Raw genomic sequence first — 114835 nt, 5'->3', positions numbered from 1 at the left:
GCGGTCGAACTCACCCGTCGCAGGCTGACTCACCTCGGCGGTGGCATAACGATGCGACGAACCGCAGGCGAGTTGAAGGACGAAACCGCGCCACACCGAACCTATGCGCTCGTCAGTCGGGCGCTACGCTGAAATCGGAGGAAGAAATGCTTGCAAACTCCCTGATCGAACTCGATCGCGCACATCTGGTTCACCCGTTTTCATGTTATCGGAGCCACGAAGAGACGGGCGTGCGGGTGCTCAAATCCGCCAAGGGCGCGACGGTGACCGAGGCAAGTGGGAAAACATTGCTGGACGGGTTCGCGGGTCTCTGGTGTGTCAACATCGGATACGGGCAAGAAAGCGTCGTCGAAGCAGCGGCCAAGCAGCTAAGAGAGCTTCCTTACGCGACGGGATATTTCGGGCTGGGGTCGGAGCCGGCCATTCGTCTCGCAGCGCGGCTTGCCGAACTGGCGCCTGGCGATCTGAACCATGTCTATTTCACACTGGGCGGTTCCGACGCGATAGACAGCACCATCCGTTTCATTCGCTATTACCACCATGCCAAGGGGGCGCCGCAAAAGGACCAGTTCATCTCGGTCGAGTATGGCTACCATGGATCCTCGACGGCAGGATCAGGTCTGACCGCGATCCCGGCTTTCCATGCGGGTTTCGGCGTACCATACGACTGGCAGCACAAAATTCCTTCGCACTACGCCTATCGCAATCCGGTCGGTTCCAACCCGCAGGCGATTGTCGATGCATCGGTCGCGGCGCTGCGGGCCAAAATCGCTGAACTCGGCGCCGATCGCGTCGCGGCCTTCTACGCTGAACCTATCCAGGGTTCGGGCGGTGTCCTGGTTCCGCCGGCAGGCTGGCTAAAGGCTTTGCACGCCGTGTGCAAGGAACACGACATTCTGTTCGTTGCCGACGAAGTCATCACTGCCTTTGGCCGCACTGGCCCCCTTTTCGCGTGTGAGGAAGACGAGGTCGTGCCGGATTTGATGACCACGGCGAAGGGACTGACGTCAGGCTATGTGCCGATGGGCGCCGTCTTCATGGCCGACCATGTCTACAATACGATCGCGGACGGAGCCGGCAAAGCGGCTGTCGGCCACGGTTATACCTACTCAGCCCATCCGGTGAGCGCCGCTGTCGGGCTCGAGTGCCTGCGTCTCTATGAAGATGGCTTGCTCGAGAATGGCCGGAAGGCCGGGAAGCGCCTGATGGAAGGCCTCCGCTCGCTTGCCGATCACCCGCTGGTTGGAGATGTTCGCGGTCGCGGCATGCTGGCTGCGATCGAGCTGGTCACGGACAAGGCGCGCAAAACGCCGCTGCCGGCGGCGGCCGATCCGGGGCGCCGCATCTTCGAGCGCGCCTGGGAGAACGGCCTTGTCATCCGCGCCTTCAACAGCGGCATCCTTGGCTTTGCGCCGCCGCTCTGCTGCACAGACGACGACATCGATGGTATCCTCGAACGTAAGCGCTGTTCCGGCGGCACCTTTCGCGCGTGGATGTAAGGGACGATGTTCGAGGCCTTTGAGGGCTTCGACATATGACGGTTTCAGAGTTTACGCTTAAGTCCAGGGACGGTGAGCCGGTCCGTCGGCTGGAGATCTTCACTGGTTCGGGTCGGCGGCGTGAGTGGCCGCCGGAGGAGAAGGCCCGGATAGTGGCGGAGAGCTACGAGGCGGGCGAGACGGTTTGTGCTGTGGCACGCCGGTATGGACTTTCCCCGCAGCAATTGTTCACCTGGCGTCGGGCTGCTCGCCGGCCGATGGGGGAGGAAGCGATATCGGAATCCATGTTCGTGCCGGCGGTGGTGACGGCAGCGCCTCCGACGCCTGCGGCGAAGCATCGGCCACAGCCAAAGAAGCGGGAGCCGGCTCGAGACGCTGGTGAGATCGAGCTCGAGATCGACGGCATCGCAATGCGGGTGGGTCGTGGGGCGGATTCGAAGACGGTTGCAGCGGTGATCCGTGCGCTGAGGGCAACGTCGTGATCGGGCCAACGGGAGCGGTCAAGGTCATGGTGGCGACGAAGCCGGTCGACTTCCGCAAGGGAGCGGAAGGTCTGGCAGCGCTCGTGCGCGAGGCTATGGGCGCGGATCCGTTCTCGGGCGCGGTCTACGTGTTCCGGGCCAAGCGGGCCGACCGCATCAAGCTCGTCTACTTCGACGGCACGGGCGTATGCTTGTTCGCCAAGCGGCTGGAGGATGGCAAGTTCTGCTGGCCGGGCATTACCGATGGTGTCGTGCGACTGACGGCGGCACAGTTGCAGGCACTCCTGGAAGGCCTCGACTGGCGGCGGGTGCACGAGACGCGCCAGATGCGTGTTCCAACGACGGCGAGCTAACCATCGCATTATTGCCAAATCACTGGAATCCATGCTTGAATCCGCTTCGTGACTGACGCGGCCGCTGCCCTACCCGACGATCCTCAAGCGCTTCAGGCGATGCTTCTGGCCGCGCGCGCGGAGAATGAGAGGCTCCGCCAAATCATCAAGGAGTTGCAGCGCTATCGCTTCGGCCGAAGGGCGGAGAGCCTGCCTGAGGACCAGCTGCTTTTGGGGCTGGAGGAAGCCGAGCAGGTAGAGGCGGAGGGCTTCGCCAGCGCGGAAGCCGCGGACCCCTCAAAGCGTGATGCCAGGGCTCGTAAGCGTCGCGCCAACCGCGGCTCGTTGCCCACCCATCTGTCGCGCGTCGAGCAGGTAATCGACATTGCCGACAAGATCTGCCCGTGCTGCCAAGGTCAGCTGCATGTTATGGGCGAGGACGTCTCCGAGCGTCTCGACATCGTGCCCGCCCAGTTCCGTGTGATTGTCACCCGTCGACCGAAGTATGCCTGTCGGGCCTGCGAAGAGGTGGTCGTGCAGGCGCCAGCGCCGGCACGTCTCGTCGAAGGCGGCATTCCTACAGAGGCCACGGTGGCTCATGTTCTGGTGTCGAAGTATGCCGACCACCTTCCCCTATATCGTCAGGCCCAGATCTACGCCCGCCAGGGCGTCAATCTCGACCGTTCGACACTCGCCGACTGGGTGGGCAAGGCAGCTTTCCTGCTTCGCCCTGTGCATGAGCGGCTGTTCGAGCGGCTGAAGGCTTCAGACAAGCTCTTCGCGGACGAGACCACTGCGCCTGTGCTTGATCCGGGCCGGGGGCGGACCAAAACGGGGCAGTTGTTCGCCTATGCCCGAGACGACCGACCTTGGGGCGGAATGGACCTACCCGGCGTCGCCTATCTCTACGCTCCGGACCGCAAGGCCGAACAGCCGATCCGGCATCTTCAGGGCTTTGTCGGAACCCTGCAGGTCGACGGATACGCGGGTTACAAGGCGCTGGCCGAACGCAACGCCGTGAGCTTGGCCTTTTGCTGGTCGCACGTGCGTCGCCGCTTCTATGAGCTCGCGCAGTCCGGCCCCGCGCCGATCGCGACGGAGGCGCTCGCCCGCATCGCCCAACTCTACCACGTTGAGAGCGATATCCGCGGTCGTTCCGCCGACGAACGCCGCGCCGTCCGGCAGGAGAAAAGCCGTCCCGTCATCAATGCCCTTGAGCCGTGGCTTGGACAGCAACTCACCCTTATCAGCCAGAAGACCAAGCTGGCGGAAGCCATCCGCTACGCGCTCTCGCGCTGGCAAGGTCTGACACGATTCCTCGACAACGGTACGATCGAGATCGACTCCAACGTCGTCGAGCGCGCCATCCGTCCCATTGCGCTGAACCGCAAGAATGCGCTCTTCGCCGGCTCCGACGGCGGCGCCGAGCATTGGGCAACGATCGCTTCGCTGATCGAGACATGCAAGCTCAACGGCGTCGAGCCTCACACCTACCTCGCTGACGTGATCGCCCGGATCGTCGCCGGCCATCCACAAAGCCAGATCGACGATCTGCTGCCTTGGGCCTACAGACCTATGCCGCTCAAGGCAGTGGCCTGAGAACAGCGGTTACCCTCGAACGCACCCGGATGACGCTGGATCAAACCCTCGAAGACAAGGATGTGCGGGAAGCGATGAAGGGGTGATCGTCGCCATCGCCGAAGCGAACTTGGCAATTGTCAGGTATGTGGAACGTCCTGCCGTTGCACAAGCGTGGCGAAAACTGCAAGTGGGCGCAGTTGTGTGCGGGCTCTCAGCTCCAGGACCGCGCCGCGCGCCTTTTCATCTGTCGAAAATGATGTCGAGAGGCAAATGGGATTTCACGATCGGTGACTTCAGCACGACGAAACTGAAATATTTGTCGATCCCGATATCCAATTCGAGCATGCGCTCCATGATCGTCTGATACTCGCTGATGCCCGCTGTCACGAACTTCACAAGGTAATCGTACCCGCCCGAAATCAGATGGCATTCGATGACGGAATCGACTTTCTGAATGGCGGTGAGAAATCTCGCGAAGTCGTTTTGTTGATGGTGCTTGAGCGTAACCTCGGTGAAGATCGTTAGAGTCTGTCCGAGCTTGGACACATCGATCTGGGCGGAATAGCCGGTAATGAAGCCTTCCGCCTGAAGCTTCTTCACCCGCATCAGGCAAGGGCTCGGCGAAAGGTTGACCAGGTCGGCAAGCTCGACGTTGGTAACCCGCCCGTTCTTTTGCAGTTGGGATAAGATCTTGATGTCGATCTTGTCGAGCTTCATTGGAAACCTGTCACACGTTCGAACCGCGGATCGTCCGGCAGACGGCGTCCGTCACGTCCTGCGTGGTCGCTCTGCCACCCACGTCCGGCATCAGCACGCCTTCACTCGTAACCGCTTCCACAGCGCTCATCAACCGGAGGGCGGCTGCGCTTTCGCCCAGATGTTCGAGCATCTGGGCCGCGGTCCAGAAGGTCGCGACAGGGTTGGCGATACCCTTGCCGGCAATGTCGAAAGCCGATCCGTGAATTGGCTCGAACATCGAGGGATAGCGCCGCTCGGGATCAATGTTGGCGGTCGGTGCAACGCCGAGACTGCCCGCCAGCGCGCCTGCAAGGTCCGACAAAATATCGGCGTGAAGATTGGTGGCTACGATCGTATCGAGGCTGCGAGGTTTCAGTGTCATGCGCACCGTCATAGCATCAACCAGCATCTTGTCCCACGCGACGTCAGGGAACTCTTGCGCCACCTCGGCTGCGATTTCATCCCACATTACCATGCCGTGACGCTGCGCGTTGGATTTCGTAACGACAGTCAGGAGCTTTCGCGGCCGTGACCGCGCCAGCCGGAATGCATAGCGCATGATGCGGGTGACACCGACGCGCGTGAAGATCGCGACTTCGGTTCCGACCTCCTCGGGGAGACCGCGGTGGGCGCGGCCGCCATGGCCGGAATACTCACCCTCTGAATTCTCCCTCACGATCACCCAATCCAGATCGCCGGGCCCAACGCCCGCCAGCGGCGAAACGATGCCGGGCAAAATCCTGGTCGGCCGCACGTTCGCGTATTGATCAAAGCCTTGGCAGATCGGCAGCCGGAGACCCCAGAGCGTGATGTCGTCGGGCACATCGGGAGCGCCGACCGCACCGAAGAAGATGGCATCGAAGCGCTTCAGTTGCGCTACTCCATCTTCGGGCATCATCCGACCATTGGCCTTGTAGTAGTCCGAGCCCCAGTCGAAGTGCTGGACGCGCAGCTTGAAGTCGCCGCAGCGCTGCTGCAGCGCCTCAAGCGCCTGGAGACCGGCGGCGATCACCTCTGGGCCGATCCCGTCGGCAGGAATGGCGGCAATCTCGTATTCGCGCATCGTCACTTCTCTGTTTTCAGCACTGGCTGCTCGAGCCTCAATCTCGTGTGCGACCGATTGTGCGTTGGCAAGCCGATTTTCTCAGAATTCAGCGACCTTGCCCCACGCAGCGGTCTTCAGGCGTTCGGGCCTATAAGGACGCGGATCGACAATAGGCTCGCTGCCTGTGATGATGTCGGCGATCATATGCCCCGCGCCGGGGCCAATCCCGAAGCCATGACCACTGAATCCCGCCGCCAGGATGAAGCCCGGAATCCCCTCCACTTCGCCGATCGCGGGAATGCCGTCGGGCGTGCTGTCGATATAACCCGCCCAGGCATCGGAGATCGCGACGCGCTGGAGTTCGGGGATCAATTCGCAGGCTCTTCGATATGTCAGCCGAATCTGTCCATGTCGGGCTTCGGGTCGAGAATCCGGTTCCGTTCCATTGGCGTAATATCGTCAAGGCCCCATTTGCGCAGGCTTTTATGGCCCTGACGCCAGCCCTCGAAGGCGCCCGGGGCGAGATTGCGCCAGCGGCGGGCGAACATCGGTATAAACTCGCGGCTGAACCTGAACTGCTGCGGCGTCAGGTCAACGCGAGCCCGCCCGCTGATCGCCAGCGTGTATCCACCGTTGCTGCGCCGCGTCAGCGAGACGTTCGCGGTATGCAGGGCATCGGGCAGGCCGCTTGCGCCTGGCGCCACGGCTAGAATGGACTGACGCACGGCAGCTTGCGGGAAGCGCATACCAAGCTGGTTGCAGAAGGAGGAAGCCCACGCGCCTCCGGCCATGACCACGGTCTTCGTACGGATGGTTCCCGCTTCCGTCACGACGCCGCTGACCCTGCCGGCGCTCAACTCCAGTCCACGCGCCGCGCAATGCTGATGCACGGTACCGCCCGCCGCCATGATACCGCGCGCGGCAACCGGCACTGCCTTGGAGGGATCCGCCGTTCCGTCAGTCGGTGAGAAAACGCCGCCCTTCCATTTGCGCCCGGTCGCCTTGCCCTTCTCGGTGGCTTCCTCTGCGCTCAGAACATGCGTCGTAACGCCCACCGTCGTGGCGAAGTCACGCCATTTCGCCCAGCCCGCCAGCTCATTTTCGTCCTGTGAGAGATAGAGGAGCCCGCAACGGCGAAATCCAGTATCCCCGCCAGTCTCCTGCGCCACCTTCTCCCAGAGATCGAGGCTCTTGGTTGCCATAGGCAACTCGCGCGCATCGCGATTCTGCTGGCGGCACCAGCCCCAGTTTCGACTGGACTGCTCGGCGGCCACCCGCCCTTTCTCGACCAGGGCGACGCTGACGCCGCGGCGCGCGAGATAATACGCCGTGAACACTCCCACGACGCCGCCGCCGATGACGACGACCTCCGCCTCGCGGGGCAGGGAAGGGCTGCACTCGATGTGCATTAGCGGCGCGCGCATCTGCGGAACTCCGGTAACTTTGAAGCATTCTAACCCGCGCCGAGAATAGACAGGCTGCGGAGTTGCGTGCCTGGACGGAATATCCTGCGGTTAGCGGCCCTTAGGATATGCAATTGTTGCGTGAAAAGTTCGCTGGCATCCTACCCACAGAGGGGAGGTAGGCTGAAGCTTCAAAGCCATCTCATGTGAAGGGGCGTTGCGTTGCGTGTGCGGCCTAAAACTCAGCGACCTTGCTCCATGCCGAGTTGTTGAAGCGTTCCGGTCTATACGGAACGGGGTCGACGATCGGTTCGGCTCCGGTGGCAAGATCCGCGATCAGGTGGCCGACGCCGGGCCAATCCCGAAGCCGTGCCCGGAAAAGAAGACGTTGTCGCTGCGGCATTGCGGGGCCGGGCCAAGCAAGGCTTCGGCCGGCAGCGAAGCAGACGGCCTGAAGTCGGCGTCGAGCGCGGTCATGATTGCTCCTGCGCGTTGCGCCATGATTTTACTGAAAAACCTAGCGGACGGCACCGTCGCTCCAGGCAGTCAACCGGGATCGCTCAGAGTGAGCGAGATCAGTTCCCGCGGGTGGGTAGGAGGGTAGAGCGGTTGACGTCGCCAGCAACACTTCACATCCTTCCTCGCCCAAGGCCACCGCACTGTGCTCAACGCCATATGGCACGACGATGAACTCTCCGGGTTCGATGATCTCTTCACGGTCACGAAATTTCATGAGCAGGCGTCCGCGGTGAACAAAGAACAGTTGATCGTCGTGCTGCCGAAATGACCAGTTAGAGGCTCCCTTGAACAGGGCGACCTGGATTTGCATGTTGTTGACATGCACCTCGACTTTAGGCTCCCAAGGCGCGTGCAGCCCGGCAAACTCAATTGACAAATTCTTCTTGTGAACTGGGGAAAGGTGCTTGTTCAGCGCAGCGACGTCGCGAATGATTGCATTGAGTTGGCTTGGTAGGTCATTCCCATTGGCCGGGTACTTGCCATCCAAAGCCGCAGTCCCAATCGTAAAACCAGCTGCGCCGGCGCTTTGGACGACTGCAATTCGTTCTGGGGTGTCGATCGAACCTGCAATGTAGACAGGCTTGTTGACTGCAGCGCAGACGGCCTTCATCGACTCGGGCACGTTCTCCGCCGAACGGTATGCCAACAGGTCCAGGCCATGGACCCCATCTCGCTCTGCAATCGTCTTGGCACTTTCGACAATTTCGTCGATGGCGCCTTCAAGCACGCTCGGATGACCGGCAATCCGACCCGGGAACGGGAAGTACTGGATGCCGGTGTCCCTGAGGATAGGCAGCACATCGTCGACCCGCGTGCCACCAAGAAGAACGTCAACGCCGATTGCGGCAGCTGCCTTTGCCGAAGCAATTTCGCTTTCGCGGTCCAATGACACGACTTCCAGATAGGAAGTTGCACCGCCCGTCCTGATAGCTGCATTGAGGCCTTTCAGCTGTTCCAGCGGCAAGCCGATGTCCTTGAACCCGATGTGCCGCACGCCGAGGCCGAGCGCGGTTTGAAGTTGCTGCGAGGCGTCCGAAACCGTTCGGTCGTTGCGCGTGAGGCATGAAGATGAAGCGTAGCCCCATTGGTGTGGTACCTTTCGTATCTAGTTCGTCTTGGTTTGTGCCGCCACAAGGCGCTTGGCGTAGGCAAGTGCTGTTTCCAAGCTGGCCTGGTCTGCAATCCCCCGGCCCGCGATGTCGAACGCCGTGCCGTGATCTGGGCTGGTACGGACGAACGGCAGGCCAAGCGTGATGTTCACGCCCTTTTCCAGCCCGAGATACTTCACAGGGATCAGCCCCTGGTCGTGGTATTGAGCTACCACAACATCGAATCGGCCTTGACGTGCTTGCATGAAAACGGTGTCGCCCGGATAGGGACCAGTGGCATCGATCCCCTCAGCACGGCATGCGTCGATTGCAGGTCGTATGATCCGGATCTCCTCGTCGCCGAAGATGCCACCTTCACCTGCATGCGGGTTGAGACCCGCTACGGCGATACGCAGGGTCGCGAAGCCGAGAGCCTTTCCACCCTCATGGGCAAGCCGGATGGCGGATAGCTGAGCGTCGAAATCACCTTGTTCGATCGCCTTGCTCAGCGACGTGTGGATCGTGACGAGCACCGTGCGGATGTCATCGTTCGCAAGCATCATCGCCACGCGCTTGGCGCCGCCGTAGTCGGCCAGAATTTCGGTATGGCCGGGGTAGCCGATTCCCGCGCTGGCCATCGCCTCTTTATTGATCGGCGCCGTGACGATGCCGCTCACTTCTCCGGACTTCGCAGCTGCGATCGCCGCAACGATGGCGTCGAAGGCCGCCTGTCCAGAGATCGCGCTGATACGCCCGATTGGAGGAGGCTCAGTAATCCGGGCGGTGTCGATGACTTCAATTGCCTGCGGCTGAAACTGAGCTGCATGGGCCGCATTGATGCGTCGCACCTCGACGTTCAACCCGAGCCGCCGCACGATGTCCTGCATGACAACATAGCTGCCGAACACGACGATGCGTTCGCCGCCCTTCGCAAGCAGCTTCGCCACGATCTCCGGCCCAATGCCGGAGGCGTCGCCCATTGTGAGAGCAAGCGGGGGAATGTTCTTCATTGGGTTGCTCCACGTATCCGCGCGACGGCGCGCTCCAGGGCGTCGTCACTGCCAAAGCCACCCGCCTTCATAGCGAGCAAGAGCGAGCGCCCATCGCCAAGCCTGGCGAGACCAAGCGGGAATCCGGGATCGAGTTCTTGCAGGATCTCGAACTCACGGACGTTGAGAAGGTCCAGGATCGCTTCCATCGTGTCGCCGCCGGTAGCGATCAAAGCGCCGAAGCGTGGGCTTTGAAGCTCTCGCGCTGCGTCTTGTGCGATGCGGCGCAGCACTGCTGCCGAGTCCCGCTCGCGCGCCCTTGGTCCGCGCAGCAGCATGCGCTCACGCACGGCGCCGTCAGTCGCCGTATCACCAAGCTCGCCAACGACATCGGGGTCAGGTTGTTTGAAAAGAATGGGCGAGGCCTGCGGCTCACCCCGGCCGGCGAGACACTCAACCTCACCCTCAGCAGGTTCTTCGGTGAGTTGGCCGCCACGGTACAAAGCCTGCGTGCTGCCAATGCCGGGAGGACTGCCCTGGTGCTCTCCTGCGAGCCTTCCGTTGCCATGCGTTGGCTCATTCCGCGGCTGGGGGCGCTTCAAGTGGCGCATCCGAACATGGCCCTCCACCTTTCCGTAGGTGGAGGGCTTGTGGACTTTCGTAAGAAAGAGGTCGATCTCGCTATTCGACGGCTGGACTTCGCTGTGCCTGAGACGTGGAACGTCCGGCCCCTTTTTCCCGAAAAGGTTGGGCCTGTCATGAGGCCGGAACTAGTGCCAGCTTTCGGGCGTGGCGACTATCTCGCTCTCGGGTCGAAGACCCGACCTGACGCGTGGGCGCAATGGCTGAAGACCCATCCGTCGGCGCGTCGACCCACAGAAATCCGGTACTTCGACAATCACGCCCTGATTGTCGAAGCTGCATCTGCAGGCCTGGGTGTAGCCCTCAGTCCGCTCGTCCTCGCGATTGACGATGTGGAACGAGGAAGCCTGGAGGCACCTGCTGGCTTTGACCCTGACGGTAGTCAATATGGGTTGATATGGTTGGGGTCGAGTGAACTCCAAGGTGTGGAGTTTGAACTCGCAGAGTGGCTCCAAGCGCAGTTCAGCCGCTTGGGCCCAAATCACCTTTGAAAGAGCGCCCTGCGAGCTTCGCCTAGCTGAATGTGGCCGACCCGGCGTCGAAAAGCAGCAACTGGGCATTGATGGGCAGGGTAGAGTTCCTCGATAAGCGGCACAGTTTGCCGTGCTTGGTTCCGCACTAGCTTTTATAGGCATCCAGATGAGGCATCGCATGGGCGCATCACGGGCTTCGTGCAGGTGACGCCGGTTGTTACCTGCCTTCAACACCTGGATGGGCGCGATCCATTTCAAATGCGGAAAATTCCGGCGCGGCGGATCGTGCAAATTTCCTGTGGCAAGGAATGCCGTGCCCGCCTTGGACAGGTCGGCACGGCCGCTGGCGTCATCGCTCATTCATTTTCGGGCAATCACTCTCAGACTCTCACCTATCCCACGCTATCATCAGCAGGCCAAACAGAGTGAAATGCCAATTGAGCCGTTCTTTTCAGAAGTTCCTGCCGCCCGAGGCTCAACTTTCGAAGACTCTGCGGAAACAGAACAGTCAAACTGGCTGGAAGAACGGGGCACCCTTCCTTACGGCAGGCAAGCTCCAGAGGACCTCCGATAGGCAGAGCTTGCCCGTTTGGAGGGTTCTCCAAGAAAAGGGAACAATGTCCGGTACGGGGACCGGACTTCAAAAGGGAGCCGCCAGGATGAGTAGTATCCGTCTCTTGCAGCCTCAGGGCGCGAAGCGCCGAAATGGCCAGGCTACGGAAGCTAGGGTCACGCGTTGCTGCTCAAGGAGCGATGATGGGATCCGCAACAGGGTGGATCCGCTTCGATGGAATGGGAGGTGATCCAGATGGTCGCAAGCATCCAGGCTGTAGCCTCTCACGATGTGGCGCTTTCGGTGCGCGACCTCACGGTGAATTTGCCGAAAGGCATGGAGCGAACCTATGCGGTCGAGAACATTTCCTTCCATCTGAAACGCGGCCAGATCCTGTGCATCATTGGCGAGTCCGGATCGGGTAAGTCGGTGACGGCAAACGCGATCATGGGCCTTCTGCCAAAGGTGATCCGCGTCTCCTCGGGTGTGATCCAGCTGGAGGGAATGAACATCGTCGGGATGTCGCCCGACAAGCTGCGCAACCTGCGTGGTCGGGTCGTGTCGATGATCTTTCAGGACCCACTCTCGGCGCTCAACCCCCTGATGACGGTGGGCGCGCAGATCGACGAGGTCATGGCCGCGCATGGCTTCGGCACGTCACAAGCCTGTCGAAACCGCGCCATCGAGTTGCTCACCGAAGTGGGGTTGCCAGATCCCGAACTCATGTATCACCAATATCCTTTCCGGCTTTCGGGCGGGCAGCGGCAGCGCGTAATGATCGCCATGGCCTTGGCGCTTGAGCCAACGGTGCTGATCGCCGATGAGCCGACCACCGCCCTCGACGTCACCACCCAGGCACAGATCCTGGAACTGATCAGAGACATTCAGCGCCGCAAGGGGATGAGCGTGATGTTCATCACCCACGATTTTGGCGTGGTGGCCGAGATCGCCGACAGTGTCGTGGTGATGGAAAAGGGTCACATCGTCGAGCAGGGCAGCGCCGAACAGGTGTTGAAGGCGCCCAAGCATCCTTACACCCAGCGCCTGATCGCGGCCGTACCACATCTGATCGGCGAGGATCGCCCTCGTGCGGAGCCTGCCAGCAAGGAGCCAATCCTGAAGGTCGAGGGTCTAGTGAAGACCTATCATGGCGGCGGCGCGCTGTTCGGCGCGCAGCGAATTGTGAAAGCTGTGAACGAGGTTTCGTTCGAACTGGCGCCTGGCCGAACGCTGGGGGTCGTAGGCGAGAGCGGTTCGGGAAAATCCTCGCTGGGCCGGCTTCTGATCAAATTGCTAGACAGCGACGGCGGCGAGATTTTGTTCGAGGGATCTGACATCGCCAAGCTTTCCGAAGCGAAGTTCCGCCCGCTAAGACCACGGATCCAGATGATCTTCCAGGATCCCTTCGCGTCCCTGAACCCACGCTCAACGGTCGGCCACATCATCACGGTAGGCCCGGTGGCACACGGGATGCCTTATGCCCAGGCGCGCGAAGAAGCGCGGACGCTTCTGGCCCATGTCGGTCTCGATGCCGGCGCCTTCGACCGCTATCCGCACGAGTTTTCTGGTGGGCAACGCCAGCGAATCGGTATCGCTCGGGCTTTGATGTTCAAGCCGAAGCTTTTGATTGCCGACGAGGCGGTCTCCGCGCTCGACGTGTCGATCCAGGCGCAGATCCTGCAGCTCCTGGATCAGATCCAGCGAGAGACCGGCGTGTCGATGGTCTTCATCACGCACGATTTGCGTGTCGCCAGCCAGATCTGCGACGAAATCGCTGTGATGCAGAAAGGCCGGATCGTCGAGCGCGGACCGCCCTCGCAGATATTCCTGAACCCGCAAGCGGCCTACACGCGCCAACTCGTGGCGGCAATTCCAGGAGAGAGGCCGGGCAATGCCCGTCCAATTGCAGCAAACGCATGAAAAATAACAAGAGAGGAACTACCATGACCAAAGATTCAACGACTACATCCAACTACTCGAGACGCCAGGCGCTGCGGCTGATGGCGCTAGGTGGAGCTGCAGGCTTGATCGCGCCCAATCTGCTGGGCAAGCCCGCTTTTGCCAAGATCCCTGCCGGAGGTCCGGCCGGTCGCGTCGTCGTCGGTCTTTCACAAGAGCCGACCGTGTTCAATCCGTTGATGGCGCACATCGAAGTCGATGACGCGGTCCATTTCTCGGTTTTCGATGCGCTGGTCCGGATGGACGCCAAGGGAGTCTTTCAGCCGAATCTAGCGGCCGAGGTGCCAAGCCAGAAGAACGGCGGCATTTCGCCGGACGGTCTCAACTGGCGCATCCGGTTGCGTGACGATGTACGCTGGCACGACGGCGAGCCCTTCACGGCCGAGGACGTGAAGTACACCCTGGAACTCATCACGAACCCGAAGTTTCGCGCTTGGCGCACGAGCGGTCACACGCTCGTCCAGGACATCACAGTGGTTTCACCCACCGAGATCACATGGCGGATGAAGGAGGCTTTTGCGCCCTATCTTTCGTTCCTGGCCGAGACCTTCATGGTGCCCAAGCACATTCTGGGGAAAGAGGCCGATCCGAATGCAGCCGGGTTCAACCAGGCGCCGGTCGGCACCGGCGCATTCAAATGGAGCCAGCGCGTCGCGGGCGATCATATCGAACTAGTCGCCAATCCTGAGTATGCCGGCGAAGGTCCGTATATCGAACAGCTCATCTTCAAATACATTCCCGATATGACGGTGCTCTACACTCAGTTCAAGAGCGGCGACGTTGACCTGGTCGATCAGTCGTACATCACTCCCGACCACTACACTGAAGCCCACGAACTGCCCGACCGTTTGGTGACACTCGAGACCGGGTCGTCCCTGGAGTCGTTCTTCCTGAATTTGGGCCGCCCGCAGTTCAAGGACGTGGCCGTGCGCCAGGCGCTCTACGCGGCCCTGGACAGGAAAGCGATTGTCGACACGATCTACTACGGCGTGGGCACTCTCACCGAGAGTTTCATGCCGAAGGAGTCCTTCTATTACGACCCGAACCTGCCGGCTCAGGAGTTCAATCTGGACCGGGCGCGCCAAATCCTCGATGAGGCCGGCTGGAAGCCGGGGCCGGATGGAATCCGCGCCAAGGATGGAGTGCGGCTGGCCTTCTCCAACTCGACAACTTCTGGCAACAACCTGCGCGAGCAGACTCAGCAGTTCATGCAGCAGACGTTTGCCGAGATCGGCGTCGAGATGACGATCTCAAACTTGCCGGCTGCCGTCATGTGGGGGGATTTCTGGCTGAAGTCGCAATTCGACACCGCCATGTCGGGCGTCACCTATCTGATTGCCGCGGACCCCGACGCCACAAACCGGCTGCATACGAAGGCAATCGCGGCTCAAGGCGGACACGGTTCGAACACGGCGCAATATTCCAATCCTGAGGTCGATGCCCTGCTCGACAAGGGTGCTCGCAGCTTCGATCCGGAAGAGCGGCGTGGGATCTACAATCGCGTGCAGGAGATGGTGCGCCATGATCTGCCCTTCCTGCCGCTGTTCGCCTACACAAACGTCCTCGGGCGCAAGAAGGGGCTGGGCGGCTTCGAGCCCAATCCCAACACGCGCACCGCGTCGTGGCATGCTGCAGTCTGGCAGTGGAAGGCCTAAATCCACGCCGTTGCCGCCGCCCAGTTTCACCACGGCGGCGGCAACAAACTGAAATCGTCAACCTACAACGGAGGACTCAGAATGCGCGGCTTCCTGCTCAATCGCCTCTCGCAGAGCCTGGTGCTGCTTGTGATCGTTTCGATCATCGGCTTCGGCATTCTGAATCTTCTGCCCGGTGGCCCGATGGCACAATTCGGGCTCGATCCCGGCATGACCCAGCAGGATATCGAGCGTCTCAAGGGGCTGCTGGGCCTGGATCGCCCTATATGGGTCCAATATCTGGACTGGGCATGGCGGCTGCTGCGGGGCGACTGGGGTCACTCCTTCCGCGACGGAGCGCCGGTATTGCAGATCATTGGCAGCCATGTGTTCGCCACGCTGCTGCTGATGGGATCCTCAACCGTGATTGCGATCTCCATCGGCGCCTGGATTGGAATCCGCGGCGCCACACGCCGCTACTCGCTGTTCGACTATCTCGCAACCGTTGGCGCCATGGTCGCGTTGTCGGTTCCTACCTTCTGGTTCGGACTCGTCGGCATCTACATCTTTTCCCTGAAGTTGGGCTGGCTGCCGGCTGGCAATATGTCCGAGATCGGCGATAGCTCGATCCTGGGCTATCTCCATCATCTGATCCTGCCAAGCATCGTGCTGTCGCTGGTCCATGTCGCGATCTGGAGCCGCTACATGCGAACGGCGACCCTCGACGCCATCAGCCAGGACTTCGTCAAGACGGCTCGGGCCAAGGGCTTGAGTGAACGCCGGATTTTGATGAAGCATGTCGTGGGCAACGCTCTTTTTGCCGATGATTACCTTGGCCGGGATGCAGCTTCCTAGCGTCCTGACCGGCGCGCTGGTGACCGAAACTGTCTTTACCTGGCCAGGAATGGGACGTTTGTTTCTCGATAGCCTTGGTTACAGCGACTATCCGGTTGTGATGGGGTTGCTGATGTTCTCGGCCATCCTCGTTCTGCTTGGAAACCTGATCGCCGACATTGTCGTCGCTATCGTCGATCCGCGTATTCGTCTGGCTTGAGCGCGCAACTTCCCCGACAGGAGACAGCCGATATGACCGCTCTCACCGCAAATGCAGCTCCAAGCCGATGGATAAACAACCGCGCGGCGCTTCGTTTCATGCGGCATCGCCTGGCGCTGCTCGGCTTGGCGATGATCATTTTCCTCTGCCTCGCTTGCGTCGTCGGCCCGCATCTCCTGCCTTATGACTCACTGTATATCGATCTGCGGGCCCGCTTTGCCCCCCGCTTACGGGGCACCACTTTCTGGGCACAGATCCGCTGGGTCGGGATCTTGCGGCAAGGCTCTTGATGGCGGGACGAATCTCGTTGCTGGTAGGCTTTTTCGCAATGGTGTTGTCGACGCTGATCGGCACGCTCGTCGGGGTAATTGCTGGATACCGCGGCGGCTGGATAGGAGCGTCGCTGATGCGCATGGTAGACGGCTTTCTGGCCTTCCCGTCTATCTTCCTTGTGCTGGCCCTTGCCGCAGCGCTGAAACCCAGCCCGATAATGATTACCGTCGTCATCGCTGCGACCAGCTGGATGGAAGTAGCCCGAATTGTAGAGGCCGAGGTCCGCTCGCTCCGCGAGCGCGAATTCGTCCAGGCCGGGCGAATGCTGGGGCTGAGCGGCACACATATCATGTTTCGGGAGATCCTTCCCAACGCCATCGGTCCAATCATCGTTGCTTCGACCTTGACCGTCGCGCGTGCCATTCTCATGGAAGCCTATATCAGCTTCCTCGGCTACGGGATCCAGCCGCCACTGCCCAGCTGGGGGAACATGCTCAATGGCGCCCAGCAATATCTGGGCACCGCACCATGGCTGGCAATCATTCCCGGAGCGGCAATCACCATCGCGGTGACCAGTTTCAATTTCATCGGCGACGGACTGCGTGACGCTCTGGATGTGCGAGATGACCATATTTGAATACCGCGACCCGTCACATTCCTAAACCCTGGAACATCAAGAGAAGTCAGTCACGTGCAAGAGCCCGAAGTCGCCGAAAAGAACACGCCCTACTGGTGGGAAGCGGCGCCCGTCATGCCGCTGTCGCGGCAGCCGCTGGCAAAGAAGCTCGACGTGGTGATTGTCGGCGCCGGCTATGCCGGGCTTTCGGCCGGGCTTGTGCTGGCGCGCGAGGGGCGCTCGGTTGCCGCTTTTGATGCGATGCATCCGGGCGAGGGTGCTTCAACGCGCAACGGCGGGATTACCAGCGGGAGCATTCGGCCGGATTCTGCCACGATCACCAGGCGCTTCGGTGAAGAGAAGGCCATGGCGATCGAGGCCGAGGGCAAGGTTGCGCGCGAATTCCTCTACGAATTCATCAAGACCGAAGGGCTCGACTGCGACTTCCGCCTGGTCGGCCAGTTCAAAGGCGCTTTCGGATATGAACAGTATGAGAAGATGGCGCGCGGCGCCGAGAGGCTGGCGAAGAAACTGGGGATTGAGTCCTACGCCGTTCCGCATGCCGAGCAGCGGAACTATATCGGCACCGATTTCTACCGCGGCGGAACCGTTCGGACGGACATTGGCGGGCTACACCCGGCAAAGTTCCACGCTGAACTCCTGCGGGTGGCGCTCGCATCCGGATTGACGGTCCATTCGCATACGGCGGTCAAGTCGATCGAGAGGAATGGTTCGGGGTTTCGTGTCGTGACTTCGGCAGGGACGGTGGATGCACGGCAGGTTCTGGTCTGTACCAATGGATATACCGACGGCGCCGCTCCCTTTCTGCGCCGCCGCCTGGTTCCGGTCCGCAGCCGGATCATCGTGACAGAGGAACTCGCGCCCGATGTCATGGCGCGACTGATGCCGAGGCTGATGACGATCACCGAGGGCCGGCAACTCGGTTTCTATTATCGTCCATCGCCCGACGGAAAACGCATTCTGCTGGGAGGGCGCGACAGTTCTCGCGTCGGCGATCCGATTGCCCCGAAACTTCTCCTGCGCAAGGGCCTCGTGAACCTTTTCCCGGAATTGGAAAACGTGCGCCTCTCGCATTGCTGGTTCGGCAATGTCGCGATGAACCGCGACATGCTGCCCCGCATCTTCGAGAAGGGTGGTGTGGTCTATGCCACCGGCTTCTGCGGTTCAGGCGTGGTCTGGGCGCCATGGATCGGAATGCGTGCGGCCCACAAATTGATGGGGCATGGGGAGCAGTCGCGCACGGCGTTCGACTTTCGACCGCCCTCGGCCATCCCGCTCTATCGCGGCAATCCTTGGTTCATGCCGGCGATTATCCAGGGCTATCGGTTGCAGGACCGCATCGCCTTCTGGCGCGCCAGCCGCTGACCGGCAAAGGTGACGGGGCGCACGCCTTCGAATATGCCTGCGCCACGAACGACATCGAGCACCGTACGAGTGGGCCAAGCATCATCGGACCAATGGACAGGTCGAGAGGATGTACCGCACGATCAAGGACGCCTCCGTCAAACGCTTGTCTACGAGAGCCACGATCAGCTCGGGTAACACCTCGTCGACTTCGTTGCCACCTACCACTTCGCACGCAGGCTCAAGACCCTCAAGCGCGATCCAACGGACTCGCGAGCAGGTTACGCCGCTCTGCGCCGAACTGGAACTCGGTCGGGCTTGAGCAGTTCGTATCGATCAAGGGATCAAAAACCCGCACATCTGGCGAAGTCCTAGATGATTTCGGCACATTCTTTCGAGCGCACGATGCGATGAAGGGCTGATCGGAACTTTGCTTCCGCATTCTTGGCAGCCGAGGTTGGTTGGAACATGTCGCCCCGAGTCGAACGTATTCACAGCGATGAGCGTCTCCCGGCCGAAGTCGACGTCGTCATCGTCGGCGGCGGCATCCTCGGCTCTACGGCCGCCTATTTCCTGGCGAAGCGTGGCCTCTCTGTGGCTCTGCTCGAGAAGGGCCACGTCGCCTGTGAACAATCGAGCCGAAACTGGGGTTGGTGCCGCCAGCAGAACCGCGATCGGCGCGAACTGGCGCTCTCGGTGATCTCCATGCGACTGTGGGACGAGCTGACGCGCGATATCAATCGCGACCTTGGATTTCGACGCTGCGGTCTCGTCTCTGCGACTCACGACGAGGCTGTGCTCGCCGGTTGGGAAAGGTGGCGCGAGGTCGCCAGGGAGTACGAGGTCGACACCCGCATGCTGAGCCGGGCGGAGGTGGCCGAGCGCGTCCCCGAAGCGCGCGACAAATGGGTCGGCGGGACCTATTCGGGCCGGGATGGCAAGGCCGAACCTGCGCTCGCCGCGCCGGCTATCGCCGAGGGGGCCAGAGCTCTGGGCGCCACCATCCACCAGGAATGCGCCGCGCGGGCGCTCGACTTGGCCAATGGCAAGATTGCGGGCGTACACACGGAGAAGGGCTACATCAGAACCAGCGCGGTGCTGTGCGCCGCTGGCGCCTGGTCCTCGCGCTTCCTTAGGCCGCTCGGGATCAGTTTCCCCCAAGCGAGCATCCGGCAGACCGCGCTGCGTTCCACCCCCACAATCAACATAGGCGAGGCGATCTCCACACCCTACTGCACGATCACGCGCCGACTGGACGGCAGCTATACGCTTGCGATCAGTGGCAAGGCGAACCTCGAAATCACGCCCCAGGCTATCCGGTATAGCCGCGAATTCATGCCGCAATTCTTGCGTCGCCTAAAGAACGTCAGGCTCGGCATCGGCCAATCGTTCCTTTCGGGGCCGGATTCTATGCCGGCGCTGCTGACCAGCGACGATCGGATCTTCGAACAGAATCGGGTGCTGGATCCTCCACCCTTAAAATGGCTGGTAAGCCAAGTGGTGGAGAGTGTCCGGAAGACCTTCCCCCAACTCGGCGATATAGAGATCGATAGTGCCTGGGGCGGCTTCGTCGATTGCACGCCGGACGCAGTGCCTGTGGTGTCGCAGGTGGACGGGGTAAAAGGCCTCGTCCTCGCGGCGGGCTGCTCGGGCCACGGCTTCGGTTTGGGCCCGGGGCTTGGTTATCTGGCCGCAGAGCTTGTCGTAAACGACACGCCTTGCGTCGATCCTACACCGCTCCGCCTGTCGCGTCTGGTCGACGGCTCGAAGCTGGACATCGCCGCTATCTGAAGATCAGCCGGAAGTCAGGCGTGACGCGCACCAACAATCGCCGCTATGGCCTGCAGGACAAGATCGCCTGGTGGCCGGCCCGACGCTGACGGCTGAGGGTGGCGGCCCATTGACCATGCAGCGCTGCGGCCCCGGCTGAACGAGCGCGCCGATAAGGAGGAGCATCACATGCACTACATCTCGACGCGCGGCCACCCCGAACGCAGGAAGTTTTGCGAGATACTGCTTGAAGGTCTGGCGCCGGATGGCGGGCTCTATGTGCCCGAGACGTACCCGCTCGTGGATGACGCCATGCTGGATCGGTGGCGGAGGCTGTCCTATCCGGACCTCGCCTTCGAGATCCTGTCGCTCTACATCGACGATATTCCGCCCGCCGATCTTAAGACCATCTGCGCGAAGACCTATACGCCCGAGGTTTTCGGGACCGCCAGGATCGCGCCGGTGCGCGCGCTTGAGACTTGTCTCCACGTTGCGGAACTGTCGAACGGCCCCACGCTGGCGTTCAAGGACATGGCGATGCAGTTGCTTGGCAATCTCCTAGAGTATGAACTGGCGCGGCGGGGTGAGGAACTGAACATCCTCGGGGCCACCAGTGGCGACACGGGCAGCGCGGCGGAATATGCCATGCGCGGCAAGAAGGGGGTGCGGGTCTTCATGATGTCGCCGCACGGACGCATGAGCACCTTTCAGCAAGCCCAGATGTTCAGCCTGCAGGACGAAAACATCCATAACATCGCCATCGAAGGGGTCTTTGACGATTGCCAGGACATCGTGAAAGCCGTGTCCAGCGATGGTGATTTCAAGAGGCGCCACCGGATAGGCGCCGTCAATTCGATCAACTGGGCCCGGCTGGTGGCTCAGGTCGTCTACTACTTCTCCGCCTACTTCCAGGTCACCGCGGGGAACACATCAGAGGTCGACTTCACTGTTCCTTCGGGGAACTTCGGAAACATCTGTGCTGGTCACGTTGCGCGCATGATGGGACTTCCCGTATCCCGTCTCGTCATTGCAACCAACGAGAACGACGTGCTCGATGAGTTTTTCCGCACCGGCGTCTATCGCGTGCGGGGCCGAGCGGACACGCATGAAACATCAAGCCCATCGATGGACATTTCCAAGGCCTCCAATCTCGAGCGTTTCGTCTTCGACCTGCTCGGTCGCGATGCGGGCCGGACGAAATCAATGTTCGACGACCAACTCAGGGAACGAGGATCGTTCGATCTCAGCGGCGATTCCGCCTTCGCTCAGGTGGCCGCTCGTTTTGGCTTCTGCAGCGGCAAGAGCACGCACGCCGACCGGTTGGAAACGATCCGTGACACTTGGCGCCGCTTCAACACGCTGGTCGACCCACACACAGCTGACGGCATCACGGTCGCACGCAGGCACTCCGTTCCGGAGATGCCGATGATCGTGCTCGAGACGGCCCTGCCGGTCAAATTTGCTGAGACCATCAGGGAGGCTTTGGGCCGCGAGCCAGATCGCCCAGAACGGTTCGATGGAATAGAAGATTTGCCGAGACGATTTAAAGTCCTTCCCGCCGATGCACAGACCGTAAAGACCCACGTCGCCGAAATCGTGCAGGGTGCGGCCTGCTGAAGAGCTGCTTCAGCAGTCGGAGACCGTTATTTTCGCCATGGCTGTATATACGGAGCTGTCAGTCGACGAAGTCGCAGCGTTCTTTGGAGCGCTGGGTCTAGGCTGGCCGCGTTCTGTTCGCGGCATCACGACCGGAATTGAGAACACGAACTACTTCGTAGATACCGAAACCGGAGAGTATGTGCTCACCTTGTTTGAGCGCCTCACATTCGAACAATTGCCTTTCTACCTCCATTTCATAAAGCACCTTGCGACGCGGCGAATGCCGGTCCCGGATCCGGTTGCCAACGTCAAAGGCGAAATCCTTCATTCGCTGAAAGATCGACCTGCGGTGGTCGTCAACCGGCTCCCGGGCGAGAGCGTGACAGCGCCTTCTGCGGAGCACTGTCGCGCCATTGGGGCGATTTTGGCCCGATTGCACTTGGCCGGAAGTGACTACCCACGGCGACAAGCCAATCCGCGGGGGCTCGAATGGTGGAACGAGGTGGTGCCGGTGGTCGGCCAATACGTATCCGATGGACAACGGTCGCTGCTCACCAGCGAACTGACCTTTCAAAACCAAATTGCTGTGTCTTCCACCTACGAACAACTCCCCAGCGGGCCGGTGCACGCCGATCTCTTTCGTGACAATGTGTTGTTTGCCGGCAGTCATCTGACCGGCGTCTTTGATTTCTACTTCGCCGGATGCGACGCCTTCCTTTTCGATATTGCCGTGTGCCTCAACGACTGGTGTGTCGATGACTGCACCGGCCGCCAAGACAGTGAGCGAGCAGCCGCTTTCTTAGGCGCTTATGAGTCCGTTCGAGTGCTTACTCCAGCCGAACGCATATTGCTTCCCGCGATGCAACGCGCTGGAGCATTTCGCTTTTGGCTATCGCGTCTGTGGGATCTGTACCAGCCTCGGGAGGCTGCAATCCTCAAAGCGCACGATCCAAGCCACTTCGAGCGCATGTTATGCGTGCACAGGGGAGAAATCGTATGAGCAAGGCTGCGAAGATCATCAGTGGAAGCGAAGACAGGATGGCATCGTCTCTCAACAACCACGTTCGCGAGCTGCTTTCGCAGATCGAGACGGAGGGCCTGTACAAACGCGAGCGCGTCATCACCTCGCCCCAGTCGTCCGAGATCGAGGTTGGCGGCCGCAAGCTGCTCAATTTCTGTGCCAACAACTATCTCGGCCTCGCCGACAGCGAAGAGCTGCGTGAGGCGGCGAAGGCGGCGCTCGACCAATACGGCTACGGCATGGCCTCGGCGCGCTTCATCTGCGGTACACAAGAGGAACACAAGCAGCTCGAGGCAAAGATATCGAGCTTCCTGGGCATGGAAGACGCGATCCTCTACGGTTCCTGCTTCGACGCCAATGGCGGCCTGTTCGAGACGCTGCTTTCCGAAGAGGATGCGATCATCTCCGACGCACTCAACCATGCCTCGATCATCGACGGCGTGCGGCTCTCCAAAGCGAAACGCTTCCGCTATGCCAACAACAACATGGAGAGCCTCGAGGAAGAACTGAAAAAGACTGAAGGCAGCCGCTTCAAGCTCATCGCCACCGACGGCGTCTTCTCGATGGACGGCATCATCGCGAATTTGGTGGGCGTCTGCGACCTCGCGGAAAAATATGATGCAATGGTGATGGTGGACGACAGCCACGCTGTCGGCTTCGTCGGTGAGCATGGCCGTGGCACGCCGGAATATTGCGGCGTCGAGGGCAGGGTGGACATCATCACCGGTACGCTGGGCAAGGCGCTGGGGGGTGCCTCGGGTGGCTATACGGCGGCGAGCAGGCCGGTGGTTGACTGGCTGCGCCAGCGATCGCGGCCTTACCTCTTCTCCAACACACTGATGCCAGCGATCGCGGCAGCATCGGTCAAGGTGTTCGACATCATCGAGAGGGGCGACGGGCTGCGTGAAAGTCTCTACGAGAACGCGCAGCGCTTCCGCTCCGGCATGGAAAAGCTCGGCTTCACATTGGCCGGAGCTGACCACCCGATCATTCCGGTGATGATCGGCGATGCCGCGCTGGCTTCGCAGATGGCCGACATGCTGCTTGAGCGCGGCATCTATGTGATCGGCTTTTCCTTCCCGGTGGTGCCGAAAGGCCAAGCGCGGATCAGGACGCAGATGTCGGCCGCCCATTCGACAGCCGATATCGACCGGGCAATTGCAGCGTTCGGTGAGGTCGGCCTCGAACTCGGAGTGATTGGCTGATGTCCAACATGATGCGCGCACTCGTCAAAACTCGCGCCGAACCCGGTATCTGGATGGAAGAGGTGCCGGTGCCGGAGATCGGCCCCAACGACGTGCTGATCAAGGTCAAGAAGACGGCGATCTGCGGCACCGACGTGCACATCTACAATTGGGACCAGTGGGCGCAAAAGACCGTGCCGGTGCCGATGGTGACCGGCCATGAATTCGTCGGCACGGTCGCCGATTTCGGCGCTGCGGTCACCGAATACAAGGTCGGTCAGCGCGTCTCCGGCGAAGGTCACATCGTCTGCGGCCATTGCCGCAATTGCCGCGCCGGGCGAGGGCATCTCTGCCGCAACACGCTCGGCGTCGGTGTCAACCGCCCCGGCGCCTTCGGCGAGTACCTGGCGATCCCACAGCACAATGTCGTGCCGATCCCCGACGATGTGCCCGACGAGATCGCCGCGATCTTCGATCCCCTGGGCAATGCGGTTCACACCGCATTGTCATTCGATCTGGTCGGCGAGGACGTGCTGGTCACCGGCGCCGGACCGATCGGCATCATGGGCGCGCTGGTCGCGCAATGCGTCGGCGCCAGGAAGGTCGTTATCACCGATATCAATCCGGTTCGGCTGGCGCTGGCCAAAAAGCTTGGCGTCCAGCATGTCGTCGATGCCTCGAAGGAAAAGCTGCGCGACGTGATGCCGGCGCTCGGCATGACGGAGGGTTTTGATGTCGGTCTCGAAATGTCAGGCGCAGCCCCCGCCTTCCGCGACATGATCGACACCATGAACAATGGCGGCAAGATCGCCATTTTAGGCATCGCGCCGACCGGGTTCGAGATCGATTGGAACAAGGTCATCTTCAAGATGCTGCATCTCAAGGGCATCTACGGCCGCGAGATGTTCGAGACCTGGTACAAGATGATCGCTCTGGTCCAGGGCCCGCTCGACGTCTCAGGCCTGATCACCCACCGTATCGGCATCGATGATTTCCAGGTTGGATTCGATGCGATGCGCAGCGGTAGTTCGGGTAAGGTGGTGATGGACTGGTAGGCGGCGGTCGGGACTAGCCTCGAGAGGCGCGATCTACGGCATGAACTTCCGGGGCAACGCGTTTTCCGATTCCTGAGGTGGATGATGATGATGTCGCTTTCCCACCCAGGGGCTGCCGTGTGGGTTGGCGGTAGGCTGGCGGACTTGCGCTCATGCGGGGCCGCAGAGCTCCGCCGTTTGTTCCAGTGCAGCCGCACCATCGCGGCGGGGACTTGTCGCTGCGAAACTGATCAGCGGTGGGGCGTCTTGGCGCGGATCAGCGCGTCAGCCATGTAGAGGTCCTGGAGGGAGATACCGGAGCTGTCGAAGACAGTGATTTCGGTGTCGGAGAGGCGTCCGGACACACGCTTGGCAATGACGTCGCCGATTGGTGTTACTGCAAGCACGCCGGCGTCGATCTCGTCGCGCACGTGTTGGAACTCGCCGATCTGAACGGACTGGGAAAGCAGATCACAAAACAGATGTGCGTTGGGAAATAGTGCGCTCGGCAATTCGCGCTTGCCTGGAGCGTCCGACCCCATGCTGACGATATGGGTTCCGGGTCCCACCCAAGCGGCATCGAAAAGCGGTTCGCGTGAGGGTGTCGCCGTGACCACGATGTCGGCCGCACGCACGGCTTCTTCGGGCATGACAGCGCGCGCCTGCAGGCCCAATTCGCCGATCTGATCGACAAAAGCGTCGCGCCGCGGCGAAGGCGGGGCCACCACCAACACGCTTTCGATTGCGCGGATGCGTGCCAGCGCTCTCACTTCGAAGCCCGCCTGGTTGCCCGCGCCGAATATCGCCAGAACCTTGGCCTGCTTGCGCGCAAGAAGATCAGCTGCAACCGCGTCGGCTGCGGCCGTCCTGTAGGCGTTCACCTTTCCGGCCTCGATTACGGCGCGGAGCCGTCCTGTATTCTGATCGAGCAGCACGATGGTGGAGTTGTGGCGGGGAAGGCCACGTGCCGGGTTGCCCGACCAGAAGGAGCCGATTTTCACTCCGGTCAGGTCATCCGACGAGCCGGATTTGATAGAGAAGGTATTGCTCGCCTCCTGCGTGCGCCCGATGACAGCAGGGAAGACCCAGCTCTGCCCCGATGCTGCTGCCACGAGCGCCTCCCGCGCCGCCTCGAAGGCAAGTTCATGCGTGACAAGGGCGGCTGCCTCGTCTTCGCTGATGTAGATCATCCGAAATTCCTTCTGAGCATCAAGTGCTCATCGCTGAGACGTGTCGCGGCTATGCCATCGTGGAGGCTGAGAACGCATCCGTTTGGATGGGTGCGGAGGACACGCCGAGCGAGGGTAATCACAAACGGGGACTCAAGCTGCCCGATATTCTTCGCCCGATTTGTGCAACTTTGCGTGCCGAGGAACTGCCGAAAACGAATGATCTCGCTTATTTGAAAGGGCAAAACAGCAGAGAAATCTGCTGCTGGAGCGCAATTCTAAGGTCCGACTTCAATTCGACAGTGATCAAGAGACGGCACCTCCCATGGCCCCCCAACTCGAGCGAGACATCGTCATCCCTAGCGAACTGATGAAATTGGAAACCCGTCATTTGCCGGGCGCGCTGAAGCTGTCGCAGGAGATGGGCTGGCCCTATCGCCTGGAGGATTGGGAATTCGCCGCCACTGTCGGCAGGGGGCTGGTTCTCGAGCAGGCAGGGCAGGTGATTGGCACCGCCATGTCGTGGATTTACGGCAAGGCTTTTGCCACCGTCGGCATGATCATCGTCACTGGCCCTGCGCAAGGCGGTGGCAACGGTTCGCGGCTGTTTGATGGATTGCTTGAGGCGGCGCAGGGTCGCAACGTGTTGCTCACGTCCACCGAAGAGGGGCTCGCGCTTTACAAGCGCCGCGGCTTCACTGCCTGGGGCACGGTGCTCCAGCACCAAGGCCTGCTGACCACTGCGGTGACGCGGGGGACCGGTGACGGTGTGCGTCAGGCGACGATCTCCGACCTCGCCGCGATCCAGGCGTTCGATGAACGGGCCACGGGCATGCCGCGACCATCGATGGTCGCGGCACTCGCCGATGTGGGCAAGGTCGTCGTAGTCGAACGCGACGGGCGGATTGCCGGCTACGCCATCAGCAGGAGGTTCGGCCGTGGCTATGTCATCGGCCCCTGTGCGGCCGAGAGTGACCAGGATGCGCGGCTTTTGATCTTGGCGCAGCTTTCTAAGCTTCATGATCAATTCGTTCGCATCGATATCTATGCCGAAGATGGATTGGGCGATTGGCTCGAGAGCCTCGGCCTTCAGCAGGTCAGCTCGGCGACCGCCATGGTCAAGGGGCAGCGGCCTGTCTCCGAGGGCTCAGCCCATATGTACGCGCTGGCAAACCAGTCGTTCACCTAGGAAACGAGATGATGAACAAGATGGCGGCAAACCTGGCAGCGAGCGAGACGACTGAGACGATCGACGCCTTGATTACCCCAGCGCTGCTTTTGGATCGCGGACGGCTCGAGCGCAACATTCAACGGCTGGCTGAGCGTGCCAAGAAGCTTGGCGTGGTGCTGCGCCCGCATATGAAGACGGCCAAAAGCATCGACGCCGCCCGATACGCTTTCCCTCGCGAGCCCGGTCCGATCACGGTCTCGACGATCGCCGAGGCGGAATATTTCGCGGACCACGGCTTTCGCGACATCACCTATGCGGTTGGCCTCTCGCCGGCTTCGGCAAGGCGCGCCATGGAGCTCTGTCGCCGTACCGGCGCTGATGTGAAGCTGTTGCTCGATACTGTGGAGCAGGCCGATGTCTTGGCCGACGCGCGCCAAACCACCGGCATGACGCCGTCGGTCTTCATCGAACTGGACTGCGATGACCATCGCGGCGGATTGAAGCCGGACGACCCGGGATTGCCCGACGTGGCCAGCAGGGTCGTCGCTGCCGGTGCCAAGCTCGTCGGGGTTCTCGCTCATGCAGGCGAATCCTATGGCTTGAACACGCCCGATGCGCTGGTCAGGGCAGCGGAGAACGAGCGTTCGGCCACCGTCCGCGCTGCTGAAATCCTGCGCGCCCATGGCCATGCCTGTCCGATCGTCAGCGTCGGCTCGACGCCAACCGCGCATTTCGCCCAGAATCTCGAGGGTGTCACGGAATTGCGCGCCGGGGTCTACATGTTCTTCGATCTCGTTCAGCACGGGGTTGGCGTCTGCAACCGCGACGACATCGCGATTTCCGTATTGGCCACGGTGATCGGCTCGAAGCCGGAAAAGGGATGGGTGCTGGTCGACGCCGGGTGGATGGCGCTTTCGCGCGATCGGGGCACCGCAAACCAGCAGATCGACCAGGGTTACGGCGTGGTCTGCGACGAAAAGGGGCGGGTGCTGGAAGATGTGATCGTGGTCCAGGCCAGTCAGGAACACGGTATCCTCGCCATTCGTGCCGGTTCTGGAAAGTCCATGCCCGACTTGCCGCTCGGCTCTCGGGTGCGGATCTTGCCCAACCACGCATGTGCGATGGCCGCCCAGCATGATTTCTATACCGTCGTTAACGGGGACAGCCCCAGGATTGAAGCGCGTTGGGAGCGGATGCGCGGCTGGTAGGCGCGCAACTATGCCTTGCATGCCGCCCCAGTCAAATCAGCATTGGTGGTCCAGAAAATGAAGTTTACCTCTTACGGGCTGGATATGTCGACGCTGATAGGCCGCACCTTGACTGATGTTATGGATGGGCGCCCCGACTTGAATCCCTGGAAGGATTTCGACTGGCAGGCGATCCCCGGCTATTTCGGGCGCCCCCGGTTCCTGCCGATTCTGGGTGCCCACTACCGCATAAAGGATCTTGTCGCGTGATGACGCCCCTCGAACATCTGTCGCGCAGCGGCCACCTGGACAAGTTCTTCATCGACGGTCAATGGGTCGAGCCGAGCGGCACCGCCAAGGGCGTCGTGGTGAACCCCTCTACCGAAGAAGTTGTCGCTCGGTTTCCGCTCGGAAACAGCCTTGACGTGGATGTGGCCGTTGCTGCGGCCCGCCGTGCATTCGCCGCCTGGAGCCGGACCACGCCGGAATACCGTGCCGGTCTGCTCGATCGCCTCCAGGCGCTGCTCGAGGCGCGCGGTGAACTCCTGGCTCAATGCCTCACCCTCGAAATGGGTGCGGCGATCGGCTATGCACGAAGCGCGCAGGTGCCGCTGGCGATCGCGCATATCAAGGTCGCTCGCGATGTGCTGACAGCCTTTCCGTTCGTCAAGCAGCGGGGGCAAACTGCCGTCACCCACGAACCGATCGGTGTCTGCGCCTTGATCACTCCGTGGAACTGGCCACTTTACCAGATCACCGCCAAGGTTTCGCCGGCGCTCGCGGCAGGCTGCACGGTCGTGTTGAAGCCGAGCGAGCTTTCTCCCCTGGACGCCCTGCTGTTCGCCGAAGCGATCGAGGAAGCCGGCTTTCCTGCCGGGGTGTTCAATCTGATTCAAGGTGATGGTGCATGCGTGGGTGCTGGTCTCGCATCCCATCCGGCTGTCGATATGATCTCGATTATCGGGTCCACCCGGGCGGGCATCGCGGTGGCCCAGGCGGCAGCGCCGACGGTCAAGCGTGTGGCGCAGGAACTCGGCGGCAAGTCCCCGAACGTGATCCTGCCGGACGCCGATCTCGACCGCGCCGTTTCCCTGGGCATAGCCGCCGCCTTCCGCAATCTCGGCCAGTCATGCAGCGCCCCGACGCGCATGATCGTGCCACGCGAGCGGCTGTCCGAGATCGAGGCAATCGCTAAGAGAGTCGCGGCCCAGATCGTCGTCGGCGATCCTCTTTCGGAGGCCACCACTCACGGTGCGATCGCCAATCGTGCCCAATTCGATCGCATTCAAACCATGATCGACGTCGGCATATCGGAAGGCGCCAGGCTCATCATCGGCGGACCGGGTCGTGCACACGATCTGAACGTCGGCCTCTATGTGAAGCCGACGATCTTTTCGGACGTGCGCACCCACATGCGCATTGCCCAGGAAGAAGTTTTTGGGCCAGTCCTCTGCATCATCCCCTATGATACAGTCGAGGAGGCCGTCACCATCGCCAACGACACGGTGTACGGCTTGGGGGCCCATGTGCAGGGGGAGGACTTGGAGGTCGTCAGGGACGTCGGGTCGCGCATTCGTTCCGGTCAGGTTCACCTCAACTACCCGGCCTGGGATCCGCATGCCCCGTTTGGCGGTTTCAAGCAATCTGGAAACGGACGCGAATATGGGATCGAGGGTATGTTGGAGTATCTCGAGATCAAATCCATCCTCGGCTACTTCTAGGTGGCATCCTAGCCGTGGCGCTGAGGCCGCGGCGGCGCCATCTAGAGAAGGTCCACGAGTGTTCCATGTTAACCCAGACGAGATGACTGTTTTGCACCGCAAGTTGGTCATTGAACTTACCATGTCCGCCGTCCAGAAGCGGACATCCGAGCGGCTAGCCGCAATGGCACCTTCCCGCCCAACAGCGGCGACCCACCTCTTGATGGTGCACCCGCTTCTATTGGTTACAAGCATCGGAGCGGGCGGGACAGACTGCTACGCGCGTTAGCCGAGCTGCGAGCCTCGAACTCGATGCGGGCTTATTTGGCGAAACGGCTTCGGAATTCGGTAGTGGTGTTGCTGTGAGGGAAGGTTTCGGCCGGGATCGGCACGCCGAGAAAGGCGCACAGGTTCGGCCAGCCTTCGGCCACCTGATAGACCAGCAGGCGCGACGGCGGGAAAGCCGAGACCACTTCGGCGTTGTGGGCTGCGAGCACTTCGATAGCATGGGTTTCGTCGTCGAGCCGACCGCCGAAAATTTTCGTCTCTATGACGACGCGGCCAAAACTTTGCGGGTCGGAGGTCTCGCCCATGGCGTTGAAGATCGTGGCGCGTGCGCTCCTGTACCAGTCCTCGGGGTTGCGAACGGTAAGGATTAGCTTGGCGTCGGGGAAATACTCGGCGAGTTCGCGCCAGAAATAGGCCGTCGGCCAGTCGACTGCCGACTTGTAACCGAGATAGACGAGGTCCCAATCCACCGGCTCGCCGCGCCCGGCCGCGCGGATCAGGTCGCGGTGCTCGGGGTTAGAGTTGACGTCCTCCATGTGATGGCACGGCCCAAAGGCGCCTTCCAACCGAGCCGCCACATGACGGTCCAGAAGGTCGCCGAAAAGGGGCCCGAGGTCGGCCGAGCTTTACTCCTCTGATCGTTGCCGCCGGAGGCACGGGAGTGCCGCAAAGAGCGGCCCAAACGATGGCGGCGTCCTCGGCCGAACGGGTTAGCGGGCCGATAGTGTCGAGCGTCGCCGAGACCGGGAAGCTGCCATCCGTCGGCCAGATGTTCGCCGTCGGCTTCAGACCGAACACGCCGCAGAACGCAGCCGGGCCGCGGATCGAGCCGCCGGTGTCGGTGCCAATGGCAAAACCGCAAAGGCCCGCAGCCACGGCGGCCGCCGACCCGCTGGAAGAGCCGGCGGTCAGTCGAAATACAGCGGCATCCCATGGATTGCGCGGTGTACCCCGCCGATAATTGGTACCTGTGCCGCTCATCGCGAACTCGACGGCCTTGGTCTTGCCAATAATGACGCAGCCGGCGGCGGCAAGGCTGCGCATGAAACCGCCCGGGCCGCCGATCAGGTCCGAGACATCGACATCCGAGCCGGCCGTTGTCGGCATTCCTTCAACGGCGATGATGTCCTTGATCGCGATGGGAACACCCATCAAGGGGCCGAAATCAACGCCGCCGGCGAGTGCCTCGTCGACGAGTTTGGCGGCTCGCAACGCGGCTGATGCCGCCACGTGTTCATAGGTTTGCAGCTGGCGATCGTAGGCGGCGATCCGCGCCAAGTAGGCCTCAGTCGCGGCAACGGCCGTCGTCTCGCCGGCCCGCAGCCGGCGACCGAAGCCACGGATGCCACCAGGATCGAGCGGGTCGGCCGGAATGGTCATCGGAATTCAACCTCCTGCAACCACACGCCCGTAATCACGTGCAAAACGCCCTCGGGCGATGCGCTAAGTTCACACGCCCGACACCGCGTGCTCGCGGCGTCTAGGAGCGGCTGCTGCTCGTGTAGGGGCGTCTTGGCCGGTCTGCGCCACCGCTATGATGTGCGCCAGTGCTTTTTCGACCATGCCGTTGTGGCTGCGTTCGGCAATCAGCCTCGACAGGGTCGCTACCGGCGGTGGGCCGCCACCGGTCGCATTCTCCAGCCAATTTGCGGCGAAATCGATCTGCAGCCGCTCCGCCGTCAACTCGGCTTTTTTGATCTGGGCGCGCAGCTGTTCTTTCGCATTGTCGGCGATATCCTCGCGTGGCGGCTTCAATGTTCGGCGAAGCGCGCGCAGCGGAAGCACTACGTCTTCACGCCAGCTTGACATTGCGGCCCGCAGCGCTGCGATCTCATCGCTCGAAAGGGACTTGCCCAAAGCTATGTCGGCATAGATGAGCATCAGCATTTCCACCACGTCCAGACCTGCCTCGTCCTGCAGGACGAGGCAGGCTTCGGAAACGCCCTCGCGCCCATAGAAGTCAATCAGGAATGCCCATGCGGCGTCTGCGGGAGAGGACTGTTCGTTCAAGTCAATCCTCCTCGTATTGGGTGGCCAGTTCGCCGATCGAGACTGGTTTCAGGGGGGGCGGATACGGTAATATCCCGTTGCGTCGGGAGTCTGGCCGGTTTCGTGCGCGACGATGGCGCTGACCGTCGGACCACACATACGGCCCTGGCAAGGACCCATGCCGCAACGCAGGAACGCCTTGGCCTGGTTCGGGCCGAGACAGCCCCGCCGGACGATGTCGCGAATGGCTCCGGCACGAATAGCCTCGCAACGACATACGACCACGTCGTCCGCCGGAACGAGCACTTCATTGCGCGGACGATAGAGCCGGTCGAGGAAAGGCCTGATCGTCAGGTGGGCGTCAAGGGCCTGCTGCGCGACGGCCTTTCGGCTTTCCAATTCGGTATCGGAAATCTTATCGAGACCCTTGAGGATCGCAAGCGCGCACAACGCGCCGGTATGGGCGCTTGCCGTCGCGCCCACGATGCCGCCGCCGTCGCCGGCGATGAAGACGCCCGGAATGGAGGTTTCCCGCATCGGGTCGAGGATCGGGAGGAAGCACTGTTGCTCTTCATCCCATCGATGGGCACAGCCGATGGATCGGGCTATCTGCTGGCTCGGTATCACGCCCTCGTGCAGGGCAACCAGATCGAGGTCGATGCGTATGGTGCCCGTTCGGGTCCGGAAGCTGGCGGCGACAGCCCGCTCGGCGCCCTCGATGCGGAGCTTGGAAACGCCGCGATAGATTTTCACGCCGCGTCGGTGCAACGCGGCCATCAATCCCAGGCCTTTCCAAAGGTAACCCAAACCGTGGCCGCAAACGGCTTTCGGCAAATGCCGCAGTGCGGGTATGAGATTGGTCCGCTTGGCGGTGTCGAGAAGCACGAGGTCGGAAACGCCGGCTTCAAGGCACTGGGCCGCGAACAGGTAGACGAGAGGACCGCAGCCGGCCAGCACGAGGCGCCCGGAAGGGCGAAGCCCCGCATCCTTGAGCATGATCTGCAAGGCGCCGACCGTCAGGACGCCGGGCAGCGTCCAGCCAGGCACCGGAACCGGCCGCTCCATCGCGCCCGAGGCAATGACGAGGGCCTTTGCCTGCAACTGCTCGACCTTGCCGTCGGCCTTCGTCCAGACCGTGCCGTCGGCATCGATGCGCCAGGCGCTCGTGTTGAAACGCAACTCCGCGGCGCTGGCGCGCATCCTGGCCGTCAGCGCAGCGCCGTCCGCATAGTCGGAGCCGAGCACTGCGGAAAGTCTCGCACTGTCCGTGTTGCGTTCGACGGCGCGGTAGATCTGTCCGCCGGGCGCGGGTTGTTCGTCGATGACGAGTGTGCGGGCACCGCCTTCGGACAGTGTTGCGGCAGCCGTCATTCCGGCAGGTCCGGCTCCGATCACGATAGCGTCCCAAAGGCCGTTCATCCGAGCGTCCTCGCACCGTGCTGGCGCCTGATGATCATCCCGGGGCGGGCCCTTGTCAGGCAGGATTGCTGATTCTGCTTGCCGTCGATTTCGACCAGGCACTCAAAGCACACGCCCATCATGCAATAGGGTGCGCGCGGGCTTTCGTCGACAGGGCTTCCTCTCAATGGTGAAACTCCGGCCGCCAGCAGCGCCGCAGCGACACTGTCGCCAGACTGGAAGGGAACCTGGGAGCCCTCAAAGTCGAGGACGTTGGCGCCCGGAGGCAGTGCGGAACTACACTCAACTCTGGTGAACATCGAACCTGCCGCCTGTGAAGCTCGAAAGATGTTGCGGTAGCCGGCCTTTCGCCAGCGCCGGACCGATTTCCAGCGCATGCACGCTGGCGAGGGTGACGCCGCTGTGGCAGGTGACCGCAAAGGCGCCCGGAAAACGAGCGGATTCCTCGTAAATGGGGAGGCCGTCAGGCGTCATGACGCGCAACGAACCCCAACTGCGCACCACCGTGGCCTCAGCCAGCGCGGGAAAAACGCGGGCTGCCGTCCTGCAAAGCGCGGCCGCGGTAATCACGTCTGTTCCGTCGTCGAAACCTCGATCTTCATGGCTGCTGCCAAGCAGGACCGTGCCCTCAAGCGATTGCCGGATGCAGTTGGTGGCATAGGGCAGGAATGGCTTAATCCGTTCGGTGACGACAATCTGTCCCCGCTCGGGCTTCACCGGCATTGAAAGCCCCACATGCCCGGCGAGGTTGGCCGCGCCCAGACCAGCGGCCAGGGCGATCCGCCTGCCGGTAACGCAGCCAGTACGGCTGACTGCCTTGAACCCGTCCTTTTCCGTGGCGATGTTCTCGACCCGGAACCCGGGGCGGTAGCTGCCGCCGGCGTCCTGCAGCCCTCCTTGCAGCGCGCGTAGCAGATACAGAGGATTGACGTGGCCATCGAGCGAGGAAAACGAAGCGCCAACCACGTCATCACCGATACCGGGCAGCATAGCCCGCAAGTCGGCGCGGTCGAGGATGGATATGTCGATGTCGCCGCCATCGGCCCGTGTGCGGGCGATGACATCGCGGCGCTTGTCTAGTTCCGCCTCGCTAAAGCAGAATTGCAGCCCTCCAGGTTGCCGCCACCCGATGTCGAAGGAAACGGCGTTGCTCAACTTTGCGGCAAATCCCGGCCACATTCGGCCTGCGTGCAGTGACCATTGCATATAGTGTGGGGTGCCGACGCCCTTTCCCTGGAGCCAGACAAGGCCGAAGTTGCCACGAGCGGCGCGATGGGCCTGGTCGCCTTCGTCGAGCAGGACGACGTTGGCTCCGGCAGTCTGCGCGCCCCATGCAAGGGCCGCCCCGACGAGGCCGCCCCCCACGACGATCAGGTCGAACACCTCCATCGCTACTGCACTTCACGAGGTTTCCGGGTGGAAACCGCGAGGCCTCAAGCCTGCGTGAAGCCACTCGACCAGCGACACGACATCGTAGATAGGTACGCCAAAGGCCTTCTCGATTGCCTGCGAATAGGGAGGAAGATTGGCGCATTCGCTGACCAGGGCGCCTATCGACGGCGTTTCGGCGAGCATGCGCTCCACGGTCTCCAGAGCGTCGCGTTCCTGTGCCGCGTAGGAGACCCGGGAGGCGTTGTTGCGCATATTGGCGCGGATCGGCCCGTCAAAGGCGAGTTCGCCGAGCGGAAGGCCGACAGGAGCCCCGATATTTGTGAAATGCTTGTCTGTAATGGCCTTGCGGTCCGAAACGATGACGCCGACAGTCTTGTCCGCCGGCAACGTCTGCAGCACGAGCGGGATTTGCATCAGACTGGATGAGGCTACCGGCACCCGGCTATAGGCGCGCAATTGCGGATGCACCACTGCCAGGAACCCGCAACTGGTGGCGATGCCGTCCACGCCCAGTTGGGTCAACCGGTCTATCGCATCGTAAAAAGCCGGCAAGACCTTTTCGGGAGCGCCTTCGATCACATCCTGTGGGCGTACTCCGGTGACAACATGATACTGTACCGGAAAACGCCAAGTCAGGGCATTGGCGACATCGCCGGGAAGGCGCTCGAACCCCGTGTCGAGCACGATAATGCCAACATGCGCGCCGTGGACTGGACGGTGGCGGTGCGGGCGATCAGCGGTTTGCAGGACATTAATAACAGGTTGCATTGGTAAGGACTCTGCTGGGTCAGGAGGCGTCGTCGGCGGGCTTCGGACAGGCTTCGCGGTCGACGCTCATTCCCTCCCACCGCGCCACCTTGCCGCTGTCGATGCCGAAGAGGTCGAGCGCGCGGCCGACGCTGTGGTCCACCATCTCTTCGAGCGAGCGCGGCTTGGCGTAGAAAGCAGGCACAGGCGGCATGAGGATCGCCCCTATTTCGGCGAGCGCGGTCATTGTCCGAAGGTGCCCGAGATGCAGCGGAGTCTCGCGAAGCATCAGAACGAGCTTGCGGCGTTCCTTCAACACGACGTCCGCGGCGCGGCTCATGAGGCTAGAGGTGACGCCGGAGGCGATCTCGGACATCGTCCTGACGGAGCAGGGTGCGATCAGCATGCCGAGCGTCCAGAAGGATCCGCTGGAAATCGAGGCGCCGATGTTTTGAACATTGTGGAAGACGCTGGCCCGTTCGGCGATCTCCGCAGGACGCATGCCGAGTTCCTGGGAAAGCGTCAGATGCGCCGACCGCGTCACTATCAGATGGGTCTCGATGCCAGCGGCCCTGAGCTGGTCGAGCGCCCTGACGCCATAGACGGCGCCGGAGGCGCCGCTGATGCCGACGATGATGCGGAGAGGCTGCGGCCCGCCCCCGCCGCCCTGCCAGAGTGAAGCCGATCCGCTCACGCGTTTTCGAACCAGTCCGCAAGGTCGACCTTGTCGGCAAGGCGGATCTTCTTGCGTTCGAATTCGGCCTTGCGGTGGAACGGCTTGGTGGCGTCGACGAGCAGGCGCCCCCAATGATCCTTGGCTTCGTCGCGATAGAAGGAAGGCGTATCGGGAATGATGATCATGTCCTTGTCGGGACGGCAACGGGTCAGGGTCGCCCACATCACGTCGTCCATGCTGTAGATGTCCACATCCTCATCGACGACGGTGACCACCTTGGCCCAGATCGGCTCGGCGCCGATGGTGGCGAGCATCACCTGGCGGGCGTGCCCCTCGAACTGCTGGTCGACCTTGATCACGGCATGATTGACAAAGGGCTGGCAGGTGACGTCGAGAATGCCGGGTAGCGCCGCGCTCAACCGCTGGAAGATGTTGGCGGACACCGACAGTTCCAGCGTCAGCACCTCCTCGGCCGAACCGCACAGTATGCTGTGGAACATGGCGTCGCGCCGCACGGTGACCCCCAAAACCTCGAACACCGCATTTGGGCCTTCAGGGACGTAGTAACCCATGAATTCGCCGAACGGGCCCTCAGGCCGGCGTTCGTTTGGCAGGAAGCGGCCCTCGATGACGATCTCGGTGTCGGCTGGAACCTCGAGGTCGATATACTTGCACTTGCGCATGGCGATGGGGCTGCCCTTCAGCCGCGCCGCGACCTCAAGCTCGTCCACGTCATAGGGCAGCGGAGCCGCGGCGGTGAGGAAGGATGTCGCCGGTGCGCCGATCAGCATCGCCGCCTCCAGCGGCTTGCCCATCTTCTCGGCCTTTTCATGATAGATGGTGAGGTGATGGCGCGGCGCCAGGCGGCAGCGCAACTCGCTGTCGCTCACATACATCGAACGGTGATAGGACAGATTGCCGACCCCCGTTTCGGGATCCTTGGCAATGAACATGGCCGAGGTGAAATAGGGCGCGGCATCGCGATCGGAGTAGGTGATGAGTGGCAGTTCAGACAGCTTGCATTCGGTCAGTTCCGGGTCCTCGACGCTGACGAAGGGTTCGCCAACGCTTGTCGAGCCGAGATTGGCAAGATTGCTCCACTGACGACAGAAATCGGTGGAATCGATGCCGATCACCTCCGCCAGGCGCTCCCGCGAGCCATAGACGTTGGTAACGACCGGAAAGCGTGTGCCCTTGACGTTGTTGAAAAGGATCGGCTTGCCCCAGCGCTTCTGGGCCACATGGGTGACAGCCGCCAGTTCGTGGAACGGATCGATCTCCTTGTCCACAACAAGCAGGTCGCCGCGTTCACGCAAGCGGGCAATGTAGTCTCTCATCGGATTCTCCTGGATGCCGGGGCACTTCGCTGTTGCATAGTGCCGCCGCGGCTCGGTGTGGCTTCATGTGAACTGCGCAACCGGTAACGGTCGCCCGGATAGAGGAAGCGGCTGCGGGTGACGGGCACGCCTTCGCGCCATGTGCGGCGATCGAGCAGAAGGCAAGGCTGGTTGCCGTCGATCTCAAGGGCCCGCCTGCTTTCTTCGTCGGCCCGGATGGCCCGGATCGTATTGTCGACATAGGTGACTTCGGTTTCCCGCAGGAGGTAGGCGTGAGGCGTAATGCGGGTGAAGTCCTGCTTCAGATAGCCGGGGGCCTCCGCCGGGTTGACGAAGCGATCCTCGATCTGGATGGGCGTTCCATCTTCCTTGTGAAGCAGGCGTGAGTGGCAGACCGGCCCTTCATAGGGCAGGGGCAGCATGCCGGCGAACGGACTTTCGGGGGGCACAAAGCCCAGAAAGAGCACTTCGCTGGTATGCACGCCGCCACTGAGGGCGATTTCCTCCGAGACGTCGGGCAGATCGAATATGGCGCACTGCATCCGGGGGCCGACGACGAAAGTGCCGCGACCCTGGATTCGAACCAGCATGCCTTCTGACTGAAGTTCCCGCAGGGCCCGGCGCACTGTCAGGGAAGAGGCGCCGAATTCCTCGGCGAGCAGTTCCTCGGAAGGCACGCGGAAATCGGCAGGCCATTCGTCGCCGCGTATGCGCTTTTCAATGGCCGACTTGATCTGCCCGTAGAGGGGTTGCGAGTTTTGAAGTTCGTTCGCCATTCCAGCCCCATTGTAATATCATATGTTAGGTTAATTGATACGACGAGTTCGGCTGGATTGTCCAGCGCCATTTGGTTCGCTTTGATCATGGCGAGTCTGGAATCGGCGGAAATTCGCGGGAAATTGGTGAAATCTGAGACCAGTTGGGAAACGACGGTCTGTTAAGCCGCGAATCCTAACCGCTTGACAAAGGCTATGCGTCACTTATCCTATCATATAGTTTCCAATGTAATATATAAATCTCTTGGTGCGGGAAGAATTGGAATGAGCAGCGGGATCGTTCGACATAGCGAGAACAATCGCATGAGTCTTGCCGTGGAGGCGGGTGGCTTCGTTTTTCTGGCTGGCCTTACCGCGGTGGAGACGCGCGGCGCTACCGTGGCCGCGCAGACAAAAGAGATCCTCCAGAGGATCGACCATCATCTCGCTGAAGCAGGCAGCAGCAAAGCGAATCTCGTCAGCGCGCAGATTTGGTTGACGGACAGCGCTACGTTCAACGAATTCAATACGGTTTGGGAAGAATGGGTCGCCGATGTCGGCAAGCCCGTTCGCGCCTGCGTGGAGTCGCGGTTGGCTGATCCTGCTCTTAACGTGGAAATCATGGTCACGGCTTGGCGGTGAGCGGCCAGTCATTGTTGATAGACGGGACGTCTTCGCGCGGCAAAGCCTGCCAAGGTTCTCGATGATCCCGCGTGGAGCGATAAGACTTTCTCTGCGGAACACGGCAACGCGGCGGCATGATGGAATCGATATCCAAACGCGACTGGGACGTGATCGTTATCGGCGGGGGCGTTGTCGGATGCTCCGCGGCATATTATGCCGCCAAGAATGGAATGCGTGTCCTGCTAGTGGAGCGAGACGCACCGGGATCAGCGCAATCTGGCCGCAACCTCGGCTTTGTCCGTCAGCAGAATCGCGACTTTCGAGAGCTTCCACTGATGATCGGCGCCCTGTCGATGTGGAAAGAAATCGAAGCGGAACTGGGGCGCCGGGTGGGATGGCAGCAAGGCGGGAACCTGTCTCTGGCGTTCAGCGAGGCTGATCTTGTTTCCCGGCGTGCCTGGCAAAAGCGGGCGGCCGAAGAGTTTGGCCTCGACACGCGGATGCTGTCGGCAACGGAAACCCACGCGCTGGTACCTCAACTGGCAACTGATTGCGGCGTGGTCGGAGCGATGTACACGCCCAGTGACGGGAAGGCCGAGCCTGCCCGAGCGACCCGGGCTTTTTTTGATGCGGCGCTCGGAGCCGGAGCGGCATTCGCTTTCGGTGAGTCGGTCACTCGCATAGAAACCGGCGCCGGGAAAATCTCCGGTGTCCGGATCCGCGGTCGGCTTTACCGCGCGGGCACGGTAATCGTCGCCGCGGGAGCCGGGAGTGCCGCCCTGTTGAGGAAGGCAGGACTGGATCTGCCTCAGGAGTTCGTCCGGGCGACGGTCGCAAGAACGGTGGCGAGGCCCGAATCGCGCATAGCGGCCTGCGTCTCGGGTCAACATACCGGCATCCGGCAGGATCTGAACGGGGCCTATTTGATATCCGTCGCCGGAGGTGAATACGACCTGCGGCTGGATTCCTGGCGGCATATGCGATGGTACGAGGCCACACGAAAGTCCAATCCCGATGCGGCACGCATAGATTATCTTGCGCCGATCAAGCGGTTTTTTCCGTTGCGGACACACTTGCCGGTCGCCGACTTTCCACCCAGCCGCGACAACCCGCGTCCGGAACTCTTTCGCGTGGAGCAGGCGAGTCGTGAGTTTTCTCGGCTCTTGCCGACATTGGCCTCTCTGGAGATCGAGACCTTTTGGGCGGGGATCATCGACACAATGCCGGATGTCATTCCGGTCCTGGGCCCAATTGAAGGCATATCGGGCATGCTTGTCGGAACAGGGTTCAGCGGTCATGGCTTTGGCCCGGGTCCGATGGCCGGAAAGGTTCTCTCGGACCTCGCCGCGGGCCGGCGATCGCCCGTTGACATTTCGGCCTTGTCACCAATGCGCTTCGCAAAAAGTTGGACCTCGCCGAAGGCAGGATGAATACTGCGGAATAGGTTATCTCGCAGTAGGGACCGTCTTGCCGCAACTCGTCGCGGACTCGCGCTTAACCGGATCTTGGTCTCGATCTTGATGGCAGGCGCTTCAGCCGCTTCAAGATGCGCAACTGCCAATCCGCAGGCCGGCCGGGAAAGACTAAAAAGGCGGCCGCGAGGAGGGGGAGCCATACAGCCCGGAAGCAGAGCGGTCCACTCCGGGATTGTCCGTTCACCCCAGGATTACCGAGTCGGATCTGGACGCGGTGATCTCAATCTCGACCCGGGCACCGGAAGCAGGAATCTGGCAGATGAGGAAGGTGCTTGTTGGTCTGATGTCGCCGAAGACCTCACCAAGAACCGGTACGACGGCCGATGCCGCCTCGGCGTCCGTAACGAAGACGCGGCTAACCACAGCATCGGCCAAGCTCGATCCCGCCTGGCGAAGGGTATCGTTGATCGACGACAGGGCATTTCGTGCCTGCTGGGCTGGATCCTCGGGAAACTCGTTTGTGACTGGATCGCGTCCAGTAGTGCCCGAAACGTAGATGATCCTACCATCGATGACGGCTTTGGCGTAACCGGCTATGGCTTCGGACGAGGCCCCGGAAAAGATCTCGATTGCGCATGAAAGTTCCAGCCTCAAGTTAAGTGATGCTGCCGATGGGTAGGGTAGGCCCGGTATTCCTGCGCATCACAGAAAAGGGACATGGCACTTGCGCGGCCCGACAGGGCATCCAAAGTCAGATCGGCCCAGCCGGGTTGCGCATAGTTGCCTTTACTCGATCGGTTCACCAAGCACTGGCATTGGGCATTGAGGCCCAAGGCTCCCCCGGCGGCAACGGTGTACCTCGCTGCATCAGTTCGATTGAAATGAGGTCGGGCGATCGGACAAACGCCATGCGACCATCTCGCGGTGGTCGGCTCAGCGTAACGCCGCCCTTCACCAGCCGCTCGCAGACTGCGTAGATGTCGTCCACTTCGAGGCCCAGGTGCCCGAAATTCCGGGCCGATCCATAGTCCTCGATATCCCAATTGTAGGTGAGCTCGATCTGCGGCGCGCTGCCTCCGAGAATCTCGATATCGTTGGGAGCACAGAGGAAGACCAAGGTGTAGCGGCCTTTTTCATTTTCCGTGCGCTTCACTTCGACAAGCCCGAGCTTGTGCACGTAAAAGTCCAAAGCAGCATCCAGATCGCGCACTCGCACCATGCTGTGGTTGAACTTCATCTCATCCTCCGCAGTTAGTCGAACTGGGACAGTGCTATACGTTTCAGCAGCCAATTTCCATATCAATAAACGTCAATAATGATATTTTTGATCTGCGCTGCCCACTCGGTCCGCTTTACGGCGCGCATATTGCCAATTCTGCTGTTTTTGCCCGTCCTTGCAAGGGCTTGAGCTTCTCGGGTGGCGTCCAGGGAATCGTCTCGGCCTCCGTGCCCATGGGATGGGATACCGGCAAGCGGCGAAGAAGAGGCCGGATCAGGGGATTCAGGCATTTGGCTTGATGAAACTGATATTATAGCATAGAAGAAAAAATATAATATGCACATGGAGCGAGAGAGTGTCGATTCTTGAGGCGATTGGCCGGGTAATCATTGGCGGTTTTTTCCTGATCGCCGGCGCGCGGCACTTTCTGCATTTCAAGCAGCGGGTCACGGTGGTGAAAACCAGCTATGGCTGGCTTTTGCCGGCGCCGATAATGGCTGCCGGGTTTGCGACTCAGGCAGTGGCGGGCCTGGCGCTGATCGCCGGATACTGGGTATTGCCGGCGGTCGTTGTGCTGATCGCCTTCCTTGTGGTGGCGACCCCGCTTTACCACAACATGTTTATGTATAGCGGGCCGGAACGCGACCGACACTTTTACATGATCCTGGTCAATTTCTCGCTTGTGGCGGCGTTGCTGCTCCTAGCGGCAGACGCGGTCTAAGGGTCAGGCCGATGGCAGAGCCTGATGAAACGTGCGACGTATTGGTCGCGGGATCTGGCTCGGCCGGCCTGGCAGCGGCACTTCGCACTTCCGCCGCAGGTCTATCCACCATCATTCTTGAACGGACCGGTCTCGTCGGCGGGACCACGGCGATGTCCGGAGCGGCCGTCTGGATTCCGGCGAACCACCACGCTGCCGCCGCTGGCCTGTCGGACGACCGGGAGCGCGCCCTGACCTATATCCGGGCTGTGGCTCCCGACGGTTGGAGGGAGACCGAAGACGCGCTCTGGCGCAGCTTCGTCGATGAGGCCCCGAACATGCTGGCCTTCCTCGAAAGGGAGACCCCGCTACGCTTCTCGCTGATGACGGAGGGCGATCCTCATCTCGAAAGAGCAGGAGCCGTGAATGTCGGGCGGATGCTGTCGCCCGGGGTGCTAAGACGGAAGCTAGCCGGGCCCTATGCCCGGATTCTGAGGCCCCCAAGTCTCCCGCATGTATTCACTTTCCAGGAGATGCTTGAACTCGACCCATTCCATCATCCGGTCGAAGCCGCCTTCAGAAGGTGGCCGCAATTGTTCTGGCGATTGCTAACCGGCGCCAGAGGGATGGGAACTGCCCTCGTCACGGGGCTGCTCAAAGGTTGCCTGCACCATGGCTGCCGGATAGCGCTCGAAGCCCGCGCGGTCGCCCCGATCGTTGAAAAGGGACGCGTGAAGGGGCTGGTGGTCGAGGCGGCGGGCGCGAAACGGAGCATCCTGGCTCGCAAGGGAGTCGTCCTGGCTACCGGTGGATTTGAATGGAATACCGAATTGCGGGAAAAGCATTTTCCCGGGCACTGCGATTTCATCGCAAGTCCGCCGGGAAATGATGGGGACGCTGTTCGTATCGCGGTTGCGGCCGGTGCAGAACTTGCTCACATGGATCAAGCGAACATCACTGGAGGCTTCCCGCTGAGTGGGTCACGTCGACCCTTTGGCGTCAGCTCTTTTTTTCACCAGGAACCCAACGCGATTGTTGTCAACCGGCATGGCCGACGTTTCGTCAACGAATACCGCTTCAACCTGGGGGAAGTCATAGATGAACGCGATCCTTCCACTGGTCAGCCGGTTCATCTGCCGGCATGGCTTGTCAGCGATCAAGCGTTCCTTGAGAACTCGCCCATCCTGCGGCACTTTGCAGCGCGCAATCCGGGTTGGACCAAGAAGGCGCAAACAATCTCGGCGCTTGCCGAAGCAACCAAACTGCCCTCCGATGAATTCACGCGGACGATCGAGCGTTTCAACGCGTCCTGTGCGTCCGGCGTGGATGGACAATTTCATCGTGAGGGTATGGCATCGGGCCAGGCGAAGAAGGGTCCCGGGAAAAGCCGCCTGTCACCGATCCAAAAGGCTCCCTTCATCGCAATTCCATTCAACCGTACCATCGTCTCAACCAAGGGCGGACCTCGAACCGACGCCGGCGGTCGCGTGCTCAGAGCGGACGGGAGAGTGGTCGAAGGTCTCTATTGCGTGGGCGTGGCGATGGCTAATCCGTTCGGCACGTGGGCGGTGGGAGCCGGCACCACATTGGGGCCCAACCTGACGTGGGGCTACATCTGCGCGAAGTCCATCATCTGCGCAAACGACTGAGCCATTTCGAAGGATGCCTGAAAAACGAGCAGTCAATGACCACGCGATGGCCTTCAAGTGAAAGGACCCGGCGCTACTGGATGCCGAAGGGCACGCCGGCCAGCATGGCCGGCCAAGGCGGCGCTTGCCTTCCATGGCGGCGGCCTAGTCGAAGCGGCGTAGCGTTCCCGAACCTTTGGCATGCGCCCCTTCCAGGTTCGTGCGGCCGTCACCATCGACGGAAGCGGGAAGGCGGCGCCAAAAATCGCCGTCCGCGTCCATGGATTGGCGTATGCCAGGTTCAGATGATGCGCGAAAGAAACGCGCGTGTCCGCTCATGACGGGGGCTGCCGAAAATCAGCTTTGGTGGCCCTTCTTCAATGACCATCCCGCCGTCCATGAATACGACCTTGTCCGCCACATCTTCGGCAAAGCGCATTTCGTGAGTGACAACGATCATCGTCATGCCGTCGGCGGCGAGCGAGCGCATGACGTCGAGCACCTCGCCGACGAGTTCGGGATCCAGTGCACTCGTCGGCTCATCGAAAAGCATGAGCTTGGGCTTCATCGCCAAAGCGCGCGCGATTGCCACCCGCTGCTGCTGGCCGCCGGAAAGCTGATCCGGATAGGCATCGAGCCTGCTGCCCAGCCCGACCCGTTGGAGGAGTGCGATCGCCTCGCCGACAACCTCCTTCCGTGGGCGCTTTTGAACCAGGATGGGGGCCTCGATCACATTCTGCAGCGCAGTCATATGGGCGAACAGATTGAAACGCTGGAAGACCATGCCGATATTGGATCGCCTGACGGAGATTTCCCTTTCCTTAAGTTCATAAAGTCGATCTCCCCTGCGGCAGTATCCCACCAGGTCGCCATCGACATAGAGCGCCCCGGAATCGATCTTCTCCAAATGATTGATACATCTGAGCAAGGTCGACTTGCCTGAACCGGAGGGGCCGATCAGGCATACGACCTCTCCGAGTTCGACATCGAAATCAATTCCCTTGAGGACTGAAAGGGCGCCAAAGCTCTTGCCCACCTGAACGGCGGAAACCATGGGCATTGTCATTTCGAATTCCTTATGCCTGAGCCACCGAACATCCGTCTCGACCATGATACCGTTGCCGTGCGGTCTCCCCGAGCAAATCGTTTCTCTATCCGTCCCTGTATCGCGGTCATCACAGAGGTTATGGCGAGGTACCAAACGCAGGCGACGAGCAGCAGCGGGATGGTCTGGAAGGTGCGCGATGAGATCGTCTGGACCGAATAGAGAAGATCGGATAGCGCAATGACGCTCACCAGCGACGTCATCTTCAGCATCCCGATCGTCTCATTGCCCGTCGGCGGCACGATGACTCGTACTGCCTGCGGGAGAACGATCCGCCTCAGAATCTGTCCTGGCCTCATTCCCAGCGCCCGAGCAGCCTCCTGCTGACCTTGATCTACCGACATGATGCCGGCGCGGACGATCTCCGCCATGTATGCGCCTTCGTTGAGGCCGAGGCCGAGCAGGGCGGCAGAATAGGGTGTGATCAGATCGTTGGCCGAACCTCTGAAGAAGGTCGGGCCGAAGGGAATTCCAATAACGATTTCTGGTATCAGGAAGGCGAGATTGTACCAGAAAATGAGCTGCACAAGGACCGGCGTTCCGCGGAAGAACCAAAGGTAGAGCCCGGCCGGGACATTGAGAAAAGGGTTCTCCGAAATCCGCATGATCGCGAGGATGACGCTCAAAACGGTTCCGATGCACATCGCGGCAACGGTCAGCCATAGTGTCAGTCCAAGCCCTTGCAGGACGATCGGCTCAAACACGTTCGCGAAGACCACGTCCCACCCAAAGTTGGTATTGGTGACGATTCCATCAGCCAGCCATATCGCCGCCGCCGCCATGGCCGCTGCGGCGATCCATCTGCCCGGCTTGCGGACAGGAACAACCATCAGCTTGTGATCAGACGCAAGATTGCGTTGCAGCCGCTTCTGCTCCGTCTGGTCGAGCGGCGTCTCAGGCACGAGCCGGTCGAACTTTCGTGGTTGCATGGCTTCCAACATTTCCTCCCATGCGCCGTAGTCTTGCAAGAAGATTCGGCGCTGTCTTCATCGAAGTCCAGATGGTTGTCCCGGCGGGTTTTTCCGGCTCCGATTCCCGATTGGGCGATCGGAGCCGGAAAGCTGCGGTGCCAAGGCAGCGATGGAAGCTTGTGCCTTGGCCGTTCGGGTCTCAGTTGGCGGTCGCGCCCTTGGAGACCAGATTGATGCCGGGCGTTTTCAGCTTCAGAGCCGCGATATCCCACTTGTCCATGATGCGGTCATAGACGCCTTCATCCATCAGCGCTTTCGTTCCGGCCAATAGCGCATTGGCCAGTTCCGTGTTGTCTTTCTTGACGATGAAGCCGTCGATTTGCTTCGGCAGCACGTCAAGCACAATCAGCTTCACCGGCTGAGACGACTGTTTCTTGATAAACGCGGCGGCGGAAGCATCATTGACCAGGAAGTCGACGCGGCCTGAAAGCAGCGCCAAGATAGTGGCATCCGCCGAAGCGAACTCGTTCGTTGCGATCGGCGCCTTGCCGTTCTTCACGCAGAGAGGCGAAAGCAATTCCTTGATGCTCTGGACAAATGTCGTGCCCTTCTGCGCGCCGCTTTTCAGACCGCACAGGCTCAGCGGATTGTCGGTGATCGCACTGTTCTCAAGCGTGAAGATGCCGTTGATGGAAATCGACAGATCGACGAACGTCACCTGTTTCTCGCGCTCGACCGTGTCGGAGATGCACTCCATCGCGGTGTCGTACCGACCGCTCTGGACGCCGGGAATCAAGCCATCGAAGTTGATTGATTCCGCTTTGACCTTGACCCCGAGCTTCTTCGCCAGGGCATCCCAAAGGTCCGGCTCCCAGCCGATCATCGTGACATTGTCTTCCGCGAAGCTCTCGCACGGAGGATAATGCGCATCGGTCGCCAGCTTGATAATTCCGGAATCCTGGATGCTCTTGGGCAGCATCGCGTGCACGGCCGGATCGGTCTTGACCGAAGCTGTGATTGCGTCATCGGCAAGCGCGACTGTCGGCCTGCCGAGCACGAGAGCGGTCACGGCAAGGAGCCCGACCGAAACTGCAAGTATCACTTTCCTCATTTTACTTCCCCTTCGCTTGTGTGGTTGAGAGGGTTTGACACCCTTTTGTTTGCTCACCCCTTCTGCCGAGGGTGCTTCTGCCGGCCAGCTATCGAACCGGCTAATTTTGTTCGCGTCAGGCAGGATGGCTCACGCCCTTCCCGATCTGCGGTTTCTTAAATCTGTCAGCGAGTAACGCGTATGGATCGCCTCGGGATCGAGGGCGAGTTCGATCAGGGCAGGGGTGCCAGAGCCGATCGCGCGCTCGAACGCCGGAGCGAAATCCTCGGTCTTACGCACACGCTCGGCGTGGGCGCCGTAAGCCTTGGCAAGCATGCAGAAATCGGGATTCGTCAGGTTGGTCCCATTGACGCGGCCTTCGAGCCTGTTTTCCTCATGGATACGGATCGTCCCGTACATGTTGTTGTTGAAAAGCAGGATGATGACGTTGGCGCCGTACTGGACAGCGGTTGCGAGTTCTTCTCCGCACATCTGGTAGCAGCCGTCGCCGACGAAATTGACGACAACCCGCTCCGGGTAAAGCAGTTTCGCCGAGATGGCGGCCGGAAGGCTATAACCCATCGAGCCGCTAATCGGACCAAGTTGCGTATGCAGCTTGTAGTGGGCGAAATATCTCTGACTCCAGGTCGCGTAGGCGCCCACGCCATTCGTCACGATCGCGTCATCGGGCAACCGGTCCCGAAGCCATTTCATCATGTTTGGCAAGTCGATCGGACCTGGGCACGGTCCCGGCGTCGTTTCCATCTCGAAGGTTTTGCGCAGCCGGCGGACCCATTCCGCTCTCGCAGCGCGGTCGACCGGAGGAAACTTGGCTAGCGCGGCGGCGAACGCGTCGTTGCCGGCAAGTATTGCGAGATCGACCTGAAAGACCCGGTTCAATTCTTCCAGGCTGCTCGTCACATGGACGAACTTTTGCTTCGGCACGGGAATATCAAAGAGCGTGAAGCCCTCCATATATCCGGCACCAATCGTGTTCACATCGCTGAGCGCGTCATTGACCATGATCACCAGGTCGGTGTCTCTGATGTGCGAAAGCAGAGCCGGATTGGCGCCAATGCCGATCTCTCCGGCGTAGCATTGCAGTCGATGGTCGATGATGTCCCGACGACGAAACGTGGTGACGACCGGCACGCTGCAATTCTCGGCAAACCGCTGGATGTCGTCGCGCGCCTGCTCGGTCCAGCCCGAGCCGCCGACGATAATTAGCGGCCGCTCCGCATCGCAGAGCATGGCGCGGACCTTCTCCATGTCGGCGAGCGCGGGTGTCCCAACCGAGGCTCGCCTGTAAGGCTTTCCTTCCGCCACGACGCATTCCTCCTCGAGCACGTCCTCCGGCACCACAAGGACGACTGGACCCATCCGGCCGGTCATGGCCGTGTGGTAGGCCCGCTGGATGAATTCCGGGATGCGTCTCGGGTCATCTATCTGCGCTACCCATTTCGTCATGGGCGCGAACATCGTGCGAAAGTCGTAGGACATGAACGCTTCGCGCTCCATCAACCCACGCTTCACCTGGCCCACCATCAGGACCATCGGCGAAGAATCCTGGTAGGCCGTGTGCACGCCGTTCACAGCGTTGGTGGCGCCGGGACTGCGTGTGACAAATGCAATGCCGGGCCGTCCGGTCAGTTTGCCATGGGCCTCAGCCATCTGGGCAGCGCCGTTTTCGTGGCGGCAGGTGACTGTGCGGATTTCCGGATGACGGCACGCCAGAGCGTCCAGAACGGAAAGAAAGCTCTCGCCAGGGACGTGGTAGACAAGTTCGGCTCCGTTGAGCCTAAGTTCGTCAGCGAGGATCTCGCTGCCTTTCCGCTTCATCATCTGCACACCCGCTCCCCGGCCCGACTCCAATCCACCCGCTGACCTTCAACCGATGACAAAGGGGTTCTCGATTTCTTTGGCCATAGATAGCCACACCGCCTTCGTCTGGAGGTATTCGCGAATGCCCTCCACGCCGTTTTCGCGCCCTAAGCCGCTCTTCTTGTAGCCGCCGAACGGAGTCGTGTAGGAGATGTCGCGATAAGTGTTGATCCAGACGCTGCCCGCATCGAGTTGTTCGGACATGCGGAGCGCACGCTTCATGTCTGAAGTCCAGACGCCGGCCGCCAAGCCGAACTCGCTGTCGTTCGCGATCGCTACCGCTTCTTCCTGGTCGTCGAATACGATCGTCGAAAGGACCGGGCCGAATACTTCCTCGCGGGCGATCCGCATATCGTTTTTGACGCCGGTGAATATGGTCGGCTCTATGAAGAAACCATCCTTGCACTCGGCAAGCTGGGGTCGCTTGCCTCCCAAGACGAGGCTTGCGCCCTCCTGCCTTGCAATGTCTATGTAACCCAGCACCCTGTCGTACTGCATGGCGTTGGCAATCGGGCCGATCTGGGTCTCTACCTTGCGCGGATCACCGACGCGTGCCGCGCCGCTAAAGGCCGAAAGCTTCTCGACGAACTGGTCGTGAATGCGTCTTTGCACGAGCAGGCGCGAACCGGCGATGCAGGTCTGTCCTGTCGCTCCAAAAATGCCACCGACCACGCCGCGGACAGCGTTGTCCAGATCAGCATCATCGAAGACGATATTTGGCGATTTGCCGCCCAGCTCGAGACTGACCCGCTTCACGTCGCGAGCCGCAAGCGAATACAGATGCGCTCCAGTTGCCGTCGAGCCCGTGAAGCCCACATGACGCGTCAATGGGTGCGTAACGAGCGGCTCGCCAATTTCCTTGCCAAACCCGGTCACGACGTTGATCACCCCAGGCGGGAAGCCAGCCAGTTCGACCAACTCCATAAGCTTCAGGGCGGTGGCGGACGTATGTTCCGCCGGCTTCATGACGATGGTGTTCCCCGCTGCGAGAGCGGGCGCGGCCTTGAGCGAGAAAAGGAGCAACGGCGCGTTCCATGGAACGATGCCTACGCAAACCCCCAAAGGCTCCGGACGGGAATAGCTCAGCGCCGGCTTGTCGCAGGGATGGACGACGCCTTCGATTTTGTCGGCCAGACCCGCATAGTAGTAGTACCATTTGGGAATGTAGCGGATTTGATGCCGCATTTCCGCGAGCAGGCGGCCATTGTCGCGCACCTCGATTTCCGCGAGCGCGTCGGCATGTTCTTCGATGAGGCTGCCAAGCCGATAAATAAGCCTTCCGCGCTCGGAGGGGTGCATGGATCCCCAGGGACCTTTTCTGAAAGCACGGTCCGCAGCGCGAATGGCGCGGTCAGCGTCCGCGGAATTTCCTCTCGGCACCAGCGCCCATGGCTTGGCCGTGAAGGGATCCACCGTCTCGAAGTAGTCCCCTGATGCCGGCTCGACCCACTCGCCGCCGATATACATCTTCATTTTGCTGAGCTCGCCCGCCATCCGGTTCTCCTGTTTTCCTCACTCAAGGCCCTCGTCCGATGCCCTGATGCGGGACATCTGAGAGGTGAATTAAACATCTTTTCCAGATAATAATAATATCATTTTCATGGAGAAAATACCGATACTTTCCGCTTGTCAAGGGCACCGAACCGGGAAAAGGGGGGCAGCATGCGTGATGGGGAGGCTAAAAATGATATCCATACCGAAGCTCCAGATGAGCCCTCAGGCGCAGCACGTGGGACCAAATCTGTCGTCGAGAAGCGCATGATGTTCGTGGCGGTCGGATTGCGCGAACGGCTCACCCCGCTCAAGGTGCGTCCGCCCGGCACGCCGTCCTTTGAGGCGCGGGCCGGCACGCAAGCGGCGATCGAGCACATCGCGTGGCTCGGCGAGCAATGTGCTGGTGTCGACGCGGCGGCGCCGCTGGACCGGCGCATGGTGACGGGATTGGAGGCGGCGACCGCCTACGACGCTGGGTTGATGGATCGATTCCTCGCCGGTGCGACGGCCATACCCGGCCTGACGCTCTCGGCATCGCCAGCCGCAACCGACTGGACGCGCGCGTGCCGACCTTTAGCTTCCGGCTGGCCAATCGCTCGCCGGTGGAAAACGCGGCCGCGCTGGCTGAGGAAAAACATCTTCGGCTGGGCCGGCGACTCCATGCCATGAAGCCTCCGGCAGGCTTGGACCGCGCGAAAAAAGGCGGCGTCGCCCGGCTGGGTCTGTCACACTACACCACGACGGACGAGGTCGACCAAGCCATAGAGGCCGTCGCCCGGCTCGCGGTCCGACGGGGGGGCATTAAGTAGGCAAAAAGGGGACCAGCTGTGGCTGCTGTGGATAATGGGTCCTGGTGTCTTGCTGATTGGGCCAGCTAGCGCGCACTCTCACAGCTATGGTGGCAGAGCATGTCGAATTGGCCTTGTTTGAGCAGTCACTCGGCAACATCGAAGGCCTCAATCGACCGTTCTGTGATCGTGTGGCGGACGCTGCGGAAAAAACCGAAGGGTCGGTTCTGTTCGATGTCCGCGTTGACGGCGATACCTGGGTTCAGCGGATAGCTGCGATTGGATATGGCGTGATAGGTACAGCCATAATCGTGATGGGGAAGAACGGACAACTTAGATGCGCATCGGTAGACGGGGATATCGCTCTTTTGGTGGCAGAATTGGCTGCCTGGAATGCGTCTCCGCTTGGTGAGCAAGCGAAGATTGATCAACGCGGAGCAGCCAACATCCTGCTGGCGACGCTCCGTAGTTCAGGTCACTTCGGCAGTGGTGGCTGGCGTTCCTGAGCGAGGCTTGTGCAGCCTTCTGGCTAACCACCAGCGGGATAGTCGACTTCCAACGATCCGGATTTCCAGGGGGCAAATTGCTTGCCCTGTGACGTCCCGTGACTGACGGTCAGGTCTCCCTGCCTGGGCGGGTTGGGCTACAATACCGGCTTCGCCAAAGCGGTCGATCTTGCTGGAAGCTTGCTGCCGCGGTCACGGGTTGGGCCATGCCGCATGGCAGCTACGTACAGGCAGCCTTACAGCAGCAGAATGAAAACCGACCACCCTATTCCCGCCTGTACGGCACGCCCAGCATAGCAGGTGCGCTGGTCCGCGAGCGACGGATCATCAACGCAACGATCGCCGCAACATAAGGCATCATCAACATATATTGGTAGGGAATGGCGATACCGACGCCCTGGATTTGCAATTGCAGCGCGTCGAGGAAGGAGAACACCAGAGCCGCCACGAAAACCGGGTAGGGGCGCCATAGGCCGGCGATGACGATGATGATGGCCAGCCAGCCGCGCCCGTTGGTCATGTCCGGCACGAAACGCGCCGCCTGGCCGACGGAGAGAAACGCGCCGGCAACGCCCGCCATCAGGCCGCCGAAGAGCACGGCGGCATATTGCACCGGCGCGACCTTTACCCCCTTAACATCGAGGGCCTTGGGATTGTCGCCGGCGCAGCGCACGATCAGTCCATAACGCGTCCGGAACAGGAAGAGCCATACCGCCGGCACCATCAGAAAGGCTATGTAGGTCAGCACCCGCTGGTCAAACAGGATGGGGCCCAGCACGGGAACATCGCTCAGCCCTGGCACCGGCACATCGGCGAAGAAAGGGATGGTCGGCGTCTTGCCGTCGCCAGCGAAAGCGGAACGCAACCAGTATGTGGAAAGGCCGGCGCCGAGCAGGTTGACGGCAAGACCGGTGACGATCTGCTCTACTTTCAGCGTGATCACCAGCACGGCAAAGACGAGAGCCATCAGCGCGCCGGTAAATCCGGCAGCGAGGACGCCCAGCCATAACGACCCGCTTTCATAGGCGGCGAGATAGCCGGTGAAGGCTCCCATCAGCATCATGCCCTCAAGACCCATATTGTAGACGCCGCTGCGCTCGGCGATGAGTTCTCCAAGTGCGGCGAGCAGGAGCGGGGTGCTGATGCGGATGGTGGCCGCCGCCACACTGACCAGGATTGAGGTTTGAAAGAGTGCGTCAAGCACGGCCGACCCTCCGCAGGCGGAAATTGCACGCTGCCCAGCCAGCTAGGAAGAACAAAAGCAGGATCGCCTGGATGGCGTATATCAGCGCCGAGGGCACGCCAGTCTTGATCTGCATGAGCGTAGCGCCGTTGAGCAACGCTCCGAACAGCACCGAGGCAACGACGACGCCAAGCGGATGCAATTGGCCGAGGATGGCCACGATGATGCCGCTGTAGCCGTAACCTGCTATTACGCCTGCCTTCAGGCGGTAATGGACGCCGTAGACCTCCGTGATCCCCGCGAGCCCCGCAAGCGCGCCGGAAACCAGAAGCACAACTATGACCAGCCTTCGAGTATTGGTGCCCTGTACATCGAGCGCGCGCATGTTGGACCCGGCAGCCTTGATCTCATAGCCCAGCGGTGTGCGCGTCAACAGCATGTGAACCAAGCCAGCCGCCACAATCGCCAGCAGGAAGCCGGAATGCAGGCGTGAACCGGAAAACAGCAACGGAAGCACCGAGCCCGGATCGACCTTCGGCGTCTGTTCGAAGAAGGCGCCCGCCTCGCTCCATGGGCCGCGCAGCAGCAGCAGCGAAAGGACATAGACGATGATGTAGTTGAGCATGACGGTCGAGATCACCTCATCGACCGAGAAGCGGGTCTTCAGCACGCCCGCAAGGCCGGCATAGAGTGCGCCGCCGACAATGCCACCGATTATAACCACAGGAATTTGGATGAAAGGCGAAAATCCGGTGAGATTGTGCTGCGCCCAATAAGCGAACATGGCGCCGGCAAAAACCTGGCCTTCGGCGCCAATGTTCCAGATACGCGCGCGGAAGGCGACACAGGCGGCAAGACCGGTGAAGATCAGGGGCGTTGCCTTGACCAGCGTTTCGCCGGCGGCGCGCAACGAGCCAAAGCTGCCTTTCAGGAGAGCCGTGAAGGCGGCACCCGGGCTGGCGCCCGCGGCGGCGAAAAGCAGACTGCAAACCAAAACCGCCGCGATCGCCGCCAAAGCAAGTGCAACAATGCGCGCGGTCGGCCGCGGTTCCAGCCGGCGCTCGAGGCGCCACTCCACGAGATTGAAATCGGTCACGCCGCAGCCTCGCTCCCATGGCCGGCCATCAGGCTGCCGATTTCGTCATAGGTGGTTTTTTCCGTATCGCGCACCGCAAGGACGCGGCCGCGAAACATCACACATATACGACTGCTGAGAGCGAAAAGATCCTCCAGTTCCTCGCTCGCAAGCAGGATGGCGCAGCCTTCGTCGCGCTTGTGCAGGAGTTGTCGGTAGACGAATTCGATGGCGCCGACATCGAGTCCGCGCGTCGGCTGGTTGCACAGCAGAAGCCGCTTCGCTTTGGCAAACTCGCGGGCGAGGATGACCTTCTGCGCGTTGCCGCCAGACAATTTGCGAGAGGGTGACGACGGCCCGGTTGCGGCAATCGAATAGGCAGCGATGACCATGCGCGCATTTGCGTCGAGCGCCGCGGTGTCGATAAATGGCCCATTGCGCCAGCGCGTTTGCCATTGTTGGCCAAGGACAAGATTCTCGCCGATATCGAGATCGGCAACGAGCCCGTCGCGGAAGCGGTCGCTGGGCACGTAGCCAATGCCTTTCGCAGCAATCGTCGCCGGTGAGTACGCCTGCAGAGTTTCGCCATCGAGCAAGACCGTGCCGCCGTCGGGCGCGGCGAGGCCTGCGAGGCACTCGAACAGCTCATCTTGGCCATTCCCGGAAACGCCGGCGATGCCGACGATCTCGCCGGCTGCGATGTCGAGCGATGCGTTGTCCAGCACGGGCCTTCCATCGCGCAGGTGCGTGAGCCCACGCACCGAAAGCACCGTCTCGCCGGTCGCTTTCGCATCTGCGGCGCGCGCCGGCGCCGCAACGGAGCGGCCGACCATCATGGTGGTGAGTTGGTCGCGGCTGACGTTCGAGGTTACGACCGTTCCGACCAGTCTGCCCTTGCGCAGCACGCTGACCCGGTCGGATTGCATCACTTCCGACATCTTATGGCTGATCAGCACGACCGACAGATCTTCACTGGTGAGCCGCCGCACGATCGCAAACAGGCGGCGCGATTCCTCGGGCGTCAGCACCGCCGTCGGTTCGTCGAGGATAAGCAGTCTGGCGCCAGTGTAGAGCGCCTTGACAATCTCGACCCATTGCTGTTCGCCGACGGAAAGGTCGCCGACGTGCCGGTGTGGGTTGAGCGAGATGCCGTAGGTGGAGCAGATCGTCTCGATCCTGGAGAGAGCCTCAGCCCGGCCCAGCCGCCAGCCGGAGCCCGTTCCTACCGCCACATTCTCCAGCACAGTGAAGTTGGGCACCAAGACGAAATGCTGGTGCACCATACCGATGCCGGCGCGGATGGCTTCGCCCGGCGAGCCTAGCTGGACGGTCTTGCCGTCCACCCGAATTTCGCCGGCGTCTGGCTGGTAGAGCCCGTAGAGGCAGGACGACAGTGTCGACTTGCCTGCGCCATTCTCCCCCAACAAGCAATGCAATTCTCCGGGCATGACGTCGAGCGAGACGTCGTCATTGGCAGCAAGCGCAGCGAAACGCTTCGTCAGGTGCCGAACCGACAGGCGCGGTATCTTGCTCATCTCGGATCGGCCCGGCACCACCTCCGGCGTCAGTCCGATTTCGGCTCGTTCAGATTGAGCTCGATTTTCTTCTTGCCGCCTTGGATGGCCTTGGCCGTTTCAGCCGCAAGCGCCTTTACGTCATCGGGCATTTTGGCTTCCCAGGCAGGATTGAGGATGAGGTCGCCCGAACCCTGCTGCCAGCTGAACCACCTTGGTTCCTTCGGCGCGTCGAATTTGGCGTTCATGGTCTTTGCCTTCCACCATTCATCGATGATCCAGTTAATGTGCGGATCCCATTTGACGATGGTGGAGGCGACGATCGACTTCGGCGCCACTTTCGACATGTCCACATAATTGCCGAAGCAGCCTATGTCGCGCTCCTCGCAAACCTCGAAGGCGCCCGACATCTGGTAGATCATGTCCGCGCCGGCGGCGATCTGCGCCGAGGTCGCCTCGTTCGATTTAGCCGGATCGAACCAGGACTGGATGAAGGTGATCTTCTGTTTCACCTTTGGGTTCGCTTCCTTGGCGCCGGTGAAGAAAGCATTGATCTGATCGTTGGTATCTTCGGCCGGGAAGGTGGAGATGGCGCCGATGACATTCGACTTCGTGAGTTTGCCGGCCAGTTGCCCCATCACGTAGGCAGGCTCGTGTGCGTGGACGAATATCCAATAGGCATTGCCGCCGAGTCCGCGATTGCCCGAACCGCTCATGACGAACATCGTATCGGGGAATTCGTCCTTCAGCTTCTCGATCGCATCTGCATAGGCGGTGTCGCCGAACAAGATGTCGTAGTCACCGGTCTCAGCATAGGTGCGGAACACCTGCTCGGCATTGTCGTAAACGTTCTCGGTATAGTTGACCTCGATCTCGAGGCCGTGGGGTTTGGCGGCGATGATCCGGTCCATGGAACTCACGAAGGATGATTCCCACGGTGCTTCCTTGCCCGCCGAAAGAATGCCGGCGATCCTGAGCTTGGTCGGCTCTTCGGCTTGTACGCGGCCGCCCCACAGCCACGTCGCGGCCACGAGCGAAACAGCGACAACAAGGTTTTTCAGCATGGTTCCCTCCCTTTTCTAGCGTTCCCAGTCATGAAGCCGGCTTAACGGATCGACCACCGTCAGGTTTATGCAATCGATCAGGCCGAGATTGGTTATCGCGAAATCGGGTATCGCGGTGATCTGCAGCACGAACATGTACATGAAAGGCCATGGCAGCCTACAGCCGAGCGCGCGCGCGGCCGCGTCGAGCCCCTGCTCTTTCTTCGCCATCTCTGGAGGATCAATGTCCGATACAATTCCGCCGATCGGCAGCGGCAGGAATGACACGATCCGACCGCGGTCCGCCACCGCCTGGCCGCCATTGTTCTCGATAATGTGGTTGATTGCCAACGACATGTCGTGGGGATTGGTGCCCACACAAACGATGTTATTATCATCAGGCGCCGTCGAAGTGGCGAGTGCGCCGGAGCGCAGTCCGAAGCCTGAAGCGAACGCGACCGGCCGATGGGAAGTGCGGCCGTAGCGTTCGACGACGGTGAGATACTGCACGTCCTGTGATGGATCCGCGTCTATATAGCCGTCGCGGACCGGGAGCACGACATCACGTCGCGTGCGTACGAATATTCTCTCGGGCGTAACGGCGATCGCCAGCACGGCCGCCTTGTCGCCCGCTCCGGGCGCGCGCACCAATAGGTCTTTCTGTGACACCGGCGCTACCTTGAATGTGTTGGTGACAACGGCGCTGCGGGCAGGCGGCGCAAGATCGTCCACGAGCTTGCCGTCGCGAGCGGCCAGCTTGCCTTTCGCGATGACACCTGAGACATGGAAGTCCGCGATATCCTTGACCAGCAGGATATCGGCGGCGAGCCCGGGCGAGATCGAGCCGACCTTCTGGCCGATGCGCAGCGCCTCGGCGCCGTTGATGGTCGCCATCTGGATGGCGGTGAGCGGCGGAACTCCCATCGCGACCGCCATGCGGATCATGTTGTCGAGGTGGCCGCGGGCCAGGATATCCGAGGCGACCACGTCATCGGTGCAGAAGCTGACCCGGCTCGTCGCGGCTATTCCCATCTCGGTGACCATCCGCAGGTTCTCTTCGAGAAAATGGGAGATCGAAGATTCGCGAATGACGACATGCATGCCTTTGCGCAGCTTCTCCAGCATCTCGTCCGCAGTGTAGCTCTCGTGGTCGGAGCGCACTCCGGCCTGCAGGTAGCTGTTCAATCGATTGCCGCGACACATCGGCGAGCAGCCGAGGATCGGCAGACGGCTCTTTTCGGCGATCTCGACCGCCTGCAGAACGTGTTCATCCATCGTGTCGACGAACTCGCGCACCGTCTCCCATATGCCGACGCATTCCGGCCAGGAATGGGTGGCGCGGTGATCGTCCGGTCCGAAATAATAGCCGACGTTGGAGCGAGGCAGTGTGTAGGGCGTCTTGCATGGTGCGCCCCAGAAGATCTTGAGAGGGGTTGCCTTGGCCTCGTCGAGGAATTCGCGGGCGCCTTCCAGGCCGGACACCACGAGGATCTGGTCCAGGCCCGACACAATCGAAGTGGTGCCGAGCGGCACCACCGCCTTGGCGAAGCTAGTTACCGACATCTTGGAACATTCAACGTGGAGGTGGCCGTCTATCAGGCCAGGGCAGAGGAAATAACCAGTAGCATCGATCATCTCGGTCTCGGGGCCGCGGTACTCCGAGACGTCTCCGACAGCGACGATGCGATCCTTGTAGACGGCGACGTCGGCCGGATAGATCTCACCCGAAGCGACGTTGACTAGTGTGCCGCCGGTGACGATGAGAGTCGATTTATGCTCGGCGCGACCAGCACGGATGAATTCGCGTATGTCGGACAAATTCATCTCCGCTCGTGTGGCCTCGCTCGGGCTTGGGACCAAGCTTGTCTGCGCCAAAAATCCCACCTTGCGCGCTCTGATCCTGTCGTATTAGGGTCGTCCATGCAAATGGCAGTTTCTGGCTAGTTCTGGACGCACCGTTCAAATTCTTGGACGATCGATGGATTTTGAAGCGATCGATTATTTTATCAAAGTGGCGGAGGCGCAGTCGCTCTCGCACGCCGCGAAACTGTATGGACTGCCCAAGTCCAGCCTCAGTCACAAAGTGCGCGCGTTGGAGGATTCGCTCGGTGTCGCACTGTTTGTGCGCGACGGTCGGGAACTGCATTTGAGCGATGCCGGGGCCGAGTTCCTCGACCATGCGCAACGCATCAAGGAAAGTTGCGAAGGAGCCAAGGCGGCGATCGCCGAGGCGGGCCACGATATCGCCGGCACGCTGACGATCGGCTCGACCGGCGAGTTCGGCACTTCCTTCACCTCGGAACTGCTGTTCGCCTTCCGTCAACAGTATCCGCAGGTGAATGTCGACGTGATCTTCCTTTCGCTCGGCTATTTCCTGGCGCCCGAAAAGCACCAGCCTTTCGACGGCATATTCCATTGGGGCGAGCCGGCGAACTCAGACTACATCGCTCGCAAGCTCGGGGAGGCTTCCTTCTGTCTCTACGCCAGCCCGCGCTACATTGAGCAATTCGGGGAACCGTCGACGCCCGCAGACTTGGCGGGCCATGGGGCCGTCGCCTTCCGCCGCCCGAGCGGCGTGCAAACCTGGCATCTCGAGCGCGGCGCGGAAACGGTCGACTTCATGCCGACCGCGCAGTGCATGGCGAACGACTACTGGATGCTGAAATACTTCGCCGTAGCCGGCGAGGGTATCGTCTATCTGCCAGCCTTCTTCACCGAGATCGAGTGCAAGAACGGCGATCTGGTGCCGGTGCTCCCGCAATGGCGCTCGCCACTGGTTCCAATCAATCTGCTCTACATGCGACGCCGGTATGTGTCGCGTAAGTTCGCCGCTTTCCTTGATTTCTGCCTGGACTATTACCGCCAGCGCGCCGCTTACAGTTCGCCAAGATATTGCGTCGAGGTCGTGCGGCCCTTTGCGGGCGCGCGCGCCGGGGAGAAAACAACAGATGATCCAGAGCTGGTTCGAATGCGCGCCGCAGTTGGTTGATGTCGCCATGGGACGCACGCCGGCCGACATGGTGGTCCGGAACGTGCGCTGGGTGAATGTCCATTCGGGCGAGATCATCCCCGCGACGGACATTGCCATCGCGGTCGGCCGCTTCGCCTTCGTCGGCCCGAATGCCGACCATGCCGTGGGCCCCGAGACGCAGATTATCGACGGAGAGGGCCGCTACGCGCTGCCGGGGCTGTGCGATGCGCATATGCATGTCGAGAGCGGCATGGTTACCGTTACCGAGTTCGCGCGTGCGGTCATCCCGCATGGCACCACCTCGATGTTCATCGACCCGCACGAGATCGCCAACGTCCTAGGCATGCCGGGCGTCAAGCTGATGCACGACGAGGCTGCCGGACTGCCGATCAATGTGTTCGTGCAAATGCCGAGCTGCGTGCCGAGCGCTCCGGGCCTCGAGAACGCGGGTGCCAGCCTCGGTCCCGCCGACGTGCGTGAGGCGATGTCGTGGCCGAACATCGTCGGCCTCGGCGAGATGATGAACTTTCCTGGGGTGGTCGCCGGAAATGGCGACATGCTGGCCGAGATCGCTGCCACTCAGGCGGCAGGCAAGACGGTGGGCGGCCACTATGCCTCGAAGGATCTCGGTCTGCCCTTCCATGCCTATGTCGCCGCCGGTCCGTCCGACGATCACGAAGGCACCAGCCTGGCCGACTGCGTTGCGCGGGTGCGCCAGGGCATGCGCGCCATGTTACGGCTTGGCTCCGCCTGGTACGACGTCGCCGCGCAGATCAAGGCGCTGACCGAGCTCAGCCTGGACTCGCGCAATTTCGTGCTGTGTACCGACGACAGCCATTCCGGCACACTAGTCAATGACGGCCATATGAACCGCGTTGTGCGCCATGCCATCGCCCAGGGATTAAAGCCGATCACCGCGATTCAGATGGCCACCCTGAATACTGCTCAGCATTTCGGCATGGAGCGTGAGCTTGGCTCGATAACGCCCGGGCGGCGCGCCGACCTGGTTTTGACCTCCGATCTCACCGAACTCCCGGTCGAAACCGTCATCGCACGCGGCTGTGTGGTGTCGAACGACGGCAAGCTCGTCGCCGACATCACGCCCTACGACTATCCCGCCTCGACCAAGAACACGGTTCGCTTGGGCAAGAAGCTCTCAGCGGCGGACTTCGACATCGTGGCGCCCGAGGGTGCGAACCAGGTCATGGCGCGGGTCATCGGCGTGCTCGAGAACCAGGCACCGACCCGTGCCCTGGAGGCTTCGCTCGGCGTCTTGAATGGTATATCGGACCGGTGACGTCTGCCAGATCGCGCTGGTGGAACGGCATCACGGCACGGGAAAGGTCATCAACGCGTTTGTTTCCGGCTTCGGTTACGACAAACCATGCGCCATCGCCAGCACCGTCGCCCATGACAGTCATCACATGATCGTGGTGGGTACCGACAAGAACGACATGGCGCTGGCCGCGAATCGGCTGGGACAGGTCGGCGGAGGCGTCGTGCTGTTCAGCGAAGGACGCGAACTTGCGCTTGTCAGGCTGCCGATCGCCGGACTGATGTCTGATCAGCGCGCCGAGATCGTGGCAGAAGAAGCCAATGGCCTGATCGCGGCGATGCTTGCCTGCGGATGCGCCCTCAATAATGCCTATATGCAGCACTCTCTGCTGGCGCCTGTCGTCATCCCGGAATTGCGCATCTCCGACATCGGACTGATCGATGTGTTGAAGTTCCAGCCGACCGAAGTGCTGGTCGCCACGACCGCATGAGGAGGCGGATTTAACCTGACATCACCTTCGTCCTGATTATTTTCGGGTCACTCCTCGTCTCTTCGGCATTCATCCAATAAATCATAGCCCTTCCTCCCGCGCATAGGCAGCAAGAAGGTCCGGAAAGTCATTTTCGGGTTTCGCTTTCAGCAGCGCACGTGTGGTGATTGCATCAATATGATGGTCCATCAAGGCAGCAGCCTTGTTCCGGTCGGCCGCGGCCAGGGCGGCAATGATCTCGTGATGCTCGGATACGGCGCAGTCGGACGAATGCGGCCGTCCGTAGAGCGACAGGATGAGCGATGAACGCGAAACGAGTTCCGTGACATAGCGCAGCAACAGTTCGTTTCCGGTCAGCGAGGCAAGCAGCACATGAAATTCGCCGGCCAACTGAATCGACGACGCGGCATTGTTGGCTTTGGCCATCTCTTCCGCGTCGACATGAGCTTCGAGCTGTTTGATCTTTTGCGGCGTCAGCTTGCCGATCAGCGTGTCGACCACCAGCGCTTCAAGCGCCCGCCGCACCTCGAATATATTGTGGCCTTCCTCCAGGCTCGGCTGCGCGACGCAGGCGCCCTTGTGCGGGCGCAATTCGACCAGGCCTTCGCCGTTCAGTCTTGCCAGCGCCTGCCTGACAATGGTGCGGCTGACGCCCAGCCGCTCGCCGATCGAATCCTCAGGCAGCTTTGTTCCCGCAGTCAGCGCCTGGTCGAGTATGACGCGCTTCAACGTGCGATAGACCGCGTCGGACTTGGATACGGCGGATTTCGGATTTTTATTGCGAATGTTGATTGTCATGACCGATCCTGAAAATTCATATCCAAGCACACAAGAAGAAAAGCATTCGCAAAGCCGGAGTTTAGAGATGCAAACGGCCCGGCGTCGAGGGCCAATGCCGTCGGCTCGCGTGCCATCAAGGTTTATTCCAATCGTTGTGTGTCGTTTCTGGAGCCCTCATGCCATGAACATCCGATAGCTGGGAGGGAAAATCTCGGCGACCGTCGGATGTCGCCAGGTGCGTTGCGGATAACGCTGGACAAGCCGTTCGAACTGGGCCTGTGCGCGCTGGTGGGCTGCATCGAGATCGAAACCCGGAATGGTTCGGGCGCTCATCACGGTGCGCCCGTCAATGATGACCGTGTGCACATCGCGTCCGCTTGCGGACGTCGTCAGGCAGGCGATCGGATCGAGGACCTGTCCCAGATGGTTGCCGGACAGGTCGAACACGACGATGTCGGCGGCTGCTCCCGCCTGCAGACGTCCCAGATCCGACCGGCCGAGCGCGTCGGCGCCGCCAATCGTGGCCGCGTCATAGAGATCGGCTGATTTCGGCGTCTCCAGATTGCCCGCCATGACGCGGCCGAGCATCAGGCCGACCTGCATGTTCTGCACCATGTCGGGTGGCCAGGTGTCCGTGCCCATGCCGATGCGCAGACCCTGGCCGCGAAGGCGGGCGAAATTGTCGAGCGCCGCGCCATGCCGCGCCATCACCAGTGGGCAATGCACCAATGTGGCACCCGAACCGGCGATGATTTCGAGATCATCGCCGTCGGCGTGGGTGCCATGCGGCAACAACGCTCTTTCGCTGAGAAAGCGGATGTCCTGGAGCCAGCGGGCGGATGTCGTGCCGAACCGGCGACGCACTGTCTCGATCTCGAATGAAGACTGGCAGCAATGCAGACGGACCGGCACGCCGAGGTCTCGCGCGGCATTGGCGGTCCTGCGCAACAGGTCGGCGGTCCAGAACTCGACACGGTCCGGTGCAAGCATGGTTCGCACCAATCCGCCGAAGCGCCCTTCGTGCTCCAGGCAAAAGGCAACGGCCCCGTCCAGACCCTCCGCGCCGCGCTCTTCGTCCACCTCGACGACGATGCCGCCATCCGCCTCGATGACGGAATGGCCCGCGCGAAAGGCAGGCCCGAGATAGACGCGAAGGCCCAACTCTGCGGCGCTTTCGGCGGCGGATGCGAATTCGTCCGATGTCTCGTTCCATGCACGATAAAACAGCGATGCGATCGGCAATGCAGTAGTGATGCCGTTGCGGATGAGTTGCGCGAAGGCATAGTGTTTTTGAAACGTCAGCTCCTCGCGCGCCAGCATTTCTACCGGCCCGGCTTCCACATAGTCGCGCGGCCAGACGCGGCCCTTCTTCCAGCCGGGTTGATGATCGAGGCCGAGCACGCCCGTATCCAGGTCCGAAAGCGCATCCAGATCGATGAAACCCGGGCCGATCAGCGCCCTGCCATGATCGATCCGCCGCTTTACAGGCCCGCCGTAGCGATGGCCGACGAAGACGATCCTGCCGTTCTCATGGACGACCTCGCCATTCTCCAGAAGGACATGGCGCCCGTCCCGGTGGCCGACAACCCATCGTGCGGTGAGCAGGACGGGTCCGTCGTCACGCTGGTTCGTCCGACGACTATGCGACATCGGGCAGATCTCCGGCCAGCGCACCGTCACGCACGAGCACGCGGCCGCCGCGGATGACCGTGCGCTTCCGTGGGGTCAGGGCCACGGCTTCCGCCAGGGTCCGCGCGCAAACCAGCACGACATCCCCGTGGCAACCGGGCGAAAGCCCATAATCCGTCAGGCCGATACCTTGCGCGCCGCCAAAGGTGCAAACGCGCGCCGTCTCTTCCAGATCGGCATCGTTGGTCATGCCGTTGCGCTGCGCAAGATATTTGGCCCGCTCCAGCATGTCGCCATTGCCCCATGGCTCCCAGGTGCCCTGGATGCCGTCGGAACCGGATGCCACGACGAGGCCGGACTGGCGCATCATGCGCAGCGGAACCGCCGGCGCGGATGGGCTGCCGACCGTCATGACGGCGATGTCTTCAGCCGCCAGCGCGTCGATCAACGTGTGCTGCCTATGCGTGTCCAGCATGCCGAGACAATAGGCATGGCTCACCATGATGCGGCCCTGAAGGGAGAGCGCCTTGGTCCGTTCGACGATCAGCTCAAGGCAGAAGGAGCCCAATTCTCCGGGTTCGTGCAGATGGATATCGACCGGCTTGCCGTATCCATCCGCGAGCGCGAAGATTGCGTCCAGGTGGCGAACCGGATCCCGCTCGATCGTTGCCGGGTCGATGCCGCCGACAATATCGGCCCCCGCCTTCAATGCGTCCTCCATCAGCGCCTGCGTGCCTTCGCGTCCCAGCATGCCGCTTTGCGGGAAGGCGACGACCTGCACGTCGACCAATCCCTTGAAGGCTTCGCGCGTTGCAACGACACCCTCGATGTTGGTAATGCCGATTTCCGTATCCACATCGACATGGCTGCGGATATGCGTCACGCCGAAAGCCAGCGTCTGCACGATCTGACGCGCCGATTGCCTGCGCGCATCGATGCCGAGTTCCCGCTTGGCCTTCCTGTCGGCCAGGATCCTGTCGTTGCGCGTGGGTCCCACACGGTTCTGAAACCAGTCCATGCCGACAAGCGTCTTATCGAGATGCGTGTGCGCCTCGACCAGGCCGGGCAGGGCAACCTGTCCAAGCCCGTCGATTTCATGCGCCGCTTTCCCGCTGGTTGCTTGCGCGAACCGACCGTCGCGAATGTAGAGGTCCGTGACAGCGCCGCCCAAGGGCCTGACATCGCGAATGAGAAGGTCTTCGGTCATCTGGGTCTCCCTGTTTGCGCCCCGGAACTCGGCCTATGCCAGCTCGGCGCGTTTCATCATCAGATGGAAGGCTCCTTCGGCGCGATCCAGAATGGCGTCTTCATCGTGATCGACGAGGCGGCGTCCGCGCATGAGGACACGCCCGTCAACGATCGTCGTGTCAACATCCGCGCCGTTGGCGAAGCGTGCCAGCCGCTGCGCGGGGTGCGCCGGCGGCCACAGATGCGGCTGGCGCATGTTGACCAGGATGATGTCGGCGCGCTTGCCCGGTTCCAGCGAGCCGATTTCGTTCTCCATCGACAGGGCACGCGCGCCCTCGATGGTCGCCATCTCCAGCAATTGCATCGGCGGCAGGACCGCATCGTTCCTGAAGTGCCGGGCATGATAGCGGTGCGCCTGGAACATGTTGCGGAACATGTCGAAAGAGCGATCGGGCGCCGCCGCGTCGGTGCCGAGCGACACGGTGACACCCCTTTCCATCAGTTCCGTCGCCGGACAACGGCCCGAGACCGACATCAGAGCACTTGGATTATGCGCCACCTTGGCGTGGCTGCGTTTCAGCGCGGCGATGTCTGCCTCGGTCAGTTCGATGCAGTGCGCCAGCAGCGAATGCTCGTCGAACAGATCGAGCCGTTCCGCATTGGCGGCGATGGAACCGTCGCGATGGCCATCCTGGATGAACAGCACGTTTTTTGCGCGAGCAAGGTCGCGAGCATTGCGGGACAGATTGTATACCGTTTGTTCGTCAAGTTCGCGCCGAGTGAACACCGGGAGAGAGACCGCAATCCGCACCCGGCCATCGCGACCAGCCCAATCATCGATGATTTCCGCGCACACTGCCAACTGGGTTTCCGGCGAAATGGTGATTTCGACATACGGAACGTATGCGTGGTCCCGATAGACATGGGACGAGGTCGGCCGGTTCGGCCCGACGGCGAGTATCTCGCGCACTCCCATTTCGGCGATGGCGGCAAGATGTGCCCGTGCTGCCCCAGGCGCCTCGGTGCGCATGATGTCCGGCCCGCCGCCAAACAGCAGGGCAGCGGTGGTCGTTCCGCATTTTATGCGCTCAAGGGCCGACAATGTGGCCTCGGCTGCCCAGAATTCCGTATCCGACGCCTCTGCATAGATACGCCCCGCGATAGTCATCCAGGCTTCGGAATCGTCTCCCAGGCCTTTGGTCAGCATGTGACCCGCATGCGCGTGCGTGTCGACGAGACCCGGCATGACAACCATTCCCGAAGCATCGATGCGCGCCACCTTCTGATCTGTGGCGGGGGCCGCGCCGTCGCCGGCGGTGACGATCCGGCCATCCTCCACCAGGACATGACCCCTCGAGAAAATCCGGCGCCCCGCATCCATGGTGACGATGACACCGTTTTCTATCAGCAAGGCCTGGGTCATTCGGAATCCCTTTTCGGAACGGTCACTTGAGCGGTTTTGCACATAAGAAACGAAATCGAACATGCCTGCCTTGATATTGTGCACAATGTGTGTACGATATCAATGGGGATAAATGGTATCCAATAGGTCGGAACTTAGTATACAAGCGGGAGAAGAAAATGAGAAAATGCGTTAGGGTCCTGCTCGCCGGACTTGCGATGGTGATGTCGGTGACAGCGCCTTCGCTTGCACAGACACTGCGCTGGTCATCGGCCGGCGACGTCATTTCGTACGATCCGAATGCCCAGGTCGACAGTTTTACCCAGAGCGTCCAGAACATGGTGTTCGACGGGCTGGTGCGCCGCAACAAGGAAATGGCTATCGAGCCTGCGCTTGCGACCTCCTGGGAGATCGTCTCGCCGACGCGCTGGCGCTTCAAGCTGCGGCAGGGCGTCAAGTTCCACGAAGGTCAACCCTTCAATGCCGACGATGTCGTCGCCACCATCCAACGTCAGATCGATCCCGGCGCGCGCAACCGAGAAAACCTCTCCGCCGTAACCGGCGTCGAGAAGGTCGACGACTACACGGTTGACCTGATCCTGCGCGGACCCTATCCGCTGCTCCTGAACGATCTCGTCGCCATCTACATGATGAGCAAGCCATGGATGGAGGAGCACAATGCCCTCAAGCCCGGCAATGCCTCAACGGGGGTCGTCACCTACGCCAGCAATCATGCCAATGGCACCGGCGCGTTCAAGCTGGTCAGCTACGAGCCGGACTCGCGCTCGGTCTTCGCCGTCAACAAGGAATGGTGGGACAAGCCGCAGCACAATCTGACGGGGGTGGAATTCCGCCCGATCGCTTCGAACGCCACGCGCGTCGCGGCGCTGCTTTCGGGCGAACTTGACATGATCGCGCCGGTCCCGTTGCAGGACATCGACCGGGTCGCCAACACCGCCGGCCTGAAGGTTGTCGAGAACCCGTCGCTGCGCGAGATCTTTCTCGGCTTCAGCTTCCGGCCGGAGCTTCATGCAGCGCCCGGCAAGCCCAATCCGCTGCTGAACGTGAAAGTGCGCCAGGCGCTTTGGCACGCGGTCGACCTGAACACGATCCAGAAGCGTTTGATGCGCGGAAAGTCGCGCACCTCCGGCACACTGGTCGCGCCACAGGTCACCGGCTACGATCAGTCGATCGACGTAGCGCTGGACTATGATGTCGCGAAGGCGAAATCCATGCTGGCGGAAGCCGGCTATCCCGACGGCTTCAAGGTTGGACTGGCCTGTTCCAACGACCGCTACATCGCCGACGAACAGATCTGCCTGGCAATCGCGTCGATGTGGGCCAAGATCGGCGTCGAGGCCGACGTGCACGTCGAAAGCAAGACGACCTATTTCCCTCGAATGGATAAGGGCGATCTCGATATCTATATGCTCGGATGGGCCTCGCTACCGCCGATGGATGGCTACAGCGTGCTGCAAGCCTTGCTGGCGACCAATGACGGCAATTATGGCGGCAGCAACCCCAACGGGCTTTCCAACGCCAAGATCGACGAATTAGCCCGTTCGGCATCGACCGAACTCGACGAGGCCAAGCGGGTGGATATGCTGAAGGCGGCCTTCAAGATCACGCATGATGAGGCCCTCTATCTGCCGCTGCACCAGCAGCCGGTCGCCTGGGCGATGAGCGACAAGGTCGACATGCCGCAATTCCCCGACGAGTATGTGCGTCCCTGGTTCGCGCATATGAACTAGGAAAATGCGCCGGTAAGGCGTGCCCGCGCTTGCGAGGGAGCTTTCGCGGACACGCCTGACTCGGTTGGAGCGCCTGCTATCCGTGGTGGATCGCGAGCTGCTCCAGCGGTGGCGCAAGCCCCGCCTGTCTCGATCCGCGCTTCTTGAAAGGTTTTTCCTGATGATCCGGATTCTATCGGTGCGGCTGTTGCAGGCCATCCTCGTGATGGTTGCCGTAACCGCCATCGCCTTCATCATGTTCCGTTTCGTCGGCGATCCGGTCGCCACGATGGTGCGCGAAGGCGCGAGCCAGGCTGAGAAGGATGCCTTGCGCGTCGCTCTCGGACTCGACAGGCCACTTTTCGTACAGTTCCTCGAATTCGTCGGGCGCGCGCTTCATGGCGACCTCGGCACCAGCTTTCGCTACCAGGAGCCTGTCGTCAGCCTGCTGTTGACCAGGCTTCCCGCAACGCTGGAACTGGTCGTGGTCGCGACCCTCCTGTCGCTGTTCATCGGCATCCCGACGGGGGTTCTCTGCGCCCTGAAGCCGAACGGCTTTCTGTCGCGGCTGATCCAGTCGCTGACCCTCGTCGGGATATCCATGCCGACATTCGTCACCGGCCTGCTGCTCATCCTGATCTTCGCCGTCAGTCTGCGCTGGCTGCCGTCCTCGGGGCGTGGCGAGCTTGTCGATCTCGGCTTCTGGAAGACAGGCTTCCTGACGGCCTCCGGCCTCAAATCGCTGATCCTGCCTTCGATCACACTGGCGCTGTTCCAGTTGACGCTGATCATGCGCCTCGTGCGCTCCGAGATGATCGACGTGCTCTCTTCGGACTATGTCCGCTTCGCCTTCGCGCGCGGTCTGCCCCGCCGCTACATCTACGGCCGTCTGGCGCTGCGCAATGCCTTGATGCCGGTCGTGACCGTCACCGGGCTGCAGATCGGACAACTCATCGCCTTCGCCATTGTCACCGAAACCGTCTTTCAGTGGCCGGGCATGGGGCTGCTTTTCACCAACGCCGTCGGCTATCCGGATATCCCCGTCCTCGCGGCCTATCTGCTGTTCGTCGGCTTCCTGTTCGTCGTGATCAACATGGTCGTCGACATGCTCTACGCATTGATCGATCCGCGGCTGAGGACAAAATGATGGCAACGCAGGTATCTCTGTCGCGCAGGCTTCCTCCCATCTCGGTCATGATCGCTGGCTTGATCCTGGTGACCATGCTGGTGCTGGTGATCTTCGCTCCGTTGATTGCACCCATCGATCCGCGCGATGTCTCCTCATATTCGCTGATCGACATGGAAATCCCGCCCGTGTTCATGGACGGTGGCGATCCGCGCTTCCTGCTGGGCACCGACAATCAGGGACGCGATCTGGTCTCGGTCATCCTCTTCGGCCTGCGCATATCGATGCTGATCGGCGCCGGGGCGGTATTGTTGGCCGCTGCCATAGGCGTCACGCTGGGATCGATAGCCGGCTATTTCGGCGGTATCATCGACAGCATCGTGATGCGGATCGCCGATGTTCTGGTGAGCTTTCCGACGATCCTCGTCGCGCTTCTGATCAGCGGCATAGCCCGCGCGCAATTGAGCGCCGATACGGTCTCGAGCTGGGCCCCGGTCATCCTGATCTTCGCGATCGCCGTCAACGAATGGGTGCAATATGCCCGCACCGTGCGGGCCTCCAGCATGGTGGAAATCTCCCGCGACTATGTACGGGCCGCCAAGGTCATCGGTCTTCCGTCCCGCCGCATCATGATGCGGCACATCCTGCCCAACGTGATGAGCTCCGTCATGGTGATCGCCACCATCAATCTGGCGGGCGCGATCCTGACCGAGGCGACCCTCTCGTTCCTCGGCGCCGGCATGCCGGCCACCTATCCCTCGCTCGGCACGCTGATCCGCATCGGCAACGAGTTCCTGTTCTCTGGCCTGTGGTGGATCGCCGTTATGCCCGCCGTCGTGCTGGTCGTCCTGGTTCTGGCAGTCAACATAATCGGCGATTACCTGCGCGATCGCTTCAACCCCAAACTGATGGCGAACTGATGGAAAACACAACGCCACACGCACTCGATATCAGGAACCTGCGGGTCGAATATCCGCTTGCCAACGGCAGCATTCTCGCTGCCGTCGACAACATCGACCTGACGATCCGGCCCGGCGAGATACATGCACTGGTGGGAGAATCCGGTGCGGGAAAAACCACCGTCGGCAATGCGCTGATGGGCTTGTTGCAGGCTCCCGGCAGGATTGCTTCCGGCACCATCACCATAGCGGGCAAGCCGATCGACATCCGAACCGGTCGCACCAAGGGGATCATTCCAGGCCGTGACGTCGGCGCGATCTTTCAGGATCCCATGACAAGCCTGAACCCGCTTTTCACCGTGGAAAGCCAGTTGTGCGAAGGCATGCTGGCGCATCTGAAGATCGGGCGCCGCGAAGCCAGGGCCCGCGCGCTCGAATTGATGAGAGCCGTCGGCATTCCCGAGCCGGAACGCCGGCTGGGCAACTATCCGCATCAATTGTCGGGCGGCCAACGCCAGCGTGTCGTCATCGCCACCGCACTTGCCTGCGACCCAAGGCTGATCGTCGCCGACGAGCCGACGACGGCGCTCGACGTGTCGGTGCAAGCGCAAATCCTCAAGTTGATCCGCGAACTTGCCGATGATCGCCGCGTCGGCGTCCTGCTGGTTACCCACAATATGGGCGTGGTTGCGGAAATTGCCGACCGGGTCACGATCATGCAGAACGGTTGCGTGGTCGAGAGTGGATTGACACGCGATGTGCTGACGGCGCCCAAGGCGCCTTACGCGCGCACGCTGATCGCCGCCGTTCCGCCGATCGACATTCGCCTTGACCGTCTGCCGGTCCCAAGCGAGGAAACGAAGACGACACTGGAGGCGCGCGAAGCCGTGCGCTCCAAGAACACCGGCACCGCTGCGGGGAGCAACGGCGAAGCCGCGCTGACTGTACGCAATCTTTGCGTGGAATACGGCCAGCGCTCGTTCATCCCGGGCCGCAAGGCATCGGTCTTCAAGGCCGTGAAGGACGTCTCCTTCGAGGTGCGCCGCGGCGAAATCTTCGGGCTTGTCGGCGAGTCCGGTTGCGGCAAGACCACGGTCGCCAACACCATTGCCGGTCTCGTGACGCAGAGTTCGGGAACCATAGAGTTTCAGGGCACGGCATTGGCCGCCCGTCGCGACAAGACCGTGCGCCAGTCACTCCAGATGGTGTTCCAGGACCCGTATTCGGCCCTCAATCCAAGGCTGCGGATCAATTCGGCGATCGCGGAGCCAATCCTGTTCTACAAGCTTGCCTCCAGCGCGGCGGAAGCGCGGCTGGACGCCGAGACATTGCTCGAGGCGGTGGGCCTGCCGGCGCAGGCCGGCTCTCGGTTCGCCCATGCCTTTTCAGGCGGCCAGCGCCAGCGCATCGCGATTGCGAGGGCGCTCGGCCCCCGGCCATCGCTGCTGATCTGCGACGAGCCGACCTCGGCGCTCGACGTGTCGGTGCAGGCGCAAATTCTCAACTTGTTGAAGGACCTACGAGATCTTGCCGGGCTGTCGATGCTGTTCATCAGCCACGACCTCGCGGTGATACGGCAGATGTGCGACCGGGTCGCCGTGATGAAAGGCGGCGAGATCGTCGAATTCGCGGATACCGAAACATTGTTCTCCGCGCCCACTCACGAATACACGCGCGAACTCCTGCGCCTCGCGCCTTCGCTCGACCGCATCCTTTGCAGCGAAAAAAGAGAAGCGAGCCTGTGATGGCAGACATTCTGATCAGAAACGGCACCGTCATCGCTGTCGATCCCGATCGGCGGATCATTCCCGATGGCGCCGTAGCCATCGAGGGAGACCGCATCGTGGCCGTCGGCGCTTCGCAAGACGTGGCGCGGGACCATCCGGCGCGCGAGACGATCGACGCCCGCGGCATGGCCGTCATGCCAGGCTTCGTCGACAGCCACGCCCATGCCGGGCACGGGCTGATCAAGACGACGGGCGGCGGCCGCAGCGACCTCTGGTACAGGGCATGCCAAGGTGCCTATACGGTGGGTTCGACGCCGGAATTCTGGCATGCGGAGGCGCAGCTTGCCGCGCTGGAACGCCTGCGTTTCGGCGTGACGACCGGCGTGTCCTTGCTGGGAGGCGGCGATTCGGTCATGCGCACCGACGATCCGGCCTATGGCAACGCCCATATGGAAGGCGTGCTTGGCATCGGCACGCGCTCAGTGGTCGCCGTCGGCACCACGCGCCCGCCGCACCCCCTGACTTATGCACGTTGGAAGGGCGCCAGCCGTACCGATTATCCGGTGTCGTTCGACCAGCAGCTTGCCACCTCGCAAAAGCTGGCCGACCGCTGGCACGGCACCCACGAGGATCGTCTGCATCTCGCCCTGCTGACGCCGACCATGCATCAGGAACATCTCGACGGTCCCGGGGCAGGGGACGCCATCGCGCAATCGCGTAAGGTCAGGCAGATCGCCGAACAGCGCGGCCTGATCTTCACCCAGGATGGTCATACCAAGGGCAGCGTGAAGATCGCCAGGGAGATCGGCATTCTGGGGCCGCGCACACTGCTGTCGCATGCGACCGCCCTGACTGATGAGGAAATAGCGATCTGCGCCGAAACCGGCACGAGCATCGTGCACAATCCGAGCGCGGTGGCCGCCATTCTCGCGCGCTGCCCGGTCACGGAACTTCTCGATGCCGGCGTCGTGGTGGCCATCGGCTCCGATGCGACGGCGCCGGACCGCTCCGCGGACATGTTCCGTCACATGCAGCAATGCATGCACTATCATCGCACCCATTTCCACGATCCGAGTTTCCTTCCGCCGGGCAAGACGCTGGAGATGTGCACCATCGACGGCGCGCGTGTCCTGGGCCTCGACCATCAGGTCGGATCGCTGGAGCCGGGCAAGAAGGCCGATGTCATTCTGGTCGACTTGCGGCGCCCGCATCTCTACCCGGCCAACATGCCGGAATTCCGTGTCACCTATTTTGCCAACGGCAACGACGTCCACACCGTGCTGGTCGGCGGACGCGTGCTGTTGCGCGACCGCAAGCCGGTTCATGTCGATCAGGATGCCGTGCTCGATGCTGCGCAACGGGAGACGGAACTGATGATCGAGCGGCTGGGCCTGCGCGATCTGCTCAGGACCCCGGACCGGTTCTGGCGGCACAGCCGCGACACGGATCTGATCGAATAGGCTTCAATATCGAGACAGTCCCATCAGCGATGCGGAACGGCAGCGATGCACGTTCGGCCGGGCGGCGGCTTCAGGAATTTTTCGCATGGTACGCATCGGCATCATCAATCCCAATTCGACCGTGTCGATGACGGCATCCATCGCCGTCGCGGCGCGGCGAACCGCGCAGGCGGGCACCGAAATCATCGCCATGCAGAACGACAGCGGCCCGGCTTCCATCGAAGGCGCGATCGATGGCGCGAAGGCGGTCCCGGGTCTTCTCGACCGTATCGAAGGGGCCGAGCGCAGTGACGCCGTGGACGCCTATATCATCGCCTGCTTCGACGATACCGGACTCGACGCCGCGCGGATGCTGACGCGCAAGCCGGTCATCGGCATAGGCGAGGCTGCCGCCCGTGTCGCCAGCATCGTGGCGAGGCGCTTCACGGTGATTACCACCTTGCCGGTTTCCGTTCCCATTCTCGAGGACAATCTGGTTCGCTACGGCCTTTCGCCATTCGCCACCGTGCGGGCGAGCGGCATTCCCGTCCTGGCGCTGGAAGCGAATGGCGAGGCAGCCTTGTCGATCATCAGCGAAGAAATCCAGGAGGCGCTGCGGGTCGATCGTGCCGACGCTATCGTGCTTGGCTGCGCCGGCATGGCCGACATGGCGAGGCGACTGGCGAGCCTTCACCGTGTCCCGGTCGTCGAAGGGGTGTCGGCGGCTGTCAGGCTCGCGGAATTGCTCGTCGGCCTGGAACTCCGTCCCAGGCAGGATGCTTTCGCCACTTCTCGGCGGAGCATGACGGCTTCGTTCGCCGCCGCAACCCGTTCGGCTTCCACGCACAGCGTGTCGGGGGGCTGATGCCGATGGTCAAGCGCAGACTTTTGCTGGGCGTCATCGTCGCCTGCATTCCATTGATAGCGTTGGGGCAGAACATGAATGAGACAAGGCTTCACTCGGCTGCGGCAAATGACGATGTCTCCATGATCAAGATGCTTGTTTCCGAGGGAGCCCGGATCGACGCGCGCGACGAGAACGGCCGCACGGCTCTTCTCGTCGCGACCCACGGCAACAAGGTCAGCGCTGCCAGGACTCTCATCGAGGCTGGCGCGGACGTCAACGCCAAGGACGATATGCAGGATAGTCCATATCTCTACGCCGGCGCGCGCGGGCATCTCGATATCCTGAAGATGACGCTTGCGCACGGCGCCGACCTGAAGAGCACCAATCGCTATGGCGGTACCGCGCTCATTCCCGCTGCCGAACGCGGACATGTCGAGACCGTCGGCGCGCTGATCGATGCCGGTATTGATGTCGATCACGTCAACAAGCTCGGCTGGACCGCGTTGCTGGAGGCCATCATCCTCGGCGATGGCGGGCAGCGTCATGTCGAGATCGTGAGGCGGCTGATCGAGGCCGGCGCCAACGTCAATCTCGCCGACAAGGACGGGGCGACACCGCTGCGGCACGCGCGCAGGAACGGCTATGCGCAGATGATAACCCTGCTGGTGCAAGCGGGCGCCAGATGAACAGCGCGAAAATGTCGATGACCGCGCAGCCTGCAACCGACAGGCAATGGACCCTGCTTGCCCTCGTCGTGCTAATCGGGATCAACCTGCGTCCCTTTCTGACGGCGCCGGGACCGATATTGGCCGATATCGTGGCCGACACCGGGATGGGCTATGGCAGCCTGGCCATGCTGACGCTGTTGCCGATGCTGCTGATGGGCCTCGGTGCGTTCGTTGCACCGGGCATCCAGGCGGCCGTCGGAACGCGCCGGGGCCTGCTCGCGGCGCTAACGGTGCTGACAGCGGGCTCGCTGCTCAGGCTTGTCGTGCCCGGCGGCCTGTCGTTGATCCTGACGGCGGCACTTTGCGGGGCGGGGGTGGCCTTCATCCAGGCCGCGTTTCCGGGGATCATCAAGGCAAAGTTCCCGACCAGCACACCCGCCGTGACCGGCCTCTATTCCTGCATGATCATGGGCGGTGGGGCGCTTGGCGCACGTCTGGCGCCCCTGCTCGTCAACAACGGATACGACTGGCGGGCAGCCCTTGCCTGGCTCGCGGCTCCCGCCGCCATCGCACTGTGCGCCGCATTCCGCGTTCTGTCCGACGCCAAGGCTTCAAGACCCGATCGCGCCTTGACCGGTTTTCTGCTTCGCCGTCCACGGACCTGGGTGCTGATGGCGGCCTTCGGCCTGGTCAACTCCGGTTATTCATCTATGGTCGCCTGGCTTGCGCCCTACTACCAGGCGCAAGGATGGAGCAGTGCCGCCAGCGGCAATCTTGTGGCCGTGATGGCCATTTGCCAGGCGGCTTCGGCCCTGGTGCTGCCTGTCCTGGCGCGCCGGGGCATCGACCGCCGTCCCTGGCTCTGGCTGACCCTGCTGTTGCAGGCTGCGGGATTTGCCGGACTTGCGGTTTTTCCCGCATTGTCGCCCGTTCTGTGGGTGGGGATATGCGGGGCCGGTCTTGGCGGAAGCTTCTCGCTTGCAATCGTCACGGCGCTCGATCATCTGCCGCGACCGGAGCAGGCGGGCGCGCTGGCTGCGCTGATGCAGGGCGGCGGTTTTCTGATCGCCGCGCTTGGTCCATTCGCCACCGCGCTCCTGCATGGCTGGAGCGGGAGCTTCGGCAGCGGATGGATCATGCATCTCGGCTGCGTGACCGTCACAGCGTTTCTCTATCTGCGCTTCAACCCAAAACGGTACGCCGGCGTCATGAGGGGCTCGGAACAAGAGCAGTGCGAAATGGTGGTTTAATGAAGTGGAAAGCAAGTTCTGAACTCAATGACGACGTACGTCTTCGCGGGATGAGCAGCCGGCGCTTGCGCCGCATCTCGGCCGTGGAGATCGGCTCTGCCGGACCACCCGAGGCCGGGCTGGCGCAGACGACGATATACCTCCTGCAGCTCACCGTCGCCGGCTATGCGCTGTCCAAGCGCCCGCCGGTCGCGCGCTCTGTACTTCCCCTTCCTCGGCCGACAGTTCTCCATCCGCCAAATCGCAATTGGGGTTGCAGGCGCCCAGACAACAGCCGGGCCGATAAAGTCACACGCCATCGTTGCGAAACTACACAAACATCATCACGATGATCGCTCCGATAACTATCAGGACAAGCCCACCGATAAGCATCGGCAGCAGAGTGTTGTCCGGGTCGATATCAGAATCAATGTCCTTTGTGACCTGTTGATCATTCTTCTTTGGTTCAGCCATGGCCCATCTCACATCCGAGCAAAAACAGCGCGCGTCGAAGCTGCGCAACATTATACGGTCTTGCGTGTCGCCCCGGTGCGAACGGGTGGTATCTGACCGCCGAGGAAGTCTTCGGGCATCAGTGTGATGTCGGCGAGCGTGTAGCGGTCAAGGACGTTCAGGAAGGAGGCTGTCGCTTCGTCAAACATGCCTGAAAGCTTGCAGGAGGCGGTTAGCACACATCGGTTTCCGGTCGCGAAACATTCGACCAGCGCGAAATCCGGCTCGGTTAACCGCACGACATCGCCAATCCGGATCATCTCAGGCCGGCGCCCGAGAATGAGACCACCGGAACGGCCGCGGATTGCCTTCATATAGCCGCTACGGGTCAGGGTGTTGGCGACCTTGTTCAGATGCGTCTTCGACACGTTGAAGGTGCGGGCAACCTCCTCGATCGTTATAAGCCGGCTACCGGCGGCGGCAGTGTACATCAGCATCCGCAATGCATAATCCGAAAAGCTGGTCAGCCGCATGAATCACGGCTTCCTGTCGATCGCTGTGCATTGTAGGAACCACTCACAAACCGGTCGTGCATCACAAGTCTCTCTCGACGATAGGTTCGATGCCGATCGTGGTCTCGCCGCGGTTGAAGGCGATCGCGAGACGGAAACTGTGAGCAATTCGCAGCGCGCGATCCATAAAAAGCGTCGCCACCTCGGCCGGGCAAATGCGACGCACCGTTGTCCGAAACAATATTAGCCAGCGACGGAAATGCGCCGCGCCGAGGCCGGCTATGACCAGGTGCGGCGGCAGTGGCCTGCCGTCGTATCGGGATGTCCGAAGTAGAGTAGCGGACCAGAAGTCACACATCTTCGCCAGATGCTGCGGCCATTTATCTGGCTCGATCCGATCGTGGAAAATGGGACCGAGAAGGTCATCACGGCGAATTTCGTCATAAAACCCGTGGACTACACCGCGGATCATTGCCTCGTCGAGTATGTTGGGCAATGGCACGCCGTCGACCACGATTGTTCTCTTGCTTCGACCGTTCGCGGTCATTCCGAAGCTCCTGTTTTCTCCGACGCAAGCTGGCTGAAGCCTTGGTTCGCCCTTCGATGTGATCCTCTATATAAGATATATTATCAATCTATCTTATTGCGTGGCAAGACGCCGTGATGCCGCACCAGAAATGGGTCTGTCCGACCAAGCGGCGAATGACGAGCCCTTAATCCTAGGCATTTCCGAACTGCCTGGACATCACCCCAGGCCCGAGGCCGGAAGTATCTAAATTGGCGGGGAATTCCCGATGTGGCTCAGTTTCGAGAGTCGCCAACGCCTCATCAGATGACCGTGCCAGCCGGAGTCGCTCCCGAACCTGAAGTGCGATCTACGACAACGGCAAATCCTTCACGACGGAAATCCTGGCGTCCTCAATCGCACTCCACTCCATGTCAAACAGGCGGCGATCGCAGGCGCGGATGTCGCGACCGTACCACCAGCGATACTCAGAAACCTCGCCAGACATCCACTCACCGACAAGGGCCTCAAGTCGTTTCTTGCCGACTGGGGAAAGACTGGGCAGGCGATCTTGTAGTTGTGCGCAGTGGAATCGCGGACGGAAAGCCATCATGAAAACTGCACTCAACTATCGATTAAATTCGTTTGCATGATGTCCGCGAGAGCGGGAGACTGCGGTCTGAGCCACTCAGCCCAGTACATGACGCAGTCGGAATGTCGGCGCGGATAATGCTGAGAATCTGAAGGCGCACTAGCCAGGCAGAAGGTACCCCGAAGCAGTGTGCCGCTTCGCCGCACGAGCGGTTTTGACACGGATCGCCAAGGACGAGAATATGGCTGAAGCTGATACCAAATCAAACGGACCGGATCTGGTCCAGGGGATCGCGCTGTCCGACCTTCCCGATGGCGGAAAGCTTGTCGGCCATTGTGGCGATGAGCAGGTGTTGCTGGTGCGCCGCAGGGCCGAGATCTTCGCCATCGGCGCGACATGCACACATTACGGCGGACCGCTCGGTGATGGTCTTGTGGTGGCGGATACCATTCGGTGCCCGTGGCATCATGCTTGCTTCGATATGCGCACAGGCGAAGCCCTGCGAGCGCCTGCCTTCAATCCACTCGCTTGTTGGTCGGTGGAACAGCGCGATGGGCGGATATTCGTGGGCGAGAAACTCAAACGGACCGCGCCGAAGCCGCTCGGCGGAAGTGCTGGCCGGGCCCCCGAGAAAATGGTCATTGTCGGCGGCGGCGCCGCGGGTTTCGCGGCGGCCGACATGCTGCGGCGCCAGCAGCACCAGGGCAGCATCGTCATGATCAGCGACGATCATGCGCCGCCCGTCGACCGGCCGAATCTCTCCAAGGACTACCTCGCAGGGAAGGCCCCGGAGGATTGGATCCCGCTCCGCGGCGAGAAATTCTATTCAAAAAACAATATCGACCTGCGTCTTAATATGAAGGTCGTCGATATCGACCTGCGTTCTCGCGAGGTCATTCTGGCTGATGGAACCAGGATTCCTTACGATAGACTGCTACTTGCAACGGGGGCCGAACCGGTGCGCCTCTCCATCCCCGGCGCGGATCAGCCACACGTTTACACGCTGCGCTCGTTTGCAGATTGCAAGGCGATCATCGAGCGAGCCACGACTGCTCGCCGCGCCATCGTGCTAGGTGCCAGTTTCATTGGCTTGGAAGTTGCCGCAGCGCTGCGCGCTCGTGATATCGAAGTTAATGTCGTGGCCCCGGATAAGCGGCCCATGGAACGGGTCCTCGGTCCGCAAATGGGTGACTTCATCCGCGCACTCCATGAGGAGAAGGGCGTCGTCTTCCATCTTGAGAACACGCCGACCAGCATCGACGGCAGGAAGGTGAAACTTAGCAGCGGCGGTACGTTGGCGGCGGATTTCGTCGTCGCCGGCGTCGGCGTGCGGCCGCGAACCGGGCTTGCCGAAAAGGCGGGGCTCGTCCTTGACCGCGGCGTCGCCGTAAATGCCTTTCTGGAGACGAGCGCACCGGACATATTCGCGGCCGGCGACATTGCGCGGTGGCCAGATTCTCACACTGGCGAGAACATTCGGGTCGAGCATTGGGTGGTTGCAGAGAGGCAGGGGCAAACCGCGGCCCTGAACATGCTCGGGCATCGCGAGAAATTCGCGGCCGTGCCGTTCTTCTGGAGCCAGCACTACGACGTTCCTATCAACTATGTCGGCCATGCCGGGCAATGGGACGAGATTGCTGTCGATGGAGACATCGGTGCCAGGGACTGCCTGCTGCGCTTCAAGCGCGAAGGGCGCACGCTGGCTGTCGCTTCGATCTTCCGTGACATCGAAAGTCTAGGGGCGGAGATGGAAATGGAGCGCCAAATGGCAAGGTAGCAAGCGCTCTTGGGCACCGCGATCCGTAGAGAGCGCAACCCGTATGGCGCAGCGGTGCGTCGCTGTGACTGAAAGGAGTTCGACTTATGTCCACAATGCAACAGGAACCGAGCACCACCAACGGATTGGACGCCGTTCATTCAAAGATCGTCAAGTTCACTACCGGTGTGGCCAGGGAAGCGTCCGATGAGGCGCCGACCTCGGTCGAAATCTTTTCGGACAGGGGCCGCTGGTACTGCAGGGTCCGTCGCGGCGATGAAAAGACTCGGCCAATGGGTCCCTATTCCAAACAACAGGCTGAGCGGATCCAAGAGGCTCGGAGACTGTTGATTGCCAAAAGAGGCACCGCTCGGATCATGTTCGAGTAGGGAGGACATTCACGATCACGTCGGCCGGCGTACTTCTCACCACAACCATCGTTCATCATCGACTTTTTTGAAACTGTGCAGGTAGACCTCCGGCTTTGAGGGTTGTCGCGTTGTGAAGCCGCGTTGCGGCAGGGTGTCTGCTGACGTTTTTCTCCTTGGCCAAAGCCGGCATCGTCACAGCGTCGCCCGAGGGCGCCTCTTCTGGCAATTTTCATCGTTCCACCCACCTGGTAGCCTGATCCTCCAGGCAGGACGGCCTGTCTTCGTCGCCTCGACCAACCAGGAAATTTCCGCAACAAGGTTCTTGTCGGATGGAGGATACGCGTGAAGCGAAGCGTGCGGTCACTGATGCCATGCCATTTTTGCAAATGGCTCAGGGGGTTGGTGCAATCACGATCGAAGATGCCGCGACCGATGAAACCTGGAATAGCCTGAACGATGTCGTCGCCTTCCATTCGAGCCACGGCGTAAGGGCGAAGGCTGACGTGTTTCCGGAAAGATCTGATGGTGGATCAATCGCTGATATGGCTGATGCGATGCATGCGGATCTGACCATATCCGGCGCCTGAGGCCACAGCAGGTTCAGGGAGTGGATCTTTGGCGGTGCTACCCGCTCGCGGCTTGAGAATGATCGACTGAACCGGTCATGCCGATTTGATCGTGATACACAAATCGTGGATGCACATTGTCAAAAGCTGAAATTCCGCGCGGCTCGAGCGCTCCGGGTTGACCGCCCATCTATAGTGACAAGGCTGTCAGGCAGGCATCGGATGAGCATGCACTCGTTACTCGCCTTCCGTGGCGATCAACATCCAATTGCGCTTTGTTGACGGGGTGTCACAGGCGAACGTCCACGTATCGATCACCTCAACGATCTGCTGGGGATCGCCGGCGACGATCGCATCGTTGGCCGAGCGTGTAACGCTGACCACGTCGGAAACGAAGCGAACGGCAATCTCAGCGGTGCTGTTCTCCGCAAGAGCGTCGACGACCTTTGCTTCCTTCGTGCCGATGAAGGTGAGTTGCAGCATCTCCCCCCGATCCCGGCGGCCGGCAATCGCTCGTCCGAAGATATCGAGCACTTCCGGCCCGACGAGACGCTTCAACGTTGGGATGTCGCTGTCCGCATACGCGCGCAGGATAGCTTCATAAGCCATATTGGCACCGGTCAGAAACGCGGCAAGGTCGAAAGTTGGGTCGATCTCTCGGATCGCATCCAAGCGTGTGTCCGTATAGGATATATCGTCGATACTGCCGGTTCGCTGCTCTGTCGGCGCATCGTCCTGCTTGGCCTTGTCGTTGCCCGAGCGCGGCAGAGTTTGGCCCCAACTGCCCAGCAATGCCCAATAAAACGCTATGATCGCCACGAGCAGGATCTGGTTGTTTGGATCTGTGGTTTCGTTCATGACGTTCTCCCGACAGAATGTCGAAGCAGGCGCCGGTTCGGAACCGGAGCTGAATTTCAGGCAATGCGCGGCAGCTTCTCCCATTGATGGAAGGGCGGCGGCGATGACAGTTGCCATTCCAGCGTGGTCGCCCCTTCGCCCCAAGGATTGGCGCTTGCCTGGCGTCTTCGGCTGAAGGCCTCGGCAACCGCGATGAAGAAGACGACAAGCCCGGCCGTTGAGATGTAGGAACCGATCGACGAGACGAAATTCCAGCCGGCAAAAGCATCGGGATAGTCGGCGTAACGTCGCGGCATGCCGGCCATGCCCAGAAAATGCTGCGGGAAAAAGACGAGGTTGACGCCGATGAACATCAGCCAGAAATGCAGCTTGCTGAGCGTTTCGCTGTACATATAGCCGGTCATCTTCGGGAACCAGTAGTAGAAGCCGGCGAAGATCGCGAAGACCGCCCCCAAAGACAGCACATAGTGGAAGTGAGCGATCACGAAATAAGTGTCGTGGTACACGCGGTCGATGCCGGGGTTCGCAACCATGATGCCAGTGACGCCACCGATGGTGAACAGCAGGACGAAACCGAGAGCCCACATCATGGGTGTCTTGAACTCTATCGATCCTCCCCACATGGTCGCCAGCCACGAAAACACCTTCACGCCGGTTGGAACGGCGATGACCATCGATGCGAAGGCGAAGTAGCGCTGCGTGTCGACCGACAGGCCGGTCGTATACATATGATGTGCCCAGACGACAAAGCCGATCGCGCCGATTGCCACCATTGCATAGGCCATGCCGAGATAGCCGAAGATCGGCTTCTTGGCGAAGGTGGAGATGACGTGGCTGATGATGCCGAAGCCAGGCAGGATCATGATGTAGACTTCGGGATGGCCGAAGAACCAGAACAGATGCTGGTAGAGGATCGGATCACCGCCGCCGGACGGCGAAAAGAAGGTCGTCCCGAAATTGCGATCGGTCAACAGCATGGTGACCGCGCCGGCGAGCACCGGCAGCGACATGAGAAGCATGAAGGCGGTGACCAGCATCGACCAGGCGAACAGAGGCATCTTGTGCATGGTCATGCCGGGTGCGCGCATGTTGAAGATGGTGGTGATGAAGTTGATCGCGCCGAGGATCGAGGAGGCCCCCGAAAGGTGGATGGACAGAATAACGAGGTCGACGGCGGGACCTGGCTGGCCCTCCGTCGAATAAGGCGGATAGAGCGTCCAGCCGCCGCCATGGCCGAGCGTACCGGGCGCTCCCGGAACGAACATCGAGGTGATGAAGAGGATGAATGACACCACCAGCAGCCAGAACGAGATGTTGTTCAAGCGGGGGAAAGCCATGTCGGGTGCGCCAATCATGATCGGCACCATCCAGTTGCCGAAGCCACCAATCAGCGCCGGCATGAGCACGAAAAAGATCATGACCAGCCCATGGGCACTGACGACGACATTGTAGACGCCCGGATCGCCAAATATCTGCAAACCCGGTTCCTGCAACTCCATGCGGATCAACACGGAAAGCGCCGTACCGAAGACGCCTGCCATGATCGAGAACAGCAGGTAAAGCGTCCCGATATCCTTGTGGTTGGTCGAGAACAGCCATCGGACGAGAAACCGGGGCTTGTGATCATCCAAGGTCGAGGCTGGATTGGACATGATGTGCTTCCTGCTCTCCTCTTCCGGCAGGCAAGACGGCCTCAACCATGGACGGCACCTGCGATCCGCCGTCACACGGGGCTAGGTCTTGCCTGCGCTCTTTCATTCATCCGTGACGATCGCATCCATCGGAATGTCGTGCGGCTGCGGATAGATGGTTCGGATCCTGCTACGGGCGTAACCGACGCCGACGACGAGAGGCCGCCTGGGCGCCGCGGCCAGGGTCCGGTCGAAGAAGCCGCCGCCATAACCCAGGCGATAGTTAGCCTCGTCGAAACCGACAACGGGCGCGATGACCACATCCGGTTGGACGGCAGGTCCATGAGAGGGGACAAGAATATTCCAGACTCCGCGTTCGAGCGGGTCTCCCGGCCCCCAGATGCGAAACTCCAGCGGCCAGCCTTTCTTGATGACGACTGGAAGCGCAATCCGCCCGCCGCGTTCGATCACCTTTATCGCCCAGTTGCGGAGATCGGGCTCACCGCGGAACGGCCAATAGCCGCTGACGATCCGCCCGCTCACCCGACCGACAGCCAGGTCGAGAACGGAAGCGATGCGTAAAGACCTCGCATTGCGTTCCTCGGCGTCGATGGCGAGACGCTCATCGATTAGACGCTTGCGTTCCGCCTTGCGCCATCGGCAGACATCGGGCCATGCGTCCTGAACGGCCGGCTCAGTGCCGTACCCGGGGACCAGCTGATGCATGAAGCATGGCGGAGAGGCGTATTCTCTCGTCTCCGGACAAACATCCTCCTGATCAGACATCGCACGCTCCATATCCGTTGCAGCGGAGCCCCGCCTTCGTGGACGTTGCGCTGCGTAAAACAGGAAGGCAAACGGAATTAAATGCTGTATTGATGCAAGATTATTGCACTAATGCGGGAACCAGCATGGACATCGACCGCGCGCGCACGTTTTTGGAAATCGTCCATTCCGGCAGCTTTCTGAGAGCTGCCGACCGACTCCACGTCACCCAGACCACTGTCAGCGCGCGAATACGCACGCTGGAGGAAGAGCTCGGACGTCAGCTCTTTGTCCGCAATCGCAATGGTGCGCAGTTGACGCAGGCGGGCCGGGAGTTCGAGCGGTTCGCACAGTCATTCGTGCAAATCTGGGAACGAGCACGCCACCAGCTCGCCATCCCATCAGGACGGACAAGCGTCGTTGCCCTGGGCGGGGAGCTCAGCCTGTGGAACCCGCTGCTGCTCGATTGGCTGGTCTGGATGAAGAAGGCCAGGCCGGAAATCGCCATCCAAGCCCAGGTCGGCGTGCCGGACCAGCTCCTCGAGCAGCTCAGGACTGGCGTTCTGGATATCGCGGTGCTCTATGCGCCGAAGCTGCTGCCAGGCTTCAGGGTGGAGCTGCTCGTTGAGGAACAACTCGTCCTGGTTCGGAGCACGGACAGAGACTCGGAGTTGGACGCCTCGAGGGACTATGTCTATGTCGATTGGGGGCCGCTGTTTGCCGCCCAGCATGGTGCCAGTTCCTCAGCCTTCGGCGAGCCGGGATTGATGGTCGGCCTTGGTCCGCTTGGGCTGAGCTACATTCTGCGCGCCGGCGGAATGGGCTATTTCCGTAGGGGCGCGGCAGCGCCCCATATCGAGGCCGGGCAGTTGGAGGTCGTGGAGGGCGCGCCGGAATTCACCTATCCGGCCTATGCAGTCTATCCGGATGCAAGCGCGTCGCGAACCGACGTACAGGAGGCGCTACGTGGACTGAAGCAGGTGGTGAAATGACCGCGTTCTTTCAGTTCCAAATCGCTGATCATGCGGCCGGAAAGAAATCCATCGCCATGGATTGATCGAACATGCCTTATCCGTTCCACACCATCGGTCACTCGACCCGATCGATCGCCGAATTCGTAGCCCTGTTGCGGGTTGGCGAGATTACCCTCGTGGTCGACATAAGGACCATCCGGCGATCGCGGGCGAATCCGCAATTCAACAGCGAAACGCTGCCGGACAGCCTTGCGGATTTCGCGATCGGATATGAGCATATTGCCGAGCTTGGCGGCCTGCGCGGCAAGGCGCACGCCATTCCACCGACGCTCAATGCATTCTGGATCAACCAGAGTTTTCACAACTACGCCGATTACGCGCTGTCAGCGGAGTTTCATGGCGGTCTGGAGCGGCTTATGTCCCTTGGCAGGCAGCAGCGGTGCGCCATCATGTGCTCGGAAACGCTTTGGTGGCGTTGCCACAGAAGAATCGTCGCGGACTATCTGATCAGTCGTGGCGAGTCCGTTTTTCATCTGATGGGCCATGACAAGGTCGAGCCGGCGAAGCTCACCGACGGTGTGGAGGCAAGGCTCGACGGAACGCTTGTCTATCCGCCTTCACAGCTTGGGATAGTCGAGATCTCAGGCGGCTGACGGACCCGGGTCGTCGAACCCGTCGTTGAAAGCCGCCATGACTTGCTTTGCCGCTTTGTCTTGCGCCTCATCGGAACGATGGACGACCCGCAGAACCGGTCCGTCCGGTCGCCACGAGCCCGGCGCAGCACCCCCGCCAGCTTCAGTCTCTCGCGCCTTGCCGCTTCCGGCTGATAGACCACTTCATGCACAGCCAGCGTTTCATGGCCGCCCTGCGCGGTCGGAATGGACATGGACTGACCTTCGGCCAGACCAAGCAGCGCCAGGCCGCGCGGGTTGGTGATCGGCAAAAGCATGCCAACCAGGCCGCGCATCTCGTCATGTGCGACGATGCGGGTCTCGGCAGGGCCGTCGTTTACACGATAGGTCACTCGGGTGCTGAGCGTCACGACCGTTGGCGGAATGTCTTCTCGAAACATCACGATTGCGCTCGAAATCTTCCGTTGAAGGACAACGGACAAGGCATCGCCGCGGGGATGGCGCTCTTGCATCACTTCAAGAATCGTGAAGTCCTTGGTGGTCAGTTGGCAGCTATCGATAGTGGGCATGGTGCGTCTCCAAGACGGACCCGTGAAAGGGTTCCGGCGTCAAGCATTTGATCGGATGTGGAAGCTACCCCCTGTGCCGGACCAGGACAGGCCGGCGCAGGGGTCACACTCCCGCGATCAGGCTGCCTGCGTGATTGAGGAGACGGATGGAAACGCCCATGTCTAGGCGTCTGCCGGGATCGCCGAAGACGCTGGTGCGCGCCGATCGACTGCATCGCCTTCCGCAGCGGGTTGGCCTACGGCAAGCACCGACAGTTTGTGCCGGCGCCCATCGCGCGCGGTCCACATGATCGACTGTTCGGCCGAGAGGCCGATCAGGGCCGTGCCGATCGGCGTGAGGACTGAAACCTTGCCTTCGGAGATATCCGCGTCGCCAGGAAAAACCAGCGTGACTGTCTTGGCATTGCCAGTATCGGGCTTGAATGTCACCGTCGAACCCATCTGGACGGTGCTGGCGGAGACCGAACCATCGGCGACTATACGTGCCCGCTCGAGTTCGGCGAGCAGTTCATCGGAGGCCTCCGGATTGCGCGCGGCCACGGTGCTCGCAACCGCCGACAGACGCGCATGGTCTGACTGTGAGATGCGGATGTTCGGCTTGCGCCGGGTTTTCGTGTTGTCTTGCATTTGAATACTCATGCTTCCGCTCGGACCAGCCGCCCAGGGAGGATGCCGGAATCGAGCCAATTTGTGAAAATCTTGATGGAACGCCAATGCTCCGGAGGCCTGAGGCCCTGCGGAACCATCCCATGTGGGTAAACGCACCGCCCCTCGGCTCGGGGCGCGCATGGCAGCCGAGCCGGGGGCTACATTCCCGCTATGGGGCAAACCCGAAAAAGAAAATCGCGACGAATTCTGACTGCGGCGTTCATAGGACCATAGTTGGTGAAGCAATCTGGGAAGTCAAGTCAGCCACCTCGGTGCAGTTTGGCGGGTATCAATCCTAAACTAGTCAGAGCGGGCGCCAAGCAACGTTCTTATCACCAGCTCTCTTCCGGCCCGGTTTATCCCGGTCCCGCTGGGTCTTTCTTCAGCCAGCCCGAGAAAGACAAGACGTTCGGCCAAGGCTTTCGATAGAGATGGGTAGGGTCCGCGGTTCATTCGCTTGAGTGCCGTCTGCTCCTCCTTGGTGAGATCGTCCCAGATAACTGTCATGAGAGCCATCTCCCTTGTGTGCACTATCAAGCCGATGCCGATCCTGGATTGTCCAGCGACGGGTTGCGACCATGAATTCATTGGGCCCCGAAGGTCTTGCTTATGGAACGGCATCTGTTCCGACAATGCCGCCTTCATTCTCCAGAACGCCGATCCGCTTGACTTCCGAGCGGTTGAGCTTCAGGCGAACGCCAATACCGCCGCCGTTCTCGGCAATGAAAACGGCGCCGGCGCTTTCAAGCGCGGTTTGCAGCGTGTCGCAGATATCTCGGTCAGGAAGGTTGATCCGGCGCTCGAATTCTTCGATGACCAGCGCGTCCACGCCTGAATTGCCGGCGAGCTTTTCACGGGTCCATTCGACCAGTGCGCGAGCGGCACGGCATTGAGCACCAGTGATCATCCTAAAATCTCCTTCTGGATCGCTTTTGGGATCGAAATTGCCGCCTGCTGAAAGCCGGGACACTGCGGGTGCGACGGCCGCGCCCATAAAAAATGCATATCGAATCCGAAAAGGAAAGGGCTGCGTCCCTCACCGCGATCGAAATCATGGTGCAAAATAATTATGCTAAAGCGGCAATAAATTTCGTTTGTCTTGCAGATAAGGATGAGTGAAGCTCGTGCGTAGCGAAACGACAGATTGGGTGCCAGCCAGCAGGTCTCAACCCTAGGGGACTGTTTGGCGATATCGCGCGAAGGGCACCTTGGGCTCGGCAATGACAATAATGGACAGGCTTGAACACGATTTCGGCAGGATCCTTTCTGGCCCGGACATTCGGCGTCATGTCGTCGGTCGAATGGTATCTGCCAATCGCCCTGACGCAGATGACGGCATCCCGATCGCACCCGTGGATGACAATGCTCTCAAAACCGGCTGCGCGAGGAACTGCTCCTGCAAGCACGGACCCGGCTGCCGATCACCTATGCAAAACTGGCCGAGAGCATGGTTGGTTCGGACGCAACAGGCGTGATCCGGGGTGCACTCGAACAACTGATGGACGACGATGCGGACGAAGGCCTGCCATTGCTTGCGGCTGTTGCCGTGAACGCGCTCGATCCTGGCTTGCCCGCTCCCTGGTTCTTCCACAAAGCCGAGGACATGGGGCTGTTCGCTGGCGATCCGGCCGATCTGGAAGCTTACGCTTTCCATGCAAGGGAGTTTTGTCGCGCGATCCATCTCCATGCTGGCAACGGGCAAGGAACGACCTTGCCGCCGGTACTGCCGTCTGCAGGCCGGTGAAGGAGAACGAAATGCTGATCGCCAAGGACGTCATGACGTCGCCGGCCATCGCGGTAGGGCCTGACAGTACGGTGGACGAGGTCGCCGATATTCTTCTGTCGCACGGGATCAGCGCCGTGCCGGTGATCGATCGAGGTGCGCTGCTGGGCATCGTCAGTGAAGGAGACCTGATCCGCCGGGCGGAGATCGGAACAGCACCGCAGGGTCGTTCCTGGTGGCTTCATTTATTCACCAACAACGCGGTTCAGGCGGAAGACTATGTCAAATCTCATTCCGATCATGTGATCGACGTCATGACACAGCAGGTTGCGACGGTGGTCGAGAGTACGCCAGTCGCCGAGATCGCAACCCTGCTTGAGCACAATCGGATCAAGCGTGTCCCAGTGCTGCGCGACGGGCAGGTGGTTGGGATCGTCAGTCGCGCTAATCTGGTGCGAGCGCTGGTCATTGCCAGGAAAGGGTGGCGCGCTCCGGCCTTGCATGACGACAGCAGCATCAGGATGGAGATTGTCGATGCCTTGCGATCCGAATCGTGGCCCTCGAGTTCGGACGTGATCGTGAACAACGGCGTGGTCACCCTGTGGGGAACGTATCTGTCGGAGCAGGAGCGGAAAGCCTCGATCGTCCTGGCTGAAAACACCGCTGGCGTGCGGGCTATCGATGACCATCGCATTCCCTTCGATATGACCTACGGCTTGGTCTGAAGGCCACCGAATGACATTCGTGGTCACCGACAATTGCATCAAATGCAAATACATGGACTGCGTGGAAGTCTGCCCGGTGGACTGCTTCTACGAAGGCGAGAACATGCTCGTCATCCATCCCGATGAATGCATCGACTGCGGCGTCTGCGAGCCGGAATGCCCGGCGAAGGCCATTTTTCCCGATACCGAGCCTGGTCTCGACGATTGGCTCGCGCTGAACGCCGAGTATGCGTCTGTGTGGCCCAATATTGCGATCAAGCGCGATCCACCCGCCGACGCCAAGGCGTTCGACGGCGAAGCGGACAAGCTCGCGAAATATTTTTCGCCGGAACCTGGGTCGGGTGACTGATCAAAATGAACGCATGTGCGCACCAGCCGTCGCCACTTTATCTGGGCATCGACACTGGCGGCACGTACACCGATGCCGTGCTGTGGTCGGAATCCACAGGCATCGTGGCCAAGGCCAAGTCGCTGACCACGCGACACGATCTTGCCGAGGGCATCGCCGGCGCCGCAGACGCTGTTTTGTCCGAGGCAGTCATCGAGCCCAGCGCGATCAAGCTCGTCTCGATGTCGACCACGCTGGCCACCAACGCCCTCGTCGAAGGGCAGGGCGGGCGGGTCGCGCTGGTGATGATCGGCTTCACTGAAGCCGACCTTGCCCGGAACGGATTGTCAAAAGCCCTCGGCTCCGATCCCGTGATCTTTTGCCCGGGCGGACATGACGTCCACGGAGATCCGCGTGAGCTGGTGCTCGACGCTCTCGTGGCTGCGCTGCCGTTTCTCGCCGACACGGTTTCAGGCGTCGCCGTGGCCTCCTATTTTGCCGTTCGCAATCCCGAACACGAAATCGCGGTACGTGACGTCATCCGCGAGCGCATCGGGCTCCCGGTGACCTGTTCGCATGAACTGTCGTCGAAACTCGGCGGCCCGCGTCGGGCGCTGACCACGCTTCTCAACGCGCGGTTGATCTCGATGATCGATCGCCTTGTCGACGCCACCGAGGGCTTTCTGAAAAGCCGCGGGATCGTCGCTCCGCTCACGGTCGTGCGCGGAGACGGCGCGCTCATTACCGCTGAATTCGCCCGCGCACGGCCGATCGAGACCATCCTATCAGGACCAGCGGCAAGCCTGGTGGGGGCGCGGTACATGACCGGCATCGATGATGCGGTGGTGTCCGACATAGGCGGCACTACCACGGACATCGCAGTTCTGGATGGTGGCCGCCTGCGGCTCGATCCGGAAGGCGCCACCGTCGGCGGAATGCGAACCATGGTGGAAGCCGTGGCCATGCGCACCTTTGGCCTCGGCGGAGATTCGGAAGTCTCGCTTCATGAGCAGTCGTTGGCTTCGACGGTCGTGCTCGGGCCCCGGCGGCTGGTACCGCTGGCGCTCGCCGCGGTGAAACACGGCGATGCCATATACAAAGGTCTCAAGCGGCAATTGCTCAGTCCCAACACCAGCCGGCTGGACGGCCGCTTCGCATTGCGCACAGGTGTGCCCGAACGTCTAGCCGCAGGCCTGACCGTTACCGAGACGCGGCTCTATGCTGACATTTCGGCAATTCCCGCCGCGCTCGACCGGCTGCTCGTATCGACGTCACAGGTCGCGACGCTCAATCGCCTCGTCGCACGTGGCCTGGTGCATATCGCGGGCTTCACGCCATCCGACGCGGCCCACGTGCTCGGCCGGCAAGGGAATTGGGACCCTGTCGCGGCTCGACTGGGCGCCGAATTGTTCTCACGCAAGCGCGACGGCCAGGGGCATCGTGTCGCCAAAGGCGCAGAAGCGTTTTCCGAGATGGTTCTTGCCGCCGTCACCCGGCGTTCTGCCGAAGTAATTCTTGAATCGGTATTTGCCGAGGACGGGCTGGAGGGCGGCGTCTCCGTTGCCAACCCGCTGGTTCAGCGGGCGGTTGGCGGGCGAGGCGGCATGGCGCGGCTGTCGATCGCGCTCGACCGGCCGGTGATCGGCCTCGGGGCGTCGGCTTCGCTGCACTTTGCCGGGCTGCCGCAATTGATCGGCAATGAATGCAGCATTGCCGAACACGCCGATGTCGCAAATGCGTTGGGCGCCGTGGTTGGACAGGTGCGAATGTCAGCGGAAGCGCGCGTCAGCCAACCGGAGATCGGGCTTTTCCGTCTCAATTCCGGCGAGCGGCTGGACGACTATGATACCGAGGACGAGGCGATGGCCGCAGCCGAAGCCCACATTCGAGTCTTGGCGGCAGGTCTTGCCGAGCGCGCCGGGACCGATCAGGCTCGGATCGAGATCGCACGCGACATAAGAGTTGCTACAATCGAAGGCGAGCGCAGTTTCGTGGAAGCCATCGTCGTCGCGACAGCCACCGGGCGGCCGCGAATCGCGTCGTGACATGCACGCGTTGTTGTGGTGGAGCGTTGTCGAGTGACAATGCTCTGACAGTATTTTTTCCTGAGGCGGCGATCGCCTCGTCGAGATCGCGACCTTGCCAATGTTCATCCGCAGCCCCCGTTCCGCACCTGCTGGACGATCTCGCTCAACTGGCCACGACCGGACTCGACGACGAAATCGACCGCCAAGCCATCCGCGGGCTGCGCCTCGGCTGGTCCGACGACGGTCACCAGCATACCTCGCCCCGGATCAGGGCTGCAGACCGCTTCTGGATGTTGCCACCGATGACGTCGAACACCAGATCGATGCTGCCGATGTCTTATCGGTGCCTTCCACGACAATATCGGTACTGAATTGCTTTGTGATTTGCACGGCCGCGGTGTGCGCCTGCAGTTACAAGTCTATCGACACCGCTCCCATGGGATGAGTGCAGCAGGCGAGCACATATCCGGCGTCCTTCTCCTGTGCGCTGAGTCCGCCGAAATCAGCCATTTCCACGTCGCCGCTGACCTTCAGCACACGACAGGTCCCACAAATCCCTTGCTGGCAAGCGCTTGGCAGGTACAGACCAACGCTTCGAGCGATTTCGAGCAGGGTCTGTGTCGAACGGCATTTGTGGGTGACACCTGTGCGAGCAAAACGCACGGAAGCGGCCTGGGCTGTTTGCAACACCGGTGCAGGCTTCAGCAGGCCGCCAAAGCTCTCCTCATGGTACCGACCAGGATCCAAGCCGATGCTGTTGAGGGCGTTCCGGACTGCGTTCATGTAAGGCTCGGGCCCACAGGCATAAACGGTGCGCTCCCTAATGTCGGGAGCAAACTTCAGCAACATGGACTCACCAACCAATCCAGTTGGACCGGCCCAATTATGCACAGCTTCGGCGCAGACGACATGGACGTGAAAATTGCGATGGTCCCGTGCCAGGTTGTCGAGCTCGTCACCGAAGATGATGTCCTTCGGCGAGCGTGCGCTATGAATGAAGCAGACATCCTTGTCGGAGCCACTGTCGGCGAGCGTGCGCAGCATCGACATCACCGGTGTTATGCCGCTGCCGCCGGAGAGGAAAAGCGGCCGGTCGCTCCGCAGGTCATCCCAGTTGAAGCTGCCGGACGGGCCGTCGATCTCTATTTCGCTTCCCTGTTCGAGATTGTCATGCAGCCAATTGGAAGCGAGGCCGCCGGGGACGCGCTTGACGGTTATCCTGAGGTCTCCCACCCGGGTTGGCGGCGAAGAGATCGAGTAAGTCCGGACGGCCGGAGCGCCGTCGATCACGAGGTTCAGAGTGATAAACTGCCCGGCTTTGAACTGGCCGGCCTGCCCGCGCTTTGGACAAAAGACGAAGGTCTTCACGTCGTGCGTCTCCTGAACGATGCCGCGACAGATCAGCGTGTGACGTCCGCTGACGCGGTCGGATCGGCAGGAGGGAGCGAAAGAAACGAGGGCGTTCATCATCTGGCTCCCATTAAGGGGCCAAGAATGCCAGCAGGCCTACGTTCGATACAGGAGGAACCTCAAGCATCTATGATCGACAATATCGATCAACCTTCCAGCGACATGACCGCAAGATGAAGCGCGCGAATGCCTTTCTTTATGATTGGCTCATGCCGGCGTCGCGCGAGAATTGCGGTGTAGACGGGCTGATGCAGAGTTGGAGCACCTTCCACAATGTGGGAGGGTTGCTCGGCGGCGAAGCGACGCGCATCGTCGGCGCGCATGTAGCAGGTGCCGCCTGCGCGCCTCAGCATATTGTCGGCCAGCGTTTCGGAGCCCATCGAAAGCCGGCACGCAGTCAGATTTGGCAACGCCTCGGCATGAGCCTTCTCGAGCGCAACGGTGTAACCCGGCCGGATGTAATTGTCCGGGCTTACATCGCTAAGCCGGCGTGCCTTGGTCGAGACCATTGTATATTCCTCGACCATCAGTTGGTCATATGTGATCTCGGGCAGGTAGCGTGGAGCATAAACAACAGCAATATCGAGGTTTCCCAGGCTCAGATCAGATATCATCTGCGGCGAGTAGTCGGATTCGACATGGATCGAGGACCGCGGCAAGACTTGCAGCAGCATTTCCAACCAACCCGGCAGGATCGAGCGGGTCATTCCAACCTGGGCAGCGACCCGAAGGCTGCCTTCGAATCTGTTAAAGGCGCGCACGTCGTGACGGGCCTGGGACCAGGTCGACAGCATTGACCGCGCGTAAACCTCAAACCGCCGCCCTGCCGCGGTCGGCTCGGCACCGGCGCGGCCGCGATGGAAGAGTTCGGACCCCACGGCGGCCTCCAGGTTCTTGACACGGGTGCTGACCGTCGATTGCGTCAGTCCGAGGCGCTCCGCCGACCGGTTGAAGTTTCGCGATTCAATGATGTCGAGAAACGTCTCTATTTGTTCCAACTGCATAGGCGAGCCATCGATTTTTGCGATCGTATCTAGCTGTTCATACGCTTGATCCGTGCACTATCAAAGCGGAAGTTCGGTGCAGAAGCCACGGTCTGTGACGGCCGCATCAAAGGAAGAGGGGAAAAGTGTTCATAGTCGATTGCGATTGCCACAACTATTGGTCCAACGCGACGGTGCTGGAGCCCTACCTGTCCGGTGTCTGGAAAGACATGTTCATCGAGGGCGAGAAGACCGGCCCGGTCGGCGCTTTTCCGCACGGCCATCGCCCCTGGTTTCATCCGCAGGATTTCTCCCGCAAGGATGTGCGACCGAAGGTGGAGGCGGACAACTACCTGATCATGAAGGAGAAGCACCTCGATAAATACAATGTCGGAGTGGCAATCCTAACTGGCGACGAGCCCATCGAAGCGTCGACACTGGCAAATCCCTATTACGCTAGCGCGCTGGTAAGCGCCTACAACGACTACCAGATCAATGAATGGCTGCCGAAAGACAGCCGCTTCATGGGCTCCATCATCATCGCACCGCAAGACCCGCGCCTTGCGGCGGCGGAGATCCGGCGCCTCGGCGCGCATCCCCGGATGGCGCAAGTTCTGGCCTCCCAAGGCTCTGTGCGGCCGTATGGCGACCCGTTCTATCACCCGATCTTCGAGGCCTGTGCCGAGGTCGGTTTGCCGTTCGCCATACATCTTGGTGGACATGGCGGCATCAACTGGAACGCTGTCGCGCCAGCGCCCACCACTTTCTTCTGGGAGACCCATGCGATCCTGCACATGTCGGCCATGTCGCATGTGGCAAGCATGATTGCCCATGGCGTTTTTGAGAAATGGCCGGACCTCTACTTCGTGATCATCGAGTGCGGCGTCGCCTGGGTCCCGTCGGTCCTGTGGCGCCTGGATGCCGACTACAAAGCACTGCGAAAAGAGACGCCATGGCTGAAAATGCTGCCGTCGGAATATTGCCGGCGTAACATACGTTTCTCCACCCAACCGCTGGAGCAGCCTTCGAATGTCAACCACCTCTGGGCGATCCTGGAGGCCATGGACGGGGAGCACACGCTGCTGTTTGCGTCCGACTACCCCCATTGGGACTACGATGACGTCAACACTTTGCACATCCCGCCGGAATGGCGCCGCAAGGTGCTCGGCCAGAATGCGCTAGACGTTTACAAGCGCATTCCCCGCCCGCAAGCCGCTGCTGCAGCGTGACGACCTGACATGGCTGAGAAGACGTATATTTGTCGCGCCGACGAGATCCAGGTCGGAACGCCGTTCATCGCCAAGGTGCGCAGCCTGTCGATCGGCGTGTTCCGGATCGGCGATAGTTTCCATGCGCTGCTGAATGTATGCCCGCATCGAGGGGCCCCCTTTGTGAGGGACCGCAATGCGGAACGACTGCTCCCGTCGAGCGAGCCGAATTCATCTATCACCGTGAGAATGAAATCGTTCGCTGTGCCTGGCACGGGTGGGAATTCGACATCAGGTCGGGCGCAGCATTGGTCAACCCGTCCGTTCGCGCGAGGACGTTCCCAGTCTCCGTCGAGGCAGGGAGCATATACGTGACGGCCTGAGCATGGAGACACCCTCTACCTACAGAGCGGGTATCGGAATCTCAACGACCGCCTAATGCGCTTCATCGTTTTTGCTAATGCGGCACAATTTGGGATGGATTGCCTGCACGTTTCGCTAACTTGACCAATAAGCTGAGAAAAATCAGCGTAACTCAACTGGGGAACGATATGAAAAACCGACTTCTTGCACCATCTCTCGGCGTTCTATTGTTGGCGCCGGTATCGTCGGCGTTCGGTGCAGACGTGACTATGCCGGATCCAAACTATGCTACCGCAACGGCGGTCATGAACGTCATCAAGAACGCGGCCGAACAGGAGCTTGGGCTCGACGTTTCCACCGTCACCACCACCGCAGTCCCAGTCATTTGGGAAGCCATGGATCGCAACAAAGGGGAGGTCGACATCTGGCCAGATGTCTGGCTGCCGAACCAGCAGGGCCTGGTAGACAAATATGTCAAAAGCGCCGGCACGGTGAAACTCGCGCAGAACGGCTACGAAGCCAAGCAAGGCTACTGCGTCACCCAGGTCACGATCGACAAATATGGCATCAAGGATGTCGCGGATCTCACCAATCCGGACAACGCCAAGATCTTCGACACCAATGGCGACGGCAAGGGCGAAATCTGGATCGGCGCGTCAGGCTGGCAGTCGACAAACATCGAAAAGGTGCGGGCCCGCGACTATGGATTCGCCGATTTCTTCGATCTCCAGGTGACCGACGAAGCGGTGGCCGCGGCATCGCTCGACCGGGCCGCGAAGGCAGACAAGCCATGGGTCGGCTACTGCTACGGCCCACACCAGAATTTCGCCCGCTACAAGCTTGCCTTTCTCACAGAACCGAAACACGACCCAGCCAAGTTCGTGATGCTGCAGCCGAGCGAGGATCCTCAATGGTTCGAAAAATCGAAAGTGTCGTCGGCATATGCTGACACCACCGTGCACATCGCCTATGCTGCTTCGCTGGCCCAGCGGCAACCGGAACTGACCGCCGCCCTGGATCGGATTACTTTCAATCCGGACGACATCAGCAAATGGGCCTATGCAATCATCGTCGACAAAAAGCCGGCAGGCGATGTGGCGAAGGAATGGATCAAAGCCCACCCCGACGACGTGGCGAAGTGGTTCGGTCATTGAAGTCCAGGGCCGGCATTGCAGGCTCTGAACCGGCCTGCACTGTTGCCCGGCCGCTCAAATCCGTGATCGGACGGGAGCGGTAGACGGTGGACACCGCACCGATCATTGCGCCGAGAGGACCCGGCCTGGCGGACTGCGGAGACGCGGCAAGCCATGGTGCCGCCATCATTTTGAAGGGCGTCTGGAAAATCTTTGGCGCCCGCGCGCCAGTGGCGATGATGGCGATTTTGCGCGACCGCCTGGACAAGGACGAAGTGGCCAGGCGCTTCGGATGTGTCGTGGGCGTCGCCAACGTCAACATTTCGGTTCGGCCGGGTGAAATCTTCTGCGTCATGGGCCTGTCGGGCAGTGGCAAATCGACATTGATCCGCCATATAAACCGCCTGCTCGAGCCGTCCGCCGGCGAGATTTTCGTCGACGGTGAAAACGTCATGGCCAAGTCGCCCGCTGAGTTGAGGGCATTGCGGTCTCGCAGGATCGCCATGGTGTTCCAGAGCTTCGGTCTGCTTCCGCATCGCACCGTACGCGACAACGTCGCGCTCCCGCTGGAGATCCAAGCCGCGACCAAGCAGCGGAGATTTGACGCGGCCGAGGCGGCACTTGCCAAGGTGAACCTGTCGGGCTGGGGGGATCGCTACTGCCATGAGCTCTCAGGCGGCATGCAGCAGCGCGTCGGCCTCGCCCGCGCTTTGGCTGCCGATCCAGCGATCCTGCTCATGGACGAGCCATTCAGCGCGCTCGATCCCTTGATAAGGCGGCAACTTCAAGACGAGTTCCTGGCCCTCTCGCGCTCGATGGGAAAGACAGTGATCTTCATCACCCATGACCTCGACGAGGCGATCCGGATCGGCGATCGCATCGCGATCATGAAAGATGGCGTCATCGTCCAGACCGACACGCCCGAGGAGATCGTCACATCTCCGAAGCACGACTATGTCGCGAAATTCGTCGCCGACATCTCGCGCCTGAAGGTGATCACCGCCGGGCGCATCATGGAGTCGGTCGAGAGTTTCAAGAGCCGGTCTCATCCGGAATTGGACGTCGAGCGGTTGCGCAGGGTGGATTCTCGAGAATCCCTGGCCGAACTCGTCGAACTCGCGGCACGGGATGCCGCACCGCTTGCTGTGACAGATCCCGGTGGGTCTGTCGTCGGCATCGTCGACAGGCAGATCCTGCTCCACGGTCTGCGAAAGGGCGAAATCCGTGAACGCCCATGATCCTGTCGCTGTGCAATCGATAGAGCACGCCCAACCGGTAGAGGAAGGACTCGTACGAGAATTCGTCCTCCGCAACCCCGATTACTATATCGATGTGTTCGCCCGCATCCGGCGGGCTTCCGGTGCCGTCTGGCCGTTCAACCTGGCGGCCGCGCTGCTTGGACCGGTGTGGGCCGCTGCCCGAGGCATCACACTTCTGTTCTGGCTCATCTTCTTCCTGGAGACGCTTGCGGTGGTTCAGATCGGCGTCGGCGCGGCTGGCAACCTCGGCGCCGGGGAGCAAGCACGCGCCGAACGCGTCACCAAGCAGGCACAGGCGCGCGCGGAACAGGCAAAGGCCGCCGAGGCAGCGGGGGTGGACAATGCAGCTGGCCTGAAATCATCAGCGGCCGCTCTGGAGAAAGCTGCCAACACGGCCAGAATGCGGGCCGACGCCGCAAAAGCGAAGGCGCCAGTTGTAATTGGGTCCGGCATTGTCACTTTGCTCTTCGCCAGGTTGATCGCCGGTTTCCTCGCCAACCGGATGCTGGAGCGGCGCTTCGCGCGCTGGCGTTCGAACCCGACGCTTCAGCGCGGGCTCAATCATCCGCTGGCGCTATGCGCCCTTGCCTTCTGCATCGCAGGCTATGGGCTTTCGGTCTATCGCTTCGCCGCGCCGACACCAGCCGTCTGGCTGACTGCCGCGCCCTCGAATCGCGAGTGGCAGGCCGCGTTGTCATCGGGTCTGGACAGCCTGATGGGAGCGGTGTCGCATCTCGGGGAGGGCTTTTTCGGCGGCATCACAGGCGCAATATCGTTGGTGCTCGATGCCTTGGCCTATGGACTGACGGGCATGCCCTGGCCAGTGACAATGGCGATCATTCTAGCCCTGGCCTGGCAACTGGCGGGGCCGCGCGTCGCCATCTTCACCGCGGCTGCGCTCGCCTATCTTGCCGTGCTTGGCTTTTGGGAAAAGAGCCTGGAAACGGTCGCCCTGTTGGGCACATCGGCCATTATTTGCCTCGCGATAGGAATCCCGCTTGGGATATGGTGCGGACGCCGACCGCGCGTCTATGCCGCCGTGCGGCCGGTGCTCGACTTCATGCAGACTATGCCGGCATTTGTCTATTTGATCCCGGTGATCGCATTGTTCGGCATCGGCAAGCCGCCCGGCGTCATCGCCACGCTGATTTTCGGTACTCCGCCAGTGGTGCGCCTGACCGCGCTCGGCTTGCAGGGTGTCCCGCCGGCCATTAGAGAGGCCGCGCAAGCCTATGGTGCAACGAGATGGTTTCTCCTGACACGCGTCGACCTCCCGCTGGCGATGCCTTCGATCATGGCCGGCATAAACCAGACCATTTTGATGTGCCTTTCAATGGTGGTCATCGCTTCCCTGATCGGAGCCAAAGGTTTGGGAGAAGATGTCCTCAACGCGCTTCAATACGCAGCTGTCGGGCAGGGACTGCTTGCGGGCTTCGCCATACTTCTCTGCGCCATGATCATCGACCGTATCGTGCAAGGACGAACCAGATAAAGCCGTTTGGGAACGATCTTCTCGCGGAATTCGGCCGGTCAACATCTCACGAACGGGCCATCAAAGATGCGGTGCCGGCTCTAGAAATAAGCCTGGTCCGGCTCGCTGGCCTTGCGGTTGGCGATGAAGGCCTGGAGCGCTTCGTCGATCGCCGGATCGAGCCCCGGATCCTGGTAGTCGTCGAGCAGCCTCTTCCATTGCCGGTTGGCGCGTTGCGCGGCGTCGAGCCGGCCGTCCTCGTTCCATTGCTCGAAGGAATTGTTGTCGCTGCTGGTGGAGCGATAGAAGGCCGAGAGGAAATTGGACTGCGTATGCGCACTGCCCAGGAAATGCGATCCGGGCCCGACCGCTTCGATCGCCTCCATCGCCTGGGCATTCAGCGACAGATCGATGCCTTCGAACAGGCTGGCGACCTTGCCGCAGAGATCGGCGTCGATGACCGTCTTTTCGAAACCGGTGACCAGTCCGCCCTCCAGCCAGCCGGTGGCGTGGTTGATCACGTTGGCGCCGGCAAACATCGACATCAATATGCCCCATGTCGCTTCCTGCTCGGCCTGTGCGTCGGGAAGCTTTGAGGCCGACAGCGAACCGACGGTGTGGAACGGCACGCCGACGCGACGTGCCAACTGCCCGCAGGCGAGCACCATCTTGCCCGCTTCCGGCGTCCCGAAAGTCGGCGCTCCACTCTGCATCGAGATCGTGCTGGCAAAGCTTCCCATCAGGCAGGGCGCGCCGGGGTTGATCAGCTGTACGAGGCTGAGACAGGCGAGCGCCTCGGCCAGCACCTGCGCCAGCGTGCCGGCGACCGTGCACGGGCTCATCGCGCCGGCCAGCGTCCATGGCGTGCAGGCGACCGGCTGGTTGTTGCGGGCGCAGACCTTCAGCGAACCCGACATGTTGGCGTCGAGCACCAGCGGCGCATTGGTGTTGGAGACGTTGTAGAGCACAGCGTTGTTGGCGACGAACTCCTCGCCGAAGACGATCTTGGCCATGTCAACCGCGTCCTGTGCTCGCCTCGAACCGATGAACGCGCCCATGAAGGCACGGTCCGAATGGCGGATGTGGGTGTAGAGCATGTCGAGATGACGCTTGTTGGCCGGCAGGTCGACAGGCTCGCAAACGACGCCGCCCGAATGATGCAGATGCGGGATCATCTGATGGATCTTCACCAGATCGCGGAAGTCCGCGATCGTGGCGTAGCGCCGTCCGCGATCGAGATCGTGGACGAAGGGCGGCCCCCACGACGGACACAGCACGGTGTTGTCGCCGCCGATCACCACCGTGTTGGCCGGGTTGCGGGCGTGCTGCTTGAATTGCGAAGGCGCGGTGGCGCGGACGATCTTGCGGCACATGCCGGGCTCGAAGCGGACTCTGGTGCCCTGAACGTCGGCGCCCGCATCGCGAAAGATGTCGAGGATCTCGGGATCGTCATGGAACTCCATGCCGACCTCCTTGAGCAGCCGGTCGGCGTTCGCCTCGATCAGGCTCAGGCCTTCTTCGTCGAGGATATTGAACGTGCCGATCCGCCGGCTGATGTAGGGACGCCGCGGCGCCTGCTGGGCCAGGCGCTGGCCTTGCCTTCCCGCTCGGCCCCCGCTTCGTGGCGCTGGAGCGTCGATCATCGCGTCCTTGTCCATTTTCGTCTCCGTGATCAGGCAGGCATGAAGGCGGCCGGCGCATCGGCCTGAAGGCCGCGCAGCCGCAGATTGTCCGGATCGTAAGGCGCTTTCTTCAGCTCCCGCGCCGTCAGTTCCCTGCCGAGGATCGAGACGGTCAGGCCTTCCGCCGCAACACCGGGTCGCAGATAGGCGAGCGCAACGGTCTTGCCGGTGCGGAAGCCGTGGCTGCCGGAGGAAACGATCCCGACCGGGCGCCCCGCCTGCATCACGGCATGGGCGTAAAACGGCAGTCGCTCGCCGTCGTCGTCGATTTCGAGCAGCAGCATGGACCAGGCGTTTTCGCCGACCCGCTCCAGCATCGCCTCACGACCGACGAACATCCGGTTGTCAGTCTTGACCAAGGCACCCAGTCCGGCCTCCAGCGGCGTGCGCTCCGTGGTCAGGTCGGCGCCCCAGGCGCGGTAGCCCTTTTCCAGCCGCATTGCGTTGAGCGCGTAGATGCCGAACGGACGCAAATCGAACTGCGCTCCGGCCTTGGTGATCGCTTCGTAGAGCTTGCCGAACTGCGCCAACTGAACGTGCAGTTCCCACCCGAACTCACCGGCATAAGAGACCCGGAGCGCTGCCGTCTTGATGCCGGCCACGCGGATGATCTGCGCCGAAAGCCAGGGGAATGCCGCGTTCGACAGATCGGCCTCACAGATCTTTTGCAGCAGGTCGCGAGCACGCGGTCCCATTACGCCGAGCACGCCGCGCCTTTCGGTGACGTTGTCGATCGTCACACCTGGAAAGGCTGCGGCGCGCGAGCGTAGCAGACCTTCGTCATGTCGCTCCGCAAGTGCTGCGCTGGTCAAGTAGAACCCATCGTCGCCGAGTCGGGTCACGGTAAATTCCGACGCCACGCCGCCCTTTGCCGTCAGCGCGTGAATGAGCCCGATGCGGCCGTGACGTTCCGGTGGTCGGTTGGCGCCGAGCGAAGCCATGAAGGCGCTGGCGCCTGGTCCGCCGATCTCGAATTTGGAGAAGGCCGAAAGGTCGATGGCGCCGACGCTGGCCTGCACGTCACGGCAGTCGCCGCGCACCGCGTCGAACCAGCCGGGCTTGCGGAAGGTCAGTGGCGGGTCATGGTCGGCGCCCTTGGCAGCGAACCAGTTCGGCCGCTCCCAGCCATAGGCGGCGCCCAGCACTGCCCCCTGGCTTCTCTGAAGTTCGAGCGCCGGCGTCGTGCGGCGCGGGCGGCCGGCCTCGCGTTCCTCGTTGGGATAGTGGATGCCGAATTGCAGGCCGAACCCTTCCACCGCCTTGTCGATGCGATAGTCGCGGTCGGCATAATTGCCGAAGCGGCGTGGGTCGATGGCAAGCGCATCCATTGGCGGTGATCCGTCGACGATCCAGTCGGCGAGAAAGCGACCGGCGCCGCCGCCTTCCATCACGCCCATGCTTGAGCCGGTGAGCAGCCAGGCATTGCCGAGGCCGAATGCCGGACCGACCAGCGGATTGGCATCCGGCGTGAAGGTGATCGGCCCGTTGACCACCGTCTTGATGCCGGCATTGGCGAGTGCCGGGACACGCTCCATCGCCAGCGCGATGATGTGCTCGACCCGATCCAGGTCGGGCGGCAGCAAGTCCATGCCGAATTCTGGTGGCACGCCATCGACCGCCCAGGGGTGAGCCGACTTTTCATAGGGGCCGACGATAAAGCCGTCGCGCTCCTGGCGCAGATACCAGCTTTCTTCCGGATCGCGGATGATCGGCAGTTCCTTGGCGCCGGCGGCGATCCGGTCGGCAATCTCGGGGACGGTATCGGTCACGACATATTGGTGCAGCATCGGCACCACGGGCAGGTCGAGCCCCATCATGGCGCCAATCTCGCGGCACCATGTGCCGGCCGCGTTCACCACATGCTCCGCGACAATGTCACCCTGTTGTGTGCGGACCAGCCACTCGCCCGATGGCTTGCGCTCGATTGCCAGGACCGGATTGTGGCGCACGATCTCGGCGCCGCGCGAGCGCGCCGCTGGCCATTGCGTTGGTCGCCAGCGTCGGATCGACATGACCGTCATTGGGCTCGTAGATCGCGCCGATGATGCCGTCGGTATGGCAGAGCGGATAGATCTGCTTGAGCTCATCGGGACTGAGAATGTGGAAGTCATGGCCGACGAACCGGCCAAGCCCCTGCACATGGCGGAATTCGTCCATGCGCTCCGGCGAGCGCGTAATGCGCAATGCGCCGCTTGGGTGGAAACCTGTCGGCAACCCGGTCTCGGCGGTCAGGATTTCGCGATAGAGCCGCACCGAATGCGCGCGCATCTCCATGATCGTCGCATTGTGGGCGAAATGCGTGCAGAGCCCGGCGGCGTGCCAGGTCGAGCCTGCTGTCAGCTCCTGCCTCTCGACGAGCATGACATCGCTCCAGCCGCGCTTGGCCAGGTGATAGAGCAGCGACACGCCCATGGCGCCGCCGCCGATAACGACCACGCGGGCCTGTTGTCTCATGAATTTTCCTCCGCGCTTACGCGCATGCGCGATCCGGTTGGGTCATAGGGTGGCTTGTCGAGTGGGCGCAGCCTGTAGCGCGCACCGGCCACCGCGATCTGGTAGTCGCAGGCAAGCAGCTGCGTTTTCGTCTCGCCTGGATCACAGGCAACGTAGCCCAGGCAAAGGCTGAGCCCCGTGCGAACGCCGAGGCCACCTGACGTCGTCAACCCGGCAAGTTTGCCGTCGCGATAGATCGGTTCGTCATGCAGCAGAAGCGGACTGTCGCCGTCGACGGCGAAATGCATGAGCCGGCGCTTCAGGCCATCGGCCTTCTGCTTCAGCAGGGCATCGCGGCCGATGAAATCATCCCTCTTCCAGGACACCGCGAAGGACAGGCCCGCCTCCAGCGGCGTGTCCTTCGGCCCGATATCATGGCCCCAATGGCGATAGCCCTTTTCCAACCGGCAGCCATCCAGCGCGTAGTGGCCACAAAAGGTCAGGCCATGGGCGCCGCCCGCTGAGACGATCATGGCAAGCAGGCTCTCGGCGTGTTCGACCGGCACATAAAGCTCGAAGCCGAGCTCGCCGACAAAGCTGACTCGGGTCGCCCGCACATTCGCGGTGCCGATGTCGATGCGGCGCGAAGTCGAGAACGGGAAGGCTGCGTCCGAAAGATCGACGTCAGTCAGGCTCTGCAGCAGCGCCCGCGAATTCGGCCCCATGACCCCGAGAACGGCCTCCGCGGACGTGGCGTCGAAGACCGAGACGTTGAGACCAAGATCCTCAGCATGGCGCGCGATCCAGGCAAAATCTTTCTGTCTGGTCGCGGCACCTGAAATAACCCGGAAGCCGTGCTCGTCGACTCGCGTGACCGTCACATCGGCCTCGATGCCGCCGCGTGCGTTGAGCATCTGCGTATAGACGGCGCGGCCTTCGGGCCTGTCGACGTCCCCCGCGCACAGGCTTTGCATCAGCTGGATCGCGTCGCGTCCACGCACATCGATCTTGGTGAAGGGCGAAAGCTCGAACAGGCCAACGCCTTGCGCCATTCGCTCGGCTTCGGCCTTGGCCGGGCTCCACCATTTCTGAGCGCCGACGGAATAGCCGCGCGTCTCCGTGCCGCCGAACCAGAGCGGTCGCTCCCAGCCGGTCGGCGCGCCGAACACAGCACCCGCTTCGGCGAACGTACGGTGAAAGGCGGAACGCCGCACCTCGCGCCCGGCGGCGGCCTGCTTGTAAGGCCAATGCATGCGGAAGAGGTCGGCAACCGCTTCCTCCATCCTGGCGCCGACGAAAGAGCGCGCCGCGGCGGCGCGGTCGAAGCGGGCGATGTCAAGCGCCCACAGATCGAGGCTGGGCTCGCCGTCGACGATCCATTCGGCCATGGCCTTGCCGGCGCCGGCCGACGACATCATGCCTGTCGAGTTGAAGCCGGCGGCGACATAGAAGCCGCGCAGATAGGGCGACTCGCCCATTAGCGGCCGCGTGTCGGGGGTAAAACTCTCCGGGCCATTCATGAAGTGCCTGATGCCGGTCTGCGACAGCGCCGGCAGGAGTTTCAGCCCGGCCGACATGAAAGGCTCGAACTGCTCCCAATCCTCGGGCAGTTCGAGGAATGGCCTGTCGCCAACCGGTCCGCGAACGTCGAAGAGCTTGGCGTTCGGCTCGAAGCCGCCCAGCACCAGCTTGCCCGAATCACCCTTGATGTAGATGCCTTCGTCGAGGTCGCGCAGGATGGGAAACGGATCCTGCAGGCCGGCGATCGGCTCCGTCACGACATACATGTGCTCGACGGCCTGCAGCGGCACAGGAACGCCGGCGAGCGCGCCGATATCGCGCGCCCAGGCGCCGGCACAGTTGACGACGGTCTCGCAATCGATGGTGGCGCCGGAGGCCAGCTTGACGCCAGCGACCCGGCCGTTGCGGGTCACGATGCCCGAACAGGCTAACCCCTCGAGGATGCGGATACCGGCGGCGCGGGCCCGTTTTGCATAGGCCGCACAGATATCAACTGGATTGGCCTGGCCGTCTTCCTCGACCCACAGCGCGCCCTCGACGCCATCGGTGACGATGCCGCGCACGTGCTCGGCCACGCCCGCCTGATCGACGATCCCAACCGTCAAGCCGCAGACATCACCCATATGCGCGATGCGCTTCAGTTCGTCCATGCGCTCCGCACGTCGCGCCAGCCACAGGCCGCCGGTGCGGCGGTAGCCGGACGCCTGGCCCGTCAGTTCCTCGAGGCGTGGAAACAGCTCGGTCGCATATTGCGCCAGCCTTGTCAGGTTGAGGCTGGCGCGTAACGGACCGACGATTCCGGCGGCGTGCCAGGATGTGCCGCTGGTCAGTTGGTGGCGCTCCAGAAGGACGACATCGCTCACGCCCAGTTCGGCAAGGTGATAGGCTATGCCGAGGCCAATGACACCGCCGCCAATGATCACGATGCGTGCGCTGCCATTCACCTTGTGGGATACCTTCGCTGGATTGGAACAGCGCGATCTTCTCCCGCTAAACCACTTGCGCTCAACCCAAATTTCGCAACATTAGGAAAACTTATGATGCTTCACGGGCGGAGTTGCGGGTGAAGAGCGGCAGTTTCGATTTCAACCTTTTCCGATCGATCGAGGTTTTCGTCGCCATCGTCGAGACTAGGCACGTCACCCAGGCGGCACAGATGCTGGGCATGACGCAATCGGCCGCTTCGCAGCATCTGAAGAACCTGGAAAGCGCGCTCGGCGTCAGCCTGATCGATCGCAATTTGCGGCCGATCGAGCTCACCAAAGCCGGCATCGCGCTGCATCGCCGCGCCGTTGCCATACTGGCCGAGGTCGAGGGCCTGCGCACCGACGCGCGGCGCGTCAATGCAGCACCGCTGCCGCTGTTGCGCATCGCGCTTCTGGCGTCGATCGCGACAACGCTGGCGCCGGCGCTTTCGGTCCTTGCCCGCAAGGGTTTCGGCATTCCCGAGCTCAGCCTGTTCGCGGGTTTGGCGACCGACCACGTCGCCTTGCTGCGGGCCCGCCGCGCCGACCTCGCCGTCACCTCCGGCGAGCTGTTCGAGATCGAGGGACTGACACGTTATCCTGTGATGACCGAAAAATTCCTGCTGGTGACGCCAAAGGGTTTTGCCGGCGATGTCGGTGACATCGTCAAGCTCTCCAAGAAGCTCGCCTTCGTGCGCTTCTCGCGCGAGACGCCGGTTGGCCTGCGCGTCGACCAGCATCTGAGCCGCCTGCGCATCGAGATCCCGCGTGCCATGGAAGGTGACCGCTCCAGCGTGGTGATGGCGCCGGTCGCGGCCGGCATGGGCTTTGCGATCCTGACGCCGACCCTGCTCATCGACGGGCTGGCGGAGGGTATGGAGATTGACGTCCATCCCTTGCCGTTCACCGGGCTGTCGCGCAACATCCTTCTGGTCGCGCGCGAGCGGGAGCTCGGAAACCTCCCCGAGGCTTTCGCCACGCGTACCGCGGAGGTGCTGACCAACGCGATCAGCACGCGCCTGCCTGGCCTTCCCGCCGACTGCTATGCCGTCGATCGCCCCTCGTTGCATGACTAATCAACTCCATCAGTTATCCTGATAAGGAGGTTTGGCGGTGTGCGCGCCGCGCATTCCGTGTTTTCAATCCAGGAGTTCGCAACACGGGAGACACGGCATGAACGCCCCGCACGTCCATTCCAACCTGGACATCGACTGGTCGACCGAGGCCATCGTGGATCGGCGGAACCGCTTCTATTCGGCCACGCAGCGCAAGTTCGTTCCTTACAAGGACCCGCTGATCCTCAAGCGCGGCAAGGGCCAGTATGTCTGGGATGAGAAGGATCGTAAATACATCGACCTGCTCGGCATGAACCTTTGCATCTCGGTCGGCCACGCGCATCCGCAGGTGGTCAAGGCGGCCACCGAGCAACTGGCGGAACTGACGCATTGCACGACGATGTTCTACCACCCGGTTCCGGCTCAGTACGCCGAGGAACTGGTGGCAACGATGCCGGCCGGTCACGATTGGGTCGTACATTTCACCAACAGCGGGGCCGAAGCGATCGATCTTGCGCTGCTGATGGCGCGCTCGCATACCGGCAACATCGACATGCTGGCGCTTGCCTCGAGCTATCACGGCGCCACTTTCGGCGCGCAGTCGGTGACCGGGATAGCGGGTTTTCGCCATCCCGTGCCCCAGCTTGGCGGGGTCACTTTCGTGGCCGAGCCCAACCAGTATCGCGGCATTCATGGCGAAGGCTTGCAGCCCTATCTCGACGAGGTCGAGCGCGCCATAGCGAGTTCAACCAGCGGCGGGCTGGCCGGCATGATTATCGAGCCGGTGCAGGGCTATGGCGGCATCGTGCCGATGCCGCCGGGCTACATTGCCGGCGCTGTCGAGCGTGTCCGCGCGGCCGGCGGTCTCTGTATCATTGATGAAGTGCAATCCGGTGTCGCCCGAACCGGCGATGCCTTCTGGGCGTTTGAATCCCATGGCATTGTGCCCGATATCGTCGTCGTCGCCAAAGGTGTGGGCAACGGCATCCCGCTCGGCGCGGTCATCGCCAAGCGAGATGTCGCTGAATCCATGGCCGATAAATTTCTGTTCCACACCTATGGCGCCAATCCGGTGGCATGCGCGGCCGGCCGAGCCGTGCTAAAGGCCATAAAAGAGGAACGACTCCAGGAGAACGCCCGGGATGTCGGCGCGGTGCTCAAGGGTCGCCTTAACGACATGAAGGAGCGCTTTCCAATCATCGGCGATATCAGGGGCCGTGGGCTTATGCTTGCGATCGAACTCGTCAAGGACGGCGCGACGAAAGAGCCGGCGCCGGAGGAGACGCTCGCCATTTTCGAGGAAACGCGCCGCAACGGGCTCGTCGCCAGCCGCTCGGGACCGTACCGCAATGTCATCCGCATGTGTCCGCCGCTTTGCTTAGCAATGTCCGATATCGAGGATGTCGTCGACCGCTTCGAAAAAAGCTTTGCGGCATTCAGCGGTCAATAACGGTTCCTGTGCTCGGAGGGGCACAAACCTTTGGCGGCGGCTGAGCAGCAGAGAGAATCATTCGGAAAGGACCGGGCCCGCCCAAACCGGCTCTGTCGACGTGCGGAGGCTGAGCTGTCAGAAACATGCTTGTTGGATTGAGGTCACTTATCCTCTGGGAGCCATCCAGTCTTTGCTCGGTCATAGCAAGATCGTGAACACGGTCCGCTATCTGGGAGTCGATGTAGAAGATGCTCTCGAACTTGCCGAGGCAACTGAGGTGTGATCAAGAGCGGCTCCACTTCACGAGTGGAGCCGTGAACAATTTGCGCGTGCATCTCGGCCATTTGGTGAACGCTGCCAGTGGCTGAAAGCTGGCATTCGACGCATGCAGAGAAGGCTTTCTGCTCATCGTTCGTCATGTGATAGGGTGATTTCAATTCGATAGGAAGATCATCCTTATGGCTGCGTCGCCGCTCGTGAGGTCCCGCCGTAGCCGGTGAACAGACATGCACGCTTTCAACTATCCCAGCTGGAAACAGGATCGTCTTCGACCGCAGCCGTGGCACGCCGTTGAACGAGCAACTTTTCGAGCAGTTGCGCCGCTGGATACGGGATGGCATCGTGGCGCCAGGAGCGCGCCTGCCGCCAAGCCGCGTCATGGCCGAGGAACTCGGGCTCTCGCGCAACACCGTTGTCCTCGCCTATGAGCGACTTGCCACGGAGGGCTATGTCGCACGTCGGATCGGCGCCGGCACCTTCGTCGAAACCATGCTGCCGGAAGACAATCACCCCCGAGCCGAGACGGCGGTCATACCGGTGTCAGGTTCAAATGCGCTCCCGGCACCCTCGCGCCGCGGCCAGGCGCTGCTCGACATGAACCTGCCAGCCGAACGCATCGAGACCTACGATCTCAGCGCCGGCGTGCCGGCGCTGAACGAGTTCCCCTATGACGAGTTCGCTCAGATCGCTAGCCGCCGCTGGCGCGAGCACGCCAGCGCCCACACCGGCTATGACTATTCGCGCGGCGCGCCACTGCTGGCCACCCGCATCGCGGGCTATCTGGCGGAGGCTAAAGCGATCAACTGTCGTCCCGAACAGATCATCGTCATCGGCAATACGCTGCAAGCGGCCGCTCTCGCGTCTCATGTTCTGCTCGACCGCGGCGACACCGTTCTGGTCGAGGATCCTTGCCACATGCCCGAGATCGCCACGCTGGAAGCCTTCGGCCTTGTCACCGTTCCCGCCCCACTCGACAGGCAAGGCTTCGATACAGAAGCCGCCGGCGTGATGGTCCGAGAGGCGCGTATGGCCGTTGTCTCCCCGACCGAGCAATGGCCGTTCGGCTGCACGATGACGTCGGATCGCCGGCAAAAGCTGCTTGATTGGGCGGCGGACCGGCCCGGCTGGATATTCGAGGATGATTCCAATAGCGAGATCCGCTGGTCGGGCGAAGCGCAGACGACGCTCTACGCGCGCGATCCGCGGCGGGTCATCTATGCCGGCTCGTTCAACCGCATGCTGGCGCCCGGCCTGCGGCTCGCCTATTTGATCGCGCCGATGCCGCTGGTCGAGGCGTTCGCCCTCGCCCAGCGTATTTTCTCCTTCTACGCACCGCTACCGGACCAGGCGCTGGTCGCCGACTTCATGGACCAGGGGCGACTCGCCTCGCACCTTCGGCGTATGCGCACCATCTACCGCGATCGCGCCGCCTGCCTGACACAATGCCTGCGCGCAAAGCTGCGAGACGGCTTCGACGTTCCCGAAGTTCACGCCGGCCTGCACCTGACCGTCCACGCACGCGAACCGTTTGACGACGTGGCCGTATCGCGAACACTGCTCCAGAAGGGGCTGGACTGCCCACCACTCTCGCGCTACGCACGCCGGGAAACCAAGCCGAGGGGTCTTGTGCTGGGCTTCGGCAACACGTCGGTCCGCCGCATCCCGCGTTGCGTCGACATCCTCGCGCAGACTATCCTCGAACACGGTTGACGACGCATTCACAGCCCACGGGACTGGAATTGGTCCGCTGCCCGTCGGCGAAATTGGCTCTTTGGGCAGCCGCGCTTCCGGGACAATCTCCGTGTCCAGCCGATCGGGAGGCAAGGGCACCAAGTGGACATGGACCAAAACACCGTCCTGCGGGCAAATAACATCCGTAAGAGCTTCGGCGCTCTGGAAGTCTTGAAAGGCGTCGACCTGGTCGCCCACGCCCATGACGTGATCACCATGATCGGCGCCAGCGGGTCGGGCAAGAGCACCTTCCTGCGCTGCATGAATCTTCTGGAAATTCCCGACGCCGGCACGATCGCGGTGGAAGGCGAGGAATTGACGCTGGATCGCAGTTCGGGGCGCGCGAAGCTGAATGCGCGCCAGATCAATCGCATCCGCAGCCGCATCGGCATGGTCTTCCAGAGCTTCAATCTGTGGAGCCAGCGCACCGTGCTCGACAACGTGATGCTTGCACCGATGAAGGTGCTCGGCCTGTCCAAACAGGAGGCCCGGCAGCGAGCCGGGGCCTATCTCGCCAAGGTCGGGCTGTTCGAGAAGCGCGACCACTACCCCGCGCATATTTCCGGCGGCCAGCAGCAGCGCGTCGGCATCGCCCGCGCGCTGGCGATGGAGCCGAAGCTGATGCTGTTCGACGAGCCGACCTCCGCGCTCGACCCGGAACTGGTCGGCGAGGTGCTCTCGGTCATGCGCACGCTCGCCGAAGAAGGACGCACGATGATCGTCGTCACCCATGAAATAGGTTTCGCGCGCGAGATCTCGCGCGAGGTGCTCTTTCTCCACCAGGGCATGGTGGAGGAGCGCGGCCCGCCGGGACAGGTTCTCGGCGATCCGCAATCGGCGCGCTGCCGGGCCTTCCTGCAGCGCGTTCTTTGAACAGGACAAACAACAGGGGAACATGATGAAAAAACTTGTCTTGATGCTTGCGGCCGGCCTCGCCGCCTTCGCCACGCAGGTCTCGGCGCGCGACCTGCGCGTCGGCAGTGAATGCACATACCCGCCGTTCAACTACAAGGACGCGAACGGCGAGTTGCGCGGCTTCGACATCGATGTCGCGAAGGAAGTTGTCAAGCGCCTCGGCGCCGACGCCTCCTTTGTCTGCATGCCTTTCGATTCGCTTATTCCGGGCCTTGTCGCCGGCAAGTTCGATCTTCTCGCCGCGTCGATGTCGATCACCGACGAGCGCAAGAAGAGCATCGACTTTTCGATCCCGTACCGCTCCTCCACCGCCCGGTTCGTCGGTCCGGACGGAAGCGATGCCAAGCCGCTGACGGACGACGGCAAGCCCAACCCCGATGGTCTCAAGGGCAAGACCATCGGGATCGAGCGTGCCTCAACTTACGAGAACTACATGCGAGACAACTTTCCTGAGGCCACGATCCAGCTCTACGACACGGCCGACAACATGCTGCTCGACCTGACCTCGAAGCGGACCGATCTCGTCTTCGCCGGCCCGATCAAGCTCGCCAACGACTTCCTCAACAAGGACCGAGGCAAGGGTTACAAATTCATCGGTCCGGAGATCAAGGACGTGAAGTATTTCGGGCCAGGCGTGGGCATCGGCATGCGCAAGGACGATGCCGGCCTTCGCGACGAGCTCGACAAGGCGATGAAGGCCATGATCGACGACGGCACGTTCAAGACCATCAACGACAAGTACTGGTCGTTCAGCGTGCTGCCGGCATCGAACTAGGCCGAGCCGTACGGTTCATCGCCGGCCATTTCACCCGATGGCCGGCGTCTTTCTTCTTGCCACCGCAGGAGCGGCAGATGGACATTTTCCAGGGATGGGGTTTGGAGGTCGCGCGCGGGCTCATGACCACCGTCGAGGTCGCGCTGCTGTCGCTGGCGGTCGGCCTCGTTTGGGGCATTCTCGGCGCGCTGGCACAGCTCTCCTCGAACTGTGTGCGGCGCGCCATCGGCCGGGGCTTCACTCTGGTCGTGCGCGGCACGCCCGAACTCCTCATCATCCTCATCGCCTATTTCGGCGGCACGGTGGCCCTGACCGGCTTGGCGAAGATGATTGACCCCAGCATCCGCTTTCTCGAAGTGCCGGCGATGCCGGCCGGCGTCTTCGCGCTCAGCCTGGTCTTCGGCGGCTACGCGGCCGAGGTGCTGCGCGGCGCCTATCTCGCCATTCCCAAGGGCGAGATCGAGGCGGCAGATGCCTTCGGCATGTCGGCCGCGACCAGCTTCATCCACATCCGCCTGCCGCTGATGTGGCGCTACGCGCTGCCCGGCCTCGGCAACAACTGGATCTCGCTCATCAAGGACACGTCGCTTATCTCCATCGTCGGGCTGGAGGAGCTGATGCGCATCTCCACCATGGCGACGCAGGTCAATGGCGAACCCTTCCGCTTCTACCTCGCCGCGGCGCTGATCTACCTCCTGCTCACCATACTGAACACCTCGATTGTCGACGCGCTGGAACGGCGTGCGACGCGCGGCGAGAGGAAGCTGGCGCGATGAACTTCGAGCTTATGGTCGAGAGCCTGCCGGCGCTGCTGTCGGCCACCGTCACGACGATCGAACTGCTCGTCGCCTCACTCTTCTGCGGCATGGCGGTGGCACTTCCCGTCGCCATCCTGCGCGTCAGCGGCCCGGCGCCGGTGCGCCTCCTGCTGCACTGGTACATCTACTTCTTCCGCGGCACGCCGCTCCTGGTCCAGATCTTCCTTGTCTATTACGGTCTCGCCCAGCTCGAGGTCGTTCGCGACAGCTTTCTGTGGCCATATCTGCGCCAGGCCTGGGTGTGCGCCATTCTGACCTTCAGCCTGAACACGGCCGCCTACACCGCCTACATCCTGCGCGGCGCCATCGAGGCGGTGCCAGCCGGTGAGATCGAGGCGGCGCGTGCCTGCGGCATGTCGACGGCGTTGACCTACCGCACGATCATCCTGCCGGGCGCCTTCCGCATCGCCCTGCCGGCCTACGGCAACGAAGTAGTCAGCATGCTGAAATCAACCTCGCTCGCCTCCACCATTACCGTGATGGAGCTGACCGGCGCCGCCAACACGATCGTCGCCCGCACCTTCGCGCCCTATGAGCTCTTCATCACCGCGGCGCTTATCTACCTCACCATTACCTACGTGCTCACCACGGCGTTGCGCGCCCTCGAATACAGGCTTTCACGACACACGCGTCCTCTGGACGAACCCGCAACCCCACTCATAGAGGGAGCCGACAATGCCGGCATCTGACCCCAAGACCTTTACGGCTTTCGCCGGTTCGCTGGCAGACGTCAGCCGGGCGACAATCCAGGAAGCGCTCAGCGAGCAACACGGCTTCGTTTCCAAGGGCGATGCAAGCCCTGTCACCGCGGTAGACCGGGAGGTCGAGGAGAGGCTGCGCGCGCGCATCCAGGAGGCGTATCCCGACCACGGCATCCTCGGCGAGGAATTTGGGTCCGTCGGCCTCGACGCGGAATGGGTCTGGGTCATCGATCCGATCGACGGCACCAAAGCCTTCATCACCGGCATTCCGACCTTCGGCACGCTGATCGCGCTGGCCCGCAACGGCGTTCCCATGCTCGGGGTCATCGACAATCCCGTCACCAACGAGCGCTGGCTGGGCGCCGACGGTTCGCCGACCACCCTCAACGGCAAGCCCGTACGCACGCGCGCCTGCCAGGACCTTAGCGAGGCCCTTGTCGGCAACGGCAACCCGGAATCCTTCGACGACAAGGATACGGCCGCCTACAAGAGGCTGCGCCGCCAGGTGCGCTGGAGCGTCTATGGCGGCGGTTGCCATGCCTATGGCCGCGTCGCCGACGGCGCGCTGGACATCAATGTGGACGGGGGCTGGACGCCTTCGATTATTGCGCACTGATCCCGATCGTGCGTAACGCTGGTGGCGTCATGACCGACTGGCAGGGCGGCGAGCTGACGATCCGTTCCGGCCGCCGTTCCGTCGTGGCCAGCGCCACACCTGAGTTGCACAGAACTGTGCTAGGCATCCTGGCCAACGCGACCTCACCGGCCCGCGCGGCTTCCTGAAGAAGAGGAATCGTACACACATG

General features: G+C 61.5%; 100 protein-coding genes and 12 pseudogenes (1 of these 112 only partly in view). 61 read left to right on the top strand and 51 right to left on the bottom strand.

Features of this window, described 5'->3' with window-relative positions; all coding sequences use genetic code 11:
* The first annotated feature begins 146 nt into the window (after window positions 1-146).
* From ACIU1A_RS18030 to tnpC, 4 genes are read left to right on the top strand one after another with little or no spacing between them, the layout of a single operon-like run.
* Window positions 147-1499: an aspartate aminotransferase family protein gene (locus ACIU1A_RS18030; RefSeq protein ID WP_404927955.1), complete on the top strand. Its 1353-nt coding sequence runs from the start codon at window positions 147-149 to the stop codon at window positions 1497-1499.
* Window positions 1500-1534: 35 nt separating this feature from the next.
* Entirely contained in the window at window positions 1535-1981 is a 447-nt protein-coding gene (gene tnpA, locus ACIU1A_RS18025; protein ID WP_404924843.1) for an IS66-like element accessory protein TnpA, read from the top strand.
* On the top strand, window positions 1978-2334 hold the full coding sequence (tnpB, locus tag ACIU1A_RS18020) for an IS66 family insertion sequence element accessory protein TnpB (RefSeq protein ID WP_404924842.1): 357 nt from the start codon (window positions 1978-1980) through the stop codon (window positions 2332-2334). Before tnpA ends, tnpB begins: the two co-directional genes overlap by 4 nt.
* A 48-nt stretch (window positions 2335-2382) precedes the next feature.
* Window positions 2383-3912, top strand: a complete 1530-nt coding sequence (gene tnpC / locus ACIU1A_RS18015; protein ID WP_404924841.1) for an IS66 family transposase — start codon at window positions 2383-2385, stop codon at window positions 3910-3912.
* 222 nt (window positions 3913-4134) lie between these two features.
* On the opposite strand, the gene ACIU1A_RS18010 is transcribed toward tnpC, so the two are convergent.
* The 7 genes and pseudogenes from ACIU1A_RS18010 to ACIU1A_RS17980 all read right to left on the bottom strand — a co-directional run bounded on the left by ACIU1A_RS18010 (window position 4135) and on the right by ACIU1A_RS17980 (window position 10014).
* Entirely contained in the window at window positions 4135-4611 is a 477-nt protein-coding gene (locus tag ACIU1A_RS18010) for an Lrp/AsnC family transcriptional regulator (RefSeq protein ID WP_140656687.1), read from the bottom strand.
* A 10-nt stretch (window positions 4612-4621) separates the two neighbouring features.
* Window positions 4622-5695 carry a tartrate dehydrogenase gene (locus ACIU1A_RS18005; protein ID WP_140656688.1) on the bottom strand — a complete coding sequence of 358 codons (1074 nt, stop codon included), beginning with the start codon at window positions 5693-5695 and terminating at the stop codon, window positions 4622-4624.
* An 81-nt stretch (window positions 5696-5776) separates the two neighbouring features.
* Window positions 5777-7101, bottom strand: a pseudogene (locus tag ACIU1A_RS18000) (NAD(P)/FAD-dependent oxidoreductase).
* 214 nt (window positions 7102-7315) lie between these two features.
* Window positions 7316-7461, bottom strand: a pseudogene (locus ACIU1A_RS17995) (D-amino-acid oxidase); the annotation flags it as partial.
* Between the two features lie 136 nt (window positions 7462-7597).
* Window positions 7598-8563, bottom strand: coding sequence for a cupin domain-containing protein (locus tag ACIU1A_RS17990; RefSeq protein WP_404924840.1), 966 nt, complete (start codon window positions 8561-8563; stop codon window positions 7598-7600).
* 141 nt (window positions 8564-8704) lie between these two features.
* A complete protein-coding gene (pdxA, locus tag ACIU1A_RS17985; protein WP_404924839.1) occupies window positions 8705-9697 on the bottom strand; it encodes a 4-hydroxythreonine-4-phosphate dehydrogenase PdxA in 993 nt (330 codons plus the stop codon).
* Window positions 9694-10014: a nucleotide-binding domain containing protein gene (locus ACIU1A_RS17980; RefSeq protein ID WP_404924838.1), complete on the bottom strand. Its 321-nt coding sequence runs from the start codon at window positions 10012-10014 to the stop codon at window positions 9694-9696. The genes pdxA and ACIU1A_RS17980 overlap by 4 nt, the downstream gene beginning before the upstream one ends.
* Between ACIU1A_RS17980 and ACIU1A_RS17975 the strand changes: the two genes are divergently transcribed.
* From ACIU1A_RS17975 to tdh, 12 genes and pseudogenes are all read left to right on the top strand, one after another.
* Entirely contained in the window at window positions 9928-10809 is an 882-nt protein-coding gene (locus tag ACIU1A_RS17975; RefSeq protein ID WP_404924837.1) for a LysR family transcriptional regulator, read from the top strand. The two genes, ACIU1A_RS17980 and ACIU1A_RS17975, sit on opposite strands and share 87 nt — an antisense overlap.
* A 790-nt stretch (window positions 10810-11599) precedes the next feature.
* Window positions 11600-13264 carry an ABC transporter ATP-binding protein gene (locus ACIU1A_RS17970; RefSeq protein WP_404927954.1) on the top strand — a complete coding sequence of 555 codons (1665 nt, stop codon included), beginning with the start codon at window positions 11600-11602 and terminating at the stop codon, window positions 13262-13264.
* Window positions 13265-13287: 23 nt separating this feature from the next.
* The gene (locus tag ACIU1A_RS17965; protein WP_140656695.1) at window positions 13288-14958 is read left to right on the top strand and encodes a peptide ABC transporter substrate-binding protein; all 1671 of its coding nucleotides are present in this window, start codon (window positions 13288-13290) and stop codon (window positions 14956-14958) included.
* A gap of 81 nt (window positions 14959-15039) precedes the next feature.
* Window positions 15040-15991, top strand: a pseudogene (locus ACIU1A_RS17960) (ABC transporter permease).
* A gap of 32 nt (window positions 15992-16023) precedes the next feature.
* Window positions 16024-16901, top strand: a pseudogene (locus ACIU1A_RS17955) (ABC transporter permease).
* 114 nt (window positions 16902-17015) lie between these two features.
* Window positions 17016-18266: an NAD(P)/FAD-dependent oxidoreductase gene (locus ACIU1A_RS17950; protein WP_404927953.1), complete on the top strand. Its 1251-nt coding sequence runs from the start codon at window positions 17016-17018 to the stop codon at window positions 18264-18266.
* A gap of 20 nt (window positions 18267-18286) precedes the next feature.
* Window positions 18287-18440: pseudogene (locus tag ACIU1A_RS17945) on the top strand (IS481 family transposase); the annotation flags it as partial.
* A 273-nt stretch (window positions 18441-18713) separates the two neighbouring features.
* On the top strand, window positions 18714-20036 hold the full coding sequence (locus ACIU1A_RS17940; protein ID WP_140656699.1) for an FAD-binding oxidoreductase: 1323 nt from the start codon (window positions 18714-18716) through the stop codon (window positions 20034-20036).
* Between the two features lie 168 nt (window positions 20037-20204).
* Window positions 20205-21632: a threonine synthase gene (thrC, locus tag ACIU1A_RS17935; protein WP_140819156.1), complete on the top strand. Its 1428-nt coding sequence runs from the start codon at window positions 20205-20207 to the stop codon at window positions 21630-21632.
* Window positions 21633-21669: 37 nt separating this feature from the next.
* The gene (locus ACIU1A_RS17930) at window positions 21670-22614 is read left to right on the top strand and encodes a homoserine kinase (RefSeq protein WP_140656702.1); all 945 of its coding nucleotides are present in this window, start codon (window positions 21670-21672) and stop codon (window positions 22612-22614) included.
* A gap of 38 nt (window positions 22615-22652) precedes the next feature.
* A complete protein-coding gene (locus ACIU1A_RS17925; protein WP_404927952.1) occupies window positions 22653-23840 on the top strand; it encodes a glycine C-acetyltransferase in 1188 nt (395 codons plus the stop codon).
* The gene (tdh, locus tag ACIU1A_RS17920; RefSeq protein WP_404924836.1) at window positions 23840-24874 is read left to right on the top strand and encodes an L-threonine 3-dehydrogenase; all 1035 of its coding nucleotides are present in this window, start codon (window positions 23840-23842) and stop codon (window positions 24872-24874) included. Before ACIU1A_RS17925 ends, tdh begins: the two co-directional genes overlap by 1 nt.
* A gap of 230 nt (window positions 24875-25104) precedes the next feature.
* Here the strand turns inward: tdh and ACIU1A_RS17915 are convergent, their stop codons facing one another.
* A complete protein-coding gene (locus tag ACIU1A_RS17915; protein ID WP_404924835.1) occupies window positions 25105-26043 on the bottom strand; it encodes an ornithine cyclodeaminase family protein in 939 nt (312 codons plus the stop codon).
* A gap of 304 nt (window positions 26044-26347) precedes the next feature.
* Here ACIU1A_RS17915 and ACIU1A_RS17910 point away from each other — a divergent pair, with 304 nt between their 5' ends.
* Genes ACIU1A_RS17910 through ACIU1A_RS17895 form a run of 4 tightly spaced genes read left to right on the top strand, consistent with a single transcriptional unit; the run spans window position 26348 to window position 30101 of the window.
* On the top strand, window positions 26348-27211 hold the full coding sequence (locus tag ACIU1A_RS17910; protein ID WP_140656763.1) for a GNAT family N-acetyltransferase: 864 nt from the start codon (window positions 26348-26350) through the stop codon (window positions 27209-27211).
* A gap of 11 nt (window positions 27212-27222) precedes the next feature.
* Window positions 27223-28401 (top strand): alanine racemase, encoded by a 1179-nt coding sequence (locus ACIU1A_RS17905; protein WP_404927950.1) that lies wholly within the window; start codon window positions 27223-27225, stop codon window positions 28399-28401.
* 57 nt (window positions 28402-28458) lie between these two features.
* Window positions 28459-28650 carry a hypothetical protein gene (locus ACIU1A_RS17900; protein ID WP_404924834.1) on the top strand — a complete coding sequence of 64 codons (192 nt, stop codon included), beginning with the start codon at window positions 28459-28461 and terminating at the stop codon, window positions 28648-28650.
* Window positions 28647-30101, top strand: a complete 1455-nt coding sequence (locus tag ACIU1A_RS17895) for an aldehyde dehydrogenase family protein (protein WP_404924833.1) — start codon at window positions 28647-28649, stop codon at window positions 30099-30101. Before ACIU1A_RS17900 ends, ACIU1A_RS17895 begins: the two co-directional genes overlap by 4 nt.
* A gap of 299 nt (window positions 30102-30400) precedes the next feature.
* Here ACIU1A_RS17895 and ACIU1A_RS17890 read toward each other — a convergent pair whose 3' ends face one another.
* The 10 genes from ACIU1A_RS17890 to ACIU1A_RS17845 form a co-directional block, all read right to left on the bottom strand.
* Complete coding sequence (locus tag ACIU1A_RS17890) at window positions 30401-30904, bottom strand: sulfotransferase family protein (protein WP_404924832.1); 504 nt, start codon at window positions 30902-30904, stop codon at window positions 30401-30403.
* Window positions 30885-31748 carry an amidase gene (locus ACIU1A_RS17885; RefSeq protein WP_404924831.1) on the bottom strand — a complete coding sequence of 288 codons (864 nt, stop codon included), beginning with the start codon at window positions 31746-31748 and terminating at the stop codon, window positions 30885-30887. The genes ACIU1A_RS17890 and ACIU1A_RS17885 overlap by 20 nt, the downstream gene beginning before the upstream one ends.
* A gap of 69 nt (window positions 31749-31817) precedes the next feature.
* Window positions 31818-32378, bottom strand: coding sequence for a TIGR02444 family protein (locus ACIU1A_RS17880; RefSeq protein ID WP_404924830.1), 561 nt, complete (start codon window positions 32376-32378; stop codon window positions 31818-31820).
* 48 nt (window positions 32379-32426) lie between these two features.
* Complete coding sequence (locus ACIU1A_RS17875) at window positions 32427-33776, bottom strand: FAD-dependent oxidoreductase (protein WP_404924828.1); 1350 nt, start codon at window positions 33774-33776, stop codon at window positions 32427-32429.
* Window positions 33773-34075: a (2Fe-2S)-binding protein gene (locus ACIU1A_RS17870; protein WP_140560679.1), complete on the bottom strand. Its 303-nt coding sequence runs from the start codon at window positions 34073-34075 to the stop codon at window positions 33773-33775. The genes ACIU1A_RS17875 and ACIU1A_RS17870 overlap by 4 nt, the downstream gene beginning before the upstream one ends.
* On the bottom strand, window positions 34059-35165 hold the full coding sequence (locus tag ACIU1A_RS17865; RefSeq protein ID WP_140672555.1) for an FAD-binding oxidoreductase: 1107 nt from the start codon (window positions 35163-35165) through the stop codon (window positions 34059-34061). The genes ACIU1A_RS17870 and ACIU1A_RS17865 overlap by 17 nt, the downstream gene beginning before the upstream one ends.
* 12 nt (window positions 35166-35177) lie before the next feature.
* Window positions 35178-35936, bottom strand: coding sequence for an aspartate/glutamate racemase family protein (locus tag ACIU1A_RS17860; protein WP_404924827.1), 759 nt, complete (start codon window positions 35934-35936; stop codon window positions 35178-35180).
* Between the two features lie 19 nt (window positions 35937-35955).
* Window positions 35956-36609 carry a UbiX family flavin prenyltransferase gene (locus ACIU1A_RS17855; RefSeq protein WP_404924825.1) on the bottom strand — a complete coding sequence of 218 codons (654 nt, stop codon included), beginning with the start codon at window positions 36607-36609 and terminating at the stop codon, window positions 35956-35958.
* Window positions 36606-37928, bottom strand: coding sequence for a UbiD family decarboxylase (locus tag ACIU1A_RS17850; protein WP_404924824.1), 1323 nt, complete (start codon window positions 37926-37928; stop codon window positions 36606-36608). The genes ACIU1A_RS17855 and ACIU1A_RS17850 overlap by 4 nt, the downstream gene beginning before the upstream one ends.
* Window positions 37925-38704, bottom strand: a complete 780-nt coding sequence (locus ACIU1A_RS17845; RefSeq protein WP_140560684.1) for a UTRA domain-containing protein — start codon at window positions 38702-38704, stop codon at window positions 37925-37927. The genes ACIU1A_RS17850 and ACIU1A_RS17845 overlap by 4 nt, the downstream gene beginning before the upstream one ends.
* A 264-nt stretch (window positions 38705-38968) precedes the next feature.
* Between ACIU1A_RS17845 and ACIU1A_RS17840 the strand changes: the two genes are divergently transcribed.
* Together ACIU1A_RS17840 and ACIU1A_RS17835 are read left to right on the top strand one after the other, a co-directional pair.
* Complete coding sequence (locus ACIU1A_RS17840; RefSeq protein ID WP_404924823.1) at window positions 38969-39325, top strand: RidA family protein; 357 nt, start codon at window positions 38969-38971, stop codon at window positions 39323-39325.
* 116 nt (window positions 39326-39441) lie between these two features.
* Window positions 39442-40737: an NAD(P)/FAD-dependent oxidoreductase gene (locus ACIU1A_RS17835; protein WP_404924822.1), complete on the top strand. Its 1296-nt coding sequence runs from the start codon at window positions 39442-39444 to the stop codon at window positions 40735-40737.
* Between the two features lie 225 nt (window positions 40738-40962).
* On the opposite strand, the gene ACIU1A_RS17830 is transcribed toward ACIU1A_RS17835, so the two are convergent.
* Both ACIU1A_RS17830 and ACIU1A_RS17825 read right to left on the bottom strand, forming a co-directional pair.
* Entirely contained in the window at window positions 40963-41376 is a 414-nt protein-coding gene (locus tag ACIU1A_RS17830) for a Rid family hydrolase (RefSeq protein ID WP_404924821.1), read from the bottom strand.
* Window positions 41377-41521: 145 nt separating this feature from the next.
* Entirely contained in the window at window positions 41522-41959 is a 438-nt protein-coding gene (locus tag ACIU1A_RS17825; protein ID WP_404924820.1) for a VOC family protein, read from the bottom strand.
* A 337-nt stretch (window positions 41960-42296) separates the two neighbouring features.
* On the opposite strand from ACIU1A_RS17825, the gene ACIU1A_RS17820 reads away from it, so the two are divergent.
* Window positions 42297-42662: a DoxX family protein gene (locus tag ACIU1A_RS17820; protein WP_181167694.1), complete on the top strand. Its 366-nt coding sequence runs from the start codon at window positions 42297-42299 to the stop codon at window positions 42660-42662.
* Window positions 42663-42673: 11 nt separating this feature from the next.
* Complete coding sequence (locus tag ACIU1A_RS17815) at window positions 42674-44290, top strand: FAD-dependent oxidoreductase (RefSeq protein WP_404924819.1); 1617 nt, start codon at window positions 42674-42676, stop codon at window positions 44288-44290.
* Window positions 44291-44570: 280 nt separating this feature from the next.
* Here ACIU1A_RS17815 and ACIU1A_RS17810 read toward each other — a convergent pair whose 3' ends face one another.
* The 5 genes from ACIU1A_RS17810 to ACIU1A_RS17790 all read right to left on the bottom strand — a co-directional run bounded on the left by ACIU1A_RS17810 (window position 44571) and on the right by ACIU1A_RS17790 (window position 50750).
* Window positions 44571-45335, bottom strand: a complete 765-nt coding sequence (locus ACIU1A_RS17810) for an amino acid ABC transporter ATP-binding protein (RefSeq protein ID WP_140560690.1) — start codon at window positions 45333-45335, stop codon at window positions 44571-44573.
* Window positions 45332-46156 (bottom strand): amino acid ABC transporter permease, encoded by an 825-nt coding sequence (locus ACIU1A_RS17805; protein WP_404927949.1) that lies wholly within the window; start codon window positions 46154-46156, stop codon window positions 45332-45334. Before ACIU1A_RS17805 ends, ACIU1A_RS17810 begins: the two co-directional genes overlap by 4 nt.
* A 328-nt stretch (window positions 46157-46484) precedes the next feature.
* Window positions 46485-47396: an ABC transporter substrate-binding protein gene (locus tag ACIU1A_RS17800; RefSeq protein ID WP_404924818.1), complete on the bottom strand. Its 912-nt coding sequence runs from the start codon at window positions 47394-47396 to the stop codon at window positions 46485-46487.
* 129 nt (window positions 47397-47525) lie between these two features.
* Window positions 47526-49214 (bottom strand): thiamine pyrophosphate-binding protein, encoded by a 1689-nt coding sequence (locus tag ACIU1A_RS17795; RefSeq protein ID WP_140567995.1) that lies wholly within the window; start codon window positions 49212-49214, stop codon window positions 47526-47528.
* Between the two features lie 48 nt (window positions 49215-49262).
* Window positions 49263-50750 (bottom strand): aldehyde dehydrogenase, encoded by a 1488-nt coding sequence (locus ACIU1A_RS17790; RefSeq protein WP_140560692.1) that lies wholly within the window; start codon window positions 50748-50750, stop codon window positions 49263-49265.
* Window positions 50751-50918: 168 nt separating this feature from the next.
* Here ACIU1A_RS17790 and ACIU1A_RS17785 point away from each other — a divergent pair, with 168 nt between their 5' ends.
* Both ACIU1A_RS17785 and ACIU1A_RS17780 read left to right on the top strand, forming a co-directional pair.
* Complete coding sequence (locus ACIU1A_RS17785; protein WP_404924817.1) at window positions 50919-51419, top strand: hypothetical protein; 501 nt, start codon at window positions 50919-50921, stop codon at window positions 51417-51419.
* Between the two features lie 226 nt (window positions 51420-51645).
* Entirely contained in the window at window positions 51646-52044 is a 399-nt protein-coding gene (locus ACIU1A_RS17780) for a hypothetical protein (RefSeq protein WP_140560720.1), read from the top strand.
* A gap of 265 nt (window positions 52045-52309) precedes the next feature.
* Here the strand turns inward: ACIU1A_RS17780 and ACIU1A_RS17775 are convergent, their stop codons facing one another.
* The 5 genes from ACIU1A_RS17775 to ACIU1A_RS17755 are packed head-to-tail and all read right to left on the bottom strand — an operon-like array spanning window position 52310 to window position 58677.
* A complete protein-coding gene (locus ACIU1A_RS17775) occupies window positions 52310-53248 on the bottom strand; it encodes an ABC transporter permease (protein ID WP_140525725.1) in 939 nt (312 codons plus the stop codon).
* Window positions 53241-54323, bottom strand: coding sequence for an ABC transporter permease (locus ACIU1A_RS17770; protein ID WP_224680353.1), 1083 nt, complete (start codon window positions 54321-54323; stop codon window positions 53241-53243). The genes ACIU1A_RS17775 and ACIU1A_RS17770 overlap by 8 nt, the downstream gene beginning before the upstream one ends.
* A complete protein-coding gene (locus ACIU1A_RS17765) occupies window positions 54320-55837 on the bottom strand; it encodes an ABC transporter ATP-binding protein (protein WP_404924816.1) in 1518 nt (505 codons plus the stop codon). The genes ACIU1A_RS17770 and ACIU1A_RS17765 overlap by 4 nt, the downstream gene beginning before the upstream one ends.
* 29 nt (window positions 55838-55866) lie before the next feature.
* Window positions 55867-56880 (bottom strand): BMP family ABC transporter substrate-binding protein, encoded by a 1014-nt coding sequence (locus ACIU1A_RS17760; RefSeq protein ID WP_404924815.1) that lies wholly within the window; start codon window positions 56878-56880, stop codon window positions 55867-55869.
* A 15-nt stretch (window positions 56881-56895) separates the two neighbouring features.
* Window positions 56896-58677 (bottom strand): adenine deaminase, encoded by a 1782-nt coding sequence (locus ACIU1A_RS17755; RefSeq protein WP_404924814.1) that lies wholly within the window; start codon window positions 58675-58677, stop codon window positions 56896-56898.
* A 160-nt stretch (window positions 58678-58837) separates the two neighbouring features.
* Between ACIU1A_RS17755 and ACIU1A_RS17750 the strand changes: the two genes are divergently transcribed.
* Complete coding sequence (locus ACIU1A_RS17750; RefSeq protein WP_404924813.1) at window positions 58838-59848, top strand: LysR substrate-binding domain-containing protein; 1011 nt, start codon at window positions 58838-58840, stop codon at window positions 59846-59848.
* Window positions 59808-61596: pseudogene (gene ade, locus ACIU1A_RS17745) on the top strand (adenine deaminase). The gene ACIU1A_RS17750 and the pseudogene ade overlap by 41 nt, the downstream one beginning before the upstream one ends.
* 81 nt (window positions 61597-61677) lie before the next feature.
* Here the strand turns inward: ade and ACIU1A_RS17740 are convergent.
* The 4 genes from ACIU1A_RS17740 to ACIU1A_RS17725 form a co-directional block, all read right to left on the bottom strand.
* A complete protein-coding gene (locus tag ACIU1A_RS17740) occupies window positions 61678-62394 on the bottom strand; it encodes a GntR family transcriptional regulator (protein ID WP_140500714.1) in 717 nt (238 codons plus the stop codon).
* Between the two features lie 156 nt (window positions 62395-62550).
* A complete protein-coding gene (locus tag ACIU1A_RS17735; protein WP_140518200.1) occupies window positions 62551-64026 on the bottom strand; it encodes an amidohydrolase family protein in 1476 nt (491 codons plus the stop codon).
* Window positions 64016-65212, bottom strand: coding sequence for an amidohydrolase (locus ACIU1A_RS17730; RefSeq protein ID WP_404924812.1), 1197 nt, complete (start codon window positions 65210-65212; stop codon window positions 64016-64018). The genes ACIU1A_RS17735 and ACIU1A_RS17730 overlap by 11 nt, the downstream gene beginning before the upstream one ends.
* A gap of 33 nt (window positions 65213-65245) precedes the next feature.
* Window positions 65246-66616, bottom strand: a complete 1371-nt coding sequence (locus ACIU1A_RS17725) for an amidohydrolase family protein (protein WP_404924811.1) — start codon at window positions 66614-66616, stop codon at window positions 65246-65248.
* A gap of 158 nt (window positions 66617-66774) precedes the next feature.
* Here ACIU1A_RS17725 and ACIU1A_RS17720 point away from each other — a divergent pair, with 158 nt between their 5' ends.
* The 8 genes from ACIU1A_RS17720 (at window position 66775) to ACIU1A_RS17685 (ending at window position 76281) form a co-directional block, all read left to right on the top strand.
* Window positions 66775-68346 (top strand): ABC transporter substrate-binding protein, encoded by a 1572-nt coding sequence (locus ACIU1A_RS17720; RefSeq protein ID WP_140500710.1) that lies wholly within the window; start codon window positions 66775-66777, stop codon window positions 68344-68346.
* Between the two features lie 160 nt (window positions 68347-68506).
* Complete coding sequence (locus ACIU1A_RS17715; protein WP_140500709.1) at window positions 68507-69472, top strand: ABC transporter permease; 966 nt, start codon at window positions 68507-68509, stop codon at window positions 69470-69472.
* Window positions 69472-70371, top strand: coding sequence for an ABC transporter permease (locus tag ACIU1A_RS17710; protein ID WP_140518197.1), 900 nt, complete (start codon window positions 69472-69474; stop codon window positions 70369-70371). The genes ACIU1A_RS17715 and ACIU1A_RS17710 overlap by 1 nt, the downstream gene beginning before the upstream one ends.
* Window positions 70371-72095: a dipeptide ABC transporter ATP-binding protein gene (locus ACIU1A_RS17705; RefSeq protein ID WP_404924810.1), complete on the top strand. Its 1725-nt coding sequence runs from the start codon at window positions 70371-70373 to the stop codon at window positions 72093-72095. The genes ACIU1A_RS17710 and ACIU1A_RS17705 overlap by 1 nt, the downstream gene beginning before the upstream one ends.
* Window positions 72095-73537 carry an amidohydrolase family protein gene (locus ACIU1A_RS17700; protein WP_404924809.1) on the top strand — a complete coding sequence of 481 codons (1443 nt, stop codon included), beginning with the start codon at window positions 72095-72097 and terminating at the stop codon, window positions 73535-73537. Before ACIU1A_RS17705 ends, ACIU1A_RS17700 begins: the two co-directional genes overlap by 1 nt.
* Before the next feature lie 85 nt (window positions 73538-73622).
* Window positions 73623-74381 (top strand): aspartate/glutamate racemase family protein, encoded by a 759-nt coding sequence (locus ACIU1A_RS17695; protein WP_404924808.1) that lies wholly within the window; start codon window positions 73623-73625, stop codon window positions 74379-74381.
* Window positions 74382-74386: 5 nt separating this feature from the next.
* The gene (locus tag ACIU1A_RS17690) at window positions 74387-75049 is read left to right on the top strand and encodes an ankyrin repeat domain-containing protein (RefSeq protein ID WP_404924807.1); all 663 of its coding nucleotides are present in this window, start codon (window positions 74387-74389) and stop codon (window positions 75047-75049) included.
* The gene (locus tag ACIU1A_RS17685) at window positions 75046-76281 is read left to right on the top strand and encodes a cyanate transporter (RefSeq protein WP_404924806.1); all 1236 of its coding nucleotides are present in this window, start codon (window positions 75046-75048) and stop codon (window positions 76279-76281) included. Before ACIU1A_RS17690 ends, ACIU1A_RS17685 begins: the two co-directional genes overlap by 4 nt.
* A gap of 309 nt (window positions 76282-76590) precedes the next feature.
* Here the strand turns inward: ACIU1A_RS17685 and ACIU1A_RS17680 are convergent, their stop codons facing one another.
* The 3 genes from ACIU1A_RS17680 to ACIU1A_RS17670 all read right to left on the bottom strand — a co-directional run bounded on the left by ACIU1A_RS17680 (window position 76591) and on the right by ACIU1A_RS17670 (window position 77772).
* The gene (locus tag ACIU1A_RS17680) at window positions 76591-76734 is read right to left on the bottom strand and encodes a hypothetical protein (protein WP_181165452.1); all 144 of its coding nucleotides are present in this window, start codon (window positions 76732-76734) and stop codon (window positions 76591-76593) included.
* Between the two features lie 50 nt (window positions 76735-76784).
* Window positions 76785-77246, bottom strand: a complete 462-nt coding sequence (locus ACIU1A_RS17675) for an RrF2 family transcriptional regulator (protein WP_404924805.1) — start codon at window positions 77244-77246, stop codon at window positions 76785-76787.
* Between the two features lie 61 nt (window positions 77247-77307).
* Entirely contained in the window at window positions 77308-77772 is a 465-nt protein-coding gene (locus tag ACIU1A_RS17670) for a group III truncated hemoglobin (RefSeq protein ID WP_140500702.1), read from the bottom strand.
* Between the two features lie 326 nt (window positions 77773-78098).
* On the opposite strand from ACIU1A_RS17670, the pseudogene ACIU1A_RS17665 reads away from it, so the two are divergent.
* From ACIU1A_RS17665 to ACIU1A_RS17655, 3 genes and pseudogenes are all read left to right on the top strand, one after another.
* Window positions 78099-78307, top strand: a pseudogene (locus ACIU1A_RS17665) (transaldolase family protein); the annotation flags it as partial.
* Window positions 78308-78563: 256 nt separating this feature from the next.
* Window positions 78564-80099 (top strand): FAD-dependent oxidoreductase, encoded by a 1536-nt coding sequence (locus ACIU1A_RS17660; RefSeq protein WP_404924804.1) that lies wholly within the window; start codon window positions 78564-78566, stop codon window positions 80097-80099.
* A 679-nt stretch (window positions 80100-80778) separates the two neighbouring features.
* Window positions 80779-81036, top strand: coding sequence for a hypothetical protein (locus ACIU1A_RS17655; protein WP_404924803.1), 258 nt, complete (start codon window positions 80779-80781; stop codon window positions 81034-81036).
* Window positions 81037-81252: 216 nt separating this feature from the next.
* Here ACIU1A_RS17655 and ACIU1A_RS17650 read toward each other — a convergent pair whose 3' ends face one another.
* The 3 genes from ACIU1A_RS17650 to ACIU1A_RS17640 all read right to left on the bottom strand — a co-directional run bounded on the left by ACIU1A_RS17650 (window position 81253) and on the right by ACIU1A_RS17640 (window position 84302).
* Window positions 81253-81873, bottom strand: a complete 621-nt coding sequence (locus ACIU1A_RS17650; RefSeq protein WP_140657152.1) for a Tim44/TimA family putative adaptor protein — start codon at window positions 81871-81873, stop codon at window positions 81253-81255.
* 56 nt (window positions 81874-81929) lie between these two features.
* Window positions 81930-83525 (bottom strand): cytochrome c oxidase subunit I, encoded by a 1596-nt coding sequence (ctaD, locus tag ACIU1A_RS17645; RefSeq protein ID WP_404924802.1) that lies wholly within the window; start codon window positions 83523-83525, stop codon window positions 81930-81932.
* Window positions 83526-83627: 102 nt separating this feature from the next.
* A complete protein-coding gene (locus ACIU1A_RS17640) occupies window positions 83628-84302 on the bottom strand; it encodes a 5-formyltetrahydrofolate cyclo-ligase (protein WP_404924801.1) in 675 nt (224 codons plus the stop codon).
* A 26-nt stretch (window positions 84303-84328) separates the two neighbouring features.
* Between ACIU1A_RS17640 and ACIU1A_RS17635 the strand changes: the two genes are divergently transcribed.
* Together ACIU1A_RS17635 and ACIU1A_RS17630 are read left to right on the top strand one after the other, a co-directional pair.
* Window positions 84329-85261, top strand: coding sequence for a LysR family transcriptional regulator (locus ACIU1A_RS17635; protein WP_246680514.1), 933 nt, complete (start codon window positions 84329-84331; stop codon window positions 85259-85261).
* A gap of 71 nt (window positions 85262-85332) precedes the next feature.
* Window positions 85333-85896 carry a DUF488 family protein gene (locus ACIU1A_RS17630; RefSeq protein ID WP_404924800.1) on the top strand — a complete coding sequence of 188 codons (564 nt, stop codon included), beginning with the start codon at window positions 85333-85335 and terminating at the stop codon, window positions 85894-85896.
* On the opposite strand, the gene ACIU1A_RS17625 is transcribed toward ACIU1A_RS17630, so the two are convergent.
* From ACIU1A_RS17625 to ACIU1A_RS17610, 4 genes are all read right to left on the bottom strand, one after another.
* The gene (locus tag ACIU1A_RS17625) at window positions 85851-86444 is read right to left on the bottom strand and encodes a nucleoside-diphosphate kinase (RefSeq protein ID WP_404924799.1); all 594 of its coding nucleotides are present in this window, start codon (window positions 86442-86444) and stop codon (window positions 85851-85853) included. The genes ACIU1A_RS17630 and ACIU1A_RS17625 overlap by 46 nt on opposite strands.
* 162 nt (window positions 86445-86606) lie before the next feature.
* Entirely contained in the window at window positions 86607-87071 is a 465-nt protein-coding gene (gene rnk / locus ACIU1A_RS17620; RefSeq protein ID WP_404924798.1) for a nucleoside diphosphate kinase regulator, read from the bottom strand.
* A gap of 321 nt (window positions 87072-87392) precedes the next feature.
* Entirely contained in the window at window positions 87393-87599 is a 207-nt protein-coding gene (locus ACIU1A_RS17615; protein ID WP_140500693.1) for a hypothetical protein, read from the bottom strand.
* Window positions 87600-87699: 100 nt separating this feature from the next.
* Complete coding sequence (locus tag ACIU1A_RS17610; protein ID WP_404924796.1) at window positions 87700-88086, bottom strand: XRE family transcriptional regulator; 387 nt, start codon at window positions 88084-88086, stop codon at window positions 87700-87702.
* Window positions 88087-88539: 453 nt separating this feature from the next.
* On the opposite strand from ACIU1A_RS17610, the gene ACIU1A_RS17605 reads away from it, so the two are divergent.
* The 4 genes from ACIU1A_RS17605 to ACIU1A_RS17590 are packed head-to-tail and all read left to right on the top strand — an operon-like array spanning window position 88540 to window position 91913.
* Window positions 88540-88836, top strand: coding sequence for a hypothetical protein (locus ACIU1A_RS17605; protein WP_404924795.1), 297 nt, complete (start codon window positions 88540-88542; stop codon window positions 88834-88836).
* 11 nt (window positions 88837-88847) lie between these two features.
* The gene (locus ACIU1A_RS17600) at window positions 88848-89540 is read left to right on the top strand and encodes a CBS domain-containing protein (protein ID WP_140558742.1); all 693 of its coding nucleotides are present in this window, start codon (window positions 88848-88850) and stop codon (window positions 89538-89540) included.
* A gap of 10 nt (window positions 89541-89550) precedes the next feature.
* Window positions 89551-89889: a ferredoxin FdxA gene (gene fdxA, locus ACIU1A_RS17595; protein WP_140740610.1), complete on the top strand. Its 339-nt coding sequence runs from the start codon at window positions 89551-89553 to the stop codon at window positions 89887-89889.
* Between the two features lie 5 nt (window positions 89890-89894).
* Complete coding sequence (locus ACIU1A_RS17590) at window positions 89895-91913, top strand: hydantoinase/oxoprolinase N-terminal domain-containing protein (RefSeq protein WP_404924794.1); 2019 nt, start codon at window positions 89895-89897, stop codon at window positions 91911-91913.
* Between the two features lie 43 nt (window positions 91914-91956).
* Here ACIU1A_RS17590 and ACIU1A_RS17585 read toward each other — a convergent pair.
* The 3 genes and pseudogenes from ACIU1A_RS17585 to ACIU1A_RS17575 all read right to left on the bottom strand — a co-directional run.
* Window positions 91957-92232 (bottom strand): annotated as a pseudogene (locus ACIU1A_RS17585) (zinc-binding dehydrogenase); the annotation flags it as partial.
* A 74-nt stretch (window positions 92233-92306) separates the two neighbouring features.
* Entirely contained in the window at window positions 92307-93365 is a 1059-nt protein-coding gene (locus tag ACIU1A_RS17580) for an FAD-binding oxidoreductase (protein WP_404924793.1), read from the bottom strand.
* A gap of 86 nt (window positions 93366-93451) precedes the next feature.
* Window positions 93452-94309 carry a LysR family transcriptional regulator gene (locus ACIU1A_RS17575; protein ID WP_140521272.1) on the bottom strand — a complete coding sequence of 286 codons (858 nt, stop codon included), beginning with the start codon at window positions 94307-94309 and terminating at the stop codon, window positions 93452-93454.
* Between the two features lie 125 nt (window positions 94310-94434).
* On the opposite strand from ACIU1A_RS17575, the gene ACIU1A_RS17570 reads away from it, so the two are divergent.
* The 6 genes and pseudogenes from ACIU1A_RS17570 (at window position 94435) to ACIU1A_RS17545 (ending at window position 99743) form a co-directional block, all read left to right on the top strand.
* Window positions 94435-95517: an amidohydrolase family protein gene (locus ACIU1A_RS17570; RefSeq protein WP_140558747.1), complete on the top strand. Its 1083-nt coding sequence runs from the start codon at window positions 94435-94437 to the stop codon at window positions 95515-95517.
* 9 nt (window positions 95518-95526) lie between these two features.
* Window positions 95527-95631 (top strand): annotated as a pseudogene (locus tag ACIU1A_RS17565) (Rieske (2Fe-2S) protein); the annotation flags it as partial.
* Window positions 95632-95654: 23 nt separating this feature from the next.
* Window positions 95655-95879, top strand: coding sequence for a Rieske (2Fe-2S) protein (locus ACIU1A_RS17560; RefSeq protein ID WP_404927948.1), 225 nt, complete (start codon window positions 95655-95657; stop codon window positions 95877-95879).
* Window positions 95880-95999: 120 nt separating this feature from the next.
* Window positions 96000-97013: a glycine betaine ABC transporter substrate-binding protein gene (locus tag ACIU1A_RS17555; RefSeq protein WP_404924792.1), complete on the top strand. Its 1014-nt coding sequence runs from the start codon at window positions 96000-96002 to the stop codon at window positions 97011-97013.
* Window positions 97014-97099: 86 nt separating this feature from the next.
* Window positions 97100-98230, top strand: coding sequence for a betaine/proline/choline family ABC transporter ATP-binding protein (locus ACIU1A_RS17550; protein WP_318012616.1), 1131 nt, complete (start codon window positions 97100-97102; stop codon window positions 98228-98230).
* A complete protein-coding gene (locus ACIU1A_RS17545) occupies window positions 98217-99743 on the top strand; it encodes an ABC transporter permease (protein WP_404924791.1) in 1527 nt (508 codons plus the stop codon). Before ACIU1A_RS17550 ends, ACIU1A_RS17545 begins: the two co-directional genes overlap by 14 nt.
* An 80-nt stretch (window positions 99744-99823) precedes the next feature.
* Here the strand turns inward: ACIU1A_RS17545 and ACIU1A_RS17540 are convergent, their stop codons facing one another.
* The 4 genes and pseudogenes from ACIU1A_RS17540 to ACIU1A_RS17525 all read right to left on the bottom strand — a co-directional run bounded on the left by ACIU1A_RS17540 (window position 99824) and on the right by ACIU1A_RS17525 (window position 106302).
* Window positions 99824-101380: a trimethylamine methyltransferase family protein gene (locus ACIU1A_RS17540; protein WP_224618847.1), complete on the bottom strand. Its 1557-nt coding sequence runs from the start codon at window positions 101378-101380 to the stop codon at window positions 99824-99826.
* 14 nt (window positions 101381-101394) lie between these two features.
* Entirely contained in the window at window positions 101395-102792 is a 1398-nt protein-coding gene (locus ACIU1A_RS17535) for a glycine cleavage T C-terminal barrel domain-containing protein (protein WP_404927947.1), read from the bottom strand.
* A 21-nt stretch (window positions 102793-102813) separates the two neighbouring features.
* Window positions 102814-103816: pseudogene (locus ACIU1A_RS17530) on the bottom strand (NAD(P)/FAD-dependent oxidoreductase); the annotation flags it as partial.
* A gap of 38 nt (window positions 103817-103854) precedes the next feature.
* A complete protein-coding gene (locus ACIU1A_RS17525; protein WP_404924790.1) occupies window positions 103855-106302 on the bottom strand; it encodes an FAD-dependent oxidoreductase in 2448 nt (815 codons plus the stop codon).
* A gap of 119 nt (window positions 106303-106421) precedes the next feature.
* Between ACIU1A_RS17525 and ACIU1A_RS17520 the strand changes: the two genes are divergently transcribed.
* From ACIU1A_RS17520 to ACIU1A_RS17475, 10 genes and pseudogenes are all read left to right on the top strand, one after another.
* Window positions 106422-107399 carry a LysR family transcriptional regulator gene (locus ACIU1A_RS17520; protein ID WP_140521276.1) on the top strand — a complete coding sequence of 326 codons (978 nt, stop codon included), beginning with the start codon at window positions 106422-106424 and terminating at the stop codon, window positions 107397-107399.
* A gap of 97 nt (window positions 107400-107496) precedes the next feature.
* The gene (locus ACIU1A_RS17515) at window positions 107497-108828 is read left to right on the top strand and encodes an aspartate aminotransferase family protein (protein WP_140565722.1); all 1332 of its coding nucleotides are present in this window, start codon (window positions 107497-107499) and stop codon (window positions 108826-108828) included.
* A gap of 151 nt (window positions 108829-108979) precedes the next feature.
* Window positions 108980-109093 (top strand): annotated as a pseudogene (locus tag ACIU1A_RS17510) (integrase); the annotation flags it as partial.
* A 287-nt stretch (window positions 109094-109380) separates the two neighbouring features.
* Window positions 109381-110799 carry a PLP-dependent aminotransferase family protein gene (locus ACIU1A_RS17505; RefSeq protein WP_404924789.1) on the top strand — a complete coding sequence of 473 codons (1419 nt, stop codon included), beginning with the start codon at window positions 109381-109383 and terminating at the stop codon, window positions 110797-110799.
* 129 nt (window positions 110800-110928) lie between these two features.
* Window positions 110929-111693, top strand: a complete 765-nt coding sequence (locus tag ACIU1A_RS17500; protein ID WP_140500680.1) for an ABC transporter ATP-binding protein — start codon at window positions 110929-110931, stop codon at window positions 111691-111693.
* A 22-nt stretch (window positions 111694-111715) separates the two neighbouring features.
* The gene (locus ACIU1A_RS17495; protein WP_140521278.1) at window positions 111716-112510 is read left to right on the top strand and encodes a transporter substrate-binding domain-containing protein; all 795 of its coding nucleotides are present in this window, start codon (window positions 111716-111718) and stop codon (window positions 112508-112510) included.
* Window positions 112511-112587: 77 nt separating this feature from the next.
* Window positions 112588-113286, top strand: coding sequence for an ABC transporter permease (locus ACIU1A_RS17490; protein WP_404924788.1), 699 nt, complete (start codon window positions 112588-112590; stop codon window positions 113284-113286).
* Window positions 113283-114017 carry an ABC transporter permease gene (locus ACIU1A_RS17485; RefSeq protein ID WP_140500677.1) on the top strand — a complete coding sequence of 245 codons (735 nt, stop codon included), beginning with the start codon at window positions 113283-113285 and terminating at the stop codon, window positions 114015-114017. The genes ACIU1A_RS17490 and ACIU1A_RS17485 overlap by 4 nt, the downstream gene beginning before the upstream one ends.
* A pseudogene (locus tag ACIU1A_RS17480) lies at window positions 114004-114812 on the top strand (inositol monophosphatase family protein). The gene ACIU1A_RS17485 and the pseudogene ACIU1A_RS17480 overlap by 14 nt, the downstream one beginning before the upstream one ends.
* 20 nt (window positions 114813-114832) lie before the next feature.
* Window positions 114833-114835: the 5' end (the start) of an aminotransferase class I/II-fold pyridoxal phosphate-dependent enzyme gene (locus ACIU1A_RS17475; RefSeq protein ID WP_140500675.1), read on the top strand. Its footprint extends 1122 nt past the window's final position; only the first 3 of its 1125 coding nucleotides appear in the window; the start codon lies at window positions 114833-114835; its stop codon lies off the right edge, out of view.

The organism is Mesorhizobium maamorense (genome assembly GCF_044998965.1).
Lineage (GTDB): Bacteria > Pseudomonadota > Alphaproteobacteria > Rhizobiales > Rhizobiaceae > Mesorhizobium.
Note: the sequence above shows the minus strand (reverse complement) of the source record. Positions and strands in the feature narration are given on the sequence as shown.

Excerpts from the sequence above, each read along its gene's own strand:
- ACIU1A_RS17495 (WP_140521278.1), top strand. The coding sequence starts at position 111,716 with ATGATGAAAAAACTTGTCTTGATGCTTGCGGCCGGCCTCGCCGCCTTC.
- ACIU1A_RS17675 (WP_404924805.1), bottom strand. The coding sequence starts at position 77,246 with ATGCGGCTGACCAGCTTTTCGGATTATGCATTGCGGATGCTGATGTAC.
- ACIU1A_RS17640 (WP_404924801.1), bottom strand. The coding sequence starts at position 84,302 with ATGGAGCGTGCGATGTCTGATCAGGAGGATGTTTGTCCGGAGACGAGA.
- ACIU1A_RS17625 (WP_404924799.1), bottom strand. The coding sequence starts at position 86,444 with ATGCCCACTATCGATAGCTGCCAACTGACCACCAAGGACTTCACGATT.
- ACIU1A_RS17845 (WP_140560684.1), bottom strand. The coding sequence starts at position 38,704 with ATGGCGAACGAACTTCAAAACTCGCAACCCCTCTACGGGCAGATCAAG.
- ACIU1A_RS17815 (WP_404924819.1), top strand. The coding sequence starts at position 42,674 with ATGGCAGAGCCTGATGAAACGTGCGACGTATTGGTCGCGGGATCTGGC.
- ACIU1A_RS17710 (WP_140518197.1), top strand. The coding sequence starts at position 69,472 with ATGGCAACGCAGGTATCTCTGTCGCGCAGGCTTCCTCCCATCTCGGTC.
- ACIU1A_RS17740 (WP_140500714.1), bottom strand. The coding sequence starts at position 62,394 with ATGACAATCAACATTCGCAATAAAAATCCGAAATCCGCCGTATCCAAG.
- ACIU1A_RS17605 (WP_404924795.1), top strand. The coding sequence starts at position 88,540 with ATGGTTGGTTCGGACGCAACAGGCGTGATCCGGGGTGCACTCGAACAA.
- ACIU1A_RS17720 (WP_140500710.1), top strand. The coding sequence starts at position 66,775 with ATGAGAAAATGCGTTAGGGTCCTGCTCGCCGGACTTGCGATGGTGATG.
- ACIU1A_RS17580 (WP_404924793.1), bottom strand. The coding sequence starts at position 93,365 with ATGATGAACGCCCTCGTTTCTTTCGCTCCCTCCTGCCGATCCGACCGC.
- ACIU1A_RS17980 (WP_404924838.1), bottom strand. The coding sequence starts at position 10,014 with ATGCTGCTGCGCGGACCAAGGGCGCGCGAGCGGGACTCGGCAGCAGTG.
- ACIU1A_RS18030 (WP_404927955.1), top strand. The coding sequence starts at position 147 with ATGCTTGCAAACTCCCTGATCGAACTCGATCGCGCACATCTGGTTCAC.
- ACIU1A_RS17905 (WP_404927950.1), top strand. The coding sequence starts at position 27,223 with ATGAACAAGATGGCGGCAAACCTGGCAGCGAGCGAGACGACTGAGACG.
- ACIU1A_RS17600 (WP_140558742.1), top strand. The coding sequence starts at position 88,848 with ATGCTGATCGCCAAGGACGTCATGACGTCGCCGGCCATCGCGGTAGGG.
- ACIU1A_RS17725 (WP_404924811.1), bottom strand. The coding sequence starts at position 66,616 with ATGACCCAGGCCTTGCTGATAGAAAACGGTGTCATCGTCACCATGGAT.
- pdxA (WP_404924839.1), bottom strand. The coding sequence starts at position 9,697 with ATGAAGAACATTCCCCCGCTTGCTCTCACAATGGGCGACGCCTCCGGC.
- ACIU1A_RS17965 (WP_140656695.1), top strand. The coding sequence starts at position 13,288 with ATGACCAAAGATTCAACGACTACATCCAACTACTCGAGACGCCAGGCG.
- ACIU1A_RS17885 (WP_404924831.1), bottom strand. The coding sequence starts at position 31,748 with ATGACCATTCCGGCCGACCCGCTCGATCCTGGTGGCATCCGTGGCTTC.
- ACIU1A_RS17900 (WP_404924834.1), top strand. The coding sequence starts at position 28,459 with ATGAAGTTTACCTCTTACGGGCTGGATATGTCGACGCTGATAGGCCGC.
- ctaD (WP_404924802.1), bottom strand. The coding sequence starts at position 83,525 with ATGTCCAATCCAGCCTCGACCTTGGATGATCACAAGCCCCGGTTTCTC.
- ACIU1A_RS17610 (WP_404924796.1), bottom strand. The coding sequence starts at position 88,086 with ATGGGCGCGGCCGTCGCACCCGCAGTGTCCCGGCTTTCAGCAGGCGGC.
- ACIU1A_RS17860 (WP_404924827.1), bottom strand. The coding sequence starts at position 35,936 with ATGCAACCTGTTATTAATGTCCTGCAAACCGCTGATCGCCCGCACCGC.
- ACIU1A_RS17515 (WP_140565722.1), top strand. The coding sequence starts at position 107,497 with ATGAACGCCCCGCACGTCCATTCCAACCTGGACATCGACTGGTCGACC.
- ACIU1A_RS17615 (WP_140500693.1), bottom strand. The coding sequence starts at position 87,599 with ATGACAGTTATCTGGGACGATCTCACCAAGGAGGAGCAGACGGCACTC.
- ACIU1A_RS17870 (WP_140560679.1), bottom strand. The coding sequence starts at position 34,075 with ATGTTCACCAGAGTTGAGTGTAGTTCCGCACTGCCTCCGGGCGCCAAC.
- ACIU1A_RS17705 (WP_404924810.1), top strand. The coding sequence starts at position 70,371 with ATGGAAAACACAACGCCACACGCACTCGATATCAGGAACCTGCGGGTC.
- ACIU1A_RS17660 (WP_404924804.1), top strand. The coding sequence starts at position 78,564 with ATGGCTGAAGCTGATACCAAATCAAACGGACCGGATCTGGTCCAGGGG.
- ACIU1A_RS17535 (WP_404927947.1), bottom strand. The coding sequence starts at position 102,792 with ATGGAAGGCGGCGGCGCCGGTCGCTTTCTCGCCGACTGGATCGTCGAC.
- ACIU1A_RS17680 (WP_181165452.1), bottom strand. The coding sequence starts at position 76,734 with ATGGCTGAACCAAAGAAGAATGATCAACAGGTCACAAAGGACATTGAT.
- ACIU1A_RS17805 (WP_404927949.1), bottom strand. The coding sequence starts at position 46,156 with ATGGCGGCGGCGGCGATATGGCTGGCTGATGGAATCGTCACCAATACC.
- ACIU1A_RS17700 (WP_404924809.1), top strand. The coding sequence starts at position 72,095 with ATGGCAGACATTCTGATCAGAAACGGCACCGTCATCGCTGTCGATCCC.
- ACIU1A_RS17750 (WP_404924813.1), top strand. The coding sequence starts at position 58,838 with ATGGATTTTGAAGCGATCGATTATTTTATCAAAGTGGCGGAGGCGCAG.
- ACIU1A_RS17590 (WP_404924794.1), top strand. The coding sequence starts at position 89,895 with ATGAACGCATGTGCGCACCAGCCGTCGCCACTTTATCTGGGCATCGAC.
- rnk (WP_404924798.1), bottom strand. The coding sequence starts at position 87,071 with ATGCAAGACAACACGAAAACCCGGCGCAAGCCGAACATCCGCATCTCA.
- ACIU1A_RS17925 (WP_404927952.1), top strand. The coding sequence starts at position 22,653 with ATGGCATCGTCTCTCAACAACCACGTTCGCGAGCTGCTTTCGCAGATC.
- ACIU1A_RS17650 (WP_140657152.1), bottom strand. The coding sequence starts at position 81,873 with ATGAACGAAACCACAGATCCAAACAACCAGATCCTGCTCGTGGCGATC.
- ACIU1A_RS17810 (WP_140560690.1), bottom strand. The coding sequence starts at position 45,335 with ATGACAATGCCCATGGTTTCCGCCGTTCAGGTGGGCAAGAGCTTTGGC.
- ACIU1A_RS17690 (WP_404924807.1), top strand. The coding sequence starts at position 74,387 with ATGGTCAAGCGCAGACTTTTGCTGGGCGTCATCGTCGCCTGCATTCCA.
- ACIU1A_RS17800 (WP_404924818.1), bottom strand. The coding sequence starts at position 47,396 with ATGAGGAAAGTGATACTTGCAGTTTCGGTCGGGCTCCTTGCCGTGACC.
- ACIU1A_RS17630 (WP_404924800.1), top strand. The coding sequence starts at position 85,333 with ATGCCTTATCCGTTCCACACCATCGGTCACTCGACCCGATCGATCGCC.
- ACIU1A_RS17970 (WP_404927954.1), top strand. The coding sequence starts at position 11,600 with ATGGTCGCAAGCATCCAGGCTGTAGCCTCTCACGATGTGGCGCTTTCG.
- ACIU1A_RS17655 (WP_404924803.1), top strand. The coding sequence starts at position 80,779 with ATGGAGGATACGCGTGAAGCGAAGCGTGCGGTCACTGATGCCATGCCA.
- ACIU1A_RS17865 (WP_140672555.1), bottom strand. The coding sequence starts at position 35,165 with ATGGAGGTGTTCGACCTGATCGTCGTGGGGGGCGGCCTCGTCGGGGCG.
- ACIU1A_RS17540 (WP_224618847.1), bottom strand. The coding sequence starts at position 101,380 with ATGGACAAGGACGCGATGATCGACGCTCCAGCGCCACGAAGCGGGGGC.
- ACIU1A_RS17835 (WP_404924822.1), top strand. The coding sequence starts at position 39,442 with ATGATGGAATCGATATCCAAACGCGACTGGGACGTGATCGTTATCGGC.
- ACIU1A_RS17840 (WP_404924823.1), top strand. The coding sequence starts at position 38,969 with ATGAGCAGCGGGATCGTTCGACATAGCGAGAACAATCGCATGAGTCTT.
- ACIU1A_RS17785 (WP_404924817.1), top strand. The coding sequence starts at position 50,919 with ATGCGTGATGGGGAGGCTAAAAATGATATCCATACCGAAGCTCCAGAT.
- ACIU1A_RS17760 (WP_404924815.1), bottom strand. The coding sequence starts at position 56,880 with ATGCTGAAAAACCTTGTTGTCGCTGTTTCGCTCGTGGCCGCGACGTGG.
- ACIU1A_RS17930 (WP_140656702.1), top strand. The coding sequence starts at position 21,670 with ATGGCTGTATATACGGAGCTGTCAGTCGACGAAGTCGCAGCGTTCTTT.
- ACIU1A_RS17490 (WP_404924788.1), top strand. The coding sequence starts at position 112,588 with ATGGACATTTTCCAGGGATGGGGTTTGGAGGTCGCGCGCGGGCTCATG.
- ACIU1A_RS17500 (WP_140500680.1), top strand. The coding sequence starts at position 110,929 with ATGGACCAAAACACCGTCCTGCGGGCAAATAACATCCGTAAGAGCTTC.
- ACIU1A_RS17795 (WP_140567995.1), bottom strand. The coding sequence starts at position 49,214 with ATGAAGCGGAAAGGCAGCGAGATCCTCGCTGACGAACTTAGGCTCAAC.
- tnpA (WP_404924843.1), top strand. The coding sequence starts at position 1,535 with ATGACGGTTTCAGAGTTTACGCTTAAGTCCAGGGACGGTGAGCCGGTC.
- ACIU1A_RS17730 (WP_404924812.1), bottom strand. The coding sequence starts at position 65,212 with ATGACCGAAGACCTTCTCATTCGCGATGTCAGGCCCTTGGGCGGCGCT.
- ACIU1A_RS17950 (WP_404927953.1), top strand. The coding sequence starts at position 17,016 with ATGCCGCTGTCGCGGCAGCCGCTGGCAAAGAAGCTCGACGTGGTGATT.
- ACIU1A_RS17560 (WP_404927948.1), top strand. The coding sequence starts at position 95,655 with ATGCCCGCATCGAGGGGCCCCCTTTGTGAGGGACCGCAATGCGGAACG.
- ACIU1A_RS17940 (WP_140656699.1), top strand. The coding sequence starts at position 18,714 with ATGTCGCCCCGAGTCGAACGTATTCACAGCGATGAGCGTCTCCCGGCC.
- ACIU1A_RS17765 (WP_404924816.1), bottom strand. The coding sequence starts at position 55,837 with ATGAGCAAGATACCGCGCCTGTCGGTTCGGCACCTGACGAAGCGTTTC.
- ACIU1A_RS17780 (WP_140560720.1), top strand. The coding sequence starts at position 51,646 with ATGGTGGCAGAGCATGTCGAATTGGCCTTGTTTGAGCAGTCACTCGGC.
- ACIU1A_RS17485 (WP_140500677.1), top strand. The coding sequence starts at position 113,283 with ATGAACTTCGAGCTTATGGTCGAGAGCCTGCCGGCGCTGCTGTCGGCC.
- ACIU1A_RS17825 (WP_404924820.1), bottom strand. The coding sequence starts at position 41,959 with ATGAAGTTCAACCACAGCATGGTGCGAGTGCGCGATCTGGATGCTGCT.
- thrC (WP_140819156.1), top strand. The coding sequence starts at position 20,205 with ATGCACTACATCTCGACGCGCGGCCACCCCGAACGCAGGAAGTTTTGC.
- fdxA (WP_140740610.1), top strand. The coding sequence starts at position 89,551 with ATGACATTCGTGGTCACCGACAATTGCATCAAATGCAAATACATGGAC.
- ACIU1A_RS17735 (WP_140518200.1), bottom strand. The coding sequence starts at position 64,026 with ATGTCGCATAGTCGTCGGACGAACCAGCGTGACGACGGACCCGTCCTG.
- ACIU1A_RS17715 (WP_140500709.1), top strand. The coding sequence starts at position 68,507 with ATGATCCGGATTCTATCGGTGCGGCTGTTGCAGGCCATCCTCGTGATG.
- ACIU1A_RS17695 (WP_404924808.1), top strand. The coding sequence starts at position 73,623 with ATGGTACGCATCGGCATCATCAATCCCAATTCGACCGTGTCGATGACG.
- ACIU1A_RS17890 (WP_404924832.1), bottom strand. The coding sequence starts at position 30,904 with ATGGAGGACGTCAACTCTAACCCCGAGCACCGCGACCTGATCCGCGCG.
- ACIU1A_RS17875 (WP_404924828.1), bottom strand. The coding sequence starts at position 33,776 with ATGAACGGCCTTTGGGACGCTATCGTGATCGGAGCCGGACCTGCCGGA.
- ACIU1A_RS18010 (WP_140656687.1), bottom strand. The coding sequence starts at position 4,611 with ATGAAGCTCGACAAGATCGACATCAAGATCTTATCCCAACTGCAAAAG.
- ACIU1A_RS18005 (WP_140656688.1), bottom strand. The coding sequence starts at position 5,695 with ATGCGCGAATACGAGATTGCCGCCATTCCTGCCGACGGGATCGGCCCA.
- ACIU1A_RS17910 (WP_140656763.1), top strand. The coding sequence starts at position 26,348 with ATGGCCCCCCAACTCGAGCGAGACATCGTCATCCCTAGCGAACTGATG.
- ACIU1A_RS17575 (WP_140521272.1), bottom strand. The coding sequence starts at position 94,309 with ATGCAGTTGGAACAAATAGAGACGTTTCTCGACATCATTGAATCGCGA.
- tdh (WP_404924836.1), top strand. The coding sequence starts at position 23,840 with ATGTCCAACATGATGCGCGCACTCGTCAAAACTCGCGCCGAACCCGGT.
- ACIU1A_RS17670 (WP_140500702.1), bottom strand. The coding sequence starts at position 77,772 with ATGACCGCGAACGGTCGAAGCAAGAGAACAATCGTGGTCGACGGCGTG.
- ACIU1A_RS17850 (WP_404924824.1), bottom strand. The coding sequence starts at position 37,928 with ATGAGAGACTACATTGCCCGCTTGCGTGAACGCGGCGACCTGCTTGTT.
- ACIU1A_RS17915 (WP_404924835.1), bottom strand. The coding sequence starts at position 26,043 with ATGATCTACATCAGCGAAGACGAGGCAGCCGCCCTTGTCACGCATGAA.
- ACIU1A_RS17790 (WP_140560692.1), bottom strand. The coding sequence starts at position 50,750 with ATGGCGGGCGAGCTCAGCAAAATGAAGATGTATATCGGCGGCGAGTGG.
- ACIU1A_RS17685 (WP_404924806.1), top strand. The coding sequence starts at position 75,046 with ATGAACAGCGCGAAAATGTCGATGACCGCGCAGCCTGCAACCGACAGG.